This window comes from Streptomyces iranensis (assembly GCF_017874715.1).
GTDB lineage: Bacteria > Actinomycetota > Actinomycetes > Streptomycetales > Streptomycetaceae > Streptomyces > Streptomyces iranensis.
In genome coordinates this window covers 285,160-398,419 of record NZ_JAGGLR010000003.1, presented here as the reverse complement: position 1 = coordinate 398,419, position 113,260 = coordinate 285,160, and the positions used below count along the sequence as shown (strand labels likewise).

Genomic DNA, 113,260 nt, shown 5'->3' with positions numbered 1-113,260 from the left:
GTGAAGGCGGCGGCGGTGACCCCGTCGATACGGATGCGCGCCGCGGATTCGGCGGGGGTGAGCAGCACCGAGTCGGCCACTCCCCACTCATGGTCCTGTTCGACCTTGTGGCGCAGCCGGGTGGCCTGGGCGGGGGTTCGGGCCACGCGCAGGGTGCCGCCCTTGACGATGCCCGCGTCGATGCCCTCGCGGGCGGCCACGTCGATCACCTCGTCCACCGCCTCGTTCATGGCCCGCTGCCAGTCCAGGACCGCGGGCCTGCCGTAGGCCCTGGCCATCCGGTCGCGGGCGCCGGGGATCAGCCCGGAGGCCCAGCCGCCGTTACGGCCCGAGGCGCCGAATCCGGCGAACTCGGCCTCCAGGACGGTGATCCGGAGACCGGGGTCGGCTTGCTTGAGGTAATACGCGGTCCACAGCCCGGTCAGTCCGGCGCCGACGACGCACACATCCGCGTCGCGATCGCCGGGCAACGCCGGGCGGGGGGTGGGGAGTTCGGCGAACCAGTGGGCGACGCGGCCGTTGACCGGTGCCGGCCGGCCGGCCGTGGTGGCGGTCATGGATTCCCTTCGCGGCGAAGAGCGGTGGGGCGGGTGGCGGTGGGGCGGGTGGCGGTGGGGCCGGGGTCAGACGCCGAGCAGCGGGGGCAGCTCGGACAGGTCCTTGATCTCCTCGTACGGCTGGAAGGCCTCCGAGCCGGGGAAGCCGTAGCGGTTCACCCAGATCCGCCGCATGCCCGGGTACCGCTTGGTCGGCATGATGTCGTACTCCCAGCCCTGGGCGGTGTGGATGATGTCCTCGGGGCCGCGGCCGGTGGCCGTCATGAGGTACTCGAACGCCTGCGGCAGCGGCTTGTAGGCACCGGCCTGTTCGGCGGTGAGCACATGGTCGAAGTCCACGCCCAGCGCCTCGACGGCGTAAGTGATCAGGTCGTCCTCGCTGTTGGAGAGGATCGCGATGTCGTACTCGCCCTTGAGGCGGCGCAGCGCGTCGGGGACCTCGCGGAACGGGGTGAACTTCTTGATGGCGTCGATCAGCGCCTCGCCGTCCTCGTCCCGGTACTCCAGGCCGTGCAGTGTCATGACATTGCGCAGGGTGCGGCGGACGACTTCCCGGTAGGGCAGGTACTCGTCCAGGACGCCCTGGAAGCGCATCACATACGCGTCGTGATGGAACTGATCGGGGTCCACGCCGAGCTCGGCGAGCCGGTCCTTGACGATCTCGTGGGTGGCGGTGCGGGTGTCGAAGTTGATGAGCGTGCGGTAGCAGTCGAAGGAGACCAGCTTGCGCATGGGCGAGTCCTTTCCGATGAACGGTGTTTGACGGAGCGTCAGGTACGGCTGCTGGCTTCGGCCAGACCGAGGTTCTTGGTCTCGGGGGCGAGGACGACGGACACCACCAGGCCGATGAGCGTGATGGCCACCCCGATGGCGAGGGTGCCGCGAACCCCGAGGTCGGCGGTGGCCATCGGGAGCAGGAAGGTGCTGGAGGCGGAGCCCACCCGGCTCATGGCGGTGGCGATGCCGACGCCGGTGGCCCTCAGGTCGGTGGGGAACAGCTCGCTGGGGTAGACGAACTGCAGTCCGCTGCCCGCGGCCTCGAAGAACTGGAAGGCGGCGAAGAGGGCCACCACCAGGGCCGCGTAGTGCAGTGGCAGCACGGTGAGCGCGATCAGGGAGACGTTGACGCACAGGAAGCTGCCGATGAGCAGCGGACGCCTGCCGATGCGGTTGACGACGACCAGCCCCAGGCCCGTTCCGGCGACCGCGAGCGTGGTGATCAGCGCGCTGGCGCCGAAGGTACCGGTCACCCCGAAGGACTCCAGCATCTGCGGCTGGAAGGACCGCACCGCGAAGGCCGGCGCCACCTGACAGATCCAGAACAGCGAGCAGAACAGCACGGGGATCCCATAGCCACGGCGGAAGATCTCGGCGAGGTTGCCGAGGCCGGAGCCGCCACGCCGGTCCTGGCGGACCTCGGCCAGCAGCTCCTCGGCGCTGACCTCCTGGCCGAGGTGGCGGCGTACGACCTCCCTGGCCTCCTCCACCCGTCCCCGCGACGCCAGCCAGCGCGGCGACTCGGGCACGCCCGCCCGCAGGAGCAGGAAGAGCACGGCGGGGACCGCGCCGGAGGCGAGCATCCAGCGCCAGGCGTCGTCGCCGGTGCCCAGCAGCAGCCAGCCGCCCCAGAAGCTGACCCCGTACCCCACCCACCAGGCCAGGACCAGCCCGGACAGGGCGGGGCCGCGCATCCGGCGCGGCACCAGCTCGGTGGTGAGGGCCGAGGCGATCGGGTAGTCGGCGCCGATCGCGATGCCGATGAACAGCCGCAGCACCACCAGCTGCCACGCCTCGGTGACGAAGAACTGCAACGCGGAACCGATCACGAACGCGACCAGGTTGAGCACATACATCAGATGGCGGCCCACCCGATCGGTGATCGGGCCGAACACCACACCGCCGAGGAAGACACCGACGAGGACGGACGCCGCCACCAGCCCGGTCCACATCGTGTCCAGGTCCAGGGCCGGGGTGATCAGACTGAGCGCCACCCCCATGATGCCGAGCAGATAGCCGTCGCAGAACGGACCGCCCATGGCGACGGCGACCATTCTGCGGTGAAAGGCGGTGACGGGGGCGTTGTCCAGGGTGGCGGCGGAGCCCGCGAGGGGCTCTCGGGAGGGATCGCGGGAGGTTCTGGGAAGGGACATGCTCGCATCTCCTGGGGACGAGGAGGGGCGCTACGGCGGAGGCCGGCTGCGGGGCGGGGTGCGCCCCGGGGACGGGGACGGGCTCCGGGGAGAGGGGGACAGGGAACGCCCCGGGGAGACGGGGACGGGATGGGCTCCGGAGCGACCGGTGGCGCGTTCCGGCTGGCCATCACCCTGGTTCAGCCGTCGGCCACCGTCAACGTCCACCGTGTTCCGTCCCTCGTCATCGGGTGGACACTCTGTCCGTTGTCCACCGGCGTGGTCTCGGCCACGCTTGAGGCGTCCGCCCGTACCCGTCACGCCCGTGGGAGCCCCGTCATGACCGATGCCACCGCCGCGGCCGACTCCGCGGGAGCCGGACGTGGCTGACCGGCTGGTCGTCCTGTACCGGGACCATCTGCCGCCCAACCGGGCGCGGATCGAGTCCCTCGCCGAGACGGTGTACGCCACCGAGGAGGAGCTGCCGCTGTTCCTCCCCGGCGCGGACGCCCTGCTCGCGTGGTGGCCGCTGACCTCCGCGGTGGCCGGCGCCTGGCCGGACGATCCGGCGAGGGCCCCGCGCTGGGTGCATGTGGCCGCGGCGGGGGTGGAGCCGTTCCTCTTCCCCGCGCTGACCGGCAACCCCGAGGTGGTGCTCACCAATGCGCGGGGCGTCTACGACCGGCCCATCGCCGAGTACGTCCTGGGGCTGGTCCTCTCCCTCGCCAAGGACTTCCCCGGCACCTGGGAGCATCAGCGCCGCCGGGAGTGGCGCCCCTCGGACAGCGAGCGCATCGGCAACCGTACGGCCCTGGTCTGGGGCACCGGCTCCATCGGGCGGGCCGTCGCCCGGCTGCTGCGCGCGGTCGGCATGCGGGTCAGTGGCGCGGGCCGCACACCGCGGACCGCCGACCCGGACTTCGGCGTGGTGCACGGCCCGGCGGGCCTGCGCGAGGCGCTGGGCGAGGCGGACTACGTGGTCCTGGCCGCCCCGCTCACCCCCGCCACCCGTGGCATGGTCGACGCGCCCGTACTTGCGGCGATGAAGCGGGGCGCCCGGCTGGTCAACGTCGGGCGTGGCCCGCTGGTCGACGAGCAGGCCCTCGTGGACGCCCTGGCCCAGGGCAGGCTGGCCGGGGCGGCGCTGGATGTCTTCACCCATGAGCCGCTCCCGGCGGAATCGCCCCTGTGGGAGATGCCGGGTGTCATCGTCTCCCCGCACACCGCGGGCGAGGTCACGGACTGGCGCGCCGACCTGGGCGAACTCTTCCTCGACAATCTGCTCCGACGGCGCGAGGGCCGCCCTCTGCGCAATGTGGTCGACAAGGCCCTCGGCTATGTGGTGGACGGATGAGACGGCCGCTGACGCCCCCCGCGCGCCAGCGACCGTTTCATCATTCGGCGCGGGCCTGAGGCAGCTCCAGCGCCGAGCCCCCGTGCACGGTGATGCGCACGGGCGTGAGAGTGGTCGCGTCGAGCGTCGGCTCGCCGCTTCCGGAGTTGCGGGCGAAACGCGGGTGGGCGCCACCGCTGATCTGGAGACGGACCCGGTGGCCGGGGGCGAAGCGGTGGGCGGTGGAGCTCATCGGCACGGTGACCTCCAGGGGGTGCGCCGGTGTGGTGGGCAGCCGTACCAGCCCGTCGCACACATTGACGGAGCGGCCCTTTCCGTCGACGTCGCACAGCCGGGCGAAGACATCGGCGTACCCGGTGTCCGTGGAGATCCGCAGCCGTGCGGTCGCCGGGCCGAGGACGTCCATGGGCTCGTTCATCGGCTCACTGGTGAACGTCAGCACATCGGGGCGCTCCTCGAGGTCGCCGTTGTCACGGCTCCCCGCGGTAGCCGAGAGCAGTGGCCCGCCGATGGACGGGGTGGGGTCGGCCGGGTCGTAGCGGAAGGCCGCGAGCGGGACGGACGTCTCGGACGGCTGCCGGATGAGCCGCCCGTCCCCCGCCGGGAACCACTGGCCGACGGCCGGGGACGGCGGCCACTCGGCGAGGTCCCGCCAGTGCCCCTGACCGCCGATGTGCACCCGCACCCCGGTCGGGCGCAGCCCCGAGCGGTCGTCGCACAGATGCGCGCGCAGCCAGGCGAGGCTTTCGGCGAAGACCTCCGGCCAGCCCTTCTGGAGCGCGGAGGCGTGGGTCCAGGGGCCGACCAGCAGGGAGGTGTCGCAGCCCGCCCCGCGCAACCGGCCGTACTGCTCGAAGGTCTGGTCCACCAGCGCGTCCTGCCACCCGCTGATCAGACAGGTGGGGACGCGCGAGCCGGCCGCGGCGTTCCCCGTGGACGCGCCCTCCCAGAACGGGTCGTCGGCGTCCGGGTGTGACATCACCTCGTCCAGCCAGGGCACTTCACCCCCGAGCCCGCGGACGTACGACCCGCGCAGCGGCAGCGCCCGGGTCATCTCCGCGAAGTGGCGCCGCAGCCGCAGCGTGGCCCGGAGGAAGGGGCCGAACCCCCGGTGCTGGGAGGTCATACCGGAGCCGACGAGCAGCGCGTTCTCCAGTTGCAGGGCGCCGTTGCGGTGGAACAGGGCATGCGGGTCGTACAGGCCGACCTGCACCACCATCGCCCGCAGCTCCGGCGGCGGGTCCAGGGCGAGCGCCCACTGCACATAGCCGAGGTAGCTCGGGCCGAGGGTGCCCAGCGCGCCGTTGAACCAGGGCCGGCCGCGCAGCCAGTCCACGGTGGCCAGGCCGTCGGCGGCCTCGTTCCGCCAGAAGTGGAACTCGCCGCCCGAGCCACCGGTGCCGCGGCAGCTCTGCAGCACGACGTGGAAGCCCTGCTCGGCGAAGAGCATGCCGTACATGGGTGACCAGGGCACACCCCTGCCGTAGGGCGAGCGCACCAGCAGGGTGGGGAAGTCGCCGTCCGCGCGCGGGAAGTAGTGGTCCGTACGGAGGAGGCTGCCGTCGGCGGCCGGGACCCCGAGGCCCGGCTCCCATCCCGCCTCGTACCGCTTGGCCGGAAGGCCGCGCCAGGTCGCCCTCATCATCCGTGCGGACAGCGGCGGCTTGCCTGGGGGCGCGACCCAGGTGGTTCCGGCCCCGCCGTCCGTGGCGCCGGACACTCCATCGCGCGTGTGTGACGTCATCCCGCGTTCCCCTCCCCTAATCCCGTACCGCGTACGAGAATAGTAGATGCTTGGATGGATTCCGCAAGTCGGCATGGCGGGGCAAGTCGCCATGGCGGGGAAGGAGCGATCAGGTCGTGGTGCGCGGTGACGGGTCGGACGCCGGAGGCGTCGACCCCCAGCAGCTGTGGCTGAACTCCGACCGCCCCCGCAAGGGGCGCAAACCCGCCTTCAGCCGGGCGGCGATCACTGCCGCGGCGGTCGCCCTCGCGGACGCGGAGGGAATCGACGCGGTCACCATGCGGCGGGTGGCCTCGCAGGTCGGCGCCGGGGTCATGTCGCTGTACAGCTACGCTCCCGACAAGGAGACGCTGCTGCAGCTGATGGTCGACCACGTGAGCGGCGAGCTGTCCCCGCCGGACCCGCTGACCGGCGACTGGCGTGCCGATCTGAAGGCCATCGCCCATGCCCAGCGGGCTCTGATGCTCCGCCACCCCTGGCTGCCCACCGCGCTGTTCAACCGCCGCTGGTCCCTCGGGCCCAACACTTTGGCCTTCCTGGAACACGCGCTCGCCGCCCTGCGGCCCACCGCACTGGACGGCGGTGCGAAGCTGGAGGTGTTCAGCCTGATCACGGGTTTCGCCGCCAGGCTCGTCGCCGACGAGATCGCCCAGGCCGCGCTCTCCGCCTCGCCCGAGCGGGCCGCCGCCGAAGCCCGCTATCTCGCCGCGGTGGCCGCCGACGGACACCATCCGGAGCTCGCCGAGGCCCTCTCCGCCCCGGTACGCCCGCTCACCCCCGACGCCACGTTCGCGCGGCTGCTCGACCGCATGGTCGACGGCCTGGACGCCGGCTCGTAGGGCGGCTTTGGCGCCGACGGTTCGGGCGCTAGGGGTTGGTCCACGCCTCCGGGTCCTCGGCGAGGCCCAGGACGTCGCCGGGCAGCTCGGCCGCGGCCACCTCCGCGAGGGTCACCTCGCCGAGGATCTTGCGTACGTTGGCCCGTACCGCGATCCACAGCGGCAGCAGCGACTCCGCGGGTCCGCAGTACGACAGCTCGGGCGGGCGCACTCCGCGCACCGACACCAGGGGGCCGTCGACCACCCGGATCACCTCGGCGATGCTGATGGTGTCCGCCGGGCGGGCCAGCCGGTAGCCACCCTTGCCGCCGCGCTGGCTGGCCACCAGGCCGCCCCGGCGCAGATCGCCCAGGATCCCCTCGAGGAACTTGTGCGGGATGCCCTGCGCGGCGGCGATCGCCTCGGCCTTGACGGAGGTGTCCTCCTCCGTCGCCGCCAGTTCCAATGCCGCCCGCACCGCATAGTCCGCCTTCGCCGAGATCCGCATGCGCTGATTATCCGCCCCTTGAGCACCGGGCCGTCAGAAGGGCAGGGTGAACGGGGGGTGCTCGCCGTTGAGGAAGTAGTCCCCGACCTCGTGGAGCCGGTGGGCGACGGGGTCGTAGAGGGTGTGGGTGCGCGCGTTGCGCCAGAAGCGGTCGAATCCGTAGGCCGAGGAGGCGGAGCGGGCGCCGACGACGTCCAGGGCGCGGGCGGTGGCGTCGTGGGCGGCCCGGGAGGCGGCGGCCTCGGCCGCGGCGGCGAGCACGGTGATCTCGGCGCATTCGTCGTCGGTCAGGTCCTCGCCGCGCGCCAGCCCGCCGTCCAGGGCCTCCAGCGCCTGGTCGGCGAGGGCGGCGGCGGAGAAGGTGGCGACGGTGAGCTCCCCGTAGGTGGTCAGCGCGTACGGATCGCGCGGGGAGGTGTGCGGCCAGGGCGCGTGCACCGCCCTGGTGTACTCGCGGGCCTCGGCGAGCACCCCCTGCGCGATCCCGAGACATATCTGCGCCGAGACCAGACGGCCGGTCGGCGCGGCCAGCCCGCTGAACGGCGAGAGGGTGTCCTCATCCCAGGAGAGCGGGCCGAGCACCGCGTCGTCCTCGACCGGCACCGCGTCGAACTCCACACTGCCGCCGGCCGCCAGCCGCTGCCCGAAGGTGTCCACGTCGTCGCTGCCGCACACCACACCGGGGTGGGCGGTGTCGACGAGCACGGCCAGCGGTTCGCCGGTGTCGGCGTGGGTGACGCGGACAGCCAGCCGGTCGGCGACCAGCACGCCGGTGGCGTACCCCTGGCGTCCGTTCACCAGCCGGCCGTCCCTGCCGGAGGTGAGCGTCAGCCGTGGCTCGCGCGAGGTCAGACCACCGCCCCAGCACCACTGCCCGGCCGCCGACGCGCGCTCCACCCGGGCGGCGAGATCCGCCCCGCCGAAGAAGCGGGCGCTGAAGGACAACAGGTAGTGGCAGCCGAGCACCTGGCCGATCGCGCCATCGGCCGCGGCGATCTTCCGTACGACGGCGCAGGCCGTCGACCAGTCCGCTCCCCCGCCGCCGTGCTCGACGGGGATCAGCAGCGCCAGCAGCCCCGCCTCGCGGAGCCGCGCGATCTCGTCGTACGGCGTCTTGCCGGCCTGGTCGCGGACGACCGCGTCCGTGGCGAGGTCGTCCGCCGCCTCGCCGGCGATCTGCAGCCACCACGCGCGGTCGAGTGCTTCGGCCGCCGCATCCACCACCGTCACGCCCGCTCCCCTCCATCGGCCGGACTTCATCATTCCCTATTTTTCCAGTAGGGAAAATAGGGAACTTGGCGGCGGACGTCCAGTGAGTGATGTCCGGCATATGCCAGTGCTACGTTTGTCCGAGAACGCCCTATTCCGTGAGTGAGGTCCTGGGATGGCGGAGTGGCGCGGAACAGACGCGGTGGGGCGCTCCCACTCATGGGGCGATGAACGGCTCTCCCTCCTCTCGGCGGTCGGCACCGCGCTCACCGACCGCGAGGTCATGCAGCACGCCCTGGACCAGGCGGTCTCCGAGCTGGGCGGCCTCGCGGGCCTGGTGCACTGGTCCTGCGGTCCGGCCGGCAGCCGTACGCTGCGCCTGGTCCTCGCCAGCGGGCTGCCGCTCGCCGCCCTCGGCGGCTGGGAGGAGATCCGCCAGGACGAGGCCCCGCTCGCCCCGGCGCGTGCCGTGCGGGACGGCCGCTTCATATGGCTCCCGGCGGCCTCCGGCGAGGCCCCCGGGGCCGGGGAGAACGCCAGGGCCGGGGAAACCACCGGGGCCGGGGAAGCCCCCGGGGCCGGGGAGACCGCCCGCGCCGCCTCCGGGAGCCTTCCGGCGGCGACCACCGTGGCGTCCGTTCCGCTGACCGGTCCGGAAGGGCCGGTGGGCGCACTGTCCGTCCTCACCGGCCCGCGGGAGCCGACCCCCGAGCAGGCCGCCTTCCTCGATGCGGTGGGGCGCTGGGCGGAGCGCCGCCTCTCGCGCTCGGGAGTCGGGGTCGGCGACTGCGACGAGTACCCGTGGTGGCAGCGGCGGCCGGGCGGCTCGGTGGTCCAGCAGTCCCTGGACGCGGTCAAGGCCGGTTCCTGGGAATGGGGCATCCACACCGGTGAGATGCGCTGGGACCGGGCGGGGCTGACGCTTCTCGGCCTCCCCGGCGGCTACGAACGGCGGATCGAGAGCTGGCTCAACCTCATCCACCCCGAGGACATGCCGCGGGTGATGGCCGCCACCGAGAAGTCGCTGCGCGAGCGGAGCGGCTACGAGGCCGAGTACCGGGTCCGCCGCCCCGACGGCACCACCGGCTGGGTGCAGAGCCGCGCCCATCTCGAACTCGACGCGAACGGCGAACCGGTCCGCATGCTCGGGAAGGTCTGGGACACCACCGAGAGCCGGATGGCACGGGAGTCGGTGGGGCAGGCGCTGCGGTACATGAGCGACGCGTTCTTCGCGGTGAACCGGGACTGGCGGATCACCTTCCTCAACGTCGAGGCCGAGCGCCTGGTCGGCCTGGCCGGAGAGGTGCTCGGCCGGCCGCTCTGGGAGGGCCCCGCGGGCACGGTCCCCGAGCTGGAGGACCGCTGTCGGCGCGCCGCCGCCGACGGCAGGCCGACCGGGTTCGACATCCAGTGGCCCACCGACGACCGCTGGTACCACATACGGCTGGTCTCGGTCCCCGATGGGCTGACGGCCTATCTCGCCGATGTCACCGAACGGCGTACCCAGGCCGCGCGGCGCGCGGAGGCCGAGCGCGTCGGCGCCGAACAGGCCGCCCGGATCAGCGAGTTGGGCAACGCGCTCGCCGAGGCGGTGACCACCCAGGACGTCGTCCAGGTCATGGCCGGCCAGGTGCTGCCGCCGTTCGGCGCCTCGGGTCTGCTGATGCTGTGGCTGGAGGGCGGCCGACTGAACGTGGTGGGGTCCGTGGGCTATCCCCGGGCCTTCCTCAGCAGGGTCGACGGGGTCCCGGCGTTCGGGGGTTACCGTCTGCTCAACGAAGTGCTCGGCTCACGCCGGCCGCGTTTCATCTCCTCGACCGAGGAGTACGAGCAGCTGTTCCCCGATCTCACCGGCAACCCCGCCATCGCCCGGAAGAACGCCTGGGCCGTGCTCCCCCTGATCGCATCGGGCAACGCCATCGGCACCTGCACCGTCTCCTTCGACAGGCCCCGCCGCCTCTCCGCCGACGAGCGCACCCTGCTCACCGCCCTCAGCGGAATGGCCGCCCAGGCACTGGCACGGGCCCGGCTCTACGACACCGAACACGCCCGCGCCCAGGCGCTCCAGCGCGGTCTGCTGCCCCGGGTCCTGCCCTCCCCGGCCGCCCTCACCCCCGCCGTGCGCTATCTGCCCGCCAGCAGCGGTACGGACATCGGCGGCGACTGGTACGACGTGATCCCGCTGTCCGCGGAGCGGGTGGCCCTCGTCATCGGCGATGTGATGGGCCACGGTCTGGCGGAGGCCGCCACCATGGGGCGGCTGCGCACCGCCGTGCATACGCTCGCCAACCTGGAGCTGCCTCCCGAGGAGGTCCTGGCCCATCTGAACGAGGTCGTCAGCGATCTGGGCGACGACTCCTTCGCCACCTGTCTGTACGCGGTGTACGACCCCATCACGGGGTACTGCTCCCTCGCCCGCGCCGGTCACCCCCCGCCGCTGATCGTGCGCCCGGACGGAAGCGTGGAGTGCCTGGAGCCGACGCCCGATCCGCCGCTGGGCGCCGGGGAGCCCCCGTTCTCCACCGTGGATCTGCGGCTGCCCGACGGCAGTCTGCTGGTGATGTACACCGACGGCCTGGTGGAGTCCGCGGCGCGCGACATCGACACCGGTATCGCCGAGTGCACCCAGGTGCTGACCAGCGAGTACGGGCGGCTCCTCACGTGTCCTCCGCCCCGTCCGCGTAGCAGCGGCCGCAGGGCGGGCGGCCGACACGGGGCGGACCACGACCGGCTCGACCGGCTCTGCGACCTCCTGGTCGGGGCCATGCTGCCCACGAAACGGCTGACCGCCGACGACACCGCCCTGCTGATCGCCCGGCTCCACGGGCTGGCGTCCGGGAACACCGCCGGGTGGCCACTGCCGGAGGACCCGGTGGCCGCCGGTCTCGCCCGCACCCATGTGCGCGAACAACTCGAGGCATGGGGTCTCGACGAGCTCGTCGTGACCACCGAGCTGCTGGCCAGCGAGCTTGTCGCCAATGTCGTACGGCACGCCAAGGGGCCCACCCGGCTCCGGCTGATCCGCGGCAGATCGCTGATCTGCGAGGTCTCGGACGCCAGCGCCACCACCCCCCGGATCCGCCGGGCCGCCGAGACGGACGAGGGAGGGCGGGGGCTACAGCTGGTCTCCGCGCTCTCGCAGCGTTGGGGGACCCGTTACACCGCCGAGGGCAAGTGCATCTGGACGGAACAGCCCATCGCGTGGACCGGCGCACCACCGTAAGGACCGTCGCCCTGCGCCGTAAGGACCGTCGCCGCGCCCAAGGCCGCCCTGCGGGATGTCCGGCGGCCAGCGCGGCGGAGCCGCATGTCGGTGCTTTCCCCTCCCCGCCCCTTCCCGATACCAGGGGCTTCGCCCCCAGACCCCGGGTCTGGGGGCAGAGCCCCCGTCCGGGGTCTGGGGCAGAGCCCCAGTTCGGGAAGGGGCGGGGAGGGGAACAGCCCGCCGCAGGCGTCACGATCCGCCGGCCACCCCCTAAGCCCCGAAGTCCCGGTGTGCGTCAGCCCAAGGCGAGCTCACCGCCCCGGGCCTCCAGGATGGCGCCGGTGATGTAACTCGCCCGCGGGGAGACGAGGAAGAGCACCGCTTCGGCGATTTCCTCGGGCGCCGCGGGCCGGTCCAGAACCGTGGCCCGTGCCACGGTCCGCAGGGCCTCCTCCCCCATCTCGGAGGTGCCCGGTGTACGGACCGGACCCGAGCGGACGGCATTGACCCGGACTCCCCGGCCGCCGAACTCATCGGCCCACACCCGGGTCAGCAGCTCCAGCGCGGCCTTCGAGGCGCCGTACGCCCCGGCATTGCGGGCGGGGGCACCGGCGGCGATGGTGCTGAGGTTGACAATGGCCCCGTGGCCCCTGGCGGCCATACCCGGTGCGAGCCGTCCCACCAGCAGAAGCGGCGCACGGGCGTTGATGGCCATATGGACGTCGAACATCTCGGACGAGGTCCCGGCGGTGTCCGCGAACCGGTAGACACCCGCGTTGTTGACCAGGATGTCCACGTCCCCCGTCTCGGCGGCCAGCCGCCGTACATCGTCGGCCTCGGCCAGATCCGCCGCCACGAACCTGGCCGTGGCGCCCGTCGCGGACACCTCCTGGACCACGTCCGCGCCACGACGCGCGTCCCGGCCGTGGACGACGACCTCTGCCCCCAGCGCCCCCAGCCGCAGGGCCACGGCCCGGCCGATCCCCGCCGTGGCGCCCGTGATCAGGGCCGTGGCACCGGACAGCTCACCACTCATGCGGACACTCCTCACCGTAGGCCGGACACCGATCCACACCACACGCACCGGATGCTTACCGCACCGGCCCCCACCGAGCCGTACGGCTCGCCGCCCCAGGGCTGAACGGACGTCCACGCGGAACCGCCGGATGGCGCCGGACGGCGCCGGACGGCGCCGGGCCGAAGCACGGCTTCGCCGAGAACGCCGAGGACACGATCTTCCGCGTGGCGCTCGTCTTTGCTGTACTGCGGGGGTGCGGGAAACATCGTCAACCAGCCATGTCGCCCTGGTGACGGGGGCGAACCAGGGGATCGGCGCCGCGACGGCACAAGCGCTGGCGGCCCGTGGCGTCGCGGTGCTCTGCACCTATCTGCGACCGCCACCCGGCACCGGCGAGGGGGACGCCCCGGATCCGTACCGAGCCGCGCGGTCCACCGACGGTGAAGAAGTCGCGGCGGAGATCCGCCGGGCCGGAGGGCGGGCCGAGGCCTTTGAGGCGGACCTCGGCGACCCGGCGGTTCCGGAGCGGCTCTTCGACCTCGCCGAGGACCGCCTGGGTCCGGTCGACATCCTGGTCAACAACGCCTCGGGGTGGATCCAGGACACCTTCACCCCCGATCCGGCCGACCGGTTCGACCGGCCGCTGCGCCCCGTCAGCGCGGAGACCTGGTCCCGGCAGTTCTCGGTGGACGCGATGGCGCCCGCGCTGCTGATCGGCGAGCTGGCCCGCCGCCACCGGGCACGCGGTGCCGACTGGGGGCGGATCGTGGGCCTGACGTCGGGAGGGGAGCTCGGTTTCCCCGGAGAGGTGTCCTACGGCGCGGCGAAGGCCGCACAGACCGACTACACCCTGTCGGCGGCCGCGGAGCTGGCCGGGTTCGGCATCACGGCCAATGTGGTGCAGCCGCCCGTGACCGACACCGGGTGGGTCACGCACGAGGTCCGGCGGTTCGTCGCCGCGAGCCCCACCCATTTCCATGTCGCCGATCCGGCCGAGGTCGCGAAGACCATCGTCTTCCTCGCCTCCGACGAGGCCGCGCTCATCACCGGAAACGTCATCACCCTTCGCTGACAAGGATCGCCAGAGGGAGTGCAGAAGTGACTGACACGGGAACACACGGCCGTCGGCGGAGCGCGGCCTGGTTCGGTGCGGAGGGCCGGTCCGGGATGGTCTATCGGTCCTGGATGCGCAACCAGGGCTATACCGGTGAGGTGTTCGACGGCCGTCCGGTGATCGGCATCGCCACGACGTGGTCGGAGCTGGCGCCCTGCAACAGCCATCTGCAGCGGGTGGCGGAGTCGGTGAAGCGCGGGGTGTGGCAGGCCGGTGGCTTTCCGCTGGAGTTCCCCGCGATGGCGCTGGGCGAGACGCTGATGCGGCCCACCGCGATGCTGTACCGCAATCTGCTGGCCATGGAGGCCGAAGAGCTGATGCGGGCCAATCCGCTGGACGGTGTGGTGCTGCTGTCCGGCTGTGACAAGACCACTCCGGGTCTGCTGATGGCCGCCTCCAGTGTCGATCTGCCGGCCATCATGGTCACCGGCGGTCCGATGCTCAACGGCAAGTACCGGGGCGGGGATGTGGGCTCGGGCACCCAGGTGTGGCGGTTCGAGGCCGAACTGGCGGCCGGGCGGATGACCCAGGAGGAGTGCTTCTTCGCCGAGGGCTGTATGGCCCGGTCCAACGGGCACTGCATGACCATGGGCACCGCGTCCACCATGGCGTCGATGGCCGAGGCACTCGGCATGCAGCTGCCCTTTTCGGCGAGCTGGCCGGCGGTGGACTCGCGACGGTACGAGACGGCGCAGCGCGCCGGGCAGCGGATCGTGGCCATGGTGGAGGAGGATCTGCGGCCGTCGCAGATCATGACCCGGGAGGCGTTCGAGAACGCGATCCGGGTCAACGCGGCCATCGGCGGGTCCACCAACGCGGTGATCCATCTGCTGGCCATCGCGGGGCGGCTGGGCGTGCCGCTGGCTCTCGACGACTTCGACGCGCTGGCCCGGGAGGTGCCCACGCTGGTCGATCTGCAGCCCTCCGGACGGTTCCTGATGGAGGACTTCTGCTACGCCGGTGGGCTGCCGGTGGTGATGCGCGAGCTGGGTGCGCTGCTGCACCCGGAGCCGACCACGGTGACCGGCCGTACGGTGGCGGAGAACGTCGCCGACGCCGAGTGCTGGAACCGCGAGGTGATCCGGACACTGGACGAGCCGTTCCAGGAGGCGGGCACCGGCACCGCCGTACTGCGCGGCAATCTCGCGCCGAACGGCGCGGTGATCAAACAGTCCGCCGCATCGCGCCATCTGCTCACCCACCGTGGCCGGGCCCTGGTGTTCGACACGCCGGAGGACTACCTCGCCGTGCACGCGGATGAGGACCTGCCGGTGGACGAGAACACCGTGCTGGTGATCCGGGGCAGCGGCCCGCGCGGCTACCCGGGGATGCCCGAGGTGTCCAATGTGGTGCTGCCACCCAAGTTGCTGCGCAAGGGCGTCGAGGACATGGTGCGCATATGTGACGGCCGGATGTCCGGCACCGGCTTCGGCACCGTGGTGCTCCATGTGTCCCCCGAGTCCGCCGTTGGTGGCCCGCTGGCGCTGGTGCGCGACGGCGACTGGATCACCCTGGACGTCCCGGCGCGCACGCTGACCCTGGATGTGGGCGAGGAGGAGCTGGAGCGCCGACGGGCCGCCTGGGAGCCCCCGCCGCCGGTCGCCGACCGGGGCTGGAGCAGGCTCTACACCGAGCGTGTGCTGCAGGCCGACCAGGGCCTTGACCTGGACTTCCTGGTCGGCGGCAGCGGACATCCGGTGCCCCGCGAATCCCACTGATCCTGACGGTCACCGCGCGGTGGTACGTACGGTCGGCGCGCGGCGGCCATCAGTGGGCCAGAAGCCTGCGCAGCCACCGCAGCCGCGCCGCCCGCGCGTCCCGTGAGACGGCCGCCTGCGGTGCCATGCCCGAGAATCCGTGGAAGGCACCGGGCCAGACGTGCAGTTCGGCCTGTCCGCCGGCCCGCCAGATGCGCCCGGCGTAGTCGACGTCCTCGTCGCGGAACGTTTCCGCGGCCCCTACGTCGATGAACGCGGGAGGCAGACCGGACAGGTCCGTCGCGCGGGCCGGTGCCGCGTAGGGCGAGACGTCGTCGGTCCCGCGTGCGGCGCCGAGCAGTGCCGTCCATCCGGCCTCGTTGGCGGCCCTGTCCCACACCCCTACGCCTGCCATCTGCCGGGCGGAGGGCGTGTCGTTGCGGTCGTCCAGCATGGGGCACATCAGCAGTTGTCCGAACAGGGCGGGGCCGCCGCGGTCCCGGGCCAGCAGCGCGACCGCGGCGGCGAGGCCGCCACCCGCGCTGCCCCCGACGACGATGACGCGCCCGGGGTCGATGCCCAGCTCCGCGGCGTGTTCGGCCGTCCAGACCAGACCGGCGTAGCAGTCCTCGACCGGCCCGGGGTGCTGGGTCCCCGGCGCCAGGCGGTACTCGACGGAGACCACGGAGAGTCCCAGTTCCTGGGCGAGGTCGAGCATCTCCGGCACGCCCGTGCGGTTGTCCCCGACCGTCATGCCACCGCCGTGGATGTGGTACAGCACCGGCACCTCAGTGGCCGCGTCCGCCAAACGGCAGATCAGCAGGGAGACGTCCGGCGCGCCCACCGGGCCGGGGACGGACCGCTCCTCGACCCGGAAGACCCCGTCGCGCTCCAGGGCCTCGTTCGTCACCGGCTCCATCCCCGGCACGCCCTCAGGGGGTGTCGCACCCGGATCGGCCCCGGAGCCGCCGGGCGGCAGGAGTTCATGGATGGCCGTGAGCGCCATGGCGAGTTCCGGATCGAACGGCGGCGGTGGGCCGAGCGGTGCCATGGCCGCGCGCTCGGGCGAGGTGTGCTCCATGGTCGACTCCCAGGTGGTGGCAGGAAGAACTCCTGTGGTCGGCCGCCCGCTCCCCCAAGATCAGCAGCCGCTCGGCGGATTCTAGCGACCGGGTGGCGGGGCGGGGGGCCTGACGAATGGTCAGCCCTCAGCCGTTCCAGCTCTCGTCGTACGGATCGCGCGGGGCAGGGACCGGCCTGGACCGGCTGACCTCGAGGTACGGGATGGCGCCACCGCCCACCGGGTCCTTGGTCCGCTTGCGGGTGTAGGTGCCGATGACCTGGAGCCAGGTGTCGGGTTCCAGCACCGCGGGGATCCGTCCGGTCAGGCCGATCTTGACGGGCTGGGCGTCGGCGGCGCAGCAGTTGAGCGCCATCCGGACGAGATAGGGGGCACCGTGGCCGTCGAGGGCGACGAAGCCGGTGATCTTGACCCTGCGGTGCTCCAGGGAGCGCCCGTGGTCGTACACCGCGCGCCCGGCGTAGTCGGCGACATTGAGCGGGAGCGGGTCCCCGGCGGGGAGGGCGGGGAAGCCCCAAGGGCGTTGCAGCGCCGTGCCGGTGTGCATGGCGGTGTACGAGCCGAGCGCGGGCGGCGCCACCAGGATGAGGGCGAACAGCGGGAGCACGAGGAGCCAGGAGACACGTGGTTCCCGGTGGGCGTGGCCGCCTTCGCCCTCCCCGTGGCCGCTTTCGCCCTCACCGTGACCGTCTTCGCCCTCCCCCGCGTCCTCACCGGCCGGGCGCGTCCGCCGCTCGTACCAGACGGTGGCGACGGCCGCCGCCATCAGGACGACACCGGCCGCGAGGAGCAGCGGGCGCAGCCCCGCCTTCACATAGCGCAGATAGAGGTCGGTGGATCCGGCCCGCAGCACCGCCCCGCCGACCAGGAACAGCACGATCGCCTGAGCCTTCCTGTTCACAGCAGCACCGCCCCGACCAGGGTCGACACCAGGACGGCGAGGACGAAGGTGGCGGGCGCGAACCGCAGCGCGAACCCGCGGCCGAACGTGCCGGTCTGCATCGCGAACAGCTTCAGGTCGATCATCGGGCCGACGACGAGGAACGCCAGCCGGGCGGTGAGCGAGAACTGCGACAGGGACGCGGCCACGAAGGCGTCGGCCTCGGAGCAGATCGACAGCAGCACCGCGAGGACCGCCAGGGCCAGGATCGACACGACCGGGTCATCGGCGGCGCCGCGCAGCCAGCTCGCCGGGACCACGGCCTTGAGGGTGGCCGCGGCCATGGCGCCGACGACGAGGAAGCCACCGGCGTGCATCACATCGTGGCGTACGGACGCCCAGAACGCGGCGCCCTTTCCGTGGCCGTGGAAGGCGGGGCGGGCCGGTGGGCGCAACCAGTCGGCCCGCCCCAGCCGCTGCCACAGCCAGCCCATCGCACACGCCACGAACAGACTCGCCACGAACCGGGCGAGCACCATCTGCGGCTGACGGGGGAACGCGACGGCGGTGGCGGTCAGCACGATCGGGTTGATCGCCGGGGCGGACAGCAGGAACGCGAGCGCCGCTGCCGGGGTGACGCCCCTGCGCACCAGCGCCCCGGCCACCGGTACGGATGCGCATTCACAGCCGGGCAGCACCGCCCCGGCCACGCCCGCCACCGGCACCGCGACGGCGGGCCGCCGCGGCAGCGCGCGGGCGAAGAACGACGGCGGGACGAAGACCGCGATGAGCGCCGACAGCAGCACCCCGAGCACGAGGAAGGGCAGTGCCTGGAGGACCACCGCGGTGAACACGGTCGTCCAGCTCTGCGCCACCGGAGCCGACAGCGCCCGGCGGACCGGCCCCTGCGCGACCACCACCAGGAGCAGCAGCATGATGAGGCCGAGGGAGGAGTCGAACCGCCCGCCCCGCGGATCGCCCGCGTCGCGGCGGCCGGCCTCGGTCGGGTCCGCTTCGGTCGAGGTGGTCACGGGTGGGATACCTCCGGCGTCGAGGGTGCGTGGCGCGGTTCCCCGCCCCCTCCAGTACGCCGGTTCGGCCCCGCGTGCTCACCGCGGTCACCATGAGCCGGAAGTCACCCCGGCGTCCGCCGCTTCGCTCAGCCGGGGCTCACCCACGTGCCCAGGTCGGCGGAGCGGGTCATGGCGTCCAGCACGGTGGCGCTGTGCACGGCGTCGTCCAGGGTGGCGCCGTGGGCGGTGCCCTCGACGATGGAGCGCAGGAAGTGGTACGCCTCGATCACCTTCAGATCGTCATAGCCCATGCCGTTGGCCGAGCCGGGCTGGAAGGCCGCGTACTCACCGTGCCCGGGGCCGACGTACACGGTGGAGACTGGCTGGTCCTGGTACGCGGTGCCGCGGCTGACGCCGAGTTCGCCCATGCGCCGGAAGTCCCAGAAGACCGCACCCTTGGTGCCGTGGATCTCGAAGCCGTAAGTGTTCTGTTCGCCGACCGAGACCCGGCAGGCCTCCAGCACCCCGCGGGCGCCGGAGGCGAAGCGCAGCAGACAGGAGACGTAGTCCTCGTTCTCCACCGGGCCCAGCTCGCCGCCGGTGGCCCGGGTGTGACCGGCGGTGGCGCCCGTGGGACGGGCCCGCTCGGGAACGAACACGGCGGTGTCGGCGGTCAGCGCGTCGATCTCGCCGAGCAGGAAACGGGCCAGGTCCACCCCGTGCGAGGCGAGGTCGCCCAGCACCCCGCTGCCGCCACGCGCACGTTCGTACCGCCAGGTCAGGGCACCTTCGGGGTGGGCGGCGTAGTCGCTGAAGAGGCGGACGCGGGCATGGGTGACGGTGCCGATCTCCCCGGCGGCGATCATGGCGCGGGCGGTCTGGACGGCGGGTGCGTTGCGGTAGTTGAAGCCGACCGCGCCCTGGACCCCGGCCTCGGCCACGGCCCCGGCGACCGCGCGGGCGTCGTCGGCGGTGAGCCCGACCGGCTTCTCGATCCAGATGTGCTTGCCCGCCTTGGCCATGGCGACGCCGATCTCGCGGTGCAGGAAGTTCGGCGCGGCGATGCTCACCGCCTGGACCCGGGGGTCGGCGGCGACCTCCTGCCAGTCCCGGGCGGCGGTGGCGAAGCCGTACCGCCCGGCGGCCTCCTCGGCCCGTCCGGGCACCTCGTCGGCGACGGCGACGAGTTCGGGCCGTACGGACAGCTGCGGGAAGTGGTGCGGCAGCCGGACGTACGCCTGGGTGTGCACCCGTCCCATCCAGCCGAATCCCACGACGGCGACCCCGAGCGTGCTCACCATGACTGCCCTTCTTTGGACCGTTCCAGATCTCTCCTGGCCCACACTGAAAGCCCTTCTCACAGGTGTCAACCCCCTTTGACAACCGCGTCCACCCTGTGGAACGGTCCAGACCATGAGACCACCGACGATCCGCGATGTCGCCGAACGGGCCGGAGTGTCGAAGTCGCTGGTCTCCCTGGTGCTGCGCGGCTCCCAGCAGGTGCGTCCCGAGAAGCGGCGGGCCGTCCTGGCCGCCGTCGAGGAGCTCGGCTACCGGCCCAACGCCGCCGCGCGCAGCCTCAGCGAGCGGCGCACCAGGACCGTCGGGGTGCTCCTCAACGACCTGCGCAACCCCTGGTTCGTGGAGCTGCTCGACGGCCTCAACTCCGAGCTGTACGCGAGCGGTCTGCGGACCCTGCTGGCCGACGGCCGGCTCAACCGGCGGCTCGGCGAGGACCTCACCCACACCTTCACCGAGCTTCGGGTGGACGGCCTGATCGCCGTGGGCACGCTCCCGGACCCGGCGGCGGTGCGCACGGCGGCCGCGCGGGTGCCCACGGTGGTCGCCGGCACCCGCGAGCCCGTGCTGCCGAACGTGGACATCGTCGCGGGCGACGACGAGCTGGGCGCCCGCCTGGCCACCGAGCACCTCATCGGCCTGGGCCACCGGCATATCGCGCATATCGCGGGACAAGGTGTGGTGGGCGAACTGCGCCGCCGTGGCTTCGAGGCGGTCATGCGCGAGCACGGCCTGTCCGGATCGGCGACCGTGGAGCAGGGCGATCTGACCGAGGAGGGCGGCTACCGGGCCACGGTCCGGCTGCTGAGCGCTCCGCACCGCCCCACCGCCGTCTTCGCGTTCAACGACATGGCCGGGGTGGGCGCCCTGTCGGCCGCCGAGGAGCTCGGCCTGCGGGTGCCGGGCGACCTCTCCCTCGTCGGCTACGACAACACCTATCTCGCGCGGCTGCGCCATCTGTGGCTCACCACCGTGGACAACGCCGGTCATGACATCGGCCGCCGCGCCGCGCGCCGGCTGCTCGACCGGATCGCCGACCCCGCCCGCCCCGGCGGGGTGGCCCTCACCGCCCCGGTCCTCGAGGTCCGCGGTACGACGGCGCCACCGCGTCCGGCGGACTGACCGTCGCGATCAACGGGACGTACCAGACGGGGCCTCGGCCTCACCGTGAGCGCTCTGCTCACCACCTCGCTCGCCGCTGTGTTGCCGCGGTCTCATCCGCGGCTCCGATCGCTGAGCGCACCGCCCGCCGCGCCCACCGCCAGGCCGAGGACGACCATCACGACATAGCTGTACACCTCATAGCCGTCGGGGACGAGGAAGCGGACGAACCCCATGAAGTGGAGCCAGCCCCACCATTCGTGCAGCAGACCGCTTCCGCCGCCGACGACGAGGGTGAAGGAGAGCAGATGCGACACGGCGGCGAGCGGGGAGGTGTCCTTGGCGGATGACATGGCCCGAACCTAGGCGGGCCGCCCCGGGCGGCGGATCGGGCACAAGGCGACGCGGCGATGACCAAAGGAGACCGCCCGCCACCGGGGAGTGGTACTTAAGTATCCGCCCGCGCTACGAGTCCCCGCTCGCCCGCCCGGTCCGCGTAGATTTCCAGGACATGCGCCGCATCCACCGCACCCGCCGGGACTGGGCAGCCGATCTGGGGCTGATGCTCTTCGCCGCCTGCTTCGCCGCCGCCAGCTCCGACTCCATACCGATCGAGGAGGACCTCGATCCGGTGTGGCTGACCGTCGATCAGGTGATCGGCGGGCTGGGGTGTGCGACGGTCCTGCTGCGGCGGCGGTGGCCGGTGGCGCTGGCGGTGGCGCTGCTGCTGGCGGGCAGCGAGCTGTCGCACTACCTCACCGGTCCGGCGATGGTGGCGGTGTTCACGGTGGCCGCGACCCGGCCGGGGCGGGCCACCGCATGGGTGGCGGCGGTGGCCTTCGTACCCCTGCCCGTCTTCCTGTGGCAGCTGCCGGAGGTGTCCGGGGACCGGAAGAGCTCGGCGCTGACGTACTTCGCACTGATCGCCGGGGCCATCGGATGGGGGTTGTTCCGGCGGTCCCGGCAGCAGCTGATCGCCTCCCTGCGGGAGCGGGCCGAACTGGCCGAGGCGGACGCGGAGTTGCGGGCGGAGCGGGCCCGCCGGGAGGCGCGGGAGGAGATCGCGCGGGAGATGCACGATGTGCTGGGGCACCGGCTGACGCTGCTGAGCCTGCACGCCGGGGCGCTGGAGTTCCATACGAAGGCGCCCCGCGAGGAGATCGGAAGGGCCGCCGGGGTGATCCGGGAGAGCGCCCGCCTGGCACTGAGCGATCTGCGTGAAGTGATCGGGGTGCTGCGCGCGGGACCGGCGGAGGACGAGCGGCCCCAGCCCGAACTGGCCGATGTGGCCCGGCTGGTGGCGGAGGCCCGGACGGCGGGCTGCCTGATCGAGCTGACCGGACCGCCCGGCCGCCCGGCCCCGCCGCCCGTGGTGGGCCGCACGGCGTACCGCATCGTCCAGGAGGCGCTGACCAACGCGCGCAAACACGCGCCCGGTGCGGCGGTCACGGTACGGGTGGCCGGAGGCCCGGCCGGCCGGCTGACGGTGGAGGTCAGCAACGCGCCGCCGCCCGGGGCGACCGCGGGCACCTGCGGTGGCGAAGGCGGCCGTGGCGAAGGCGGCGGACAGGGGCTGATCGGGCTGGCCGAACGGGCCAGGCTGGCGGGCGGTGAGCTGAGCGCGGGCCCGGCCCAGGGCGGTTTCCGGGTGCGCGCCTGGCTACCCTGGCCCGCGGCGGACACGGTGTCCGCCGCGGGCCAGGGTGAGGGAGGACGGCGCGGGTGATCCATGTCCTGCTGGTGGACGACGACGCGATCGTACGGGCCGGGCTGCGCCTGATGCTGGGTGGCGCCCCGGACATCGAGGTCGTCGCGGAGGCCGCCGACGGGGCGGAGGTGCCGCCCCTGGTCGCCGCGCACCGGCCCGATGTGGTGCTGATGGACATCCGGATGCCGGGCGTCGACGGGCTGACCGCCACCACGGAGCTCCGGGCCCGGCCCGGCGCCCCGGAGGTGCTGGTGCTGACCACCTTCCACACCGACGGCCATGTGCTGCGGGCGCTGCGCGGGGGCGCGGCCGGGTTCCTCGTCAAGGACACCCCGCCACGGGACATCGTCACGGCCATCCGCACGGTGGCCGCCGGGGATCCGGTGCTCTCCCCCGCCGTCACCCGCCGGCTCATCGCGCAGGTGGCGGGCGGCGGGCAGGAGGACCGGGCCACCGCCGCCCGGGGCCGGCTGGCGCTGCTGGGCGATCGGGAGCGGGAAGTGGCGCGGGCGGTCGGGCGGGGCCGCTCCAACGCGGAGATCGCCCGGGAGTTGCATCTGGCGCTGCCGACGGTGAAGGCCCATGTGTCGCGCATCCTGACCCGGCTGGATCTCAACAACCGTGTCCAGATCGCCCTGCTGGTCCATGACGCCGGCGCGTCGGACGACGGCTGAACACAGCTCCTCGCGCCTCGGATGTGAACGATGAGAGGCAATTTAAATCAGTCGCTTGACTTAAGGGTGACCATGGGGTTGCCTGATCTTGTCGATGACCGCCCCGCCCCGGACCGAGGAGAGCGTCGTGACTCCAGGAGACGGCGAGCAGTTACTCAGCTACCCGATCCCCAGCGATACGGCGCTGGGGCCACCCGCCGAGTGGGCCCGGCTGCGGCAGCGGTGTCCGGTGGCGAAGGTGGCCCTGCCCAGCGGGGACGCGGCATCGCTGCTGACCCGCTACGACGATGTGAAACAGGTGCTGTCCGACCCGAGGTTCACCCGGCTGCTGAACGCCGACGACGCGGCCCGGGTCTCGGACAGCGAATCGGGCGGAGTGTTCAACAGCTCGATGGCGCAGTCGCTCCCGCAGGGCGGCGAAGGCCATCAGCGATGGCGCCGGATGGTGGCCAAATGGTTCACGGCCAAGCGCATGAACGCGCTGCGGCCGGGGATCGAGGCGATGGCCGAACGGCTCATCGACGCCATGGTGGAGCAGGGCCATCCGGCGGACCTCAAGGCCCACCTCGCCTTCCCGCTGCCGGTGTGGGTGATCTGCGATCTGCTGGGCGTCCCCGACAGCGACCGCGACCGGTTCGCCCACTGGTCCGACACCCTGCTCAATCTCACCCGGTACCGGCAGGACGAAGTCGACGCCGCCCAGGCCGAGTTCGCCGACTACATGGCCGCCCATGTGGCCGCCAAGCGGACCGGGCCGGGCGAGGATCTGCTCAGCGAGCTCATCACGGCCACCGGTCCCGGCGGCCATCGGATGTCCGACGCGGAGCTGGTGGCCACCGGCCAGGCCCTGCTGGTCGCCGGGCACGAGACCACCGCGAACATGATCGGGAAGATGCTGGCCATGCTGCTGGCCGACCGGAGCCACTGGGAGCGGCTCCTGGCCGACCGCTCGCTGGTGCGCACCGCCGTGGAGGAGGCGCTGCGGTTCGACGCCAATCCGGGGTTCGGGATGCCCCGGTACATCGGCGAGGACACCGAAGTGGCCGACACCGTACTGCCGCGCGGCACCACCGTGGTGTGCAGCATGGCCGCCGCCAACCGTGACGAGACCGCCTTCGAGGGCGCCGGCGAGCTCGCGCTCGACCGCAGTCCCAACCCCCATCTGGCGTTCGGCGCCGGTGCGCACTCCTGCCTGGGCCAGGCGCTGGCCCGCACCGAGCTGCAGGCCGTGCTGGACGTGCTGCTGCGCCGCCTCCCCAGCCTCGAACTTGCCATTTCCGTACCGGAGTTGCGGCGGCTGGAAGGCCTGGCCGTGGGCGGGCTGTGCGACCTCCCGGTGCGGTGGTGACCATGGCGGGCAGGGCCGTACGGAACGAGCGGGCCGATGCCACACGTGGGGCGATCCTCGCCGCCGCGGAGCGGCTGTTCGCCGAGCGCGGGGTGTACGCGGTCTCCAACCGCCAGGTCAGCGAGGCCGCCGGGCAGGGCAACAACGCGGCGGTCGGCTACCACTTCGGCACCAAGGCCGACCTGGTGCGGGCGATCGCCCGGCAACACGCCGAGCCGGTTGAGCGATTGCGCCTGCGGATGCTGGGCGAGATCGGCGACTCCACCGACGTTCGGGACTGGGTGGCCGCCCTGGTGCGCCCGGTCCTCGAACATCTGGCGGAGCTGCCCGGCCCGACCTGGTACGCGCGGTTCTGCGCCCAGGTGATGACCGACCCGGCGCTCCACGAGATCATGGCCGATGAGTCCCTGGCCTCTCCGGCGCTGCGGCGGACCGTCGAGGGGTTCAACCGGTGCCTCCCCGAGCTGCCGGTCGAGGTGCACATCGAGCGCGGGGCCATGGCGCGCCATCTGATCCTGCACATGTGCGCCGAGCGGGAGCGCGCGCTCGCCGAGAACACCGCCACGCCCCGGTCCAGCTGGCGCGACGCCGCCACCGGCCTGATCGACGGGATCGTCGGGCTGTGGCTGGCGCCCGTCACCCGCTGATCGCGGCCTTCCCACACCGGCGGCCCGTCGAGGGCCGTCGAGGGACAACGGGGAGCAACGGGGGACAACGGGGGACAACGGGGGTTCCACCACACGCCTCAAACGAATTGAGGGAGCGATGACCAGCACAGTGAACCCGGTGGACGAGCGCGCCGCGCGGGCCCCGGAGTTTCCGATGGCCAGGGCGGCGGGCTGCCCGTTCGACCCGCCCCCGGCACTGCGGGACCTGCAGCAAGAGGGCCCGCTGGCGAGGGTCCGCCTGTGGGACGGCAGTACGCCGTGGCTGGTGACCCGGTACGCCGATCAGCGGGCGTTGCTGGGCGATCCGAGGGTCAGCGCCGACATCCACCGGCCCGGCTACCCCCGCCAGGCCCCGATGCCACCCGGAGGTACGGGGGTCAGCTTCATCCTGAAGGACGACCCCGAGCACGCCCGGCTGCGGCGGATGGTGACGGCGCCGTTCGCCATCAAGCGGGTGGAGGCCATGCGGCCCGGTGTGCAGAAGATCGTGGACGATCTGATCGACGAGCTGCTGGCCGGTCCGAACCCGGTGGACCTGGTGGAGGCGTTCGCCCTGCCGGTGCCCTCGCTGGTCATCTGTCAGCTGCTCGGAGTGCCCTACACCGACCACGACTTCTTCCAGGACAACAGCAAGGTCATCATCAACCGGAACGTCACCCCCGAGCAGCGCTCGGCCGCCCATGGCAATCTGATCGAGTATCTGGACGGGCTGATGGGCGAGAAGATCGCCCGTCCCGTGGACGATCTGCTGTCCGGTCTTGCCGAGCGGGTCACGGCGGGCGAGCTGTCCCGCAACGAGGCCGCGCAGATGGGTGTGCTGCTGCTGATCGCGGGCCACGAGACCACCGCGAACATGATCGCGCTCGGCACCCTCGCCCTGTTCGAGCACCCCGGGCAACTCGCCCTGCTGCGCGACACCGACGACCGCCGGCTGATCGCGTCGGCGGTGGAGGAACTGCTGCGCTATCTGCACATCACCCACAGCGGACGGCGCCGGGTGGCGATGGCGGACATCGAGATCGGCGGGGAGGTCATCCGCGCGGGCGAGGGGCTGATCCTGGCCAATGACATCGCCAACCGGGACCCCGGGATGTTCGCCGAGCCCGACCGGCTGGACCTCCGGCGGGACGCCCGCCGCCATGTGGCCTTCGGCTTCGGGGTGCACCAGTGCCTGGGCCAGCCACTGGCCCGGATGGAGCTCCAGGTCGTCTACGGCACCCTCTACCGCCGTATCCCCACTCTGCGGCCGGCCACCGAGCTGGAGCGGATCCCGTTCAAACACGACGGATCGGTCTACGGCGTCTACGAACTGCCCGTGACCTGGTGACATCGAGATCCAGGGAAGAGCGGAACACGTGAGCAGCACCGGACTCGGGGGCCGTGCCGTCATCGTCACCGGAGCGGCGTCGGGGATCGGCCGGGCCGCGGCCCTGGCGTTCGCCCAGGAGGGCGCGAAGGTGCTGGTGGCGGACCTCGACAGGGACGGTGCCGAGCAGGTCGTCGCGGCCGTGGGAGCACAAGGGGGAACGGCCCGCGCGGTCATCGGCGACCTCGGCGATCAGCGGGTGGTGGACCAGGTGGTGGCCACGGCGGTGGAGGAGTTCGGCGGCCTCGACGTCCTGGTCAACAACGCCGGTGTGATGGACCGCTTCTCGGCGGCCGCGGACACCGACGACGCCGAATGGGAGCGTGTCCTGCGGGTCAATCTGACGGCGCCCTTCATGCTCACAAGGGCCGTGCTGCCGCATATGCTGGCCGCGGGCCGCGGCGAGATCGTCTTCACCGCGTCCGAGGCCGCGCTGCGCGGCAGTGCGGCCGGTACCGCCTACACCGCCTCCAAGCACGGTGTCGTCGGCTTGGTGAAGTCCCTCGCCGTGATGTACCGGGACCAGGGGATCCGCGCCAACGCCATCGCCCCGGGCGGCACCGCGACCGGCATCCGGGTCGACGCCCGGCCCGGGGCTCACGGCCCGGCCGTCATAGGCGCCCATGCCACCAGCATGGGCAGGATCGCCACGGCCGAGGAGCAGGCCGCCGCCATCGTCTTCCTCGCCTCCGACGCCGCCGGCAACGTCAACGGCGTCATCCTGCCCGTCGACAACGGCTGGTCCGCCGTCTGACGCGGTGGCGAACCGATCGCTCGGTCATTCGCCGCGCCAGATGTTGTCGTAGGCCGCTTCCTCGATGGCCCGCCGCTGCCGCTCGGCCTCCAGCTCCATCACGGCGTCGTTGACGGCGGCCAGCACGGTCACGGTCGCGTCGCCGGCCGCGCCCGCGGCGTCTTCCGCGGGCTCCTCGCGGATCCCGATGGCCGCCGCGAGGGTGGCGAGGACGGGCTCGTCCGAGGCCCAGCGGTCCGTCGCGTGGCGGCGGCCGGGCGAGTCGACCGGCACCGCCTGACCGGCGCGGAGCGGCAGCCAGCCGTGGCGCCGCCGGGTGATCTGTCCCGCCTCCTCCAGGGCGTCCAGATAGGCGGAGGACAGACCGCGGCCCCTGCGCCACAGCCACTCGCCGACCGGCTCGTGCGGCGGCTGGCGGATGAGTGACGCCGCGGCCTCGTCCAGCAGGCGATCCCCGGTCGGCGGGCAGAGCCCCGGCACGATCCGCTCGTCCTCGATCGTGAGCGCCTCGGTGCCGAGGAGGTCGATCAGCTCGGCTCCCGCGAGCGCGAGCGACAGGTCGCCCCGCTCCAGGGGTCGGATGGGCGCCACGTCCAGAGTGACGATCAGCAGGTCCCGCGGTGTGGTCATCAAACGCTCCGCTCGCCGTTCCCGCCAACGATACGTTCCAAGGCGTAAGGCTGTCCGCCGACGTGCCTGCCGGGTACGCCATGTCGGCGGCCGCTCAGGAGCCGGTGGCCCCCCACGCGTGGGCCAGCGCGGCCGCCTCGCCACGCGAGGTGACACCCAGCTTCTCCAGGATGTTCGCCACGTGGAACTTCACCGTCGACTCGCTGATGTGGAGCTCCTGGGCGATCTGCCGGTTGCGCCGTCCGCGGGCCAGCCGCTCCAGCACCTCCAGCTCGCGCGCCCCCAGGCCGTCCAGCGGATCCTCGCGGGCCGGCCGCGGCGGGCCGAGCGGCACGGTGGCCGTCACCGTGGTGCCCCACTCCGGGACCGCGTCCACGTCCAGCCGTCCGCCCAGCGCGGCCAGCCGCTCCCCGACCCGGCGGGCGTCCAGGACGGTCCGCCTGAGGACTCCGGGGCCGTCGTCCCGTACGGTGGCGCGCAGCTCGCCCTCGCCGACCTTCCAGCCGATGTGCACGCGGTGCACCGGGCGCGGCGCGCCGTCCCGGCCCGGTCCCTGCTCGTCGAGCATGGCGTGCACCACCGCCCGTACCACCGCGCGGGCCGTATTGGCCACGTCTGCGGCGAGCAGCCGGTCCGCGCCCTCCTCGGTGCCGGGCGGGCCGAGGTCCAGCCGTACGGACAGGCCGCGCAGCTCCGGGCGGAGCGATTCGGCGAGCCGGGCGAAGGCGTCACCGACCGGCTCCTCCACCAGCGCCTGATCGCGGTCGGTGCGGGCGCGCAGTTCGGCCAGGGCGCCGACGGCGAGGTCCACCGCACGGGCCCGAGCGGTCCGGTCGTCCAGATCGCGGCCGCGCAACACGCCGAGCAGCGCGGACAGGGCGGCGCCGTGGGCGTCGACGAGCTCGGCGATGGCCGTGGCCCGCGCCGCGGCCGCGGCCCGCGACTGGACCAGCATCCCGGGCACCGCCTCGAAGGCCATCCGGTCGCGGTGCGCGGTCACCAGGTCCCACAGGGCGCGGGCCGCCGCCAAGGCCTCGGCCGGGACGGGGGCCTCCTCGGTCCGTACGAGGACGAGCAGCGCGCCCCGCGCGGTGGCGTCGCTGTGCACGGCCAGCACGGGCACCTCGGTCCCGGCCATCCACGCCCGGCCCTGCCAGGTTCCCTCGGCGCGCGCCACCGGGAGGATGGCGGCCATCTCGGCGCTGGTGATGACGGTTCCGGGCTCGCCGGGCGGGTCGCCATGGGTCTTGAACGGTGAGTGCGGGCAGTTGCCGGAGAGCTCGGCCACCGCCCGGTGCGCGATCGCCTCGGAGAGCGCGGCGGACAGGCCCGGCAGGATCTCGCCCAGGGGCGCCCGGATCACATCGACTGCGGCCGTGAGGTCCATGTCCGTCAGCGTAATGGGCCCGTCCCGCGGCCCCGGCTGTTCTTCCGGCCAGATGGAACTGGCCGGAAGAACAGCCGGGGCGGGGCATGTCCCGGCCGAGGATGGCGTTGTCGCTACAAACATGCCCCCTCGACAGGGCTGACGGGAGTGAGAGTGATGAAGGCGATCGTCTACGAGGAGTACGGCGGCCCCGAGGTGCTGCGGCTGAAGGAGACGGAGGAGCCCCATCCGGGTCCCGGGCAGGTGCGGCTGAAGGTCATGGCCGCCGCCGTGAACCCCCTCGACTACAAGATCCGCAGTGGCTGGATGCCGCAGATGGGCCCCGCGTCGTTCCCCGCGATCCCGGGTGGGGAGGCGGCCGGGGTCGTCGACGAGGTCGGTGACGGGGTCACCGATGTGTCGGTGGGCGATGAGGTGCTGGGCTGGACGGACACCGGGGCCTACGCCCCGTACGCGCTGGCCACGGATGTCGCCCCCAAGCCGGCCGGCCTCGACTGGGAGACGGCCGCCGCGCTGCCGGTGGCCGCCGAGACCTCGGCACGCGTCCTGGACCTGCTGGGGCTGAAGGAGGGCGAGACCCTGCTGCTGCACGGGGCCGCCGGTGCGGTCGGCGGGGTCGGTGTCCAGCTCGCGGTGGCCCGGGGCGCCACCGTCATCGGCACCGCCTCGCCCGCCAACCACGACTATCTGCGCTCGCTCGGCGCGATCCCGGTGGCCTATGGCCAGGGCCTGGCCGACCGGGTGCGCGCCGTGGCGCCCAAGGGTGTCGACGCCGTCTACGACGCGGCCGGGCAGGGCGCCCTGCCCGTGTCGATCGAGCTGCGGGGCGGCACGACCGACCGCGTCGTCACCATCGCCGACCCCGCGGCCGCCGATCTCGGTGTCACCTTCTCGGCGGGTGGCGGCGGCCGCCGCCTGGAGGCCATCGCCGACTACGCCCGGCTCGCCGCGGAGGGCCGGCTGCGGGTGCCCGTGGTGCGCAGCTTCCCGCTCGCCGACGCCGCCGAGGCCCATGTGCGGAGCGAGACCGGCCACAGCCGCGGCAAGCTCATCCTGCGGCCCTGATGAGCGCTGCCGCGGCCACTGTCATGGCCGCTGTCGCGGCCGCTGTCGTTGTCTAGGAGGCCGCGTTCATCAGGTCCAGTGCGCTGTGCTGTCGTGCCGCGTCGGTCTTGTCCAGCGGTCCTGACCAGCGCAGTCCGTACTGGTCCAGGGCGTTGCGGTCGGCGGCGTAGGCGCGGTCCGCCTGCCGTTTGAGGTAGGCCGTGTAGGGGTGGTCGGCCAGGGCCGCGTTCAGCTTGGCCAGCCCCCGCACATGGGCACCCTTGAACGATGGGCCGTCGGCACCGCAGTCGCCGGTCTCGCAGGGGTCCCTGAGGATGCCGTCGGCCGTGTTGAGCTGGGACGACGTGGTGGCGGCCGTGCCGATGCGACGGGCCGTGTCGAGCACGGACCCGTCACCGGTCGCCCGGTACAGCTCGGTGAGGCCGCCGAGCAGCACACCCTGGTTGTAGGACCAGACCGCGCTGCCGTTGTTCTTGCAGGTGCCCAGGTCGATGCCGTCGTTGACCAGGTTCGAGGAGTTCACCATGCCGGTGCCCTGGAACCAGGTCCACTCCGCCTTCGCCCGCTGGAGATAGGCGGTGTCGCCGGGGATCCGGTTGTGCAGGGCGGCGCTCAGCTGGAGGTAGAGGGAGTTGGCGATGGCGTTCTTGTACGTCTTCGCCGTACTCCACCACACACCGCCGCCACAGGTGGAGTCCCAGTAGGAGGCCATGTAGTCGGCGTCGGCGCGGGCGGTGGCGAGATAGCGGGAGTCCCCGGTGAGGTCGTAGGCCGCCACCCAGGCCAGACCCCACCAGCCGGTGTCGTCGATGTAGTCGTTCCGGAACTGCCCGCCCTGCGCACCGAGGTTGAGGTCGTAGGTGCGGGCGATCGCGTACTCATAGCTGCGCATGCCCGTGACGCGGATGTTGTCGATGACGGCCGTGAGGGCGTTGGCCGAGTTCCACCAGCCGGTGGTGGAGAACAGGCCGGTCCCGTTCGAGTAGAACGCCATCTGGGCGGTGGCGGCGGCCGTACGGCGGTCCCATGCGTTCCAGGTCGTACGGGCCCACGGCGTGCACGCGATGTCGGCGCGGTCACCGGCCTTGCCGCAGGCCCGCAGCGCGCCGATGCCCCGGGCACCCCAGTCGTCCACGTTGTACATCAGGGTGCGCCAGCCGCGCTGTCCGGCGGGGATGGCGGTGTTGCCGAGGCGGCTGCCCGAGGACCAGGTCCGGCCGCCGTCGAAGGAACGGTCCAGCCACACCTCGTCACCGGGGCTGCCGTTGTCGATGGAGGCCCAGCCCATCGCGTCGGTGTCGTCGAAGTGCAGGGCGATGGAGCGGGAGAAGACGGTGGCCGTGACGGGGGTGCGGCTCTGCGGGGCGAGCGCCGGATCGCGGGCGTCGCAGTACTTGTTGCACACGGTGGCGGACGGCGCCGCCTCGGCCGTGGCCGGGAGGAGTTGCGGGGCCAGCAGGGCGAGTGCTCCGGTGGCGAGGGCGGCCAGGCGGGTGCGCAGCGGTCTCTTGCCTCTCATGCCGTGCCTCCTCCCGGCCTAGTTGAAGGGGTCCAGGGTGATGGACGCCTGCTGCGGATTGCCGTCGTGGACGAGCGACTCGTGCTGGCCGACGTCGTCGAAGGCGAAGGCGTACGCCTTTCCGTCGGCCATCTGGCCGTGGATGACGCGGGCGTAGTGGTTGGTCACGCCGTCGGTGTAGAACCCGGCGTCACCGGTGTCCGGCTGGTTGGGGTTGGTGAGCAGGGTCGTGCGGTTGTAGCCCGCGCACAGGGTCCGCGAAATCGGGCCGCGCACCTGGTCGTTGGGTGCGTCGAGGCGCTTGTAGCAGCCGAAGACGGAGTCGGAGTCCGGCTTCTGGAAGCTGGTGACCACGGCTCCCGAACCATTGGTGAAGTTCATGACGCCGCCGGAGACCCGCCCGAAGTACTTGGTGTTCGGCCGGTCGGCGAAGGGCGTGACCGTAAGGGTGGTGGCGGCGTACTTCTGCCACACCCGGTTGATGTAGTCGTCCATCGTGTTGGCGGGCAGGGCGCCCGCCTCGATGCCGTGCCCGGGTGACAGGGCCCGCAGCACGGTGCCGTCCGGGCGGGTCTGGATGAGCTTGCCCCAGCCGCCGCCCTGTGCGCGCAGCGCGTTGAGGACGCCGTTGTAGCCGCCGGGCTTGAGGTGGCCGGTGGTCTTCGCGCTGCCGTCGGCGCCCTGCACCCCCACCGCGTACGGCGCGGAGAACATGTCGACCTGGGTGCTGTTGATGTACAGCCCGGAGTCGTCGAGGGTGAACTCGCTCCAGTTGAACAGGATGTTCCGGTTGGGGTCGGAGGGGTTCTGCACGGCGGGCTGCACCAGACCGCCGGTGGTGAGCCTGAAGTCGATCTTCTTGCCGTAGGAGAAGTAGACCCGGCCGGAGAGCTTCGGGATGCGGATCGTCAGGGACTGGCCGCCCGCCGGTCCGGCGATCGACGCGTCGGGCGCCGGAGTGGGCGGGTTGCCACCGGCGGGCCAGGGGTGGAAGGTCCCGGAGGCGTCGGCCCAGCCCTGCTGCCCGGTCGAGAGCAGGGTGCCGATCGTATAGACGTAGATCTGGTCGCCGCGCCCGGAGTTGTTGGTGAACTTCAGCGGGATCGTGCTCGGCACGGCCGGCTGGGCGGACGCCTCGGGGGCCAGCGCGGTCATGCCCAGGGCCAGGAGTAAGGCCGACGCCCAGCAGGGCAGGGTCCGGAATCGGGTGGAGACGCGTCTGGACATACGCCACCTCTCGCGCGGCCCCACGGGGCCGCGTCAGCGGGGGGAATGGGGGGTTTCATGAAGCGGGGGGTGCCGGAAGTGCAGAGTCATCATGGCAGTGAACATGACACTGGTCTAGACATTCTCACGTGCCGACATCAGCGCAGGGCCGGATGCGGGGCCCTGGGGCCCCCGGAGCCCGCCGGGTCGAGATCGTCCCGTTTGGCACGGAGCTCGTCGGTGTCCGGATGGCCGATCTCGAGGGCGATCTCCAGGGCCTGGCCCCGGGCGGCACGGGCGGCGTCCAGGTCGCCCGCGGCCAGCTGCGTGTCGCCGAGATGGTTCAGGATCTCGGTCTCGTTGTACCGATCGCCGAAGCCACGCACCAGGCGCAGGGCCCGGACGTAGCACGTCACGGCGGCGGGGTACTCGGCCAGGTGGTGATGGGCGTAGCCGAGGCTGTCCCACGCCCCGGCCTCGGCATGCCGGTCCTCGATCTCCTGGTTCACGGACACCGCCTGGGCGCAGTACTCCAGCGTCTGCCGGTAGTCGCCCAGTACCGCGTGCACCCATCCGACGTTGTTCAGCGCCAGGGCCTCCCCGGCCCGGTGCCCCGCCTGCCGATAGAGCGTCAGGGCACGTTCGTTGTGGCCGAGCGCGTCCCGGTGGCCGTCCAGCCGGCCGCAGACCCAGCCCAGGCCCCGGTGGACATGTGCCTGACGGACGGGATCGCCCAGCCGCTCGTAGAGGTCGAGGGCGTGACGGAAGTGGCGGTGTCCCTCGTCTAGGCGGCCCATCTGGGTGAGGCAGCTGCCCAGGCCACGGTGGGCGCCGGCCTGCCACGCCGGATCGCCGAGCCGCTGGGCCGCGCCGAGGGCGATGCGCTGGACGGCGGCCCAGTCGTGCCAGTGTCCGCGGTAGTCGAAATAGGTCTCCAGGTTCCTGGCCAGCCGCCAGGCGCCCGCGTCCAGATCGGCACCGGTCGCCAGGTCGACCACGCCCAGCAGTACGGCGTGCTCCGCGGTGAACCAGCCGAGCGCCGCGGCCTGGTCCGCCATCTCCTGCGGGCAGGCATCCGGCACGGCGGGTGACAGGGGGACGCGGTCCCGATGCGGGTCCAGCAGCCCTGCCGCGCGATCGGCGGTGTGCAGATAGTGGTCGACGACACGGCGCCGCGCACTCCTACGGTCGGCCTCGGGGTCCACGGTGTGGGCCAATTCGCCCGCGTAGGCGCGGAGCAGGTCGTGCAGCGTGTACCGGCCGGGCGTGACCTCCCCGACCAGGTGCACCCGGGCCAGCTCGGCCAGCAGGGGGCGCACCCGGGAAACCGGGAGACCGGCCAGGCCCGCCATGGCCGGGAGGGAGATGTCCGGTCCGGGATGGAGGCCGAGCAGCCGGAACAGCCGTGCGGCGTCCGGGCCGAGCACGTGATACGACCAGGAGAACACCGCCCGTACATCGGTCGCGGTATCGCCCCCGCTGAAGGCGTCCAGGCCGAGCTGGGTGTCGTGCAGCTCCGCGGCGAGCGTCCGCAGCGGAAACCGCGGGGTCACGGCGACCCTCGCGGCCACCACCGCGAGCGCCAGCGGCAGCCCCACGCACGCCGCGACGATCGCGTCGAACGCCTCCGGATCGTCCGTCCGCCGGATCCGCCTCAGGTGCCGTTCCAGAAGCAGCCGCGCCTCGCCGTCGGTGAGCGGGTCCACCGCACACGGACGTGCCCCATTGGCGGCGACCAGTCCGGTCAGGCGGTCACGGCTGGTCACCAGCACCACACAGCCGCCCGTACCGGGCAGCAGCGGCCGCACCTGGTCGGCGTCGCGGGCGTTGTCCAGCATGATCAGCATCCGGCGGTCGGCGATCAGCGACCGGTACAGCCCGGCCTGTGCCTCCGGATCGGCGGGCATCTCCTGCGGATCCACGCCCAGGGCGCCGAGGAAGCCGCGTACGGCCGCCGCCGCGGGCACGGGGCCGGCGGCGGGAGCGAACCCGCGCAGGTTCACATACAGCTGCCCGTCCGGGAAGCGCGGCAGGTTGCGATGGGCCCAGCGCAGCGCCAGCCAGGTCTTGCCCACCCCGCCGACACCACTGATCGCCGCGATGTCGAGCGCGCCCTCACCGTCGACGGTCTCGCACAGGTCGTCGAGCGCGGCGAGCTCCCGCTCCCGGCCGACGAACGTGACCGGCGGGGCGGGGAGTTGCTGAGGCACCGGCCGCGGTCGCCGTCGGGGCGCCACGGGCGCCGTGGCCGGGGCGAGGTCGAGCGCCGGATCCGCGGTGAGGATCCGCTGGCGCAGCAGCACCAGCGGCGGGCTGGGATCGAGCCCCGTCTCCTCGGCCAGCCGGCGCCGGATGCGCTCATGGTGCTCCAGTGCCTCGGTCTGGCGCCCGCACCGGTACAGGGCCAGCATCAGCTGTCCGGCCACCCGCTCGTCCAGCGGATACGCCTCGGCGCGGGCGGCCAGCTCGGGCAGTGCCCGGCCGTGCTGGCCCAGCCGCAACCGCACGTCCATCAGGTCCAGCTGCCCGGTGAACCGCTCGGCCTCGAGCACCGAACGCTGGGCGTTGAACCAGGGCGTGTCCCCCCCGGCGAACGCCTCGCCCCGCCACAGCCCCAGGGCGGTCTCCCACAGCGCCGCCGCCTCCTCCCCGCTGCCGGCGGCACGAGCTCGGCCGGCCGTCTCGCGGAACCGGAGCACGTCCACCGCGCCGGCCTCCGCCGCCAGCCGGTAGCCGCCCTGCTCGCGTACCAGCTCCGCCCCCGTGCCCGCCAGCGCCTGCCGTAACCGGGACACATACGCGTACAGCGCCTCCCGGCCGCGCCGGGGCACCCCCGCCCCCCACACCCGGTCCACCAGCGGCCCCGTGGGCACCACCCGCCCCGCGTCGACGGCCAGCGCCGCGAGCACCAGCCGCTGCCGTGCGTGCCCCACGTCCACCGGCGTCCCGTCCCGCCACACCGTTATGGCACCGAGCACGCCGAATCGCGCCCCCATGCGTTTTCCCCCGTTGTGTCGTAGCCCCCGCGCCGACCACCTGTGTATGACAGTCGGCGCAATACCGAGTCAACAACTCCCTAAGGTACGGGGAGGACTTCCCGGTATGGAAGGGACATCACGACGAGGAACGCGAGCCGGACGCCGGGGGGACCTGCTATCGCCCGGACGCGCCCTTCATACGCCCCGGACGGCCGGCGGCGCGCCGATCGCCTTCGACACCAGCCCCGGCAGATCCGCGAGGGAGTCCCGGATGATCGCCTGCTCCATGGCGAGGACGTCCGCTCCCGGCCTGATACCCAGCTCCTCGGCCAGTACGTGCCGCAACTGCCGGGCCGCACCGAGCGCGTCGGCACGGCGCCCGGTCAGACACAGCGCGATCATGAGCTGATGGCGGAAGGACTCGCGCAGCGGATGGGCCGCGACCAGGATCTCCAGTTCGGGTACGACGTCATGGGCGTGTCCCTGGTGCACTTCGGCCCACACCCATGCCTCGGTGGCCAAGAGCCGCGCCTCCTCCAGCCGTACGAGTTCGGCCGTGATCGCGGGGAAGTCCGGCACATCGGCGAGCAGGGGCCCGCGCCACATGTCCAGGGCCCGCCGCAGCCCCTCCGCCGCCTGCCCGGTCCGCCCTTCGGCCAGGGCCCCGCGCGCCACCCTCGCGAGCGCCGTGAAGCGGTCGGCGTCCAGCTCACCGGGGTCCACCGCCAGCCGGTAGCCCGGCGGGCTGGTGAGCAGTGGGCTTCCGCCCCGCACCGCCGGGCATCGCTCGTGCGGGGGCCCGGGAAGCGCGCGCCTGAGCCGGTGGACGTACTGCTGGACCAGCTTGGGGGCGGACTTCGGCGCTCCGCCCGGCCAGAGCTGCTCCAGCAGTTCCCCGGCCGGCACCGTACGGCCCGCGCTGACGAGCAGTGCGGCCAGCAGCGCACGGCACTTGGCCTGGCTGACCATGCGGAAGGCGCCGTCCGGTCCCCGGATCTCCAGTGGCCCGAGGATGCGGTAGCGCACCGGTGCCGGGGTCATCGGCGTCCACCGTGACGGCGCCCGTCGCATCCGCCGTCGGCTCCGGGGGCGGCGAGGGTGAGGACGTCGGGCACCCGGTCCGGTGCGGCCACGCGCAGCAGCCCGTATCCGATCCCGGCCGATCCGGTCATCAGTCCTGGGGTGGTCACCCCCATCGGGACGCCGGGACGGACGTCCCCGGTCAGCACCCGGTCGGCCACCTGGCGCGCCACGCGGGGGCCGAGGTCGTCGGTCTCCCCCAGCGCGGGACCGGCCGCGAGCAGCGCCGCCACCAGCCCCAGATCCCCGTGGCACAGCGAGTCGTTGCCCAGTCCCGCGCCGACACCGTCCCCCAGCAGGTCGCCGCGGACGGTGCCGACCGCGATGCGCAGGTCCTCCGCGAGGAGCTCATGGGCATCGGCGAGCCCCTCGACGCCGAGCAGCGCCGCCCGGACCAGCCCGATACCGGCGGCACCGTGACACCAGGCGTCCATGAAGGATCCCCGCGGCACGATGCTGCGCAGATCCGGCCAGTTGCCCCGGCCGGGGTCCAGACCGTGGCGTTCGAACCGGAGCGCCTCCTCGCACAGCCGGTAGTGGTGGTCCTCGCCGGTCAGCTCGGCCGCGCGGGCCAGGGCGAGGGCGAAGCCGCTCGCCCCGTGGGACATTCCCAGCAGCGGCCGGTCGGGGTCGACCGCCGTCCGCCAGGCCGCTCCGCCGGTCACCTCGGTCGCCGCCTTGGCGAGGGTGGCGGCGGCAAGCCGCAGCGCGTCCGCGGTGCGCTCGTCCGGACGCGTCCGGTGGAGCGCGGCCAGGGCCAGCGCCGCCCCGGCCGTTCCCTGGACCACATCGAGTTCTCGGTCGCCCTCGAATCGCCCGGCCAGCTCAGGAACCAGCGCGGTGGCCGCGTCGAGCAGTTCGGGCGTGTCCCACAGGGCGGCCAGATGGGTGAGCGTGTAGACGGCGCCCCCCAGTTCGCCGAATCCCCCGATGCTCAAGCTGAAACGAAGGTGACGGCCACGGTCGGGGCTGGTCAGCGAGTCCGCAAGCGATTGCGCGATGCGTTCGGCCACCTCCCGGTACCGCTGGTCCCCCGTCATCGAGCCGAGGTGCGCGAGGAACAGCGCGATACCGCTCACCCCGTCGTAGAGGCTGATCCCGGCGGGTCCCGCGCGCCAGTAGCGCTCCCCCACGACATTGAGCGACAGCCAGTGCGGGGGCTGGCCGTCGGTGCCGTGCACCGCGGTGTCGAGCAGTTCGTCCGCGAGGGCGGCCGCGGCCCGCAGGGCGAGCCGGGTGTCGAGGGGGCGGTCGGGCAGTTCCCGCGGTCGGGGGGCGGTCCGCGTCCGGGTGCCGAAGGTGAGGCCCGTCAGTGACGCGTCGATGCACCACTTCTGGCGGCGCAGATCGATCGGGCCCATGCGGCGGATCTTGGCGCGCACCGCCTCCATACCGGAGGTGGCCAGGAAGTCGTGGACGACAACACCGTCCGCGTCACACAGGTCGGTAGCGGACGGCGTGGTGTGGTAAGTCGGCACATCGAGCCGGGCCAGCTGGCGCTGCTCGCTGGTCAGCAGCTCGATCCTGCCCGCGACGCCCCGATGCCCGTCCGCGAGGCCTGCTTCGAGCACATACTCCCAGTCCAGCGAGTCACGCAGGACGTCCGGGTGCATCGACTCGGCGAGGATGCGGCTGTAGACCGAGGTCGGCCGGGGCACATGGCGCACGGCGTCCTCGGCGAAGGCGGCGATCGGGCCGTCCGCGGCGAGCAGTTCGTCCCGCTCCCGTTCGATGAGCCCGTAGGCGGACTCGAAGCCCTCCGCCAGGGATCGGCGGTACCGCAGCGGGTCGACGGATGTTCCGCCCACGGAGGCCCGGTTGGCCGCGCCGGCGATGGGCATTCGCTCGCGCACCAGCCTCATCTCGTCGGTGCCCTGGCCGGCGTAGGTCGGCAGCACGCTCGGGGAAAACTGGCCGCCGCCGCCCGCGAGCCCGCTGATCTCCGCGTCCCGCCAGCCCGAGTCGTCCACCTCGATGATCCGCTCCGGCAGCAGCCCGATGCCCAGGACGGAGTCGTTGAGGACGTCGGGCACCGCGCCGGCGATCCGCAGGACGGGGTCGGCCACCGCCCGGGACCGCCCGAGGAAGGTGGCCTCCAGGTCGACGAAGACGGGGTGCTCCCCCGCCGCGATCAGGTTCTGCAGATGCAGATCGGCGCCGCAGATGGCGTGGAACACGGCCAGATGGGCGCCTTGGCGCCAGAAGAACCGGTCGGCCCCGGCCTCGTCGGCGCACGTCCCGGAGGCCACGTACGCCACCCATCCGTACCCGGGCCGGGGCAGCACCTCCACGATGCGCAGCGGATGGCGCAGCCCCCGGTCGTTGAGCCGGGCGAGCAGGTCGTTGAAGTGGCGCTCGACGGCGACCGACCGCGGTTTGTAGACCAGCTTCGTACTGTCGGAGAGGGTGAACAGCGCGACCGACCGGCCGCCGTTGTGAGTATCACCGGCGCCGAAGCCGATGTCCGTCACATCGCCGAGACCACGCCAGGAGCCGCCGAACACCGCGCGCAGCCGGGGCAGATCGGCCAGGAAGCGCTCGGCGAACTCCTGCCTCACATCGATCCAGTGGCGCAGCGAAGCGACCAGTTCACGGGCCAGTACGGGGTATTCGGACAGGATCTCCAGCGCCCGCCCGGGGGTGCGGACCGTGGCCATGAACGAGGCGAACCGCTCCTCGGGGGTGGCGCCGGGCAGCTCCCCGGTCACCCTGGCCACGTTGAGCTCCAGAACCAGGGCACGGGACACCATGCCGGAGATCGTTTCCAGGGGCGGGAGGAGGAGGGGATGGTCCGAAGGCAGCCCGGACACCCGGCGCCGAAGTTCCCCCCGGGCCCAGCGCAGCAGCGGGAGGGCCAGTTCGGCCGGGCCGAGCCCGGGGCGGTGACCGTGGTCATGGCCGGGACCGCGGGTCGCCGCGTGGACATGGCCCCGGACGTCGTCGCCGCCACCGTGACCGTCACCGTCGTCGCCGTCGTCGTCGCCGTCGCCGTCGCCGTCGCCGGAGGTGTGATGACGCCATGCCTCGGCGATCACCTTCAGCCACTCCGGTGTGGGCAGCCGCCCGGCGAGCGACTCCGCCGGCTCGCCCAGCAGGGTGATCAGCTCCTCCTCGGTGACCCCCGTGGCCGTCCAGCGCTCCAGCGGGTCCACGCCGGTGGTGTGCCTTCCGGCGGAGAAGAGGATGCCGCTGCGCCACAGCTCCAGTCGGCGCAGCCCGTGCGCACGCTGCTCAGCGGTGACCGCCGGAGCGCCCGGCCACCGGTCGTGCAGGGGCACGCCTCGCCACCACGTCGTCGAGTTCAGGATGTCCTGCTGCCGATTCCTCACTTCTCCCCCTACTTTTGACGGCCCTGTCGCCCTCTACGGCCCTGTCGCCGTGGAGACGGCCCGATCGCGATCCGATCCGGCGCGGGCCCCGTGGGGCCCGCGCCGGAATGGCTCATGGGTCACCGCGTCCGAGGACGCACCGGGTCAGCCACAGAGCCAGTCACAGGTGAAGCAGGTGCGGCAGGTCTTGTGACCGCACGTCACCCAGGTGTCGGTGAGCCCCCCGCCCACGACGTTGTCCAGCCGCTGGTCGGTCAGCTCGATGGCACCCGCCGGGTGGGCGGGCAGCGCGCTGAGCTCCTCGGAGCTCAGCCCGGCGCGGAAGACCGGGTCCTTCCATGCCTTGGTGGTCCGGTTCATGGTTCCTCCGTTCGACGTGCTCTCATCGGTTCGTTCATGGACATCACTCCGGTCAGCCCGGTGTGACACAGCCAAAACTGGGTGAGCGAGTTGGCCGGGAACCTTGCGAAAACCTTGTGCCGCCGCGCCTCGCGGTGCCATCCGCGCCGGTCAGCGGTGAAGTGAACCGGCGGTGAACCGGGACCGAACCGGTGTGCCGCACGCTGCTGCGCCAGGGAACTCGGCGCGGGAGGAGACACATATGAGCGGCAGGCAGGTGGGGTCGCGGGTGCCGTTCGTGGCCCAGATGAGCGAGGTCGAGTGCGGTCCCGCCTGTCTGGCCATGGTGCTCGGGGCGCACCGCCGCGGGGTTCCCCTGCGGGAGCTGCGCGCGGAGTTCGGGGTGAGCCGCGATGGCGCGAGCGCCCGCCGGATCCTGGAGGTCGCGCGCGCCCATGGGCTCGAGGCCCGGGGGCTGAAGGTACCGCCGGACGCGCTCGGCGCGGTGCGCAAGCCCGCCATCGCCCACTGGGACGACCACCACTTCGTGGTGGTGGGAGGTGTCGGGCGCAAGGGGGTGCGAGTGCTCGACCCCGGCGAGGGACGCGCCACCGTCTCCCATGAGGAGTTCCGCGCCCGGAGCTCGGGCACCCTGCTGGAGTTCGCCCCCGGCTCCTCGTTCGTCGAGCGGCGCGGGCCCCGGGATTCCTGGCCGCTGCGGCTGGTGCGCGACATGATGCGGATGGCACCGCGGTGGGCCGCCCTCGCGGTTCTGCTCTCCGGGATGGTGCAGCTACTCGCCCTGGGGTCGGCGTTCCTCACCAAGTACGGCATCGACACGCTCATCGGTGAACGGGCCGGGACACTCTCGGGTCTCTCCCTGAGCATCGCCGGTTTCGTATCGGTGTACGCGCTGATCGGACTGGGGCGGGCCGGAGCCCTGCTGGTACTGCAGCACCGGCTGGACGGCGCACTCGGCGACCGGTTTATGACTCATCTGTTCCGGCTGCCGTTCGGCTATTTCCAGGCCCGGAGCAGCGGGGATCTGCTGGCCCGCCTCAACAGCAACACGGTGATCAGAGACCTGCTGACCTCGCGCATGGTCACCCTGGTCATCGACAGTGTCTTCGTGGTGGGCTATCTGGTGCTGCTGTGCGCCTTCAGTCCCTGGTACGCGCTCCTGGCGGCGGGACTGGGCGCGGCGCAGATCGCCATCGTGCTGGCCACTCTGCGGCCGGCCAACGCCTTGGCGAAACGGGAGCTGAGCGCCGAGGCCGCCACACAGTCGGTGGCGGTGGACGCGCTGCGGGGCGCGGAGTTCGTGAAGAGCGCGGGGCTGGTCGGCACCGTGCTCGACCGCTGGCGTGGGGCGCTGGACGACTATCTGCGGGCGGCGCTCCACCGACGCCGCCTGGACGCCCTCACCGACTCCCTCACCCTGCTGCTGCAGGTGGCCTCCCCGCTGGTGTTGTTGCTGCTGGGCATCGCGCAGGTGCGCTCGGGCGCGCTGACCATCGGCTCGATGATCGCGCTCAACGCGATCGCGGCCGGGCTGCTCACCCCGATCGCCGGGCTGGCCACCAGCATGCGCTACCTCCAGACCATCGGTGCCCATCTGGAGCGGGTGCACGATGTGCTGGACGAGCGTCCGGAGGTCCGAGGGCCGGGTGTCACCGCCCCCGCCATGGTGCGGGGCGAGATCGAGCTGCGCGGTGTGGGCTTCCGCTACGGGCAGGGGCCATGGATCCTGCGCGACCTGACCCTGCGCGTTCCCGCGGGCGCGAAACTCGCCGTCGTCGGGGCCAGCGGCTCCGGGAAGACGACGATGATCCGCCTGCTCGCCGGGCTGTTGCGGCCGATCGAGGGCACGGTGCTGCTCGACGGGCGCGCCATCGAGGAGTACGACGCGGACAGTCTGCGCCACCGCTTCGGCGTCGTGACACAGGAACCCCATGTCTTCGGCGGCACCATCGGATCGAATCTGCGGCTCGGCCGGGACGGGCTGTCCGACGAGGCCCTCTTCGAGGCGCTCGGCCGGGCCGGGCTGCTCCCCGATGTGCGGCGGATGCCCATGGGGCTGGAGACGCATGTGGCGGAGGGTGGGAGCGCGCTCTCGGGGGGCCAGCGCCAGCGTCTGGCGATCGCCCGCGCGCTCCTGGCCGACCCCGCCCTGCTGGTGCTGGACGAGGCCACGAGTCATCTGGACGCCGTGACCGAGGCGGAGGTGGCCGGTGAGCTGTCCGCGCTGGGCTGTACCAGGATCGTCGTCGCGCACCGAATCAGCACGATCATGGACGCGGACGAGATCGTCGTCCTGGACGACGGCCGTTTCACGGAGCGGGGTGGCCACGACGACCTGATGCTCGCCGGGGGCCGGTACGCCGCGCTGGTGCACCGGCAGCTCCCGGCCTCGCTCCGGCCCTCATGATCGCCACCGCACCTATGTGGGCATTCGGGCGTAAAATGGGCCGCGTCCGCACCAGGAGGGCACGAGGAGCGGAGGCATCAGATGACCGAGGCAGCCCCCTCCCGCACCGAACGCAAACGGGAAACCGGCCACCCCGACGTGCCGTGGACGACCCCCTCGCAGGCCGAGGGCGAGCGCGACGACGAGACGGACACCGGCCACCCCGACGTACAGAGGACGACTCCCTCACAGGCCGAAGGGGAACGGGACTAGCCACCCCCTCTCGGCACCCGGGCCCGCGGGCCGGTGATCTCCCACCGGCAGGCGGGCCCAGCCATGCGGCCCGGACGCGGCGGCTGACACGTAATGCCTCCTCCACGCCGGGGGTCTCCCGGGCGGAGCGGCCCCGACGGGTCGCTATCCTGACCGGGGAGGCGAGATGGCACGCGCGACACAGACCACCGGGACACCCGGCACCGGCCGACCGGCGGCACGCCACCACGGCAACCGGCACGGACGCAGCGAGCAGGCCCGGCTCGCGGTGCTGAACGCGGCCGACGACCTGCTGGTCGAGAAGGGCTTCGCGGGCGTCACCATGGAGGGCATCGCCACCCGGGCCGGTGTCGCCAAACAGACCATCTACCGCTGGTGGAGCACCAAGACCGGCGTCCTCATGGACGCCTTCCTCCAGGACGTGGCCGAGGACCTGACCGTGCGCGACCACGGTGACCTCGCCCGGGACCTGCGCACCTATCTGCGCGAGCTGGCCTGGTTCCTCAGCTCGTCCGATTCCGGTGCCGTCTTCAGGGCCCTGATCGCCCACGCGCAGCACGATCCGGCGTTCGCCGAGGACTTCCGGTCCCGGTACCTCGACGACCAGCGCGGCCGTGACCGCCTTCCGCTGGAACGGGCCCTGGAGCGCGGGGAGTTGGTGCCCGGCCTCGATCTGGCGGCCGAGACCGACCAGCTCATGGGCCCCGTCTACTACCGGGTGCTGGTGACCGGCGAACCCGTCGGCCAGGAGTTCACCGACCGCCTCGTCGACGCCTTCCTCCACCGCCACGGGCTGACGGCACCGGCGAAGGACTGAACACCCGGAAGTCCGAAGTCCGAGGGGAGTCACCGCCCGGACGGCGCCATGACCGCCGGTGCCAGGACCGCCGGTGCCGGGAGACCGTCCAGGAACAGGGCGCCCGCGAGCAGCACGGCGCTTCCGCGCGGCGCGATGCCCCGCTCCCGCAACTCCGTGTCCAGAACGGACAGGGCGGCGGCGCCCTCGGGCGTGGCGGTGCCACCCGCCTCGAGCACGGCATGCGCCCCCTCCTTCGCCCGTCGGAGGCCGGGCGGGCCCGCCCGGTACAGCGGCCCGGTGTCCTGGAGGGTGCTCATCACGGTGAGCAGCGCGTCCAGGCGCGCCTGGGTCTCGGTGGCCCCCGCCGCACGCGCCCGGGACAGGGCGTCCAGGGCGCGGCGCACATGGGGAAAGGCGGCCCGTGCCTCGCCGCGCGCGCCCGGTGCCCCATAGGTGGCGGAGACATGCGAGCCAGGCGAGGGGCGGCGCGGTGCACCACGGTCGGGGTGGTCCGCGATCCGTTTGGCGGTGGCGGTCACCTCGTCGGGCCCGGCGCCGGGGCGCAGCGCCGCGGCCGCCACCAGCAGGCCCATCACCCACAGCGCGCCGTGGTGGAGGGGGCCGGTGGCCGCGCCGCCACCGGCCCGTGCCATCGTCCACTCGGCGCAGCGGCCGATGGCACCCAATTCCTCGCGCAGCGCCCGGGTCGGCTCCCCGGGGCGGCGGGCCGCGGCGGCCATGGCCGCGAACCCGGGCGTCAGCGCCTTGGCCGACCAGCGCAGCGCGAGCAGATCCGCACCGGTGGCGCGGGCCTGGAGATCGCGGGTGTCGGCGAGGCCCGGTTTGGGCGTCAGCTCCGTCTGGGCGATCAGGGCGAGCACGGCGGCCCGTGCCAGTGCCTCATCCGTGGAGCGCGTCATCGGCATGCCCGGAGGCTAGAGGGCGAACCTTTGACGGACATGAGGCGTTCCTGTGACCCCGCTGTGCGGCGTGGCAGGGCAGGGGTGGACGTCGGCCAGGGGCGGATACGTCGGCCGAAGACGGAGACGTCAGCCGGTGGTGGGATACGTCAGCCAGTGGTGGACACGGGCTGTGCGGGGCCGCCCCGCGGTGTGCTCCGCACGGTGCGGAGGCCGGTGAGGCCGATCATCGCGGTGGCGAACAGCGCGGTGGCGGCGAACACCGTGAAGCCCCAGTCCTGCGCCTCGTTGGCGACGAGCCGCCCGCCGAGCCAGGGCCCGAAGACGGCGCCGAAGCGGCCCATGCCGGAGGTCCAGCCGACGGCGGTGGCGCGGTTCTCGGCGGTGGAGCGCCCCGCGACGGTCGCGTAGACCATGGTCTGGGCGCTGAAGAGCCACAGACCGGTCAGGAAGACCACGATGTAGGTGAGCGCCAGCGGCATATGGATGCCGAGCAGATAGATACCGACGGCGGTGCAGCCGAACCAGGCCGCCGCGACCCGGGCGGCGCCGAAGCGGTCGGCGATGCGCCCGGCCACCAGCATGCCGGCGATGCCGCCGAGGTTGATGACGATGAGGAAGGCCAGGGCGGAGCCGAGTTCATAGCCCTGACCGCGCATCATGGTCGGCAGCCAGGTGCTGACGCCGTAGACGAGGAGCAGCCCGCCGAAGGAGGCGCACCAGAACAGCAGGGTCTTCCTCCACTGGCCATCGCGGAACAGCGCGAACAGGGCGTGGCGGCGGTCGGGCGACGTCGCGGTGGCCGGTTCGCCGGCGGGCAGTTCGACCCCGTACCGGTCGGCGAGTCGGCGGGCATCGTCGGTACGGTCGCGGGCGAGGAGGAAGCCGAGGGACTCGGGGAGGTACATCGCCACCAGCGGCACGGCGATGACCAGCGGCGCCAACCCGACCCAGAAGGCGGAGCGCCAGCCGAACGGCTCCACCAGCCACAGGCCCAGTAACGCCGCCAGAATGCCGCCCGCCTGATGGGCGGTCATCAACAGCCCGATCATGAGGTTGCCTCGGCCGCGCGGCGCGTATTCGGCGACCAGGGTGATGGTGGTGGGCAGCAGACCGCCCAGGCCGAGCCCGGCGACGAACCGGGCGACGCCGAAGACCCCGAGGTCGGGGGCCATGGCGCACACGGCGGACGCCAGGGAGAACACCGTCGTACAGCCGATGATCACCTTCTTGCGTCCGATCCGGTCGGTGACGGTGCCCGCCGACAAGGCGCCCAGCAGCATGCCGAAGGTGGCACAGCTGCCGAGGTCACCGGCCCGGCCGGGGCTCAGCCCGAGGTCGGGGTCGTCGAGCATGCCGGGCAGCACGGCACCGTAGATGAACAGGTCGAGGCCGTCGAAGAGGACGACCGTCCAGCACAGCGCGACCACGAGGACCGCGAGTGCCGTGCCGCGCGAACCGGCGGCGCGAGGGGTGGGTATGGAGGACATGGCATTCCTCTCGTCCTGGAGGCGCGTCCTGTGAGCGGTCAGTCGATCGGCGGGGTGCCGTGAGTGTGGAAGGACTCGATGGTCTTCAGACCCCACGCCTGGCCCTTGGCGCGCTCGGCCTGGGTCCAGGTGATCAGGGGCCAGTCGGGGGCCAGGACCAGGCGGGTGAGCGGGTTGCACAGTTCGACGCGGTTGCCGCCCGGCTCGTAGACGTAGAGGAAGAACGTCTGCTGGATGGCGTGCTTATGGGGGCCGGTCTCGATGTGCACGCCGTTGTCCAGGCAGAGGTCGGCGGCGCGCAGGATGTCCTCGCGGGTGTCGGTGGCGAACGCGATGTGGTGCAGCCGGCCGCGCGAGCCCGACCAGTCCTCGGTGTAGACGATGTCGTAGGACTTGTTGGTGAACGTCAGCCACTGGGCGGCCGGCCGGCCGGTGTCGAGGACGATCTGCTCGGTGGGGCGGGCGCCGAGCACCTCACGGGTGAAGGCGGCGTTGGGCGCGACGTCGGAGGCGAGGAAGTTGACGTGGTCCAGGCGGCGCACACCGACGCCGTGGGCGGGCTTGGCCTGGGGCTGGTTCTTCAGCCCCGGGGCCAGCTCGGGCGGTGCCTCGTACCACTCGGACTCCCAGTACAGGGCGAGTTCATGGCCGTCCGGGTCGCTGGTGACATAGAGCGGGCCGATACCGGGCTCGTCCTCGGCCCAGCGCCCGGGGAGCCCGGCGGCCCCGGCCTCCTTCACCCGGCGGTGGAGGGCTTCCTCGCTCGTCGCGCGCAGGGCGGTGCGGCGGATGCCCGAGGTGGAGTGTGCGGTGAGGGTCAGGCTGTGGTGTTCGTAGTCGTCCCAGGTCCGCAGGTGGACCGAGTCGCCGGAGCGGCCGTTCTCGGTCAGCCCGAGGATGGTGGTGAAGAACCACAGACTGCGGTCGGGGTCGGGGGTGAGCAGTTCGACATGCCCGAGGTGGGCGATGTCCCCGAGCGGCGGGGTCATCGGCAACTCCTTGAGTCGAGTGGGCGGGGAGAAGGCATGGTGGTGCCGTAGCGGGAGAAGAGGGGTGGTGCGGGAGCGGAACGGGGCGTCGGATCAGGCCGGGCGGGGAAAGACCGTGCCGTCGAAGATCTTCCGTGCGGTGCGTACGACGGCCGTTCCTCGCGCCATCGGAGTGGCGCCGCCGTCCACGGACGTGTCGATGTCCAGGAAGCCGGTGGGGTGTTCGACGCGCAGCCGCTCCCCCGTCGCCGGGAGCCGGGCCACGTCCTCGCCGACGTTTCCCGCGACGCACAGCCCGGCGGCGACACTGGCGGCTCCCAGGACGCCGATCGCCGTATGGCAGCGGACCGGGATGAAGGTGCGGGTCATCACGGTGCCACCGTGCGCGGGCGGGGCCAGCAGGCTGAGCTTGGGCACGGTCGTGGCACTCACATCACCCAGGCCCATCAACCGGCCCGCCTCCCGCCGGATCTCCTGGAGCCGGGCGCCGAGCGCGGCGTTCGCCTCCAGTTCCTCGGGGTCCTCATAGCCGGTGACGCCCAGGGCGGACGCGGCGATGAGCACGGTCGGCATGCCGTTGTCCACGCAGGTCACCGCCGTGCCGTCGATGAGGTCGCGGGCGTGGCCGGTGGGCAGCAGCGGGCCGCTGCCCTGCTCGAAGCCGATCACGATCGGGGCGGCGGAGCCCGGGACACCCGCGATCTCTGCCGAACCGGTGTAGTCGACGCGCCCGTCCGGGGTGGGAACCGTCACGGTGGCGTGGTCACCGCTGTTGACCATCCTGATCCGTACCGGTGTCCGCCCGTCCCGGGCGGCGATCAGGCCCCGTTCCACGGCGAAGGGGCCGACCCCGGCCAGGAGATTGCCGCAGTTCTGGCGGTCGGAGACCTCGGCCTTGTCCACGCCGAGCTGAAGGAACAGATAGTCGACATCGGCGTCCGGGTCCTGGGCGGCGGAGACCACGGCCACCTTGCTGGTGAGGGGGTGCGCTCCGCCGAGGCCGTCGATCTGCCGTGGGTCGGGGCTGCCCATGATCCGCAGCAGCAGATCGTCCCGGGCGCCGGGGCCGGACGGCAGGTCCTCCGCGAGGAAGTAGGCGCCCTTGGAGGTGCCGCCGCGCATCAGCATGCAGCGCACGCCCTCCGGCCCGCTCATGAGACGGCCCCACCACGGATGTCCTCGGCATACTCGGCGTACGGCTGGTACCGCACCCCGAGCCGGGCCAGGGTCTCCCGCAACCCATAGCGGTCCAGGCCCAGTTGGCCCTCGGCGAAGGCGGCCCGGGTCGCCTCCTCCTTCGCGGCGCGCGCCTCGGCCGCCTCGACGGCCGTGGCGGCCGACTGGCGCGGTACGCACATCACCCCGTCGTCGTCGGCGAGGATCACATCGCCGGGACGTATGCACTGCCCGCCCACCACCACGGGCACGTTGACGGATCCGGCCGTGGCCTTGACGGTGCCCTGGGCGCACACCGCGGCCGACCACGCGGGGAAGCCCATCGCGCGCAGCTCGGCGGTGTCACGCACCCCGGCGTCGATGACCAGACCGCGGACACCGCGGTGGTGGAGCGCGGTGGCGAAGAGCTCGCCGAACATGCCGTCCGTGGACGGCGATGTGGTGGCGACGACCAGGATGTCGCCCTCGGCACACTGCTCGACCGCGGCGTGGATCATCAGGTTGTCGCCGGGCCGGCACAGCGCCGTGACCGCGGTGCCCGCGATGCGCACGTCCTGCTGGACGGGGCGCAGCCCGGGGCCGAGGCATCCGGTACGGCCCATGGCCTCGTGCACCGTGGCCACGCCGTACCCCCGCAGGGCCTCCACATGCCTGGCCTCGGCGCGTGGCGGGTCGGTGACGATCACACCGTTCGGCCGTGCGGCGGCGGGCGTGTCACCCGCGCTACCGTGCGTCATCGCTGATATCTCCTTGCTGGACAGGTCGGTGACCCACCCCGCGGCGCGAGCCCCGCGTCATTCGCCCAACGCGTCGATCACACTGGCGAGGTGGGCACGGACGGCCGCTTCGGCCGCCTGTGGGTCCCTGGCCCTGATCGCCTCGATCACGGCCAGGTGTTCACCCAGGGACCGCTGGGCACGCCCCGGCCGCAGCGCGAGCTGGAAGCGATGGCGCACCAGCTGTGCGTTGAGCCGTTCCAGCAGCTCCACCGCCACCTGCTGACCGGAGAACTCCCGGATGCGGGCGTGCAGTTGGTGGTTGAGGTCGGAGTAGGTCAGCGGTTCGCCGTCGGCGACCGCCTTGGACATCGCCGTGCCCAGATCGGCCAGCTCGGTCAGCTGCTCCTCGCTCGCCTCGACGGCCGCCTTGGCGGCGCACAGCCCTTCCAGGACCATGCGGCATTCCGTAATGGCCACAGCTTCCTCCACGCTCACCACCCGCACCCGTGAGCCACGGTTGCGGATCCGCTCGACCAGACCCTCGGAGGCCAGGTCGATCAGCGCCGCGCGAATGCTCGCCCGGGTCACACCGAATTGCTCGGCGAGTTCGTTCTCCACCAGCCGCTGGGCCGGTGCCATCTCCCCGCGCGAAATCGCCTGCCTCAGCTGCTCCAACGCATGCTGCTTGGCCTGCTCTCCGGTGCCTGGACGCGCTTCCTCCGGCATCGTGCCCTCCCTGAGTGAGTGCCTGTCGAAGGTAAATCTAGGCCAACAAGATTGTCAACGATTTCGTTGTCCATATTGGCGACAGGAACTGGCCCGCGCACCCCTGATTCGGCCCCGTTCCGGCCCCGTGACAGGGGAAGCCGGGGTTGCTTCAATGGTCCGGCGGTTCCCCATCGGACCCCGTAGACCGCTGGAGCGTGCCCGTGCCTCTCTCGCGTCGTGCTCTCGTCTCCACGCTTCCGGCGGCCGCACTGGCAGCCATGGCCCTCCCGCTGCGCGCACGGGCCGCGGGAGCCGTGGCCGGTGAAGCGACCGGGGCCGCTCACACCCGGCTGATCGACAACACCGTGGCCGTCTTCGCCGGGACGCGGGAGACCAACGCCCGACCCGAGGTACGCGCCAAACTCGCCTCCATCGCCGCGACCGCCCGCTCCCGGCTCACCGCGATGGACCGCGCCGGTCAGGGCGAGCTCTTCCAGGGCCTCGCCCTGGGCACCAGCGATCCCAACCTGGTCACCTCGTTCCAGTACCTCTACGAGATCGCCCTCGCCACCCGTACACCGGACGGCGGCACACCGTCCGGACTCCACGGCGACACCGATGTCCAGCGGCGCGTCATCGACGGCCTGATATGGCTCCACGAGCACTACTACGGCGACCAGTCGAAGGGCTACTACGGCAACTGGTTCACCTGGGAGATCGGCATCTCCACCCACGTCAGCAAGATGCTGGCACTGCTCACGGACGAACTCGCCGCCTACCGGCCCGATCTCGCCGCCACCTACGTGGCCTCGATGGACGCGTATCTGCGCAACGGCAAGGACGGCGACGTCGACCTCGACTCACGCTTCCACACCGGCGCCAACCTCGCCGACATCACCACCAACCGCGTCCTCCAGGGCGCCGTCCTCGGCGACGAGGCCCGGATCACCAAGGCCATCGCCGACCAGCTGACCATCCTGGCCACCATCGACCCGTACGAGCTCCGGCACGGGGTGACCGACGGCTTCTACGCCGACGGTTCCTTCATCCAGCACGCGTCCGTGGCCTACACGGGCTCCTACGGCAAGGGCCTGCTCACCCGTGTCGTGCAGACCGTCAAGATGCTCGACGGCACCGGCTACACGACCGACGACCAGCTGGTCCGCGTCACACAGGGATGGGTGGTGGACGGCTTCGCACCGCTGATCTTCGAAGGCTGGCTGATGGAGATCGTCAAGGGGCGCGGGGTGTCCCGGCCGGCCACCGGGTACGCCGACGCGGCCGAGGTGGTGGAGGCCGTGGTGGGCCTCTCCGCCCATGCCACGGACGCCGACGCCACGGCGCTCAAGGGCTATGTGGCGTATCTGCGGCAGACCTCCAAGGCCACGCTCGACCCTTCGGGGTTCGTGTCCCCGGTGAGCGTCGCGGCCTACGCCGACATCCTCGCCGACCCCTCGGTCCCGGCCGGGGACCTCGGACCCGCCCAGCGCCATGTGGCGTTCAACGCGATGGACAGAACCGTCCACCGGCGCCCCGGCTACGCGTTCGCCCTGGCCCGGAGCTCGTCCAGGATCAGCAGATACGAGTACATGAGCGGTGAGAACCTGATGCCCTGGTTCCAGGGGGACGGCGCCCACCATCTGTATCTGTCCGGCCAGGACCAGACCCAGGCGTTCGGCATCGACTACCTCACCGCCGTCCCGCCCCAGCGCCTCGCCGGTGTCACCGCCCCCGTGGAGACGCGCCGCACGATCCCCGAGCTGTACGGCACGCTCTGGTACGACAACCCCGAGCGTGGCTTCACCTCCTCCTCGGAGGCACAGAACACCTATGTCTACTTCCCCCGGAGCACCCACCCGTTCTCCGGTGGCGCCGCCCTGGGGCCGTACGGTGTGGCGGGGCTGGTCCAGTCCGACGACGTGGCGTACGCCGCGAAGCAGGCGGGCGACCTGCCCGATGACTTCGTGGTGTACCGCAACGCCGACGCCACCAAGTCGTGGTTCCTGTTCGACGACGAGATCGTGGTGCTGGCCGCGGGGGTCGGCGATGCCACCGGCCGCGCGGTGACGACCACCCTCGACACCCGGATCGCCGCGCCCTCGGACACCGTCACCCTCACCGGGCGGCTACGCGGCGGCGCGCCCTGGTCCGGCACCGGCACGGCCTCGCTCGCATGGCTGCGCTACGCCAATGCCACCCGGGCCGCCTCGGTCGGGTATGTCTTCCTCGACGGGCCACCGCCCACCGTCACGCTGGACACCGTCACCCGCAGCCGCCGCGCGGTCCGCCTCGCCAACCCCGACCTCCCGGTGACCAAACAGCTCTTCGCCGTCACGGTCGAGCGGGCGGCGGGTGCGCCGCACACCTCGATGGCGTACGCCCTCGTCCCGAACGCCACCGAGCGCCGACTGGGCGGCTACGCCCGCCGCCCGCTCGCCGTCCTGGCCAACACCACCCGGCTGCAGGCCGTGGCCCACCGGGGCCTGCGGATCACCGCGCTCAACGCCTTCACCCCCGGCACCCACCACGCCGGACGGCTGTCGGTGCGCGGCCCCGGTTCGGTGATCCTGCGGGAGACGCGGGACGGCGGCGTGGCGGTCGCGGTGTCCGATCCGACCACCGAGCGCGACACGGTCTCGCTCGTCATCCGGGGCCGGAGGATGAGGGCCGTGGCGGCGGACGACGGTGTCCGGGTGGGCCGGGTCCCCGGCGGCACCCGGATCGCCGTCACCACCAGGCACGCCTACGGCCGGAGCTTCACGGCGACGCTGCGCTGAGCTGCGAGGTGCGCAGGTGCTGGGCGCCCGAGCGGACCGCCCACAGGAACACGGCGAGCGCGAGGACGCCCACCGTCACGGTGTCGTACGGCGCCGGGAGGCGGCCGGAACCACCGAAGGTGCCCAGCCACGACAGCACGGTCAGCGCGGCGAGGTGGAAGACCAGCCAGGCGCCGTGCCGCAGCTCCTCCCCCAGCGGTGCGCCTCCGTCCTCGCGCCGCTGCAACAGGAACAACACGGCGCCGACCAGCACGAAGGGCAGCGCCAGCCGCAGATCGTGCCAGCCGGACCAGTAGACGAACTCGCTCGCCACCACGAAGCTCACCGGTGCGATCCAGCGCACCCCCGGCACCTGGCCCTCGGCCCGCGCCACTCCCCGCTCACGGTCGTGCGCCCGGAACGCCGCGACGGCCACCGCCGAGGCGGCGTAGATCAGCAGATACATGTCCCCCATCACGCTCACGATGTCCTGCCAGCCGCCGAACGGCAGCATGAAGACGACGATGACCGCGAGGTTGAGCAGCAGCGCCCGCCGTGCCACCCCGGACCAGGGGTGGATGCGCATGAAGAAGCGGGGCAGCAGACCGTTCTTGGCCAGGGCGTACGTATGGCGAGCGTCGATGGCCACGCCCACATAGGCCGATCCGCCCGGTGAGACCACCGCGTCGGCGTAGAGCAGCGTGGCCAGCCAGTGGAGGTTGAGCACCAGGGCGAGCTGCCCGAAGGGCGACTCGAAGTCGACCCCCTTCCAGCCATGGCCCAGCAGCGACTCGGGCACCGTGTAGAGGAACGCCAGCTGGAGCCCGAGGTAGACCAGCACGGCGAGGCCGATGCCGGTGAGCACCGCCGCCGGTACGTTACGGCGCGGATTGCGGGCCTCACCGGAGAAGTCGAGCGGGGCCTGGAAGCCGTTGACGGAGTACACGATGCCGCCGCCGGCGAGCGCGGTCAGGCAGGCCGCATAGCCGTACGGGGCGAAACCGCCGTGGTCGGTGAGGCGCCCGGAGTGGGTGCCGGACAGGAACAGCGCGACGATGGTGAGGATGGGGACGACGACCTTGAACACCGAGATCAGGTTGTTCAGCCGGGCGAATATCCGTACGGCGAACCAGTTGCACGCCGTCAGCACGACACTCAGGGCCACGGCCACCGCGAGGCCCGAGGCGCTCAGCGTGCCGCCGTTGTAGAGCCCCGGCAGATAGTGGGCGGCGTACTGCATGATCGCGCTGATCTCGGCCGCCGTACCGCCCACCGAGAGCAGCACCGACCAGCCGATCATCGTGCCGACCAGCCGTCCGCTGGCGTACAGCGGCCAGCGGACGGTGCCGCCGCCCTCCGGTCGGGTGGCGCCGAGTTCCACCATGACGAGCGCGATCAGGGCACACAGCACACCCGCCGCGATCCAGGACAGCAGGGCGGCGGGGCCGGCGGTCTGGGCGGCGTACAGGGCCGCGAACAGCCACCCGGACCCCAGGATGTTGGAGAACCCGATCGCGGTCAGCGCCCAGAATCCGAGGTCCTTGTGGAGTCGTCGCTCCTCGGCGAGCACCGCCGGCGCGGCGATGGACTCCGGTGGGTGGTTCTGCGGCACGGTGGCTCGTCTCCTCGGTGGTGCTCGAACATGCAAAGGCCCAGCGTGCCATGCGTGCCGAGGGCCTCCGCCGACGCGCCCGGAGCCCGGGGCGAGCCCGTGCGAGGCGATCGACGGAAAAACACACCCCACCGGAGAGGAATCGCCGCATATCGGCCGGGGGCGTGCTCTCATGCTTCAGGTGTCCTCTCCCTCCCGCCGTGCTGTCCTGCGGTCCGCGAGCGGTGCCGTGGCGGCCACGACATGCGGCGTCGGCTGCGGCCATCACGCCGACTCCTCGTCGTCCCGGCCGGCCGGTCCCAGCGAGACGCCCTCCTCCGGCGCGGCCTCGGACCGGGCCACGCCCGCCGGACACGCGCCACGCGGACCGGTGCGCTTCCCCGGGCTGCCACCGCGGATCGCCCACGGGCCGCGCGACGGAAGCGCGGTGGCCCTCACCTTCCACGGCCAGGGCGACGCGGAGCTCGCCCGCTCGCTGCTGTCCGAGGCCGAGCGGGCGGGGGCCCGTGTCACCGTCCTCGCCGTCGGCACCTGGCTGGACGAACGCCCGGAGATGGCCCGGCGGGTCCTGGACGGCGGCCATGAGCTGGGCAACCACACCATGCGGCACCGCGCCGTATGCGCCCTGCCCGCCGACGAGGCGTACGCGGAGATCGATGAGTGCGCCGAGCGGCTGCGCCGCCTCACCGGGACCATCGGCAGCTGGTTCCGGCCGTCGCAGGCCCGGACCGCCACGGACCTCGTGACCCGGCTTGCGGCCCGCGCCGGATACCCGCACGTCCTCTCCTACGACGTGGACTCGCTCGACTTCCAGGACCCGGGCCCGGACGCGGTACGGGACGCGGTCCTCGGCCAGGTCCGCGCCGGTTCCGTGGTCAGTCTGCACTTCGGCCACTCCGGGACCCTGACCGCGCTGCCCGCGGTCCTCGACGGTCTGCGCCGGCGCGGTCTGCGCGCGGTCACCACGACGGAGCTGATGCACTCCGATGGCGCAGCAGCGACGGCGGGGCCCAGGAGGCGTACCGAGACTGGGTGAGACGCCGGGCGGCCATCCGTGGTGTGCCCCTACGGGAGCGGAGGAGACACCATGCCCCGGAGCGGAGGAGACCCCATGCCCCACCGCAAGGACCTCGGGCTGCTCGCGCTGCGCCTCGGCGTGGGCGGGGTGCTGGTCGCGCACGGCGCGCAGAAACTCTTCGGCTGGTGCGGGGGTGACGGCCTGGACCGTACCGCCGAGGTCATGGAGGCGATGGGCTTCCGCCCGGGGCGGGTCAGCGCCGTGGTGGCCGGGCTGGGCGAGGCGGGCGGCGGGCTGCTGCTCGCGCTGGGCTTCGCCACTCCCGCGGCCGGGGCGGCGGCCGCGGGGACGATGGCGGGGGCGGTGTCGGTGAACGCGCCGGCCGGGTTCTTCGCCCAGTCCGGAGGCTATGAGTTCCCGGCCCTGCTGGGTTGCTCGGCGGCGGCGCTCGGGATCTCGGGACCCGGCCGCTACTCCCTCGACCACGTCACCTGCCATGTGCTGGACCGGCCGTGGCTGATCGCGACGGCGTTCACCACGAGCGCGCTGGCGGCGGCCGCGGTGATCAAGCGCAGGATGGCGGTGACCGAGGAGCGTGAGCTCGCCGAGGAGGAGGAGCTCTACGAGTAGAGGCCCATCCGCTCGAGGAGAGACCCATCCCCCGAGGAGGGACCCATCCGCGCCGCCTCGTATCACCTCTCCGGCAGGTGACGCACGGCGTGCGAGGGGCAGCCGCGTGCGCCATGGTGGATGCCAGGGCCGGGGAGCGGTTCGCACTGGTGGAGGGTGGGTGCGGATGTTCAGCAGGCGCAGCTTCTGGAAGATCGTGGGTGCGGGCGCGGTCGGGGCACCGCTCGCCGGCCGGGCCGCCACCGGCTCGGCGGAGGCCACGGGGACGCTTTCGGACCCGGCGGAGCAGGGGATGTCGGCCGCGCGGCCGCACCCGTCCTTCGCCGCCCTGCGGCAGATCAGGGCCGGGGTGCTGAACGTCGGCTACGCCGAGGCCGGTCCGGCCCATGGCCCCGCGGTCGTCCTGCTGCACGGCTGGCCCTATGACATCCACAGCTACGCCGATGTGGCGCCCTTGCTGGCCGCCAAGGGCTATCGGGTGATCGTCCCGTATCTGCGCGGCTACGGCACGACGCGCTTTCTGTCGCCCCGGACACTCCGCGACGGCCAGCAGTCGGTGTTCGCCGTCGATCTCGTCGCCTTGATGGACGCCCTCGGGATCGAGCGGGCGATCCTCGCCGGATTCGACTGGGGCTCGCGAACGGCCGACATCGTCGCGGCGCTGTGGCCGGAGCGCTGCAAGGCCCTGGTCTCGGTGACCGGCTATCTGATCACCAACCGGAAGGCGAACAAGCGGCCGCAGCCACCGAAGGTCGAATGGGCCTGGTGGTATCAGTACTACTTCGCCACCGAGAGGGGTGTACTCGGGCTGGAGAATCCCGACTACCGACGCCAACTGGGGCGGCTCGTCTGGCGGTTCAACTCTCCGACATGGCATTTCGACGACGCCACCTTCGCGCGCACCGCCGCCGCCTTCAGGAATCCGGACTATGTGCGCATCGTGATAGGCAACTATCGCTGGCGGCTGGGGCTCGCGGCGGGCGATCCCCGGTACGACGGTCTGGAGCGGCGCCTGGCCAAGGGTCCCGTCATCGGCGTCCCCACGGTCACGCTGGACGGCGGGCGCGATCCGTTCACCCCGGCCGGGGGCGGTGCCGCGTACCGGGACAAGTTCTCGGGGCCGTACGCCCACCGGACGCTGAAGGGCATCGGCCACAATGTCCCCCAGGAGGCTCCGGAAGCCTTCGCCGATGCCGTGGTCGAGGCCGACCGTCCGCGACGGCGCTGAGCAGCGCGGCCGGGCCACGGGAGGCCATGGAGGGCCAGGTCCGAAGGGGGCGAGGGGGATGGCGGAGTTCGAGGTGGCCACCGGCGCCGCGGAACTCCCCGCCGGGGACGGCCGGGGCCGCGAGGCCGCGGTGCGTACCGCGTTCGAGGGGCTGCTGCAGATCCGCCGGATGATGAACGCCGACACCGCCGCCCCCGAAGGGGTGCCCGCGGAGTGGGAGCGGCGTCAACCGGTGCGGGCCGTGGCCCTGGCGCTGGAGGCGGCCGGGGTTCCGCCGTCGGCCGTCGACGCGGAGGGCCGCCGTACGGCGACCGGATACTGCCTCGGCGCGGCGGAGCGGGCCGGGGTGGTGCGGGTCGAGTGGCTGGGGCCGCCGGGAAGTGGCGCCGGGTACGCGGCGGAGGACGCGCTGCGGAACTGTGCGGCCGTACTGCGGCGGCTGGGCTGGGACGCGCTGGAGTACCGGGGGCCGCGCCGCCACCGCTACCTCGAGGTCGAGCCGCCCCCGGCCGGGCCTCCCCGGCGCTGACCGGGCCGGTGGGCTGCGCCCGGCCCCGGGAGGCGGGGGCTGACGCCATGTCGCCTCCCGGGGCGGTGTCGCTCACGCGTTGGGGTTGCTCACGCGTTGGGATCGAAGGGGATGTCGGACGGCTTGGCCTTCGCGAGGTGGGAGTTGAGCGTGCTGTCCTTGAGGCCGAGGGTGGCGCTGCCGAAGTCGGCCTGGCTCAGCTTGTCGCGCAGCCCGGCGGGGTAGCCGTTCCAGCCGACCAGCGCGGGGTACTGCCAGGTGTGCTGGTGGTTCTCCGGCGGCTCGTCGTTGTTGTTCGCCGGGCGGAAGCAGTGGGTGCTCAGGCCGTCCTTGTGGTACACGACCTTGGGGTGGGTGCCGTCCCAGCGGATCTGGTCCCGGTTGTAGATGTTGAAGTTGCCGTGGGCCGAGGTGGCCACGTACTTGGCCTCGTTGCCCTGCACCCACACCACGACGTGTTCCCAGTCGTGGCGGTGGCCGCCGAGACCGCTCCCGGCCACCGCCTGGTCCTTCTCGAAGTACAGACCGTAGATGATCGCGCACCAGCCGTTGTTGCACTTGGAGCGGGAGTATCCGTTGGTGTTGTCCAGGTCCGAGGAGTCGCGGCACTGGCCGTTGAGGGCGCCGCTCGGGTTGAGCCCGCCCGCGATCGTCCCGTCGGGGCCGATGGCGGGCGTGGGGTAGCAGCCGTCGGTGTCGTAGTCGAACGCCGGCTGGAACGTCTGCTCCGTGCCGTCCGCGTTGGCGGGCAGGCCCTTGGGCGGGTCCGCGAGCGCACTGCCCGGGAAGGCCAGGACCAGCACGATGGCACTGCCGAGGATGGCGGACACTCTGCCGATCCGCGAACTCTTCTTCACTGCGTCCTCCTGAACGACCGCGGCGTGGCACGCCGGGAAGGTGGGGGGTTGGCATGCTCAGGTCAGCATGATCGCATTCCTTGAGCTGCGGCGGGAGATGTCGCCGTGATGAAGAGTCAGCCAAGAGCTATAGCAGGCGTGGTGGGGCGAGATGAAGGAGGGTGGGGCACCGGGCGGGGAAGGTGAGCGCTTCCCCGGCGACCGCGGCTTCCGCCGTGTCCGCGACGCCTGAGCCTTCTTTTATTCCGGGGTGTTGACGAAATAGGCCGGCGTGCGCATGCTGGTCGGCATGCAGCCCCATCAGGACGGCCCCCTGGCCCGGTTGCGACGGGGCCACGAAGACTTGGTACTGGACCTATTGCGCAAACACGGCCCGCTCAGCCGGGCCGAACTGGGGCAGCACAGCGGGCTCTCCCGGACCACCCTCAGCGATATCGTCACCGAGCTGATCGAGAGCGGCGCCGTGGTCGCCACGGCGCCCGGCACGGCCCCGCGCAGGCGGGGGCGGCCGGTGGAGGCGCTGACGCTCAACCCCAGCGCGGGCCAGGCCATCGGCATCGACTTCGCCCGCCGGGCGGTGCATGTCTCCGCGGTCAACGTCGCCCACGAGGTGATCGGTTCGGCCAGTGAACCGCACGACCCGGGGCTGCCCTGGGAGGAGCGGATCACCCTGGCCGAGCGGCTGGTCGGCACGCTCGCCGAAGGTGCCCTGCGGCTGGGCGCGCTGAACGCCATCGGTGTGGGCGTGGTCGGCCCGGTCGAGGGCCCTGACGCGGGGCCCGACGCGGGGCCCGCGCAACCGTGCCCCTCCGCCGATCTGCCCGCCCTGCTGCGCAAGCGCTTCGAGGCGCCTGTACTGGTGGACAACAACACCCGGCTCGCCGCGCTCGCCGAGGCCACCTGGGGCGCCGCGGCGGGCGGTCAGGACGTGCTGTATCTGCGGCTGTCGCACGGTGTGGGCGGCGGGCTGGTGGTGGCCGGCGCCCTGCACCGCGGGGCGTACGGCCTGTCCGGCGAGTTCGGGCATATCGCGGTCGAGTCGGGCGACGGACGATGTTCGTGCGGCGCCACCGGCTGCCTGGAGACGGTGGCCTCGGTGGGCGCCGTGCTCGCCGCCTACCGCCGCGCGGGCGGCCACGCGGACGGCCTGGCCGCGCTCCTCGGGGCGCTGGAGGCCGGCGATCCGGTGGCGCTGCGCACGCTGGAGGTGGCCGGCACCCATATCGGCACCGTGCTGGCGGCGGTGTGCAACGCGATCGGCCCCGGGGTGATCGTGCTCGGTGGCGAACTCGCCGCGGCCGGCCCACCGCTCTTCGAACCGGTCGAACGGGCGCTGCGCGCACACATCATGCCGATCTCACGGGACCGCGTGGACCTGAGGCCGGCGGCGCTCGGCGAGGCCGGCGGCGCCCTGGGCGGTATCGCCCTTGTCCTGTGTGAATCCCCCCTGTTGAGCCATTACCCGGCCCGTCCGGGCTGATCCGGCCCGGTCCCGGGCCGGAGAGGAGGACCCATGTACCCCGCGAGGCGTCCATGACGGTGGTCACCGCTCCCGAGAAGACCCCCACGACACCACAAGCGCCACGCGGCGCACGACGCACCGTCCACCCCCTCGTGTTCAATCTGATCGCCGTCGTCCTGGGCATCGCCCTCTGGGCGCTGACCGCCGCCGCCGGGCTCGCGGACATCCCCGGACCGCTCTCCGTGAGCTCCCGGGCACGGGAACTGCTCTCCGACGGAACCCTCACCGAGGACGCGCTGGCCAGCCTCCAGCGGGTGCTCCTGGGGTTCGCGCTCGGCACCCTGGTCGCCGTGCCCGTGGGCTTCCTGATGGGCTGGTATCCGGTGGCCCGGGGCCTGTTGGAGCCGTACGTCCAGTTCTTCCGTACGATCCCGCCACTCGCGCTGATCCCTCTGGTGATCGTGCTGATGGGCATCGGCGAGGCCCCGAAGATCTTCGTCATCTTCCTGGCGGCGTTCATGTCCTGTGTGGTGGCCGCCTTCCAGGGAGTGACCGGAGTGGACCGGACACTGATCGACGCGGCACGGGTGCTCGGCGCCTCGGACCGGACCGTCTTCCTCAAGGTGGTCATCCCGGCTTCCACGCCGTTCATCCTGGTCGGCATGCGCATCGGACTCGGCGCGGCCTGGGCGACCGTGGTGGCGGCCGAGATGATCGGCGCCCAGAAGGGACTGGGCTTCGAGATGGTCCATGCCCAGACCTACTACGACGTTCCCACGATCTTCGTGGGTCTGATCACCATCGGCGTCATCGGCCTGCTTATGGACCGGCTGTTGCTGCTGGCCGAACGCCGTCTCACCGCATGGCAGGAGCGTCGATGAGCACCAAGATCTCTTTCCGGGACGTGGTCAAGACCTACCCGATGAAGGACTCCACCTTCACCGCCCTCGGCCAGGTCTCCCTGGACATCGGGGACCGGGAGTTCGTCGCGGTCGTCGGCCCGTCCGGCTGCGGCAAGTCCACCCTGCTGTCCATGGCGGCCGGACTGGTGGAGCCCACCTCCGGCACGGTCACGGTGGACGGCACACCCGTCACCCGGCCGGGGCCGGACCGAGGGGTGATCTTCCAGCAGTACGCGCTGTTCCCGTGGCTGACGGTGCGCGGCAATGTCGAGTTCGGGCTGAAGCTGGCACACGTCCCCGCCGCGGAGCGACGGCGGCGCGCCGAACACGCCATCGAGCTGGTCGGCCTCTCCGACTTCGCCGACGCCCTGCCCAAGACCCTCTCCGGGGGGATGAAACAGCGCTGCGCCATCGCCCGTGCCTACGCCGTGGACCCCGAAGTCCTGCTGATGGACGAGCCGTTCGGGGCGCTGGACGCGCTGACCCGGGTGCAGTTGCAGGACCAGCTGCTGGACACCTGGACTCAGGAGCGGCGCACCGTCATGTTCATCACGCATGACGTCGACGAGGCGGTGTATCTGGCCGGCCGGGTGGTCGTGATGGCCGCGAGGCCCGGCCGGATCCACCGGATCATCGATGTGGACCTCCCCTATCCGCGGACCGAGGAGATGCGGCTCTCCCCGGAGTTCGCGCGCATCCGCAACGACGTCTGGACCCACGTCTACCACCAGTCACCGGCCGAATCCGCCGCCTGACCCCCTCTCTCATTGGCACCCTTTACATGCCATTCCGCACCATTTTTGAAGGGACCCACCCGCGATGAGTATGAGTAGACGAGACTTCATATACACACTCTCCGCGACAGGGGCGGCACTGTCGCTCGGCGCATGTTCGGCCGACGGCGGCTCTGCGATCAGATTCGGCTATATCGCCGACTACAACGGCGCGAGCCTGCTGGCGATCGCCGACAAGCAGGGCTTGTGGAAGAAGCATGACCTGACCGTCGAGCCCAAGGTGTTCGTCAACGGTCCGGTCCAGATCCAGGCGCTGGGCACCGGCAATCTGGACTACGGCTACATCGGACCGGGAGCCCTGTGGCAGCCCGCCTCCGGCAAGGCCACCATCGTGGCCATCAATACGCTCGCTTACGCCGACCGGGTCATCGCCAGGCCCGGTATCAACTCGATGCGGGACCTGAAGGGGAAGAAGGTCGGCGTCCCCGAGGGCACATCCGGTGAGATGGTGCTCAATCTCGCACTCCAGCAGGCCGGGATGACCATGAAGGACATCTCGAAGGTGGCGATGGACGCCCCCACCATCGTCTCCGCGTTCGCCTCCGGGCAGATCGACGGCGCCGGGATCTGGTACCCCCTCATCGACACCATCAAGGAGAAGGTGCCGAAGATGAAGGAGGTGGCGAGCACCGAGGACATGCACGACCACATCTTCCCCACCGTGTTCGTCTCCGCCGCCAAGGGGAAGGCGGAGCGTGACCGGAAGGTCATGAAGGTCCTGCAAGAGGCCAACGACTGGCGGGCCGCACATCCCAAGGAGTCCATCGCGCTGACGGCGAAGCTACTCAAGGCCGATGAGGCGAAGGTCGCGGCGGACGCGGCGCATGTGAAGACGATGACGACCGCCGAGCTCGTCGCCAAAACCAAGGACGGCACCGTCGACAAGTGGCTGGACGGCATGAGTGACGTCTTCGTCCGCACCGGGCAGCTGAAGAAGTCGCCCGACCCGTCCACGTTCTACGCCGGTGACCTCTACACAAAGGCAGCCGCCCGATGAACCTGCTGTTCCTGATGACCGATCAGCACCGCGTCGACACCCTCGGCTGTTACGGCAATCCGCATGTGGCCACGCCGAACCTCGACCGGCTGGCGGCCACCGGCACCCGGTTCGACCGTTTCTACACCCCCACCGCCATCTGCACCCCGGCCCGCGCCAGTCTGCTCACCGGGCAGGCGCCCTTTCGCCACCGGCTGCTGGCCAACTACGAGCGGAACGTCGGCTATCTGGAGGATCTGCGCGAGGACGCGTTCACCTTCCCCGGCGCCCTGGCCGAGCGCGACTACCAGCTCGGCCTGGTCGGCAAGTGGCATGTCGGCACCCAGCGCAATGCCGCCTCGTACGGCTTCGACGGGCCCGATCTGCCCGGCTGGCACAACCCCGTGGACCACCCGGACTACGCGGCGTACCTGAAGGAGCGGGACCTGCCGCCGTACCGGATATCCGATCCGATCCGCGGCACCACGCCCAACGGCAATCCGGGCAATCTGCTGGCGGCGCGGCTGCACCAGCCGGTGGAGGCCACCTTCGAGCACTATCTGGCCACCCGCGCCATCGAGCAGCTGGAGCGCTACGCCGCGGACGGGCGGCCGTTCTTCCTGGCCACCCACTTCTTCGGGCCGCATCTGCCGTATCTGCTGCCCGACGCGTACTTCGACCGCTATGACCCCGACCTGGTGGACCTGCCCGCCTCGATCGCCGAGACCTTCGAGGGAAAGCCACCGGTACAGCGCAACTACAGCGCCCACTGGACCTTCGACACCATCCCCATCGAGGTGACCCGCAAGCTGATCGCGGTCTACTGGGGCTATGTCACGCTGATCGACGAGCAGATCGGGCGCATCCTCACCCGGCTCGACGAGCTCGGGCTGGCCGATGACACCTCGGTGTTCTTCACCGCCGACCACGGCGAGTTCACCGGCGCCCACCGGCTGCACGACAAGGGCCCGGCGATGTACGAGGACATCTACCGCATCCCCGGCATCATCCGTATCCCCGGGGAAGCCCCGCAGGTGCGCCAGGAGTTCGTCAGCCTCACCGACTGCACCGCCACCATCCTGGACCTCGCGGGCTGCGACACCTCACCGGCCGTGGACAGCCGAAGCCTGGTGCCGCTGGTGCGGGGTGAGCATCCGCAGTGGCCGGCCGAGTTGCTCGCCGAGTTCCACGGCCACCACTTCCCGTATCCGCAGCGGATGATCCGCGACGAGCGCTACAAGCTCATCGTCAACCCCGAATCGGTCAATGAGCTCTACGATCTGGACACCGACCCCCATGAGCTGACCAACCGCTATGAGCACCCCGAGCTGCTGCCCGTGCGCCGCCGTCTGATGCGCCGCCTGTACGACCTGCTGCGGGAGCGCGGCGACAACTTCTACCACTGGATGACCCCGATGTTCGACATCGGAGATCTGGACTACGACCCGAGCCTGAGCTCCTTCGAACCGCAAGGGACCACGTAGATGAGACGAAGCCGCAGGCCAAGACCTCGGCACAACCCTGGCACTCTCGTCGCCGCGCTGCTGTGCGCGCTGCTGGCCGGGCTGTTGCCCGCGGCCCAGGCGACGGCCGTCCAGCGCCCGGCGGCGGAGCACACCACGACGGCCCACCAGGCACCCACCTACCAGAACCCCCTCACGGCCGGAGTGGTCGACACCTTCCCCGACCCGGTGATGATCCGGGGCAAGGACGGCCTGTGGTACGCGTACGGCACCCAGAACCCGGTGTTCCAGAGCAAGGGCGAGGACGGTGAGCGGATGCTGCCGATCCTCCGCTCGGCCGACCTGGCGCACTGGGAGTACGCCGGGCAGGTCTTCACCCCGGAGACCAAACCCGCCTGGCACAAGGCCGCCCGGCTGTGGGCCCCCGACATCCGCTATGTGAACGGCCACTACAACCTCTACTACTCGGTGTCCTCCGAGAACACCGTCGGAGTGGCGACCGCGCCCACCCCCACCGGCCCCTGGACCGACCGGGGAGCCGTGCTGCCCTCGCCGAGCGGCTGCGCCACCGGCAACATCGACCAGGCCCAGTTCACGGACGAGGGCGGTCAGCCGTATCTGTACTGGGGCAGCTACGACACGATCTGCGTGGCGAAGATGAACGCCGCCCGGACCCGTATCGAGGGCGCGGTGACCGAAGTGGCGCAGGGCCGCCGGATGGAGGGCGGGTTCGTCGTCCGGCGCGGTGGCCACTACTACCTGTTCTACTCCGACGCGGGCTGCTGCGACGGCGCCTACAGCGGCTATCAGGTCAAGGTCGGCCGGGCGACCAGCCCGACCGGGCCCTTCGTGGACGACCAGGGCGTTCCGCTGACGGCCGCCACCAGCAAGGGCGGTGTGGTGCTGACCGCGAACGGCAACGGCTGGATCGGCCCCGGGCACAACGCCCTCCAGACCGATCTCTCCGGCCAGGACTGGCTCGTCTACCACGCCATCTCCTCCGACGACCCGGATCTGAAACCGGCCGCGGGCGGCACGCTGAAGCTGTCCAAGCGGCCGATGCTGATGGACCGGCTGGACTGGATCGACGGCTGGCCGGTGGTACGGGCGGGGGCCGGCGCCTCCCAGGGCGCACAGCGGGCCCCGGTGGCCTCCTGGACCGCGGGCGGCACCTTCAACGACGGCTCGCTGAAGGGGTGGCACGGCGGTGGCGGCTCCGGCACCGACGGCTGGAGCGTCGGGCATGAGCAGGACGCCCGAGGCTTCGTCGCACCGCGCGGGAATCCCACCGGCCCCGCCCATCTGGTCTCGGACCGGTCCGCCCCGGCGGCCCGGCGCGCCGAGGCCGATCTGCGGGTCACCTCGGCCACCGGTGCGGCCGGGCTGCTGGCCGGCTACACCGGCCCGGACGACTTCGTGGTGGCGTGGCTGGACCGGCGGCGCAACGCGCTGGTGACGGACGTGCGGGTCGACGGCCGCAGCCGTGGCACCCGTACGACCCCGCTGCCGCCCGACTTCGCCTGGGACACCTGGCACAACGTGGCGGCGGAGATCCGCGGCACCCGGTTGACCGTGGAGGTGAGCGCGGACCGGCTGCGGGACGCGGTGGCCACCCAGGAACGGTCGCTGCCCGCGGCGGCGGTCCGCTCCGGCAAGGTCGGCGTGGCCGCCCGGGGCGCCGGTACGGCGGCCGACAACGTGGGGGCCGCGGCGCTCCACACACCGGTCACCAGCCGCGTCCCCGAGCAGCTGCCGGGTCCGCCGCTGCCCGCCTACAGCGATGACTTCGACACCGCCACCGTCCCCGGCACCACCGCGGATTCTCCGTGGTCCTGGGTGCGCGGACCGGCGTCCGGGGTCACGATGTCCGATGGCGCCCTGTCCTGGCCCACTCAGAGTGCCGAGCTCCATCTCGGCACCAATACGGCGTCGGTGCTGACCCGGGACGCTCCCAGGGGCGACTACACCGTCGAGACCCGGCTCCGGTTCGCGCCGGGGCGGACCAATCAACAGGCCGGGCTGGTGCTGTACGGGACCGACGACCGCTACTACAAGCTGGTGCACGCGGTGCTGCCGGTGAGCCACGCCGACGGTAAGGCCACACATGTCACCGAGTTCGCGAAGGAGGGCGAGCGTCCCACCACCACACCGCCGACCCCGGTGGCCTACGGGCCGATGTTCGGCGGCCCGCCCGCGGACACGCTGTGGATGCGGCTGTCGTACCACGCCGACACCGCACGGGACGAGACCGAGGTGCGCGCCGCCACCAGCACGGACGGTGTGCGCTGGGTCCACACCGGCGTCTGGACCCTGCCGACGTCAAGCAGGCTCAGGATCGGCCTGATCGCGCAGAACACCGCGGGCGCGGTCGCGCGGTTCGACTATCTGCACACCTATCGCGGCTGACGTGCCGAGTGGGCCCCCGTCCTATGCTGATCACCGTTGTTGACGCGAGACGGGGGCCACTTCGGTGGCCGGAAAAGGTGAGAGAGCGTGGCCAAGCCTGTACGTGCGGCTGTCGGGGACGTGTGGATCACATGTGTGTTCTGCAAGGGCGATCTCTTCCGGGATCGCGAGGTGAAGCTCAACAGCACCGGCATGGAGCTGTTCAAGTTCGGCTGGGCCAACGAATCGGCCACCGGGTTGATCTGCTGGAACTGCGGCTATGTACACCTTTTCGCCAACAAGGACGTCGAGCTGTACAAGGTGAGGAAGGGCGAGATCTAGCCAGGCCCACCGGCGGCCGTCCGAGGTCATGGCAAAAGTTGCTGCGCGGGATCTTTACATCGATGTAAACGGGTGATGGCATACCTCTGCCCGGTCGAATCCCCCGCCCTCCCGGAGATCCCATGGCTCATTCGGACATCACCTCGCCCGAAGTGTCGAACGACGTTCCACGACCCGAATATCCCCGGCCCAGCTTCGTCCGTGAGGACTGGCTCAATCTCAACGGCGCCTGGCAGTTCGCCTTCGACCCCGGCGACAGCGGGCTCGAGCGCGGCCTGGTGCACCAGGAGCTGGACGGACGGATCCTGGTCCCGTTCTGCCCCGAGTCCGAGCTGTCGGGGATCGGGGACACCGACTTCCACCCCGCGGTCTGGTACCGGCGCACGGTCCGGATACCGGCGGGCTGGGCCGGCCGGCGGGTGCTGCTGCACTTCGGGGCCGTCGACCACGACGCCACCGTGTGGGCCGACGGCCGCGAAGTGGCCCGGCACAGCGGCGGCTTCACCTCCTTCACCGCCGACCTCGGCGTGGTGGCGGGCACGGCCGGCGGCGACGCCGAGGTGGTGATCGTCGTACGGGCCCGGGACGCCCGCCACGGCACTCAGGCGCGCGGCAAGCAGGCCACCGACTACGCCAACAGCGACTGCCACTACACCCGCACCACCGGCATCTGGCAGACGGTGTGGGCGGAGCCGGTGCCCGAGGTCCATCTGCGCAGGCCGCGGATCACCCCCGACCTCGCGTCCGGGGCCTTCCACCTCGAACTGCCGCTCAGCGCCAACCGGCCGGGCCACCGGATCACGGCCCGGGTGAGCGACGCGGACGGCCGGACGGTGGCCGAGGCGAGCGTACGGGCCGACCTGGATCTGGCGCCCCGTATGGTGCTCGCGCTGCCCGAGGACCGGCGCCGCCCGTGGTCTCCGGAGGACCCCCATCTGTACCGGGTGCGGATCGAGCTGCTGGACGGCGGCGGCGCGGCCGTGGACCGCGCCGAGTGCACCGCCGGGCTGCGGTCGGTGGCCATCGACGGCAAGCGGCTGCTGCTCAACGGCCGCCCGGTCTTCCAGCGGCTCGTCCTGGACCAGGGCTGGTACCCGGACGGGCTGATGACCGCGCCCGACGACGCCGCCCTCGTCCGGGACATCGAGCTGTCACTGGCCGCGGGGTTCAACGGGGCGCGGTTGCACCAGAAGGTGTTCGAGGAGCGCTTCCTGCACCACGCGGACCGGCTCGGCTATCTCGTCTGGGGCGAGTTCGGCGACTGGGGAGCCAGTACCGGGCGCACCACGGGGGATAACCAGCAGCCCACCGCCGGATTCATCGCGCAGTGGCTGGAGGCCGTGGAGCGGGACTACTCGCATCCGTCGATCGTGGGCTGGTGCCCGCTCAACGAGACGCACCAGGAACTCCACGACCGGCAGACCGTCCTGGACGACGTCACCCGGGGCATGTTCCTGGCCACGAAGGCCGCCGACACCTCCCGTCCGGTCCTGGACGCCTCCGGCTACTCCCACCGCGTGGCCGAGACCGATGTGTACGACTCGCACAGCTATGAACAGGACCCGGAGGCGTTCCGCCGCCAGATGGCGGGGCTGGACAAGGACGACCCGTATCTCAACCCCGACCACCGGGGGAACCCCGGACGGAAGGACACCGACGCGGTGTGGTCGCTGCCGTACCGCGGCCAGCCCTACTTCTGCAGCGAGTTCGGCGGCATCTGGTGGAACCCGGAGGAGGCGGATGCCGCGGCCGGTGACGACCGCGAGGTGTCCTGGGGGTACGGGCAGCGGCCGCGGACCGAGGAGGAGTTCCAGACCCGCTTCGCGGGGCTGACCGGGGCGCTGCTCGACGACCCCCTGATGTTCGGCTACTGCTACACCCAGCTCACCGATGTGTTCCAGGAGCAGAACGGCGTCTACCGCTTCGACCGGAGCCCCAAGCTGGACGTGGAGCGGCTGCGCGCGGCGCAGCAGCGCCCCGCCGCCTTCGAGCGCCCGGCCGGTGAGGAGGGGCGATGAGCGGCCTGTCACGGCGTGGTCTGCTGAGAGGCGCGGTGTACGGGGCGGGGGCCGCCGTGTCGGCGTCCGCGCTCAGCGGCTGCGGTTCGATCGCCGGGAGCGTGCGGAGCGCCGACGAGATCGAGTACTGGACCCTGTTCACCGGCCCCGACGGCGAACTGATGAAGACCATGACGCGGAACGTGGAGAAGCGCGTCCCGGGTCTCAAGGTCAGGACGACGGTGCTGGACTGGGGCCCGCCGTACTACACCAAGCTGGCGATGGCCTCGGCCGGTGGCCGTTCGCCGGATGTGGCGATCATGCACCTGACCCGGCTGGCGGGCTATGCCCCGGGCGGTCTGCTCGACCCGTGGGACATGGATCTGCTGGCCGAGTTCGGCCTGAAGCAGGACGACCTCAACAAGACGCTCGTCAAGCGGAGTCTGTACCAGGGCGACCCGTACGCCATTCCGCTGGACACCCATCCCTTCGTGGTCTTCTTCGACCGGGACGTCATGGACAAGGCGGGGCTCCTCACGGGCGACGGGCGGCTGGTGCCCTTCGAATCGCCCAAGCACGCCCTGGAGCTGATGGACAAGCTCCGCCGGTCCGGCGGCAAGCTGGGGCCCGTCTTCGGCCACGCCAACGACGCGGCGATGGGCTGGCGGATGTTCTGGACGCTGTTCAGCCAGACCGGCGCCACCTTCGACCTCACGGGCGAACGGGCCGAGATCGACGAGGACACCGCCGTCGAGGTGGTGCGTTTCATGGCCGACCTGGCGCGCGACAGCCGCACCATGGACGTCTCGACGGCGATCGCCGCCTTCGCCAACGGCCGGTCGCCGATGATCTTCTCGGGTGAGTGGGACATGGCCACCTACAAGGCGACCTTGAAGGACCGGCTGGGCGGCTCCCCCATTCCCACCTTCTACGACCGTCCGGCCGGGGCCTCGGACAGCCACGCCCTGGTGCTGCCGCACCAGGACAACCCGGATCCGGAGCACCGGCGGCGCACCCACCAATTCGTGGCCGAACTGGTCCGGTCCGGGCTGACCTGGGCCTCGGCGGGTCATATCCCCGCGTACACACCGGCCGTCTCATCCGCGGCGTACGCCAAGCTGCGTCCGCAGTCGGAGTACGCGGACGCCGCCAAGCAGCTCGTGCTCGACCCGCCGGTGTGGTTCGCGGGCTCCGGCTCGGACTTCCAGACCCGGATGTGCCAGGCGCTCGATCCCGCGCTCGGCGGCTCGTCGTCCGCGCAGAGCGCGGTGCGCACGATGGTCTCCCAGATCAACACCCTGCTGGCCCAGCCGAATCCGGCCTGATCGCGACGGAGTCGCAATGGAAAGGAGCGATGTCATGGCTTCCGTCTCCACGCCCGCGCGGCGGGCCGCGGCCGGATCCCGGCGCGCCGGATTCCGGCGCGCCGCCGCCACGGACCGGCTTCGGTCGGACGGCGCCGGGTGGCTCTTCGCCACCCCCTTCCTGGTGTTCTTCACGCTCTTCCTCATCGTGCCGATCGGCATCGGCCTGTGGATGAGCTTCACCGACGCCAGTCTGACCGGGCACGGTGACAGCGCCCTCGTCGGTCTGGACAACTACACCGAGGCGTTCGGCGACAGCCAGGTGTGGCAGACCCTCGGCAACACGGTCTGGTTCACCGTCCTGACCACCGTCCCGCTCGTGCTCGTCGCCCTGGTGATGGCCCTGCTGGTGTACACGGGGATGCCGGGGCAGTGGCTGTGGCGGCTGGCCTTCTTCGCCTCGCACCTGCTGCCGGTCGCGGTGGTCTACCAGATCTGGAGCATGCTGTTCCAGCCGGACCGGGGGATGCTCAACGGCCTGCTGAAGGTCTTCGGGATCGACGGCATCGGCTGGCTGACGGACGAGAAGTACGCGATGTGGTCCATCGCGCTGGTGACCCTGTGGTGGACCGTGGGGTTCAACTTCCTGCTCTATTTGGCCGCGCTGCAGGCGATCCCCGACCATCTCTACGAGGCGGCCGCGCTGGACGGCGCCGGGGCGTGGCGCCGGCTGTGGTCGGTCACCCTGCCCCAGCTGCGCCGGACCACCGGACTGATCGCGGTGTTGCAGGTGATGGCGTCGCTGAAGGTGTTCGACCAGATCTATCTGCTGACCAAGGGCGGCCCGAACGGCGCCACCCGGCCGATCCTGGAGTACATCTACGACACCGGCTTCACCAACTACCGGCTCGGCTATGCCTCGGCGGTGTCGTATGTGTTCTTCGGGCTCATCATCATCCTCTCGATCGCCCAGCTGAAGATCTTCTCGCGCAGGGAGGACTGATCGCGCCATGACCACCGACACACTCTCCCCCCGTACCCCCGGAAAGCCCCGCTCGACGATGCCCCGGGAGGTGGTCCGGCGGCGCCGCTACGGCGGCCATGTCTGGCACCCCTCGCTCGGGTCGGGTCCCCTCCCCCGTGTGCTGACGCTGCTGGCGCTCGCGCTGATGACGGTGCTCTGGCTGGTGCCGTTCGGCTGGGGGGTGGACACCTCGTTCAAGACGGAGGTCGACGCGAGCGCGTCGGGCGTCGACTGGATCCCCAAGGCGGGCTTCACCCTCGACGCCTACCGGACCATCTTCGGCCAGGGCAATCTCCCGGTGTGGGCGGTGAACAGCGTGGTGATCGCCGTGTGCGTCACGGCCATCACCGTGGCCATATCGGCGATGGCGGCGTACGCCTTCTCACGGACGCTCTTCCGCGGCCGCCGGGTGCTCTTCGCCGTCACCGTCGCCTCGATCATGGTGCCGCCGCAGATCCTGATCGTGCCGCTGTTCCGGCAGATGCTCGCGATGAACCTCGTCGACACCTATGCGGCGGTGATCCTGCCGCAGGTGGTGGCACCCGCCATGGTGTTCATCCTGAAGAAGTTCTTCGACGGCATTCCGCGTGAGCTGGAGGAGGCGGCCCGGATCGACGGGGCGGGCGGCTTCCGGGTGTTCTGGAGTGTGGTGCTGCCGCTGTCCCGGCCGATCCTCGCGGCCGTCGCCATCTTCGTCTTCATCAACACCTGGAACAACTTCCTCTGGCCGTTCATCAGCACGAGCGATCCCCAGCTGATGACCCTGCCGGTGGGGCTGTCGACCGTGAAGGACTCCACCGGGCTCCGCAACGCCCAGGAGTCGGCCGCCTCGATCCTCGGCTCCATCCCGCTGCTCATCGTCTTCATGCTGTTCCAGCGTCAGATCGTGAAGTCGGTGGCCACCACGGGTCTGGGAGGTCAGTGAGCGGTAGTGGCGATACCGCCCTCGGTGGACTCGCGGGTGTGGAGGGTGTGGCCGACGACGACCTCCTGGGCCGGACGGTCCGGTGTCTCGATCCGCTCCAGCAGCAGATCGACGGCGTGCCGGGCGATGGCGCCCTTGTCCGGTGCCACGCTGCTCAGGCTCGGTGTGCTGTAGCGCGCGGCCTCGATGTCGTCGAAGCCCATCACGGCCATGTCGTCCGGCACCCGCAGTCCGCGCTCGTACAGGGCCCGCAGCGCGCCGAGGGCGAGCGCGTCGTTGAAGCAGAACACGGCGTCCGGCGGTTCGGGCCGGTCCAGCAGCGCCGCCATCGCCCGTGCGCCCTCGGCCAGATGGTAGCGGGGCGTCTCCCGCTCCAGGAGGGGATCCAGCGGCAGCCCGGCCTCCTCCAGGGCCTCGCGGTAGCCGGTCCTGCGCAGCAGCGGTGTGCCGATGTACGGCTCGGGCTGGAGGCCGATGGCGGCGATCCGGCGGCGCCCGCCGGCCACCAGATGGGCCACGGCCTCCTTGGCGGCGGTCACGTTGTCGATCACCACATGGTCGGCGAGGCCGCCGCTGGGGCGTTCGCCGATGAGCACGAGCGGCACCGTGCCGAGGTGGTTCGCCAGCGCGCTGCCGTGCAGCGCGAGCGGGCTCACCACCATGCCGTCCACGACCTGGTCGCCGAGGCCCTGGATCACCGCCGCCTCCCGCTCGCGGTCGCCGAGGGTCTGCTCGATCAGCAGGGTGCGGCCGTGTTCCTCGGCCGTGGTGAGGAAGTGGCGTCCCAGCTCGGCGAAGTACGGGACGTCCAGCTCGGGCAGGACAAGACCGATCATGCCGGTGCTGCCGCGGCGGAGGTTGCGGGCCACCCGGTTGGGCCGGTAGCCGAGCTCCCGGATGGCCCGCTGGACCCGCTCCCGGGTCGCCGGGGACACATGCACAAAGCCGTTGATCACATTCGACACGGTCTTCGGGGAGACCCCGGCGAGCGTCGCCACGTCCTTGACGGTGGCGCTCCGGCCGACACCGTCCGAGCGCTTCCGCCCCGGTGTCGCTTGGTCCCTGGTGGTCTGCTGTTTCACGGCGGTCACCGACCGATCCTAGAGCGTGCCGGTGGCGGGCCGCACCGCCGGGCGCACCGCGGGCCCCGTCCCCTCAGGCGGCGGCCGGGTGGGCGGGCGAGGGCAGTGCCTGCTCCGTCCAGATGCACTTGCCCGTCGCCGAGAACCGCATGCCCCACCGATCGGACAGCGCCGCGACCAGCTGCAGCCCGCGCCCGCCCTCGTCGGTCTCGGCGGCCCGGCGGATCCGAGGGGTGGTGAGGCTGCGGTCGGAGACCTCGCAGATCAGCGTCCGGCCGTACAGCAGGCGCAGCCGCGGAGGGCCCTTGGCGTGCCGGACGACATTGCCGACCAGCTCGCTGACCAGGAGCTCCGTCGTCATCGTCAGCTCGTCGAGATGCCACGCGGACAGCTGCTCGGTGACATGGTGGCGGGCTTCGGCCGCGGAGATGGGGCCGTCCGGCAGTGCCCACGACACCACCCGGTCGGGGGCCATCGACCGCGTCCGGGCGATCAGCAGCGCGGCGTCGTCGTGGGTCTCGGCCTGCTCCGGCACCAGCGCGCTGACGACTGCGTCGCACAGTCGGCCGGGATCGCGCAGCGTGGTGGGCGCGGAGGTGGGTGCGGACCCGGCCCCGGGCGATCCGGCACGGGGGGGCGGCGGCCCTGGTGAGGGCCTGGGCGAGACGGGCCATGCCCTCGTCGATGTCGACCGTCGACGACTCGACCAGGCCGTCGGTGTAGAGCACCAGATGGCTACCCTCGGGCACCTGGACCTCATGGGTCTCGAAGGGCGGGCTGGCGGCGCCGAGCGGTGGATCGGCGTCGACATGGGGGAAGTGGGCCGTGCCGTCGGGGTGGACGATGGCGACCGGTGGGTGCCCGGCACTCGCGAAGGCACAGCGATTGGTGACCGGGTCGTAGACCGTGTACAGGCAGGTGGCGTAGAAGTCATCGCCGAGGTCGCCGACCAGATCATTGAGATGGGTGAGCAGCTCATCGGGCGGGAACTCGAGATCGGCGAGGGTGTGCACGGCCGTGCGCAGCCGCCCCATCGTCGCGGCCTCGGACAGCCCGTGGCCCATGACATCGCCGATGACGAGGGCGACCCGCTCCCCGGACAGCGGGATGAGGTCGTACCAGTCGCCGCCCACCTGCACGCCCTCGGTGGCGGGCAGATAGCGCGCCTCGGCGACGACGGCCGGTACGACGGGCAGCGTACGGGGCAGCAGCCCGCGCTGGAGCTCCTGGGCGCGGGTGTGCTCGGCGTCGTAGAGCCGCGCCCGCTCCAGCGCCTGGGCGACCAGTCCGCTCAGCGCGATGAGCAGGGAGCGGTCCTCCTCGGAGAAGTGACGCGGCCGCGAGAAGCTCACCACGCAATAGCCGATCTGCTGGTCGGAGGCGATCAGCGGGAGGAACGCCCACGCCTTCATCCCGCTGCGGTGGAGGTAGCCCACGGCGTCCGGATGCTGTTCGGCGTACTCCTGCGGGGTGGACAGAAAGGTCGGGGTGCGGGAGCTGAGCACCTGGACGACGGCGGACATCTCCGAGACCATCATTTTCTGGACGATCTCGAGGAACTCCTCCGGATACCCGGCCGAGCCGACGATCCGCAGCCGCGCGGTTTCGATCAGCCCGCAGATCAGGCCGGTCGCGCCGAACGGCGGAAGCATCCGGTCGGCGACCGCCTTCACCACGTCCTGGACGGTCAGCGCCTCGGCGAGCGCCGAGGTCAGCTCGCCCATGCGCATGACCCGCTCGGCCGCGGTGCGCTGGGCCGCGGACTGCTCGGCCTCCTCCCTCCGGCGTTCGGTGATGTCCGAGATGTGGATGACCAGTCCGTCGGGGGCCGGGTCGAAGCGTGCGTGGTACCAGCCCGGTCTGCCGGGCCACCGGGTGTCGAATCCGGCCGGTGCGTGAGTGGTCACGGCCCGCCCGTGGCAGGCGGCCATCCCGGTGTCCCGGACCACCGGGTGGTCCCACAGCACGGTCCCCAGCGCCTCGTGGGCGGAAGAACCCAGCAACTTCAGGGCCGCGGGGTTGGCGAAGGTCAGCCGTGCCTGATCGTCGAGGGCGAGGAGACCGTCGGTCATCCGCCATACGGCACTGCCGACGGCGTCACCGCCGAGGGGTTGCCGCTCGTGCTCGACGTCCGTGGCGGCGGGGCGGGCGGGCCGCAGATACTCCGCGACCCAGTCGGCGACCATCCGCAGGAATTCACATTGCGCGTCGCCGAGCTCATCCGGCGCCTCCAACAGGGCGGACAGCGCGCCCACCGGCTGCCCGCCGCCCGTGATCACGGGCATCGACACCACCCCGCTGCCGGGCGGCAGCGAGCCGGCGCCGGGAGGGAAGTCCCCGCGGGAGGAGCGGCCGGACGACGAGAGGGGCGCGCGCTGCGGCACATCGGGCGGTGGTGGCGTCCAGACGTGGGTGCCGTAGCGCACACAGGACACGGGGGCCGCGCTGTCCTCGTCCGTGAGGGTCTCCCACCCTGCGACCAGGTTGTCCGGCAGCCCCATGCTGGCCACCAGGCGCATCACGCCCCCGAGCGGATCACGCACATGGATCATGCCGCCCAGAGCGCCGAGTTCGGCGACCGCCTGCCCGAGGGCGAGCCTCACCGGCCCGGTGCCACTCAGCTGGCCACCCGCGGAACCCATCAGCCGAAGCCGTGTCCGCGCCGACCGAGTGATCCGGGTGTCCGCGCTGTCAGGGTGCTGCTCATCCACACCCATGGCGTCACCTGTCATCGCCCTCGGGAGCCCGGTGCCGTACGGATCGCAGGCCAGCCGCGTCCTATATAGCCCGAATATAACGCCTCTCCGGAAACGAGTCCCGACCTCCGGACGTAGTCATCGGCGTACGTCGCCGGACGCCGTCACCGAGAGCCGAAGGGCGGTACCGCTACGCGATGTCACCGACGCGGACCGGGCCGCCGGTGGTAACCGACTCGATGGCCGCGAGCGCGACGGACAGGGCGGCGCGGGCGTCCTGTCCGGTGACGGAGGGAGCGCGCCCGGTGCGCACACACTCGGCGAAGTCGGCGAGTTCGGCCACATAGGCGTCGCGGAAGAGTTCCTGGTCGTAGGCGACGCATTCGGCGGCGCTGCCGTCCGGGCCGTAGGCGGTCAGATGGCCGCGGCGGATGTCGCCCATGGTGAGCATCCCCGCCGAGCCGAAGACCTCGCCGCGTACGTCGTACCCGTAGACCGCCTGGAAGTTCGCCTCGGCGGTGGCGAGGGCGCCGTTGTCGAAGCGGATGGTGACCACGGCGGTGTCGAGCAGTCCGCGGTCCTTGAAGTCGGGGCGGACCAGGGCGTCGGCGAACGCGAAGACCTCGACCGGCGTGGCGCCGGGGTTGAGGTGGCGCAGGATGTCGAAGTCGTGGATGAGGGTCTCCAGGAAGATCGTCCACGGCGGGATACGGCCCGGGTCGGCCAGCTCGGGGTCGCGGGTGAGCGAACGCAACAGCTGCGGGGTGCCGATGGCGCCCGCGCGGACCTTCTCGTGGGCGGCGTGGAAGCCGGTGTCATAGCGGCGGTTGAAGCCCACCTGGAGGGGGACCCCGGCGGCGGCCGCGGCCTCGATGGCGCGGTCCGCCTCCTCGAGGGTGACGGCCATGGGCTTCTCGCAGTAGACGGCCTTGCCCGCCCGGACCGCGGCCTCGACCAGCCCGGCGTGGGTACGGGCCGGGGTGGCGATGACCACCGCCTCGACCCCGGGGTCGGCGAGCAGCTCGGCTATCTCGGTGTACGCCGCGGTGCGGCCCAGCCGGTCGCCGAGCCCCTGCGCGGCGCCGGGTGCCGGGTCGGCGATGGCGGCGAGACGGACACCGGGGAGGCGCCGGGCAAGGGTCTCGGCGTGGAAGGAGCCCATGCGTCCGGCGCCGATGAGGCCTACGGGGAGGGGGCGTGGTGTGGTCATGCGGATGCTCCGTGAGGTCTGTGGGTGGCGGCGTGCGATGAGGGCTGGACGGCCTCGCGGGCGCGCGCTTCAGCCGGTGAGGGCGCGTGCTTCAGCCGGGCTTCAGCCGGTGAGGGCGCGTGCTTCAGCGGCTGAAGGCGGAGCGGAAGCGCTCCAGGGCGAGGTCGCCGTCGCCGGAGGCCCATGCCTCCATGGCGACGGTGCCCTCGTAACCGAGTTCGGCGAGGGTTCGGGCGAGGGCCGGGTAGTTGATCTCTCCCGTTCCGGGCTCGCGGCGGCCGGGTACGTCGGCCACCTGGATCTCGCCGATCAGGCCCCGGCCGTGGGCCCGGCGAACGAGCTCGATCAGGTTTCCCTCGCCGATCTGCGCGTGGTACAGGTCCAGATTCATCCGCAGGCCCGGCCGGTCCACGGCCTCGACCAGGGCCAGGGTGTCGGCGGCCTTGGCGAACGGCACACCGGGGTGGTCCACGGCGGTGTTGAGGTTCTCCAGGGTGAAGGTGAGCCCGGTGCGCTCGCCCAGCTCGGCGAGGCGGGTGAGGGTGCGCTGGGCCGCGATCCACATCGGACCGGTGGCCTCGCCCGCCACCGGCGCCACCGGCAGGCCGTCGCCGTCCAGCCCGGTGCCGTGCAGATTCAGCCGGGGGCAGCCGAGCCGCTCGGCCACTGTGACGGACTCCTCGGCGGTGCGCAGGAGTTCGGCCGCCCCGTCCTCGTCCGTCAGGCTGCCGCGGAGGTAGCCGGTCATGGAGGAGAACACCGCGCCGGTCCGCTCGAGGGCGGTCAGATCGTGTCGGCTCCAGTCCCAGATCTCGACCTGGAATCCGGCGTCGTGGATGCGCCGCGCCCGTTCCTGGATCGGCAGATCCCGGAAGACCATCTCGGCGCAGACCGCCAATGTGTACATCGCTGCTGCTCGCTCTCTCTCCGGCCCCGGCAACGAGAACCAGAACGTTCCAGCTACTAGAACGTTCTAGGGAACGAGCAGCAGTACGCCAGTCGCCGACCGCCCCTGTCAAGGGCGGACGGCGGAATCACTAGAACGTTATAGACCGCGGGGAGCGTGTCGGCCCGGCCCTGGGCTACGATCGTCGCGCCCGGAAGCGAAACCCCGACCGAAGACGACACCCCGACCAGGGAGACCAGTGGTGCCACCGACGCCGGCCGTCCCCCATGGGAAGCGCCCGACCCTCGCGGACGTGGCGGCGCGGGCAGGTGTGTCCACGGCGCTGGTCTCCATCGTGATGCGGGACGCCAAGGGCGCCGGTGCCGCCACCCGTGAACGGGTCCTCCAGGCGGCACAGGAGATCGGCTACCGGCCGGACACCCGGGCCCGGCTGCTGCGCAGCCACCGTTCCCATCTCCTCGGAGTGCAGTTCGGCCTTCAGCACCCCTTCCACTCCGATCTGCTGGAGGGCGTCTACGCGGTGGCCGAGCCCGCCGGATACCAGATCGCACTGAGCGCCGTGGCCGCCGGGCGTGGTGAGCAGCGGGCCACCGACACCCTGCTCGCCGACCGCTGCGAGGCCCTGATCCTGCTCGGCCCGCAGGCCCCGGCTGCGCGGCTGGCGGAACTCGCCGCACAGCTCCCGGTGGTCTCCGTGGCCCGGCGGCTGCGCGGGTCCGCCCCGGGGGTGGAGGTGGTGCGGACCGCCGATGACGAGGGCGCCCGCCAGGCCGTGGACCACCTGGTGGCCCTCGGCCACCGCGACATCGCCCATATCGACGGCGGCAGGGCACCCGGCGCCGCCGACCGGCGCCGTGGCTATCGCACCGCCATGAGCCGCCACGGCCTGGCCGACCGCGTCCGCGTCCTGCCCGGCGGTCTCACCGAGGAGGACGGCGCCGCGGGCGCCCGCGCCCTCCTCGACGCCGCTCCCCGGCCCACCGCCGTCCTCGCCTTCAACGACCGCTCCGCCACCGGGGTTCTGGACACCCTCCTCCGCGCCCGGGTTCCGGTCCCCGACGAGATCTCCGTCATCGGCTTCGACGACAGCCACTTGGCGCGCCTGGCCCATATCAACCTCACCACCGTCGGCCAGGACATCCCCCGCCTCGCCGAACTCGCCGTCGGCCGGGCCATCGCCCGTCTGGAGGGAGAGCGGATCCCCGACGGGGAGGCCGTGGTCGCCCCCCGTCTCGTCATCCGGGGTACCACGGCCGAGCCCGCCTGAGGCGCGAGGGGAGGGCCGAGAGGTCAGCCGAGCTTCTTGAGCAGTTCTTCGGCGAGCGGGCCGGAGGAGGCCGGGTTCTGGCCGGTGATGACATTGCGGTCGACCTCCACATGCGGTGCGAAGGGGTCGCCGACCCGCACCGTCAGGCCCGCCTCGGTCAGCCGGTCCTGCAGGAGCCACTTGGCCTTGTCGGCGTTCCCGGCCAACTTCTCCTCCTCGTTGGTGAAGGCGGTGATCCGGTAGCCCGCGTACGCGTGGGTGCCGTCCTCCGCGACCGCCGCCAACAGCGCCGCCGGGCCGTGGCAGACCACGCTCACCGGCATGCCACTCCGCACCGCGAGGGTGAGGATCCTGCCCGAGGCGGCGTCGACCGCGAGATCCTCCATGGGGCCGTGGCCGCCGGGCACATGGACGGCGTCGTAGTCGTCCAGCGTTACGTCGCTCAGCGCGATGGGGGCGCGGAACTCCGCCGCGGTCTCGGTGACGCTCCTGACCCTGGCGGCGTTCTCCGGGCCGCCGTTGGCCTCGGGGCTGAGGCTGGCGGAGTCCACGGGCGGGACGACGCCGCCGGGGGTGGCCACGGTGATCTCGTGGCCCGCCGCCTTGAGCGCCTCATAGGGGACAACGGCCTCGTCGGCCCAGTAGCCGGTGGGGTGCTTCGTACCGTCGGCCAGTGTCCACTGGTCGGCACCGGTCATCACAAAAAGGATCTTCGCCATGCTCACTCCTCGATGCGATCACGCGCGGTGAGTGTGATCGCCGGGTTCTCCTGGGGCGTCGCCGCCCCGACGTCGCGCCGCCGTCCTGGCGGCGTGCTCGAAGGTAGATCCACTGGGCATCGGAATGCCAATAGATCAGTCGATCGACGCCATCGGGTTCCCGATGGCAGGAAGGGCTGGACACCTCTCTATGCTGGGCCGCATGGCGGACGGGACACACCAGGACGGCGACATCGTCATCGGTGGCGGGGCGCCCCCGCAACATGCCGATCTGAATCTGCTGCGCACCTTCCTGGCCGTCTACCGCTCCGGCTCGTTCACCGCCGCGGCGCCGCTGCTCGGGCTCTCCCAGCCGACCGTCACCGCCCAGATCCGCGCCCTGGAGCAGCAGACCGGACGCGCGTTGTTCACCCGGCTTCCGCGCGGAGTGGAGCCCACCCACCTCGCCCATGACCTGGCCGGACACATCGCCGGACCACTCGACGCCCTCGCCTCCCTCGGCGGCCGGAACACCGTACTCACCGGCCGCACCACCCCCGTCCACCTGGCCGGGCCCGCGGAGCTGCTGTGCGCCCGCGCCCTGCCCGCACTCGCCCCGCTGGTCGCCGAGGGGGTGCGGCTGCGGATCACCATGGGGCTGACCGATCCGCTGCTGGAGGCGCTTCGCGCGGGACACCACGACCTCGTGATCGCCACCAGACGCCCCGGCGGCCGCACGCTGACCTCGATCCCGCTGGCGGACGAGGACTATGTGCTGGTCGCCTCGCCCGGCTGGGCCCGGCGCGTCGGGGAGCGCCTGGCGGCCGACGGGCCGTGTGCGGCCGTCCGTGACGTACCGCTGATCACCTACGCGGAGGACCTCCCCATCGCCCGCCGGTACTGGCGCAATGTCTTCGGCAAGCGGCTCACCGCCCAGGCCGCGGTGACCGTGCCGGATCTGCGCGGGGCCGTGTCGGCCGTCGCTGCGGGCGCCGGTTACAGCGTGCTCCCCCGTTATCTGTGCCAGGACGAACTCACCTCCGGTGGACTCGTCCTGCTCCATGAGCCCGAAGAGCCACCGCTCAACACGCTCTTCCTCGTACAGCGGCCGGGTGCCGACGCCAACCCGGACGTCGCCCGGGTCCGGGAGCGGCTTCAGCGCACCGCACGCACCTGGTAGCGCGCACACGCCGGGGACACCCGCCGGGCGGGTCAGCCTCCGCCGTTCGGCGAGGACTCGTCCACCATGCCGTGCTCCCAGGCCCAGGCCGCGATCTCGACGCGGTTGCGGGCGGCCAGCTTGCGCTGGACGTTGCCGAGGTGGGTCTTGACGGTGGACAGGGTGACATGGAGATCCGCGGCCACCTCCTCATTGGTACGGCCACGGGCGACCCGTCGGACCACGTCGACCTCACGCTGGGTCAGCGGCTCGATCAGAGCCCTGGGCCCGCCCCTCCCCCGGCGGGCCGGACGGGCCTCGGAGGGGACCGGCCGGTCACGGTGGGGTGCCATATGCGCGAGCAGGCGGACGGTCACCGACGGGGAGATCAGCGAATTGCCCGACGCCGCGGCCCGTACCGCCTCGGTGAGCAGGCCGGGCGCGCCGTCCTTGAGCAGAAAGCCGCACGCGCCGTTGCGCAGCGCCCGGTAGACGTATTCGTCGAGGTCGAAGGTGGTGGCGATGAGGACGTTGAGGGGATCCGGCACATCGGGCCCGGCGAGGAGCCGGGTGGCCTCCAGGCCGTCCAGCTCGGGCATGCGGATGTCGAGGAGGCAGACATCGGGCCGCAGGCTGCGGGCCTGCTCGACCGCCTCGACGCCGTTCGTCGCCTGGGCCACGACCCGCATGTCCGGCTGGGAGTCGAGAATCATGTGGAAGGCGGCACGGACCATCTCCTGGTCGTCGGCGATGAGTACCTGGATCGTCATATCACGCATGATCGCAGGCGATCGTCTCCTCAGTGGCCGTCTTGTCCAGCGGCAGGACCGCCCGGACGTGCCAGCCGCCGCCGTCCCGTGGCCCTGATGCGATGTGCCCGTTGACCTCCTCGACCCGTTCGGCGAGCCCCACCAGACCGTAACCGCTCCCCTCGGCCGACCGCCCGGCGGCAGGCGAGGCGCCACCCGGCCCGTCGTCGACGACCGACACCTCCAGCCGCTCCGGATCGCCGGGCCGCACACCGATCCGCACCTCGACGCGGCCGACCCCGGTGGCGTGTTTGCGGACGTTGGTCAGGGACTCCTGCACCACGCGGTGGACCGTGGTGGTGATGCCGGGCGGCAGCGGCCGGTCGGCGAGTTCCGGGGCGAGGATCAGCTCGGCGACCGGCCCCACCTCGGAGAACTCCTCGGTGAGGGCACGCAGATCACGCAGATCACGCAGCCCGCGCGGTCCGTGCGGTCCGTGCGGCCGGTGCGGGCCCGTCGGATCACCCGTGGGCCGGGTCGTGGCGGAGGCGGTGGCGTGGTCCCGCAGACTGGTGACCATGGCGCGCATCGAGCCGAGCGCCTGGGATCCGGCCCGCTCGATCTGGGCGAGCATCCGGTCCAGATCCTCGGGGGACTGGGTGTGCCCGGCCGCTGCCGTGAAGCGCGCGGCTTTGGTCTGCGTGACGATCGCCGTGACGTGGTGGGCCACGAAGTCGTGCAACTCCCGTGCGTGCTCCAGGCGTTGGGCCTGCCGGATGGCCTCCCGCTCCCGCTCCCGCAGCGTGTCGTACAGACGCAGACACAGCCCCACCACCACCATGAACGGCACGGCGCAGACCGCGATGACGGCGATCAGGTTCTTGAGGAAGTCGTCCCACAGCTCGATCCGCAGCGGAAGGACCACGGCGGCGAGGGCGGACGCCGCGATCAGTCCGGTCGCTCGCAGGGGCGGGCAGCGCCGCACGGCGCGGGTGCTGAGCAGCAGCAGCGCGCCGAGTTCCACCATGCCCGGGGTGTTCGGGGGACGCTCGGACAACTGCGCTTCCGTCACGGTCAGCACGCACGAGACGGCCGCCGCGCCGAGGGCGTAGCGCACGAAGAGGGGTTCCGGCACCGCGAGCGCGGCCAGGCACAGCACTCCGGACACCATCGTCGCCGCGGCCATCGCCGGATGCGGCGCGTTCAGCCCCTCCAGGACGACGAGGACGACCAGAGCGACGCCGACCAGGCCCTGCCGGAGGTGCCGGAAGCGGAAACGGGACCGGAACTCGGAGATCATGGCAGGTCACGCTACGGTCCCGCCGCCGTCGCCACATCAGACTTTCGGCCGAGGAAACCGGGGAAGTGGCACGAACAGCTTCGGCATTCCGGTGGATCCGCCGCGCCACGGCCGCGCGGAGGATGACATCCGGGGCGGCCGGAGTGCGCTCGAGCCTGAGGCGCCACGCCCCTCCCGACCGTCATCCCCTCAGACCTTCCGAAGGCCGTCGATGTTCCGCACCGCCCTGCGCACCCTCCGATCCCATCGGCTCCGTTTCGCGATGCCCGCCCTCGCCGTCGTACTGGGCGTGGCCTTCGTGACCGGTTCGCTGCTCTACGGCGACTCCGTCAGAGCGGCCGTGAACCGCGCCCGGACCAACTCCCAGCCCGACGCGTCCGTCTCGATCACCGCTGACCCGGCCGCGCCACACCGGCTCGACGACACGCTGCTGCGGCGGCTGCGGGCGCTGCCGTCGGCGGCCGCCGCGCGCGGTGTGGTGGAGGGCCGCTCCTTCCTCGTCGGCTCCGACGGCGCTCTGGTCGGCGATCTGAACCAGGCCGCGGGCGTCAACTACGTGCCCGACCGCAGCGGCAAGGACGTCCGCTATCCGCTCACCGAGGGCCGTGGCCCCCGTGGCGCCACCGAGATCGCCGTCGACCGGCGGACCGCCGAGCGGGCCGGGTACCGGGTCGGCGCCCGGGTGCGCATCGTCGTGGCCGGCACGGCCCGCGACGCGCGGCTGGTCGGCGTCTTCACCGCCCATGACAGCCGGGTGGACTCCGGTGGCACGCTCACCGCCTTCGACACCGCCACCGCGCAACGGCACTTCGCCCCCGCGCCGAAGGGCTACTCGGCGATCACACTGACCGCCGCCGAGGGCGCATCCGATGCCCAACTCGCCCAGCGGGCACAGAAGTTGCTGCCGTCCGGACTGCGGGCGGTCACCCGCGCCGATCTGGAGTCCGGTGCCGCCTCCACGGGGGACGCGGACAAGCTCACCACACTGCTGCTCAGCTTCGCCGGGGTCGCCCTGTTCGTCTCCACCTTCCTGGTGGCCAACACCTTCACCATGCTCAGCGCGGCCCGCGCCCGGGAACACGCACTGCTGCGGGCCATCGGCGCCACCACGAACTACGTGATGCGAATGGTCCTGACCGAGGCCACCGTGGTCGGCACGGCCGCCTCGGCCGTCGGCTACGGTCTTGGCGTCGGCGCCGCGCATCTGCTGGGCGGCCTGTTCGACGCCTCCGGAGCGGGGAACGCCACCGTGCCCGCGCTGTCCGCCAAACCGCTGCTCGCGGCCTTCGCCGTGGGCATCGGTGTCACCGTCCTCGCGGCCTACGTCCCGGCCCGCCGGGCGGCGGCCGTACCGCCGGTGGCGGCGCTGCGGACCGTCCAGCCGTCCACCGCCGCCTCGCTGCGCCGCCGCAACGCCATCGGGCTGATCACCACCGCGTGCGGCGCGCTGCTGATCGCCGCCTCCGTCGGCGAGCCGAACCTCCTCTTCGGCGCCGCGCCCCTGCTGCTGGTGGGCCTGATCGTCCTCACCCCGCTGCTCGCCCTGGGCCTCACCGGGCTGTTGCGCTCCCCGCTGACCCGGCTGGCGGGCGTCCGGGGCAAGCTGGCGGTGGAGAACGCCCGCCGCGATCCACGGCGTACGGCGGCCACCGCGACCACCCTGATGGTCGGTCTGGCGATGGTCACCGCCGTGACCGTGGCCGTCACCTCGGTGAACCGCTTCGACGAGCGGGAGGCCGACCGCTCCATGGCTTCGGACCTGCGCATCACGGCCGTCGACTTCGGGGAGGTCGGCGAGGGCACGGCGGCCCGGGTGGCGCGGCTCGCCGACGCCGAGGCCGTCACCCCCGTCATCCCCACCTACTTCGACCTCGCCGACAAGACCCCCCTCCCGGTCACCGCGGTCGACCCCGCCGCGGTGGAACGCGCCGCGTCGCTCACGGTCCGCGAGGGGTCGCTGGACCGCCTCGGCCGGGGCATCGCCGTCACCGAGGAGGTGGCCGCCGCCCACGGCTGGCGGCTCGGCTCCCGTGTCACCGGAAGCTTCACCGGTGCGAGCGGGCGTACGCCGGACACCAGGGCCAGTCTGCCCGTCGTCGCGATCTACGACGGCCCCGAGGATCTGACCCCCGCCCTCGTCGCCGAGCGCACCCTGCCACGTCCGGCCGGCGCCGAGGACCGGCCGGGCATCGACTCGGTCCTGGTCAAGGCCTCCCCCGGCCGCACCGCCGCGCTCCAGGAGGAGATCCGGCGCGCCCTGGACAACCCGGCGCTGCTCGTCCAGGACCGCGCCGACGCGAGGGCCGCCGCCACCGCGCGGACCGCGCCGTTCCTCAACATCATGTACGCCATGCTCAGTGTCACCGTGCTGATCGGCGCCCTCGGAGTGGTCAACACCATGGGCATGGCCGTCTTCGAGCGGGTGCGGGAGATCGGGCTCCTGCGGGCCATCGGGCTGGACCGCGGTGGCGTCGGATCCGTGCTGCGCCTGGAGTCGGTGACCATCTCCCTCTTCGGCTCCGCGCTCGGTGTCGTCGCCGGTACGGCCATCGGCGCGGCGGCGGTCCTCGGGCAGGAGTCCGTTCCGCTCGTCATCCCGTGGGACAGGACGGCCCTCTTCTTCCTCGCGAGTGCCGCGATCGGTGTGCTGGCCTCGCTCTGGCCGGGGCGGCAGGCCGCGCGCATCCCGATGCTGGAGGCCATCGGCGCGGACACCGAGTGACGGTCGTGGGGCGGCCGCCCGTTGCCCCACCCCGGCGTGTCGCGGCCGGGAAACCACCGCAACATGGCAGAGGGGGGTAAAGGTGTTTTTCCGGGAGGGGCTCAGCGACGAGTGAGGAGCGGCCGTGCCCGCTGTCGACCAGCACCCGTGGCCACAGGCCGCGGCCGCGGTGAGGGATTGGCTGGCGGGCCCGGCCACGTCGGGCGATCTGGCCGCGGCCCGCGCCCAGATGGGCTTCTCGCTCGCCTGGCACATCGTGGTGGCCTGTCTGGGCGTGGGGCTTCCGCTGCTCACCCTGATCGCCGAATGGTGGGGCGTGCGCACCGGCGACCCCTCGTACCGGCTGCTCGCCCGGCGCTGGGCGCGGGCCATGGGGGTGCTGTTCGCCGTGGGCGCGGTCTCCGGCACGATCCTCAGCTTCGAGATGGGGTTGCTGTGGCCGGGGCTGATGGGCCGTTACGGCCAGGTCATCGGAGTGCCGTTCGCCATCGAGGGCATCGCCTTCTTCATCGAGGCCATCTTCCTCGGCATCTACCTCTACGCATGGGACCGGCTGCCGCCGCGCGTCCATATGCTCACCGCGCTTCCCATCATCATCGCCGGTGTGGCCTCGGCGTTCTTCGTGGTGTGCGCCAACGCGTGGATGAACCAGCCGCGTGGCTTCACCGTCCGCCACGGCAGGGTCGTGGACGTCGATCCGCTGGCCGCGATGTTCAACCCGGCCAGCCCACCACAGACCGTCCATATGATCCTCGCCGCGCTGATGGTGGCGTCCTTCCTGACCGCGAGCGTGTACGCGGTCTCCCTGCTGCGCGGCCGTAACGACCGCTACCACCGCGCGGGGTTCTTCATCCCGTTCGTCCTCGGCGCCGTCGTCTCACCCGTCCAGCTCGTGGTGGGCGACTGGATCGCCCGCTTCGTGGCCGACTTCCAGCCGGTCAAGCTCGCCGCCATGGAGGGTGTCTTCACCACCTCCAGCCATGTGCCGCTCACCGTGGGCGGTATCGCGGGCGACCACGGCCTCAAGGGCGGTCTGGAGATCCCCAACGGTCTCTCCCTGCTCGTCGGCTTCAGCCCCAGCACGGTCGTCGAGGGGCTGAACCAGGTGCCTCCCGCTCAGCGGCCCCCGATCACGGGCACCCATCTCGCGTTCGACCTGATGGTGCTCGGCGGGCTGTTCCTGATCGGGCTCGGGGTCTGGCTGCTGCTGGCCTGGTGGCGCACCAGGCGCCGCGGCGAGAGCGACCCGCTGGCCCGCCGCGGCACACGCCTCTTCCTGTGGCTGGCCTCCTTCAGCGGTCCGGCGGCGGTCGTCTCCCTGGAGTGCGGCTGGGTCGTCACCGAGGAGGGCCGTCAGCCGTGGGTGGTACAGGGGGTCCTCAGTGTCCGCGACGCGGTGAATCCCGCCCCCGGCCTCATGACCGGGCTGTGGCTGGTGCTCGTGGTGTACGCCGCGATGACGGTGGCCACCGTCTACGTCCTGCGCCGGCTCGCGGGCGAGCGCCCGGTCCCGGTGGCCCCGCAGGAAGCCGATGTGACCGGCTATCCGGTCGTGTGAACCGCTGGAGGTCCTGATGCTCGCGGACACCGTCCTGGCGGTGATGTGGCTGGGTCTGATGTGCTACGCCCTCTTCGCCGGCGCCGACTTCGGGGCGGGGCTGTGGGATCTGGTGGCCGGTGGCAGCCGTCGTGGACGGCCGCAGCGCGCGCTGATCGAGCACGCCATCGGACCGGTCTGGGAGGCCAACCACGTGTGGCTGATCTTCGTGGTGGTGATGTTGTGGAGCGGCTTCCCCGGGGTGTTCGCCGCCGTGATGTCCACCCTCTATCTGCCACTGACCCTGGCGGCGCTCGGCATCATCGCACGCGGCGCCGCGTTCGCGTTCCGCAAGGCCAGCACCCAGCTGTGGCAGCAGCGGCTGTTCGGGGCCTGCTTCGCCACGTCCTCGGTCGTCACGCCCTTCTTCCTGGGCACGGTCGCCGGTGGAGTGGCCTCCGGGCGCGTACCCCCGGGCCTCGCCGCGGGCAGTACGGTCACCAGCTGGCTCAATCCGGCGTCCTTCCTCGGCGGTGTGCTGGCCGTGGTGACCTGCGCCCATCTGGCCGCCGTCTATCTGTGCGCGGACGCGGCGCGCGGTGGCGGGCCCGACCTGGTGCGGGCGTTCCAGCGGCGCGCCCTGGTCAGCGGGCTGGCCGCGGGTGCCGTGGCGCTCGTGGGCATCGCCGTGCTGCACGCCGACGCGCCACGGCTGTTCCACGGGCTCACCCATCGCGCCCTGCCCCTGGTGGTGCTGTCGGCCGTCACCGGGGTGGCCGGGCTGGTCCTGCTCATGCGGTCGCTGTGGGGCTGGGCCCGGACCGCCGCCGCCCTCGCAGTGGCGCTCATCGTCTGGGCCTGGGGCTTGGCGCAGTACCCGCTGATGCTGGTCCCGGACCTCACCGTGGCGCGGGCGGCCGCACCGCCGTCGGTGCTGGCCGCCGTGCTGATCGTGTTCGCGGTCGGGGCGCTGCTGCTGATCCCGTCCCTGGGCTGGCTCTACGCGCTCTTCCAGCGCCCGGGGACCGGCGCGGCGGCGGGGGCCGAGGACACGCGCTGAACGGTCAAGGCGCGCCGAGCGGTGAGGACACGCGCGAACGGTCAGGCGGCGTCGATCAGGGCCAGGTCCGGGGGGACGAGCGTGGTCGACATCATCAGGGCGCGGATCAGATGGTCGTTGAGCGCGTTGCCGACCGGTTCGCCGACCTCCTCGCGGGTCAGCCAGGGCACTCCGTCCCGGGACAGCGTCGTGCGGACCCGGTTGACCAGATGCTCGACGCGCTTCTCGCTCCAGCCCTCAGCCGGGCGCAACTCCGCGAGCTGGGCGGCGGTCTGCCTCCAGGTGAGGGGCTGCGGCCGGGCCTCATGGAGCAGATACCGCTGGCCGAGGACGACGAGCGCGAGCTTCTCCTCGTCGGTGAGCACCCATACGCGGGGCGGGCGGGTGACATCCCCGGGCAGGGCCACCGGCCGCTCGGTCTCGGGGCCGCTGACGAAGACCTCCAGCAGATGCTCACGGTCGCGCGAGCCCCGGACGAACAGCGGGGTGTAGCCGGTTTCGAGGGGCAGTGGCTCCTCGCCCGTGAAGAGCAGCCGGGACGGGAACCGGAGCGGCAGCCGGCCGTTGTTGGCGACCCACCACCGGCCGTGGCGATGGGTCAGTCGGCCCTGGCAGCGGCTGACCTGGGGGTCGTCCTCGCCCACACAGATGTGCACCTCGGGGCGGTTCCGCCCGAAGAGCAGCTCACGGCCGTCGCCGGGGCCGAGGGTCATGCCACCGGTCAGCGCGAGGGCGAAGGCGGTGCCGGGCACCGGCGCGGTCACCCCGCGGGCCAGGCTGCCGTGCGCGGCGGGCAGCGGGCGGCCGCCCGCGGCGGGACGGCCGGTGGCGGGGCGACGGGCGGCGGATGCCCGCCCGGTGGCAGGGCGGTCGCTGCCGGGAGGTGTTGTGGTCATGATGCCGGGAGTTTCTTCGTGGCCGTGGCGGCGAGCGCCTTGGCGGTCTCGCAGAGCTTCTCGGTGGACCCCGGCCCGTAGACGTTCAACGACATGAACTCGACGGTGTCGTCACCGAGGGAGTTGCGGTACGAGCGGTGCAACACCCGGACCAGGCATGAGTCGTCGTCCCACTCGTTCGGCGACACCGAGCTCCGCCTGCCGGCGATGACCGCCCGCTGTCCGTCGTCCGTGGTGAACTGGTTGTCCCGGTTGAACACCACCTTCACCCCCGCGTCGCCCGAGCCGTCCGTCCACTCGCACTGCCAGTCCCCGAAGCCCGGGTCGCGGTCCGCCGCCCGGACCCCGGCGACCCGCTTGAGCTCATCGGTCTCCAGCAGCCGGCATGCGTGTCCCCGGAGCAGGGAGCTCGCCACCGGCTGCCCGGAGCGCCGGGGGACCTGGCCGCGGTCCAGCACGCTGACCACGTAGTCGGTGGCGGCGTCGCCCAGTTGGCAGGGGTCGGGCGCCGGGGTGTCGAGCCGCTCGGTGATGATCCAGATCTGCTTCCGGTCGGCGGACGCGATGTTCCGCAGGCACTCGTCGCCATCGCGCTGATACGCGCCGACGGTGACATTGCCGACCCTTCTGGTGGGCACATCGCCACCCGGCTCCGGTGGATCGGCGCTGAAGTTGAGCTGGACGTCCGCGATGTCATCGCCGCTTTCGCCCTGCAGCAGGACATCGCATCGATCGATCTCGCCGTAGTCCGGGTCGAGCACGGTCTCGCCGAAGCGGCTGAGCGAGGCGGGGTTGAGCAACTTGCAGGGATCGGCGGTCCGCGCGTCGCCTATGGTGCCGGCCGGGCCCGTCCGGGCCGGCGAGTCGGCCGTACCGGACGCGCCACGCCCGCCGTCCTTCCCGGACCCGCCGCTCTCGTCGGAGCGCCCGCCACCCCAGGGGCCGAAGAGGGTGGCCCAGGCCACCAGGACCGCGGCGGTGGCCAGCGCGGCCGCGGTGATGACCACCCGGCGGCTCGGGCGGTGCCACGCTCCCCGGACCGACGGCGGCACCAGGCGCATCGTGAAGGGGGTGCGGTCCATCGTGTCGCCGTCGTGCGGGTCCTCGAGGTCCTCGAGATCCTCGATCCGCGAGGACGACGGCACGACCCGCCGCAGCAGCCGTACGGCCTGGTCGGCGGCGGGGCGCCGCCGCGGCTCCAGATCCAGCAGCTTGGTGAGCGCGTCCACCAGCGGACCGGCCCGGTGCGGGGTCTCGATATAGCCCTCGATGGCCCGCGCCACATAGGCCATGGGATGCGATGCCTCGCCGTACGGGGACCGTCCCTCGATCGCCGCGTAGAGGGTCGCGCCCAGTGAGAAGACATCGGACTTCCGGTCGGCCGCCTCTCCCCTGGCCACCTCGGGCGGCAGATACGGCGGTTTGCCGCGCACCCCGCCCGTCTGGGTCATGGTGGCCTCGCTCCACAGCGCCCGGGAGATGCCGAAGTCGGTCAGCTTGGCGACCCCGTCCTCGGTGATCAGGACGTTCTCCGGAGTGACATCGCCGTGCACCACGCCCTCGGCGTGCGACTTCGCCAGCGCGGCGGCGATCTGGCAGCCGATGGAGGCCGCCTCCTCCGGAGGGAGCGCGACACGGCGGCGCACCATGTCCGCGAGGCTGCCCCCGGACACGTACTCCATGACGATCCAGCAGATCTCGCCGTCGTCCACGAAGTCGAACACCGAGACGATGTGCGGATGGTGCAGCCGTGCGGCGTTGCGCGCCTCGTTGGTCAGGCGCGCCACCGCGCGGTCGTCGTCCGGACGGGCACACTTCACCGCGACCTGGCGGTCCAGCAGTTCATCGTGGGCCCGCCAGACGACGCCCATCCCACCTCTCCCGATGGGCTCCTGGAGGAGATATCGGTCGGCGACCTTGTCACCGGCCTCCGCCATCACCCGCACCCCCGCTACCCCGCTTCATCACCCGTCACGTTCCAGTGTCGCCACGGAGAGTACTTGCCCGCGAGGTCAGTGGGTAGCGCTTCCGGCGGATAGCCCCCGGAAAGAGGGAAGCCTCCGGCGCACGACGGTTGCTTCGCGAGCGGGGTATCAGGGGGCCGGTGTGGAGCGCCGGAACCGGCGCTCCACATCCTTCACCAAATGCCCTTTCACCTCACGATTTTTTCCTTGACGACGATGTGGCCCGAGTCGGGGTTGAGGACTCCGCCGAGCCGGGAGTAGGCGCCGTCGGTCAGGTCCAGACACTTGGGCACGGCCGGCGTCCAGCCGAAGGTGCCACGGTCGTTGACGCGCACGACCAGTGACTTGCCGTTGGCCACGTTGGTGACCTTCACCTTGGTGCCGAACGGCAGCTGCGGGCTGCGGCTGAGGGAGGTCGCGGCGGTGTTCGCGTTGTTGTTGAAGAGTTCGCCGCTGGCGGTGTAGGCACCGGGCGGTATGTAGCCGTAGTGCGTGGCCCAGCAGTTCTTCCCGGGCGGCGGGGTGTCGCTGGTGGCCGCGGTGCTCGTCGGGGCGACGGTCACCACGGCGGTCAGTGCGGCGGCTCCGACCGCCAGTCGGCCGATCAGCGTTGCCTTGCGCATGGTGGAGGACCTCGTTTCGATGGTCATGGTGTGGTGTGGGTCGTGTGAGTGGTGTGGTGTGGTGTGAGCGCGGGTGGTCCTGTCTCACCCGGCCGCGCGGTACGCGGTGCCGATCTGGTTGGGCGTCGCGCCGTTGTAGAGACCGGTGCCGCCGCGGTCCGCGGAGAGCGTGAACCACGCGTACCGCTGGACGAAGGACAAGCCCTGCAGCATGGCGGTGGACTTCTTCACGAACGCGGCCTGCTGCGCCGGGGTCGGATACCTCGGGGTACCGGTCGAGAAGTCGATCAGCGCGTATTCGGTGAGCCAGATCGGCTTGTTGTAGCGGTTGTGGGTGGCCTGGAGATAGCCGCGCAGCTGTTCGGTCGCGCGGGTGGCGTCGAAGTCGGCGCCGTACCAGTGCAGGGGGATGAAATCGACCTTGTAGTTGCGGTCGGCGGCGCCCTTCATGAAGCGGTCGAGCCAGCCACCGGCGACATCGCCGCCGTAGGCCACCGCGGGCGCGCCGAGCCGCATTCCGGTCGACTGGAGCCGGGGCCACAGTTGGAGCGCCTTGGCGACGGTCATATTGGCCTGGCCCGCCATGTCCGGTTCGTTGAAGCCGAGCAGGGTCGTGCCCTGGCTCTTGGCCTGGTTGAGTTCGGCGTCGGTCACCGAGCCGGGGCCCCAGATCATGGGCACGAATTCGACCCCGGCCGGAGGCTGGATCTGCTGCTTGCCCGAGGCCCAGGTGTAGAACCAGCCGACCTTGGCATCGGACATGGCCGCCGTGACCCCGTTGAACTTCCAGGCGCTGACGCCCTTCTTCTTCACCGCGGCGGTGGACGCGCCGGCGCCCGTCTGACTTCCGGCGGTCAGCAGGGTCACCACCGCCAGCAGTACGGCGAGAAGTCGCATCCTCCGCATGGTCACGACCCCGCGTTGAAGGTCACGGTGAAGCCACTGCACTTACCGCAGTTCTGCATCACCTGATTGCCGGGCTCCTGGTCCTGCTTGGACCAGGCGTAGGCCTTGGGGCACCGGGAGGCGATCGCGTTGCTGTACGGCGTCTTGACGTCCCGGTTGGGGTTGGTGCACAGCATCGGTGTGCCGTCCGGCCAGCGGGTGAGGTTGGCGGCCGGGCAGAACGGCAGCAGGTTCTGTGTGCAGCCCTGGGTGCCGCAACCTCCGCCTCCGGCGGGGTTTTTGGGGGCGATCGTGATGGGGTTGGAGAACGCGTTGACGTAGCTCACGTTGTACCAGGGAGCGAGCGTGTCCTTGGTGTCGAAATTGAACTCGGCGAGGCTGACGGGCCGTTCGCCCAGCTCACAGTGGTCGGCGAACTTGCCGCAGTCCCCCACCTTGCAGTGGAAGGTGCTGCCCGAGGCGCCGGTGCATCCCAGACGGGCGAAGAACTTTCCCCGCCAGTGGCCGGGTTCGGCGTTCTCGGGGATCGTCACCGACGCCGACTGTCCGGGTCCCAGGATGGGCAGTTTGGCGAATTGCTTCGAGCCATCGGCATTGACGGCGCTGCCGATCCACACCTTCCGTCCGGTGTGGTTGACGAAGGTGACCGTGTGGTTGGCCGCGCGGGCCGCCTTGGTCGTGTTCGCCGTCTCGTTCGCGTTGGTCGCCTTGTTCTCGTTGGTCGCCTTGTTCTCGTTGGTCGCCTCGTTCGCCTTGGCGGGAGTGGCCTTATCGGCCTTCATGGCCGCGACGGGTGCGTTGCCGGTCGGCAGCGCCACGCTCGTGGCCGCGCTCGTCCCCGCGGTCGGCAGCAGGGCCGCCAGCACCACCAGTGCCGCGGTGGCCAGGCCGATCAGAATTCTGCGCATGACTCCTCCGTGGGAAGGTCGCTCAGCAGGTCAGATTGGCGCCCGGGGCGACGCCGAGGAGGCTGGTGAACTTCTTGTAGAGGTTGACCCGGTCCTGCATCTGCCCGGGGTTGGCCCCGTTGCATTCCCGAGCGCCGTTGATGGCGCGTATGGTCTGGCCGAATCCGGCACCGGTGGTCATGGCCTTGTGTGCGGGCATGGAGCCGGGCCCGGACTGGGTGGTCCAGTACCAGAGCGCGGTCTTCCAGGAGATGGCGGCGTCCGTCCGCACCAGGCCCGGATTGTTGAGCAGATTGACGCCCAGCGCGTCGCCCGCCGCCTTGTAGTTGAAGTTCCAGCTGAGCTGGATCGGCCCGCGTCCGAAGTACGCGGCCTTCCCCGCCGGACATCCGTAGGGGCGTGTCGTGTCGCAGTACTTCGGGTAGTTGGAGGTGTCCTGCTCCACGATGTGGCGGAGGCCACCGGTCTCATGACCGACGTTGGCCAGAAAGGCCGCCGCCTCCTGCTTCTTGACCGTCTCCGTACCGGTCTTGGCGAATCCGGGGAACCGGTTCATCGCGCTGACCAGCGCGTCGTACGTGTAAAACGCGTTCTTGTCCGGGAACATCCGCTGGTACTGGGCCCGGCTCACCACGAAGCCGGCGGCCTGCGCCTGGACCGACGACGAGTCCCGCGCCGTGCCGGAGGCCGCGTCAGCGGCCGAAGGGGGAAGCGCGAGCGCCGATATACCGGCCGCCGCCGTCGCGGCCGTGGCCACGAGGGCACGTCTTATGGGCATGTCTCATCTCTCTTTCGTCGTGGAACATTGGGATGCCACCGCGCCGATGACGCACGGGGGCGCACGGGGACGCGCTCTTCGGGCAGTCATCGGGCGTGGCGACGCACGGGCGACGCGCCGCCGCCCTTGGGGCGGGAGGCCCGTGGGAAGGTGCCGCGTGATGGCGCGGCGGGAAAGGTGCTACGGAAAACTGGTGAATCCACTAGAGGTCATGCGCCGTGGCCCCTGCCACGGCGGACCGGGGCTCGGTCCGCTCAGGCCCTTCACGGCCGAGGCCTGGACGGGCACACGGAGGCAAGGACTGTCAAGACCATGACAATCTCGCATATCGGACACGGGCATTGCGGCCCGGTCCGTCCATAATCGACTCAGCGACGGCGTGGCCACGACAGCGGCCGACACCCCTGAGACGGGACGTCCATTCACGGGGAACTCTCCGAGGTCCGGCTCCGGATGGCGACATCCACCCGAGGCGCTCTCAAGAGCTGACGGGCCCCATAACATCGCCCCCGAACATATATGTCAATGGTCCGTACCAAAATCCAGCCGCATCGGCAGTGCGCCATGGGACCCCCCTAGACCGCACCGGGTGGTCGGCGGGTGTCACCCCACGCCGCTGGGGCGGAACTGGATGCTGATGCGTGCGCCGGTGGCGCGGGAGGATTTGGGGATGGCGTGTTCCCACGTCCGCTGGCAGGAGCCGCCCATCACCAGCAGATCGCCGTGGCCGAGCGGCCGCCGCATGGCCCTGCCGCCGCCACGCGGGCGCAGCAGCAGGTCCCGGGGCGTGCCCACGGACAGGATGGCCACCATGGTGTCCTCGGTCCCGCCACGGCCGATGCGGTCTCCGTGCCAGGCCACGCTGTCCCGGCCGTCGCGGTAGTAGCAGAGCCCGGCCGTGGCGAAGGGCTCCCCCAGCTCGGTGGCGTAGTGCCTGGAGAGCGCCTCCCGGGCCTCCGCCAGGACGGGGTGCGGCAGTGGGTCCTCGGCGCCGTAGTGGGCGAGCAGCCGCGGGACGTCCACCACCTGCTCGTACATATGCCGCCGCTCGGCCTTCCAGGGGACCTCGGCGACGAGCCGGGCGAACAGGTCGTCCGCTCCTCGCAGCCACCCGGGCAGCAGATCGATCCAGGCCCCGGACCCGAGCTCGGTCCGATGTGTCCCGCGCAGCGAGCCGAGACCGATGTCATCGGTCTGGTCGAAGAGCGAGCCCTGGAGATACGCACCCATATGTGCAGCGTACCCGCGTAATCGAGCAAGCGTTCTACTGGCGGACCTGGGCGGATGCGCCCAGGTCCGCTTCGGCAACAACGCCGCAGGTCAGCGGCCAGTCATCGCCGAACAGTGGACGCGGTGGGCACGGCGGGTCAGCGGCTCGGCGATGGCCTCCACCAGCCAGTCCAGCTCGGACTGATGGGCCCGTACCGGGTTGCGCAGGACGCCGACCCCCTCGATGGAGATCTCCACCACGTCCCCGGCGCGCAGGGTGAAGTCGAGCGCGGGCACGATGCCGGTGCCGGTGGACAGCACGGCGCCGTCGGGGAAGGGCTGGGAGCGCCACAGGTGGTCCACCAGCCCCTGCGGGGTGCGGTGGAACGCCCCGGTGGAGGTGGCCGCCCGGTACGCCGCCTCGCCGTCGCGCCACACCGCCATGGTGATGTCCAGCGCGTCGGGCGCGTCGATCTCCCAGGCGGGCACGATGGCCGAGGACACGGCGGCGCTTCCGGCGTAGATCTTGGCCTGCGGGAGGTAGAGCGGATTCTCGCCCTCGATGGACCGTGAACTCACGTCGTCGGCGACCAGATAGCCGACGGTCTCACCGTGCCGGTTGAGGACCAGCGCCAGTTCGGGCTCGGGGACGTTCAGCTCGGAGTCGTCCCGTACGGCGATCGGCTCGCCGTCGGTCACCACTCGCCACGGCGGGGATTTGAAGAACAGCTCCGGGCGCTCGGCGTCGTAGATCCGCTCGTACACCGACTGCTCGGTGCTCTCCTCCACCCTGGCCTCGCGCGAGCGTTCATACGTCACCCCCGCCGCCCACAGCTCCATCAGCCCGTCCAGCGGCGGCAGCGGCAGGACGTCCCGCTCATGGGCGGCGGCCGGTCCTGAGGAGGTGTTCTCCACCAGGGCCCGCAGCTCCACCGTGGGCAGCCGCAGCAGCTCGGCGATGAGCGGCGCGCCGGGGAAGGCCCGGATCCCGCCGGCGTCGTCGGCCACTCCGGTCCGGACCGTCCCGGACTCATCGGCGAAGCGCACGATGCGTGTCATCTGTCGTCCTCTCCTCTCGTGACGGTGTGGTCGGTGCCCCTGCCCAGCGGAGGGTGGTGGCCGCGCACACACCGGCCGCCACGATGGCGGCGATGGCATAGAGGCCCGTGGCGCCCGAGCCGGTCGCCGACTCCGCGACGCCCATCGGATACCGGCCCAGGAAGCCGCCGAGGTTGCCGAAACCGGAGATCAGCGCGATGGTCCCGGCCATATGGACGCCGGACAGGATGGTCGGCGGCACGGCCCAGAACACCGGCCGCGCGCCGAGGAAACCGAAGGCGGCCACGCACAGGGCGGCGATGGCGGGGACCGGGGGCAACAGCACCCCGCCGAGCAGACCGACGACGGTCAGCACCAGGGCGAGCCGCAGCGGCCCGCGCCGATCGCCGCTGCGGTCCGACACCCACGGCAGGAACGGCACACCAAGCAGCGCGCACACCCACGGCAGCGCCGAGACGGGGCCGATGCCCACATCGCCCAGTCCGTCGATCCGGCCGACCAGCGCGGGGAGCCAGAATGTCACGCCGTAGACGCCGATCTGGATGGCGAAGTACACGAACATCAGCCGCAGCACCCGGCTGTCGCGGAGCGTTTCGCGGGCCCGGCGCGGCGGTCTGGCGTCCTCGCCGGGGCGGTCGGTGAGCAGCCACGGTACGGCGAGTGCCAGGACCACGGTCGGGGCGCCCTCCAGGTGGTGGCCGGGTTCATCGGGGCCGGGTTCATCGGGCCTCCCTGCGGACCACGCTGCCTCGGGGAAACATCTGACCCGTGGAACGTAGGTGTCACCTGCAGGCTGTGACAAGGCCTCAACAACCACGAGTTTTCGTCCAGATGACCCTTGGCGATCACAGCAGACATCTGACATGTTGGTCGGCGTTGCTCGCTTTCCCTCGCCCTCTGTTGCCCGCTTCCCTCGCCCTTTTGCCCACAGGAGCGCGTGCCATGACCCTTCGTGTCGTCGATGTCGAGACCATCGATGTCCGCTTCCCGACCTCCCAGCACCTCGACGGCTCCGACGCCATGAACGAGGCACCGGACTACTCGGCGGCGTACGTGGTGCTCAAGACCGCCGATGACGCCCCCTCCGGCCAGGGCGCGGCGGAGTCCGCACCCGGCGCCGAACCCCTGGAGGGCCATGGCTTCACCTTCACCATCGGCCGTGGCAACGACCTGGCGGTGCGGGCGGCGCGCGCCATCGGGGAGCGGGCCATCGGCCTCTCCGTGGCGGAGATCACCGGCGATCTGGGCGCCTTCTCACGCCATTTGCTGGGCGACAGCCAGCTGCGCTGGCTCGGCCCGGACAAGGGAGCCATCCATCTGGGCAGCGCCGCGGTCATCAACGCGGCCTGGGACCTCGCCGCCCGGCGGGCGGGCAAACCCGTGTGGAAGCTCCTCGCCGGCCTCTCCCCCCAGCAGGTGGTCGACCTGGTGGACTGGCGCTATCTCAAGGACGCGCTCACCCCCGAGGCCGCGCTGAAGATGCTCGAATCCCGCGCCGGGGGCCGTGCCGAGCGCGAGGCGTACGTCCGCGAGCACGGATACCCCGCGTACACCACCAGCGCGGGCTGGCTCGGATACGACGACGCCAAGCTGGCCCGGCTCTGTCAGCAGGCTGTGGACCAGGGCTGGAACTCGGTGAAGCTGAAGGTGGGCGCCGATCTGGAGGACGACATCCGGCGCTGCCGTATCGCCCGCGGTGTCATCGGACCGGACCGCCGGCTGATGATCGACGCCAATCAGACCCTGGGCGTGGCGGAAGCGGTCTCCTGGGCCGAGGCGCTCCGGGAGTTCGACGTCTGGTGGTTCGAGGAGCCCACCAGCCCCGATGACATCCTCGGACACGCGGCCATCGCCCGGCGGATCGGCCCGACCCGGGTGGCCACCGGCGAACACGCCCACAACGCGGTGATGTTCAAGCAGTTCCTCGCGGCCGACGCGATCGGCGTCTGCCAGATCGACGCCTGCCGCCTGGCCGGTGTGAACGAGGCGGTGGCCGTTCTGCTGCTGGCCGCGGCGTACGACGTGCCGGTGTGCCCGCACGCCGGTGGGGTCGGCCTGTGCGAGCTGGTCCAGCATCTGTCGATCTTCGACTATGTGGCCGTCAGCGGCTCCATGGACGACCGTGTCATCGAGTACGTCGACCATCTCCACGAACACTTCCACGACCCGGTCCGCATCCGTGGCTCGCGCTATCTCGTCCCCGAGGCACCCGGCTACAGCGCCCGGATCCGGCGGGAGACCCTGGAGACGTACCGCTACCCCGACGGACCGGTCTGGAGCCACCGCGACTGAGTGGCATCCTGGTCGCCATGTCCACCAATCCAGACCGCTCCGGCCCCGGTGCCGACGGTGTCCCCGCCGCCGGGAGCAGCGTCGTCGACATAGCCATCGGCCGGTTGCGCAATCGCATCGAGAGCGGTGAGTTCAGGCCCGGCCACCGTCTGCCGCCCGAGGCGGTACTGGCGAGCGAGCTCGAACTCTCCCGCCCGTCGCTGCGGGAGGCGGTCCGCGCCCTGGCGATGGCCGGGGTCCTGGACGTACGCCGCGGGGACGGCACCTTCGTCACCGATCTGCGCCCCGACCGGCTGCTGCGCGCCCTCGGCAGCTTCCTGGACCTGGCCCAGGACACCGGTCTGAACGAGATGCTGGAATGCCGCAAGGTCCTGGAGCCGGGCGCCACCGCGCTGGCCGCGACCCGCGTCGACGAGGCCACTCTCGACCGGCTCCAGGAGCGGATCGAGCGGATGCGCGGTCTGCAGGACCCGGAGGAACTGGTCCACGAGGACATCGCCTTCCACTCCGACATCGTCGCCGCGTCCGGCAACCGCACCCTCGCCTCCCTGGCCGACTCGGTCACCCAGCGCACCGCCCGAGCCCGCATCTGGCGCGCCCTGGTCAAGTCCGATGTGCTGTCCTGGACCCACCAGCAGCACATGGACATCTACACCGCGCTCCGCGCCCATGACAGCCTGGCCGCGTTCACCGCGGCCAGCCGGCATGTGGGCGATGTGGAGCTGTGGGTCCGCGACCGGCTGGACGCGGTGCGCGACCGCCGCTGACCACGCGGCGGTAAGCCCTCCGCGGATCAGATGTCACGCCGTACGAGGAAGCCCAGCAGGGTGCGCAGTTCCGCGCTCGCCCGGGGCGCGAGCGGCAGGCTCTCCAGGCATGTCTCCACGGCCGCGATGTGGCGGTCGGCCTCCTCCAGGGCCGCGGAGCGGCCACCGGCCTGCTCGATCAGGGTGGCCGCCCGGCGCGTGGTGGCGTCGTCCGGGGACTCCGGGGACTCCGGGGACTCCGACTCCAGGGACTCCGACTTCGGGGACTCCGGCTCCGGGGACTCCGGCTCCGGGGACTCCTCCAGCAGCGTGGCCAACCGCTCGGCGGCCGGGGCACCGGGGCCGCGGGCGCTCAGCGCGGCGAGCACGGGGAAGGTCTTCTTGCGCTGCCGCAGATCGCGGTGGACGGGTTTGCCCGTGACCGCGGGGTCGCCCCAGATGCCCAGCAGGTCGTCCACCACCTGGAACGCCACGCCCATGTGCCGTCCGGCCCGGTCCAGGGCGGCCACGGTGGGCTCCGGCGCCCCGGCGAGCGAGGCACCCAGGGCGGCGGCGCAGCCGAGCAGCGCGCCGGTCTTGTGCTCGGCCATCGTGCGGTACTCCTCCGGCCCCACCGCCTCGGGTCCCGTCCAGGGGCGCGACTCGAAGAGCAGGTCGTCCGCCTGGCCGCGGACGAGGTCGCCCAGCGCCGCGCTCAGCTGCCGCACCGCGGCCGCGGCTCCGGCGCCGTCCACACCGGCCAGCGCCTCCACTGCCAGCGCGAACAGGGCGTCACCGGCGAGCACTGCCGGGCCGGTCCCGTACGCCTTCCACACGGTGGGGCGGGTGCGGCGAGTCTGGTCGCCGTCCATGATGTCGTCGTGCAGCAGCGAGAAGGTGTGCACCAGCTCCACCGCCACCGCCCCGGCGACCGCCGCCTCACCGGATGCCCCGGCCGCCTCCGCGCACAGCACGGCCAGGGCCTGCCGCACCCCCTTGCCGCCCGACCCCTCGGCGGGCGTACCACCCACATCGCACCAGCCGAAGGAGTACGCGGCCATCTCGGCCACCCATGGGTGCAGCCGCCCGACCGTGTCGGCCAGCGCGGGGCGCACCAACTCCCGGCAGCGGCCGAGGATCTCGCCCGCGGTGGCGGTGGTCTCGTCCGCTCCCAGGAGCGCGGGGAACGTCGTCGTCACAGCGCCACCTCCAGGGCCTCCGTGAGGCCGAACTCCTCGCGGGCCCGGTCCACCATCCGGCGGGCGTGCCGCAGTCCGATCCGCTCCAGCACACCGGCCAGTTCGGACAGGTCATCGGCGGTTTCGGCACGGTCGCGGCCCAGCCGGGCCAGGGACTTGATGAGCCCGAGCCGGGCGAGACCCTCGCCACGCGGCTCGCTCATGTCGCGGAACTCGTCCAGCGCCTGCTGGTACATCGCGCGGGCCGCCTCGTAGCGGCCCGCGCGGTAGAGCACATTGCCGCGCATCTTGTGGTTGTACGCCAGCGCGCTCACCAGGTTCATCTCGCGGCAGGTCAGTTCGGCCTCGGAGAGCAGCTCCAGCGCGCGCTCCACGTCCCCGTCGCGTACGGAGACGATGTCGGCCATGCCCCGCAGCGCCCATGCGTGTCCGCGCCGGTCGTCGGCCTTCGCGGCTATCTCCGCGGCCTCCTCGAACATCGCGTGGGCCGAGTCGTACGACCCGGTGTTGCGGTGCATTTGGGCGATGCCCTCGAGCGCCCAGACGGTGTGGCGTGCCTCGCCGCGTTTCCGTGCCTCGGCGAGGAGTCGCTCGTGCAGGGCGCCCACGGCGTCGTAGTCGCCCTGGATGCGGCCGGTCTCAGCCATCCCGGCCAGCGAGTAGCCACGGACGACGATGTCCCCGCCGCGCTCGCCGAGGTCGGCCGCGAGGCCGAGCAGCCGCCACGCCAACGCCAGCGCGCCCCGCTGCCGGGCCAGGGTGCCTCCGCTCCACAGCGCCCATGCCATCGCGCCGAGGTCCCCCGCCGCACGGGCCGCCCGGTAGCTGGCCTTCCACTCGCGGTCGGCCTCGCCCACCTGCCCCAGCCTCCGGTGCGCCTCGGCGACCGCGAGCCCCGCGCGGGCCGCCTCGCCCGGGGAGCCGCCGCGCTCGGCCGCCCGCAACTGCTCGGTGCCCGCCGCCAACACCTCGACCAGGGACGAGTTCACGGACAGGGTGGTGAGGGAGCCCTGGTACTCAGGGGCGAATGCCTTGCCGTACATGGATGCCTTTCCGTCTGTTGTTCCCAGGAGCGCACACCTCTATACACTGAGTGCATACACGGGGTGTATGCGCCCTATGTATACACTGCGTGTATAGGGGCCGGGAAACCGGCCCCATCGGGGTCACCGGTGTTGTGCGTCCGTTGTCGATCTAGACGCGATCGGACCCGGAGAGGTTTACCGTCCGGCTCTGTAGATGGCAAAAAACCTTATGGACCCGGCCTGGTCCGCGCCCCCGCCACCTCGCGCTCGATCCAGCGGCAGATCACATCGACCACATGGGCCCGCTCCGCGCGGCTCAGCTCCCGTCCCTTGGGGATCTGGTGCCAGCGCTGAAGACAGGTACGGCAGCAGGTGGCGGTCGCGTGCTGGGCGACGAACACGGGGCGCGGAACGGATGGCGCGCGATGGCGGCCAGCCGCTGGTCGAGCGATTCGGGGCTCGGACCGGACGGCTTGGGCGCCGGGTCGGACGAATCAGGCGCCGGGTCGGACGAGTCAGGCGTCGGGTCGGACATCGAAGGCTCCCGGAGACGACAAAGGCCCGTTTCGATCGTATGACGGCTGGTCCACGGCACCATCGGCCGGGGCCATACCTTGCGCGCCCGCCGGTCCGGGGGCACTGTGACGGCCATGGTGGACACGCAGTTCTCCGATCGCCGGCTGGCCGCGCTGTACGACCTGTTCTGTCCCTGGGACGAGCGCGGGGACTTCGGGTTCTATCTGCCCCTGGTGATGTCCGCCCGCTCCGTCCTGGACGTGGGGTGCGGCACGGGCGCGCTGTTGCGCGGGGCGCGGGAGGACGGGCACAAGGGGCGGCTGTGCGGGCTGGATCCCGCGGCGGGGATGCTGGAGGTGGCGCGGGAGTGCCCGGATGTGGAGTGGGTGCTCGGCGACCTGGCCTCGGCGCCGGGATGGCACCGTGAGTTCGAGCTGGTGGTGATGGTCGGCCACGCCTTCCAGACGCTGCTCGGAGACGAGGAGTTGCGTGGTGCGCTGACCGCGATCGCCACGGCGCTGACCGACGATGGCCGCTTCGTGTTCGAGACCCGCAATCCGCTGATGCGGGAGTGGGAGGACTGGGACGTGCGGTACTCGGGCGAGGTGGTGGACGCCGCCGGGGCCGTGGTGCGCTGTGTGTGCGAGGTGGAGACGCCGGTGCGGGGCGATCTCGTCGCGGCCACGCACACCTACAGCGGCCCGTGCTGGGATCGGCCCCTGCTGAGCCGCAGCACCCTGCGGTTCCTCGGCCCGGACGCGCTGGCCGGGTTCCTGGACGAGGCGGGGCTGGCCGTGGCGGAGCAGTACGGGGACTGGGAGCGCGGGCCGCTGACGGACACCAGTCCGGAGATCATCACCGTGGCCCGCCGCCACTGACCAGGTCGCGTACGGCCGTCAGCCCCAGGTTCTGCCGGTGACCAGGTCGGGGCCGAAGTGGCGGGCGGCGATGGCGGTGATGGCCGAGGCCGGGCCGATCCGGCGGGCGAGTTTGTAGGTGTGGACCACACAGGTCCGCACCGGATGCACCTCCCCGCCGGCCTCCGCCGTGTCATCCGCGGCGAGCGGGCGGATCTGCGGACGGGCGAGGGCGAAGCACACCAGCATGGTGCGGTGGTCCGCGCAGATCAGGAAGTCGGAGACGCCGCGGTGGCGGAAGTCCAGACAGGGAAAGACGACCGCGATGTCCTCCCGGCCGTAGGGAGCCACCCGGAGGGCCGGGAGGAGGTGGCGTATCGACTCACCGGTGGCGAGCAGCCTGGCCTCCTCATGGGAATCGCCCCAGGGTGGCGGGTCGTCGTCCTCCTGCCACAGGGGATGCCGCTCGGTGCGCAGCGACGTCCCCGGGGCGGGCCGGTCATAGCGCGCCTGTCCGCTGACGCTGACCCAGTTGAGGCTCGCGTTGACACAGAGCCTGCCCGCCAGGAGCCACCACGGCGTCCGGACCACCCGCTCCCGGGCCAGGTCCACCACGAGGCGGCCGAAGGACTCCGGCGGAAGCGGGTCCGGCCTGGCGGGCGCGACGAAGGCGTCGGTCCAGGTTCCCATCAGGAGGGCCGCCGGACCGCCCGCCACTCCGGTGCGAGCACCGACCAGATCTCCATGTCATGCCGCTTGCCCCGGTGCAGACGGCCCTCCCGCAGCACACCGTCCTTGGTCATCCCCAGCCGCCGGGCCACGGCGATGCTGGCCTCGTTCGCGGCCGCCGCCCACCACTCCACTCGGTGGATGCCACGCTCCTCGACGGCCCAGTCGATGATCACGCGCGTGGCGCGGGTCACCAGTCCCTTGCCCACCGCCGACGGCTCCAGCCAGCAACCCGCCTCCGCGGTGCGCTGTTCGACGTCCATCGTGCGGAAGAGGACCCCGCCGACCAGCTTGCCGTCCGTCCAGATGCCGTGGATCCGCCCGGCGTCGGCCGCCGCCTTGTCCGCGTACCCCTGGAGGAACGCCCGCGCCGACTCCAGGTCGGCCACGGCGTCCGCCAGTGCGATGTGCTGCCCGATGAACTCCCGTCCCCGGTCCATATGGGTGAGGAACTCCTCGGCCTGCCACGGCTCCAGCGGGCGCAGCTCCGCGCCTTCCTCGCCCAGGGGTATCGCGTACATCGTCACCTTCCACCGTCCGAACCAGCGCGCGCAGTACGGGGGGATCCTCTCACCGAGGAGCCGTCCGCGCGTTTCCTTTTGTACCTACTAGTATGTAGGGTCGTGGCCATGGACACCCGGGAACGACTCATCGCAAGCACCCGTGAGCTGCTGTGGGAGCGCGGCTACGTGGGCACGAGCCCGAAGGCGATCCAGGAGCGCTCCGGAGCGGGCCAGGGCAGCATGTACCACCACTTCCGCGGCAAGCCCGACCTGGCGCTCGCCGCGATCAGCCGCAGCGCCGAGGAGCTGAGGGGCAGGGCGGAGGCCGAATTCGGCGGTCCCGGCACCGCGGTCGAGCGGATCACCGCCTATCTGCGGCGGGAGCGCGACGCGCTGAAGGGGTGTCCGGTCGGCCGTCTCACCCAGGACCCCGATGTGATGGCGGATCCGGAGCTGCGCCGGCCGGTCGAGGAGACCTTCGGTTGGCTCACCGACCGGCTGGCCGGGCTGCTCGCGGAGGGCCGGGCGAGCGGCGAGCTCGGCACCGGGCTCGACCCGGTGGCCACGGCCACCGCGCTGGTCGCGGTGTTGCAGGGCGGCTATGTGCTGGCCCGCGCCGCCGATTCGGCCGAGGTGTACACCCGGGCGATGGACGGGGCGCTCGGCCTGCTCACCGCCCATGTCCGCTGAGCCCGCGACCTTCCCCCCTTGCCCGAAAGAGAGCCCCCGACATGCCCTTCGTTCGCATTGACGCACTGCGGGCCGACGCCGACCGGCTCGACGCGCTCGGCCGCGCCGTGCACGACGCGCTGGTGGAAACCATCGGCTTCCCGCCCAACGACCGGTTCCAGGTCCTGACCAGCCATGACGGCATCAGCGGCATGCTGCGCTACGACGACTACCTCGATGTGCCGCGCGACGACGGCATCGTCTACGTCGCCCTCACGATGCGCTCGGGGCGCACACCGGCACAGAAGCAGGCGCTGTACCGGCGGATCGCCGAACTCGCCGAGGAGTACGCGGGGACCGAGCCGCGGAACGTGTTCATCACCCTGACCGAGAACGAGTCGGCCGACTGGTCGTTCGGACACGGGGTGGCGCAGTACGTCGAGGGATGAGACGTGGCGCAGTACGTCGAGGGATGAGACGTCGCCACCGGGCCCGGCGTGGCGAGAATCCGTTGGGTTCTGTCATTTCAGCCCCTGGGTGATCTTCTCCCGGCTCCCTAGCGTGGGGCGGGCACCACCCGCCCCACACTCGGAAGGAGACGCTGGTGCCCGCCACGTTCGAAAGGGAGCCGGACGCCACCCGATGACCAAGATCCTGCTCTCCCTGCACGTCCTCGCCGCCATTGTCGCGATCGGCCCCGTCACCGTGGCCGCCAGCATGTTCCCGCCCGCGGCCCGCAACGCCCACGCGGCCGCCGCCGAGGGCGAGGCGGACCTGGGCACGGTCCGGCTGCTGCACCGCATCTGCCGTGTCTACGCCACGATGGGCCTGGCCGTGCCCGTCTTCGGCTTCGCCACGGCCGCCGTGATGGGCGTCCTCGACAGCGGCTGGCTCACCGCCTCCATCGCCCTGACGGCCGCGGCCGCCGGCGTCCTGGTCGCCTTCGTCCTGCCCCGTCAGGGCGAACTCATCGACAGCCTCGGGGCGAGCAAGGCCCTGGAACGGTCCGACACCGCCCAACTGGCCATGTTCACGGGCGTGTTCAACCTGCTGTGGGCGACGGTGACCATCCTCATGATCGTCCGTCCGGGCTCGACCACCGGAGCCTGACCCCGCCCCCTCTCCCGCGCTGTGGCCTGAAGCCGGTCACTGCGCGGGATCCGGCCATTGGCGCGGGATAATGATCGGGAGCGCCAGGGCGGAGACAGGAGGGGTGCAGGACATGCACGGTGAGTACAAGGTGCCGGGCGGCAAGCTGGTCGTCGTGGATCTGGAGGTCCACGACGGCGCGCTGCGCGGAGTGCGGGTGGCGGGCGACTTCTTCCTGGAACCGGACGAGGCGCTGCACGCCATCGACCGGGCTCTGGAGGGCGCGCCCACCGACGCCGACGCACAGGCGCTCGCCGCCCGCGTCAGGGCGGGGCTGCCGGCCGACACCGTGATGTTCGGCTTCTCCCCCGAGGCCGTGGGCATCGCGGTGCGACGCGCGCTGTCCCGTGCCACCGACTGGACGGACCACGACTGGCAGCTGATCCATGACGGGCCGCAGGACCCGGCGCTGCACATGGCCCTGGACGAGGTGCTGACCGACGAGGTCGCCGCCGGACGGCGGCCGCCCACGCTGCGGGTGTGGGAATGGGGCGGCCCGGCCGTCATCATCGGCAGCTTCCAGTCCCTCCGCAACGAGGTGGACCCCGCGGGCGCGGCCCGTCACGGAGTCACGGTGGTGCGGCGCGTCTCCGGTGGCGGAGCCATGTTCGTGGAGGCCGAGAACACCATCACCTACTCCCTTTCGGTACCGGCTTCTCTCGTCTCCGGCCTGTCGTTCGCCGATTCCTACGCCTACCTCGACGACTGGGTTCTGACCGCGCTCGGCGACATGGGCATCAAGGCCTGGTACCAGCCCCTCAATGACATCGCCTCCGCGGAGGGCAAGATCGCCGGTGCCGCGCAGAAGCGCCTTGCCAGTGGTGACGGCGCGGTACTGCACCACGTGACGATGGCGTACGACATCGACGCCGAGAAGATGCTCGATGTGCTGCGCATCGGCAAGGAGAAGCTGTCCGACAAGGGCACCGCGAGCGCGAAGAAGCGCGTCGACCCGCTACGCCGCCAGACCGGCCTGCCCCGAGCCGAGATCATCGACCGCATGCTCGGCTCCTTCCGCGCCCGCTACGGCCTCACCCAGGGGCACGTCACCGACGAGGAGATGACACGCGCCGAAGAACTCGCTCTCGTGAAATACAGCAACGAAGAGTGGACAGCGCGGGTGCCATAGGACCACACCCGGCGCGGCGCGCGACGCCACCGCTCCTCCCCCGTTGCCGACCTGCCCGGCTCAGCCGGATGGCAACGGCAGCGCGGTCTGGGTGGCGGCAACTCGCAAATACTCCAGTTTTTCCTCGTCCGAAGTTCCTGGCTCTGCCGTATAGGTCACGATCCGCACATCGTGGTCGGGCACCTTCAATACATCATTGTCGAGGCTTATCTCCCCTACGAGCGGATGCCGCAGGCGTTTGTGGCCACCCAGGCGTGAGCCGAGCGCCGGGGTACGCCACATGCCTCGGAACTCTTCGCTGCCGCTCATGACCTCAGCAATCAGAACTCTCAATTCCTCATCATGCGGATACGCGCCGTGCGTGATCCGAAGGTCTGCGACAAGAGCGGCTTTGAATTCGGTGATGCTCTGCTCGATGGGAAAGAGCGGATGACCCGTGCCTGGCGGCTCCTTGAACGCCGCGCGCACCAGGTTTCGTCCTTCTGGCGGTCGAAGGGACGGGTCACCCAGCAAGGCCGCCCACATGGATGTCCATGTCAGCAAGGTCCATGAGGCGGAGAACACTCCCACCGGAATGTTCCCCCAGCGGCTGACGAGCCGTTGCACACCAGGCGGCATCTGATGCGGGACGTTTTGGGGCGTCGGCGGAAGAAGCCCGGCCACCAGGTGCAAGTGGCAGGTTTCATTCGTAGTCAGTTGCAGCGCGCGGGCAAGTGATGCCACGACGTCCCGAGATGGACGCAGCGCCCGGCCCTGCTCGAGACGCAGCAGGTAGTCCGTGGATATTCCGGCCAGCAGAGCAAGCTCTTCGCGGCGCAAGCCAACGGTGCGTCGCCGTCGGGTGGCCGGCAGTCCAACGTCTTCAGTCGTGATCCGGGCACGCCATGCACGCAGCGTGTTACCCAGCGAATTCTCTGGACGACTCATCTCCCCATTGTGACCGACCCTGCGGTCGATAGCATGGTACTGCCATTCCTGGGATAAATCGGACGATTGAGCTGCCGGGCAAACCTGCTGCCGCCTCAGCCGAGGTGTCCGAGACGGGCCGTCAGGAGATTCGCATCCCCGCCCGTGGTGAGCGCACCGCTGGCGACGTAGACCGCATCGCCGTCGACCGCCACCGATGTGGTGTTCTGCAGACCATCGCTCTCATCAAGGACGATACGGTCGGCCTTGCCCGGAGTAATGAGAACCACCTTGCTCGGGACATTGAGTGCGGCCAGCAGTTGATCCCCGCGACCGGTAAAGGCAAAATCATCCACACTGTCGAGTCCGGATGCCTTGATCTGATGTGGACCAGCTGTTCCCTTGCCCGTCAGCGGTATACGAAGGATCGTTCCCCGATCGATGTTGGAGACCCATACAGCTCCGTTGTGCACCTTCACGCCGTTGGCGCCGAAGAAGTGAACCGGGGCGAGATGCTCTCCCGCGGCCCAGAGCTTGGCAGTTCCGCCGTGCGGTCCGACCCGCCATATTCTGCCCTGGGTGGAGTCAGTGATGTAGAAGTCCCCCGTACGGTCGTCCCTGGCAAGTCCGTTGAGGAAGCTCGCGGCCGGCAGGGCGGCGACGCGTTCCGGCTTGCCTCCCGGGCGCAGTTTCCATAGACCAGTGAGGTGTTCGTCTCCTGCCGAGTAGAGGAAGTAGACGGTTCCATCTCCGGTTCGTTCGACCCCCGTCACGGCAGCGAACCCGGTGCCGGGGGTGTTCACGCCCCCGTCCGCGGGGAGAGGCATGGTTGCCAATACCTCAACACGTCCGCCAAGCGTGACGTGAGCCACCTGCCGCGACAGGATGAGGCCGACATCCGCCGACCCGTCCGGCTGCACGATGACGCTCTCCGCCACCTGCCCGGCCGGACGGTCGAAGTGGGCAACGATCCGCGGGTGCGAGAGGGGCGGGGCGGCCGCTTCAGCTGTTGACGAGACCGCGGTAAGTCCGATCACCGCGCCGGCAGTGGACACCGCCAGGCGGCGGACAAGGTGTTTCGGCATGATCGTCTCCGAGAGTGATGCGCTTCATGGCACTCAGGCCGCCGCGGCAAACGGGATGAGAGGGGAACAACGGATGCTCCCCCGGATCTCCCGGGCAACCACGAACTGGCCTGCGGGAAGAAGCATCAGCGCATCCGCGCGGCCCAACCAGTACCCCGCTTATCTCTGGAACCGCAGGACCATGATGTCCGGCGCGACCGTTCCCCTCCCGGATCCACCGTGAACTCTCCGTCCCGGAGAGCGTCGTAGTCCCGTACGCCGAGCGGCAGGCCGAGCTCGGCGAGCCGGTCGGCGAGACGCGAGAACGCGATCCCCGGTCGGGTTCGTGGCGGACCTGGTCGGCGGCGCAGGCCTCGGCCAGAGTGCTACCCATCATGCTCCAGTACGAGAACTCTTCGGCGGCTCCGGCGTTGATGGCCCGCAGCTCGGGGTCGGCGAGTTCGGCTTCGCTGAGATAGCTGACGTCCAGCAGCGGACGACCATGACGACGCCCTCGGACAACGGCCGGTGGCCGGTTGTATTCGCCGATGGCTCTTGCATGTTCTATGTCATGGAGCATAAGTTACCCACACGTAAGGGAGGTGGTGGGTGGCATGACCCGGCGCAAGAGCGACAGTCGTGAGCGGATGGTGCTGAGCGCCGCGGCGCTACTGCGTGAGTACGGTGCGAGCGCCACGAGCATCGACCGGGTGCTCGCGCACAGCGGGGCCCCGCGTGGCTCGGTCTACCACCACTTCCCGGGCGGGCGGGCGCAGCTGATCGATGAGGCGGTGGCGCTCGCCGGTGACTTCATCGCCGGGCTGATCGAGACCGGTGTGCGGGCCGATGACCCGGTGAAGGCGGTCGACGCGTTCTTCACGCTGTGGCGCGGACGGCTCGTCGAAAACGACTTCCGGATCGGCTGCCCCGTCGTGGCGGTGGCCGTCGAGACCAACGACGACGCCCCGCAGCTCGCCCGCTCCGCGGCCGCGGCGTTCACCCGCTGGCGGGAGGCGCTGGCCGCCCTGTTCGTCCGGCACGGTCTGCCGGAGGAGCGGGGAAGGCGGCTGGCCGCGTTCATCATCGCCGCGGTGGAGGGCGCCGTCATCATGTGCCGGGCCGAGCGGAGCACCGCCCCGCTGGAGGCGGCCGCCGTCGAGATCCACGACCTGCTGGCCCACGCTCTGCGTACCGCCGGCTCGTCGGCGGATCCCGCCCGCGAGCGCGACGCGCCACCGCCGTGAAACCACGGTGAACCAACCGCCGTGAAGCCACGGTGAACCACCGCCGTGATCCGCGGGCCGCCGGATGGGTGGCGCGCGGGCCCGTCGGCCGACACAGCCCTGTGTGAAGGAGCAGCCATGCCCACGCTGGACCGCCAGGACAACGTCTTCGTACTCGACCTCGGGGATGGCGAGAACCGTTTCCACCCCGACTGGCTCGCCGCCGTCGACGGCGCTCTGGACGAGGTGGAGAAGGCCGAGGGGGCGCGTGCCCTGGTGACGGCCGCCACCGGCAAGTTCTACTCCAACGGCCTGGACCTGGCCTGGCTGTTGGCCCACGCCGACCAGCACCAGGACTATGTCACCTCCGTCCACGGACTCCTGGCCCGGATGCTGTCGCTGCCGCTCGTGACCGTGGCCGCGCTGCAGGGGCACACCTTCGCGGCGGGCGCGATGTTCTCCCTGGCCCATGACGTCCGGGTGATGCGCGCCGACCGTGGCTTCTGGTGTCTGCCCGAGGCGGACATCAACATCCCCTTCACCCCGGGCATGTCCGCGCTCATCCAGGGCCGGCTGAGCCCGCGGACCGCCCACGAGGCCATGGTCACCGCTCGTCGTTACGGCGGCCATGACGCGCTGGCCGCCGGAGTCGTCGACCACGCGGCGGCGGAGGACTCCGTCCGGTCGACCGCCGTCGAGCTCGCGGCGGCGCAGGCGGGCAAGGCCGGTGACACCCTCGGCACCATCAAGGCCCGGATGTACGCCCCCGTACTGGCCGCCCTGCGTGCGAAGGACAACCCCCTCGGCTGACAACACCCTTGGCCGCCCCTCTGACCGACGGCCCCACCGGCTCCCGCACCGTACCGATCCCGAACGGCGCGGCCACCACGACCGCAAGGAACGCCTGTGACCACCACCGACCTCACCACCCTCTCCGGCCTCGACCTCATGCGATGGGTGCAGTCCGAGCGTCCCACCGACGTTCCCACCATCGGCCGGCTCCTCGGTATGCGCTTCGACGAGGTCGACCCCGGGCGCGTCGTCGTCTCCCTCGACACCCGCCCCGACTTCGCCAACCCCCTCGGCACCGTGCACGGCGGCATCGCCGCCACCCTGCTCGACTCGGCCATGGGCTGCGCCGTTCACACCACTCTCCCGGCCGGGGTGGGCTACACCACCCTGGAGCTCAAGGTGAACTACATCCGCGCCGCCCGCACCGACGGGCAGACCCTCAGCGCCGAAGGCACCGTCCTCCACGCCGGTCGCCGCACCGCCACCGCCGAGGGCAGGGTGCTGGACGAACAAGGGAAGTTGATCGCCCACGCGACCACCACCTGCATGATCCTCCGCGCGGACGGCTGACCGGCCCGGCCGACACCCGGCCCGACACCCGGCCCGGCACCCCGCCCGACACCCGGCCGACAGCTCCCGGCCTCCCGCGTAGCCTGATCCCGTCGCGGACCGGCCCGAGCGGGAGGAGTGGCATATGAAGCTGATCGCCGTGGGGGACGTGGTGGTCGCCCGGAGACCGGCCGTGGCCCTCGACGGGGACCTCTCCGCCGGCACCTCGGCGCTGCCGCTGCTGCGGGACGCCGATCTGACGATCGGCAACCTCGAGGTCCCGCTGACCGACACCGGGTATCCGGCCGAGAAGCCGGTCGCCTTCCGTGTGGGCGGCGATATGGCCCCCGAGCTGGCCCGGCTCGGCTTCGACGCCTGTTCGCTGGCCACCAACCACGCGCTCGACTACGGCATCGAGGGTCTGCGCAGCACCAGGGCGGCTCTGGACGAGGTCGGGGTCGCCCACGCCGGGGCCGGGGAGAACCTCGACGAGGCGTTGCGCGCCGTCCGGCTCTCCGGCCGGGGCCGCGCCGAGGTGGCCTTTCTGAGCCTGTGCTGTGCTCTGCCGCCGGGCTTCAACGCCACCTCGCACCGGCCCGGGATCGCGCCGGTGCGGGTCGAGCAGGCTTATGAGTTCGACGGCGTGCTGATCGAGGAGCAGCCCGGGACCGTGCCGTATGTCCGCACCAAGGCGCGCGAGGCCGACGTGGTGCGTGCCG

General features: G+C 71.7%; 100 protein-coding genes and 1 pseudogene (2 of these 101 running past the window's edge). 49 read left to right on the top strand and 52 right to left on the bottom strand.

The features are described from left to right. The 3 genes from J2Z30_RS07705 to J2Z30_RS07695 form a co-directional block, all read right to left on the bottom strand. Window positions 1-557: the 5' portion of an NAD(P)/FAD-dependent oxidoreductase gene (locus J2Z30_RS07705; RefSeq protein WP_044579936.1), read on the bottom strand. Its footprint begins 838 nt before the window's first position; only the first 557 of its 1,395 coding nucleotides appear in the window; the start codon lies at window positions 555-557; its stop codon lies beyond the left edge, outside the window. Window positions 558-623: 66 nt separating this feature from the next. Continuing rightward, the gene (locus tag J2Z30_RS07700; RefSeq protein ID WP_044579934.1) at window positions 624-1,289 is read right to left on the bottom strand and encodes an HAD-IA family hydrolase; all 666 of its coding nucleotides are present in this window, start codon (window positions 1,287-1,289) and stop codon (window positions 624-626) included. A gap of 38 nt (window positions 1,290-1,327) precedes the next feature. After that, window positions 1,328-2,707 carry an MFS transporter gene (locus J2Z30_RS07695; protein WP_044579932.1) on the bottom strand — a complete coding sequence of 460 codons (1,380 nt, stop codon included), beginning with the start codon at window positions 2,705-2,707 and terminating at the stop codon, window positions 1,328-1,330. Window positions 2,708-2,836: 129 nt separating this feature from the next. Between J2Z30_RS07695 and J2Z30_RS07690 the strand changes: the two genes are divergently transcribed. Next, window positions 2,837-3,076: a hypothetical protein gene (locus J2Z30_RS07690; RefSeq protein ID WP_044579930.1), complete on the top strand. Its 240-nt coding sequence runs from the start codon at window positions 2,837-2,839 to the stop codon at window positions 3,074-3,076. Further along, window positions 3,069-4,040 carry a D-2-hydroxyacid dehydrogenase gene (locus J2Z30_RS07685; protein ID WP_209468600.1) on the top strand — a complete coding sequence of 324 codons (972 nt, stop codon included), beginning with the start codon at window positions 3,069-3,071 and terminating at the stop codon, window positions 4,038-4,040. The genes J2Z30_RS07690 and J2Z30_RS07685 overlap by 8 nt, the downstream gene beginning before the upstream one ends. Window positions 4,041-4,080: 40 nt before the next feature. On the opposite strand, the gene J2Z30_RS07680 is transcribed toward J2Z30_RS07685, so the two are convergent. Further along, window positions 4,081-5,682 carry a CocE/NonD family hydrolase gene (locus tag J2Z30_RS07680; RefSeq protein ID WP_245387751.1) on the bottom strand — a complete coding sequence of 534 codons (1,602 nt, stop codon included), beginning with the start codon at window positions 5,680-5,682 and terminating at the stop codon, window positions 4,081-4,083. Between the two features lie 218 nt (window positions 5,683-5,900). On the opposite strand from J2Z30_RS07680, the gene J2Z30_RS07675 reads away from it, so the two are divergent. Beyond that, a complete protein-coding gene (locus J2Z30_RS07675) occupies window positions 5,901-6,623 on the top strand; it encodes a TetR/AcrR family transcriptional regulator C-terminal domain-containing protein (protein ID WP_044579923.1) in 723 nt (240 codons plus the stop codon). A 28-nt stretch (window positions 6,624-6,651) separates the two neighbouring features. On the opposite strand, the gene J2Z30_RS07670 is transcribed toward J2Z30_RS07675, so the two are convergent. After that, window positions 6,652-7,110, bottom strand: coding sequence for an RrF2 family transcriptional regulator (locus J2Z30_RS07670; RefSeq protein WP_044579921.1), 459 nt, complete (start codon window positions 7,108-7,110; stop codon window positions 6,652-6,654). Between the two features lie 33 nt (window positions 7,111-7,143). Then, the gene (locus J2Z30_RS07665; RefSeq protein WP_044579919.1) at window positions 7,144-8,340 is read right to left on the bottom strand and encodes an acyl-CoA dehydrogenase family protein; all 1,197 of its coding nucleotides are present in this window, start codon (window positions 8,338-8,340) and stop codon (window positions 7,144-7,146) included. A 154-nt stretch (window positions 8,341-8,494) separates the two neighbouring features. Between J2Z30_RS07665 and J2Z30_RS07660 the strand changes: the two genes are divergently transcribed. After that, the gene (locus J2Z30_RS07660; protein WP_044579915.1) at window positions 8,495-11,542 is read left to right on the top strand and encodes a SpoIIE family protein phosphatase; all 3,048 of its coding nucleotides are present in this window, start codon (window positions 8,495-8,497) and stop codon (window positions 11,540-11,542) included. 277 nt (window positions 11,543-11,819) lie between these two features. Here the strand turns inward: J2Z30_RS07660 and J2Z30_RS07655 are convergent, their stop codons facing one another. Beyond that, entirely contained in the window at window positions 11,820-12,560 is a 741-nt protein-coding gene (locus J2Z30_RS07655; RefSeq protein ID WP_044579912.1) for an SDR family NAD(P)-dependent oxidoreductase, read from the bottom strand. Between the two features lie 235 nt (window positions 12,561-12,795). Here J2Z30_RS07655 and J2Z30_RS07650 point away from each other — a divergent pair, with 235 nt between their 5' ends. Together J2Z30_RS07650 and J2Z30_RS07645 are read left to right on the top strand one after the other, a co-directional pair. Further along, complete coding sequence (locus J2Z30_RS07650) at window positions 12,796-13,614, top strand: SDR family NAD(P)-dependent oxidoreductase (RefSeq protein ID WP_044579910.1); 819 nt, start codon at window positions 12,796-12,798, stop codon at window positions 13,612-13,614. Between the two features lie 95 nt (window positions 13,615-13,709). Beyond that, a complete protein-coding gene (locus J2Z30_RS07645) occupies window positions 13,710-15,374 on the top strand; it encodes an IlvD/Edd family dehydratase (protein ID WP_245387748.1) in 1,665 nt (554 codons plus the stop codon). 49 nt (window positions 15,375-15,423) lie between these two features. Here J2Z30_RS07645 and J2Z30_RS07640 read toward each other — a convergent pair whose 3' ends face one another. From J2Z30_RS07640 to J2Z30_RS07625, 4 genes are all read right to left on the bottom strand, one after another. Further along, the gene (locus J2Z30_RS07640; RefSeq protein ID WP_044579906.1) at window positions 15,424-16,434 is read right to left on the bottom strand and encodes an alpha/beta hydrolase fold domain-containing protein; all 1,011 of its coding nucleotides are present in this window, start codon (window positions 16,432-16,434) and stop codon (window positions 15,424-15,426) included. A gap of 127 nt (window positions 16,435-16,561) precedes the next feature. Beyond that, window positions 16,562-17,335 (bottom strand): TIGR03943 family putative permease subunit, encoded by a 774-nt coding sequence (locus tag J2Z30_RS07635; protein ID WP_044579905.1) that lies wholly within the window; start codon window positions 17,333-17,335, stop codon window positions 16,562-16,564. Then, window positions 17,332-18,345 (bottom strand): permease, encoded by a 1,014-nt coding sequence (locus tag J2Z30_RS07630; protein WP_044579903.1) that lies wholly within the window; start codon window positions 18,343-18,345, stop codon window positions 17,332-17,334. The genes J2Z30_RS07635 and J2Z30_RS07630 overlap by 4 nt, the downstream gene beginning before the upstream one ends. 128 nt (window positions 18,346-18,473) lie before the next feature. Then, complete coding sequence (locus J2Z30_RS07625; protein WP_044579901.1) at window positions 18,474-19,628, bottom strand: Gfo/Idh/MocA family protein; 1,155 nt, start codon at window positions 19,626-19,628, stop codon at window positions 18,474-18,476. Between the two features lie 112 nt (window positions 19,629-19,740). On the opposite strand from J2Z30_RS07625, the gene J2Z30_RS07620 reads away from it, so the two are divergent. Next, a complete protein-coding gene (locus J2Z30_RS07620) occupies window positions 19,741-20,748 on the top strand; it encodes a LacI family DNA-binding transcriptional regulator (RefSeq protein WP_044579899.1) in 1,008 nt (335 codons plus the stop codon). Window positions 20,749-20,840: 92 nt separating this feature from the next. Here the strand turns inward: J2Z30_RS07620 and J2Z30_RS07615 are convergent, their stop codons facing one another. Continuing rightward, a complete protein-coding gene (locus J2Z30_RS07615) occupies window positions 20,841-21,080 on the bottom strand; it encodes a hypothetical protein (RefSeq protein WP_044579897.1) in 240 nt (79 codons plus the stop codon). A gap of 158 nt (window positions 21,081-21,238) precedes the next feature. Here J2Z30_RS07615 and J2Z30_RS07610 point away from each other — a divergent pair, with 158 nt between their 5' ends. The 6 genes from J2Z30_RS07610 (at window position 21,239) to J2Z30_RS07585 (ending at window position 27,245) form a co-directional block, all read left to right on the top strand. Next, window positions 21,239-22,453 (top strand): sensor histidine kinase, encoded by a 1,215-nt coding sequence (locus J2Z30_RS07610; RefSeq protein WP_044579895.1) that lies wholly within the window; start codon window positions 21,239-21,241, stop codon window positions 22,451-22,453. After that, window positions 22,450-23,109, top strand: a complete 660-nt coding sequence (locus tag J2Z30_RS07605) for a response regulator (RefSeq protein ID WP_044579891.1) — start codon at window positions 22,450-22,452, stop codon at window positions 23,107-23,109. Before J2Z30_RS07610 ends, J2Z30_RS07605 begins: the two co-directional genes overlap by 4 nt. Before the next feature lie 94 nt (window positions 23,110-23,203). After that, complete coding sequence (locus J2Z30_RS07600; protein WP_044579889.1) at window positions 23,204-24,457, top strand: cytochrome P450; 1,254 nt, start codon at window positions 23,204-23,206, stop codon at window positions 24,455-24,457. A gap of 2 nt (window positions 24,458-24,459) precedes the next feature. Then, on the top strand, window positions 24,460-25,104 hold the full coding sequence (locus tag J2Z30_RS07595) for a TetR/AcrR family transcriptional regulator (protein ID WP_044579886.1): 645 nt from the start codon (window positions 24,460-24,462) through the stop codon (window positions 25,102-25,104). A gap of 118 nt (window positions 25,105-25,222) precedes the next feature. Continuing rightward, complete coding sequence (locus tag J2Z30_RS07590) at window positions 25,223-26,452, top strand: cytochrome P450 (protein ID WP_044579885.1); 1,230 nt, start codon at window positions 25,223-25,225, stop codon at window positions 26,450-26,452. A gap of 28 nt (window positions 26,453-26,480) precedes the next feature. Next, window positions 26,481-27,245: an SDR family NAD(P)-dependent oxidoreductase gene (locus J2Z30_RS07585; RefSeq protein WP_044579884.1), complete on the top strand. Its 765-nt coding sequence runs from the start codon at window positions 26,481-26,483 to the stop codon at window positions 27,243-27,245. A 24-nt stretch (window positions 27,246-27,269) separates the two neighbouring features. Here the strand turns inward: J2Z30_RS07585 and J2Z30_RS07580 are convergent, their stop codons facing one another. Together J2Z30_RS07580 and J2Z30_RS50805 are read right to left on the bottom strand one after the other, a co-directional pair. Next, a complete protein-coding gene (locus J2Z30_RS07580; RefSeq protein WP_044579883.1) occupies window positions 27,270-27,875 on the bottom strand; it encodes a GOLPH3/VPS74 family protein in 606 nt (201 codons plus the stop codon). A 94-nt stretch (window positions 27,876-27,969) separates the two neighbouring features. After that, complete coding sequence (locus J2Z30_RS50805) at window positions 27,970-29,262, bottom strand: LuxR C-terminal-related transcriptional regulator (RefSeq protein WP_044579881.1); 1,293 nt, start codon at window positions 29,260-29,262, stop codon at window positions 27,970-27,972. A gap of 156 nt (window positions 29,263-29,418) precedes the next feature. Between J2Z30_RS50805 and J2Z30_RS07570 the strand changes: the two genes are divergently transcribed. Then, window positions 29,419-30,327 carry an NADP-dependent oxidoreductase gene (locus tag J2Z30_RS07570; protein WP_044579878.1) on the top strand — a complete coding sequence of 303 codons (909 nt, stop codon included), beginning with the start codon at window positions 29,419-29,421 and terminating at the stop codon, window positions 30,325-30,327. Between the two features lie 52 nt (window positions 30,328-30,379). Here the strand turns inward: J2Z30_RS07570 and J2Z30_RS07565 are convergent, their stop codons facing one another. The 6 genes from J2Z30_RS07565 to J2Z30_RS07540 all read right to left on the bottom strand — a co-directional run bounded on the left by J2Z30_RS07565 (window position 30,380) and on the right by J2Z30_RS07540 (window position 40,799). Beyond that, entirely contained in the window at window positions 30,380-31,846 is a 1,467-nt protein-coding gene (locus tag J2Z30_RS07565) for a glycoside hydrolase family 76 protein (RefSeq protein ID WP_044579876.1), read from the bottom strand. 18 nt (window positions 31,847-31,864) lie between these two features. Beyond that, window positions 31,865-33,073, bottom strand: coding sequence for a glycoside hydrolase family 64 protein (locus tag J2Z30_RS07560; protein ID WP_044579874.1), 1,209 nt, complete (start codon window positions 33,071-33,073; stop codon window positions 31,865-31,867). A gap of 137 nt (window positions 33,074-33,210) precedes the next feature. Further along, complete coding sequence (locus J2Z30_RS07555; protein WP_044579872.1) at window positions 33,211-36,048, bottom strand: AfsR/SARP family transcriptional regulator; 2,838 nt, start codon at window positions 36,046-36,048, stop codon at window positions 33,211-33,213. Window positions 36,049-36,225: 177 nt separating this feature from the next. After that, window positions 36,226-37,071: an AfsR/SARP family transcriptional regulator gene (locus tag J2Z30_RS07550; protein WP_052701814.1), complete on the bottom strand. Its 846-nt coding sequence runs from the start codon at window positions 37,069-37,071 to the stop codon at window positions 36,226-36,228. Beyond that, the gene (locus J2Z30_RS07545; protein ID WP_209468599.1) at window positions 37,068-40,439 is read right to left on the bottom strand and encodes a type 2 lanthipeptide synthetase LanM family protein; all 3,372 of its coding nucleotides are present in this window, start codon (window positions 40,437-40,439) and stop codon (window positions 37,068-37,070) included. Before J2Z30_RS07545 ends, J2Z30_RS07550 begins: the two co-directional genes overlap by 4 nt. A 144-nt stretch (window positions 40,440-40,583) precedes the next feature. Next, complete coding sequence (locus tag J2Z30_RS07540; RefSeq protein WP_044579866.1) at window positions 40,584-40,799, bottom strand: mersacidin/lichenicidin family type 2 lantibiotic; 216 nt, start codon at window positions 40,797-40,799, stop codon at window positions 40,584-40,586. Window positions 40,800-41,040: 241 nt separating this feature from the next. On the opposite strand from J2Z30_RS07540, the gene J2Z30_RS07535 reads away from it, so the two are divergent. From J2Z30_RS07535 to J2Z30_RS07525, 3 genes are all read left to right on the top strand, one after another. Continuing rightward, window positions 41,041-43,206, top strand: coding sequence for a peptidase domain-containing ABC transporter (locus J2Z30_RS07535; protein ID WP_052701811.1), 2,166 nt, complete (start codon window positions 41,041-41,043; stop codon window positions 43,204-43,206). Between the two features lie 81 nt (window positions 43,207-43,287). Then, entirely contained in the window at window positions 43,288-43,458 is a 171-nt protein-coding gene (locus J2Z30_RS07530) for a hypothetical protein (RefSeq protein WP_209468609.1), read from the top strand. 166 nt (window positions 43,459-43,624) lie between these two features. After that, window positions 43,625-44,275 carry a TetR/AcrR family transcriptional regulator gene (locus J2Z30_RS07525; RefSeq protein WP_044579863.1) on the top strand — a complete coding sequence of 217 codons (651 nt, stop codon included), beginning with the start codon at window positions 43,625-43,627 and terminating at the stop codon, window positions 44,273-44,275. A gap of 29 nt (window positions 44,276-44,304) precedes the next feature. On the opposite strand, the gene J2Z30_RS07520 is transcribed toward J2Z30_RS07525, so the two are convergent. The 6 genes from J2Z30_RS07520 to J2Z30_RS07495 form a co-directional block, all read right to left on the bottom strand. Next, a complete protein-coding gene (locus J2Z30_RS07520) occupies window positions 44,305-45,177 on the bottom strand; it encodes a triphosphoribosyl-dephospho-CoA synthase (protein WP_044582412.1) in 873 nt (290 codons plus the stop codon). A gap of 149 nt (window positions 45,178-45,326) precedes the next feature. Next, window positions 45,327-46,667 (bottom strand): MFS transporter, encoded by a 1,341-nt coding sequence (locus tag J2Z30_RS07515; protein ID WP_044579861.1) that lies wholly within the window; start codon window positions 46,665-46,667, stop codon window positions 45,327-45,329. A gap of 38 nt (window positions 46,668-46,705) precedes the next feature. Then, a complete protein-coding gene (locus J2Z30_RS07510) occupies window positions 46,706-47,656 on the bottom strand; it encodes a catechol 2,3-dioxygenase (protein ID WP_044579858.1) in 951 nt (316 codons plus the stop codon). Between the two features lie 93 nt (window positions 47,657-47,749). Next, the gene (locus J2Z30_RS07505) at window positions 47,750-48,811 is read right to left on the bottom strand and encodes a 4-oxalomesaconate tautomerase (protein ID WP_044579857.1); all 1,062 of its coding nucleotides are present in this window, start codon (window positions 48,809-48,811) and stop codon (window positions 47,750-47,752) included. Then, a complete protein-coding gene (locus tag J2Z30_RS07500; RefSeq protein WP_044579855.1) occupies window positions 48,808-49,569 on the bottom strand; it encodes a 4-carboxy-4-hydroxy-2-oxoadipate aldolase/oxaloacetate decarboxylase in 762 nt (253 codons plus the stop codon). The genes J2Z30_RS07505 and J2Z30_RS07500 overlap by 4 nt, the downstream gene beginning before the upstream one ends. 57 nt (window positions 49,570-49,626) lie before the next feature. Further along, the gene (locus J2Z30_RS07495) at window positions 49,627-50,277 is read right to left on the bottom strand and encodes a GntR family transcriptional regulator (RefSeq protein ID WP_044579852.1); all 651 of its coding nucleotides are present in this window, start codon (window positions 50,275-50,277) and stop codon (window positions 49,627-49,629) included. Between the two features lie 203 nt (window positions 50,278-50,480). Here J2Z30_RS07495 and J2Z30_RS07490 point away from each other — a divergent pair, with 203 nt between their 5' ends. Then, on the top strand, window positions 50,481-53,036 hold the full coding sequence (locus tag J2Z30_RS07490; protein WP_107073427.1) for a polysaccharide lyase family 8 super-sandwich domain-containing protein: 2,556 nt from the start codon (window positions 50,481-50,483) through the stop codon (window positions 53,034-53,036). On the opposite strand, the gene J2Z30_RS07485 is transcribed toward J2Z30_RS07490, so the two are convergent. Continuing rightward, a complete protein-coding gene (locus J2Z30_RS07485; RefSeq protein ID WP_044579849.1) occupies window positions 53,017-54,627 on the bottom strand; it encodes an APC family permease in 1,611 nt (536 codons plus the stop codon). The two genes, J2Z30_RS07490 and J2Z30_RS07485, sit on opposite strands and share 20 nt — an antisense overlap. A gap of 172 nt (window positions 54,628-54,799) precedes the next feature. Between J2Z30_RS07485 and J2Z30_RS07480 the strand changes: the two genes are divergently transcribed. The 4 genes from J2Z30_RS07480 (at window position 54,800) to J2Z30_RS07465 (ending at window position 58,032) form a co-directional block, all read left to right on the top strand. Then, window positions 54,800-55,663: a polysaccharide deacetylase family protein gene (locus J2Z30_RS07480; RefSeq protein WP_044579847.1), complete on the top strand. Its 864-nt coding sequence runs from the start codon at window positions 54,800-54,802 to the stop codon at window positions 55,661-55,663. A 75-nt stretch (window positions 55,664-55,738) separates the two neighbouring features. Then, the gene (locus J2Z30_RS07475) at window positions 55,739-56,275 is read left to right on the top strand and encodes a DoxX family protein (RefSeq protein WP_044579844.1); all 537 of its coding nucleotides are present in this window, start codon (window positions 55,739-55,741) and stop codon (window positions 56,273-56,275) included. Between the two features lie 166 nt (window positions 56,276-56,441). Then, a complete protein-coding gene (locus J2Z30_RS07470) occupies window positions 56,442-57,503 on the top strand; it encodes an alpha/beta fold hydrolase (RefSeq protein WP_044579842.1) in 1,062 nt (353 codons plus the stop codon). 58 nt (window positions 57,504-57,561) lie between these two features. Then, a complete protein-coding gene (locus tag J2Z30_RS07465; protein ID WP_044579839.1) occupies window positions 57,562-58,032 on the top strand; it encodes a hypothetical protein in 471 nt (156 codons plus the stop codon). Window positions 58,033-58,121: 89 nt separating this feature from the next. Here the strand turns inward: J2Z30_RS07465 and J2Z30_RS07460 are convergent, their stop codons facing one another. Beyond that, the gene (locus J2Z30_RS07460) at window positions 58,122-58,889 is read right to left on the bottom strand and encodes an NPP1 family protein (RefSeq protein ID WP_044579837.1); all 768 of its coding nucleotides are present in this window, start codon (window positions 58,887-58,889) and stop codon (window positions 58,122-58,124) included. A 277-nt stretch (window positions 58,890-59,166) separates the two neighbouring features. On the opposite strand from J2Z30_RS07460, the gene J2Z30_RS07455 reads away from it, so the two are divergent. From J2Z30_RS07455 to J2Z30_RS07405, 11 genes are all read left to right on the top strand, one after another. Then, window positions 59,167-60,369 carry an ROK family transcriptional regulator gene (locus J2Z30_RS07455; protein WP_044579835.1) on the top strand — a complete coding sequence of 401 codons (1,203 nt, stop codon included), beginning with the start codon at window positions 59,167-59,169 and terminating at the stop codon, window positions 60,367-60,369. Between the two features lie 53 nt (window positions 60,370-60,422). Further along, window positions 60,423-61,232, top strand: a complete 810-nt coding sequence (locus J2Z30_RS07450) for an ABC transporter permease (protein WP_044579832.1) — start codon at window positions 60,423-60,425, stop codon at window positions 61,230-61,232. Beyond that, a complete protein-coding gene (locus tag J2Z30_RS07445) occupies window positions 61,229-62,008 on the top strand; it encodes an ABC transporter ATP-binding protein (protein WP_044579830.1) in 780 nt (259 codons plus the stop codon). The genes J2Z30_RS07450 and J2Z30_RS07445 overlap by 4 nt, the downstream gene beginning before the upstream one ends. Before the next feature lie 64 nt (window positions 62,009-62,072). Then, window positions 62,073-63,044, top strand: coding sequence for an aliphatic sulfonate ABC transporter substrate-binding protein (locus tag J2Z30_RS07440; protein ID WP_044579829.1), 972 nt, complete (start codon window positions 62,073-62,075; stop codon window positions 63,042-63,044). After that, on the top strand, window positions 63,041-64,507 hold the full coding sequence (locus tag J2Z30_RS07435; RefSeq protein WP_044579827.1) for a sulfatase family protein: 1,467 nt from the start codon (window positions 63,041-63,043) through the stop codon (window positions 64,505-64,507). Before J2Z30_RS07440 ends, J2Z30_RS07435 begins: the two co-directional genes overlap by 4 nt. After that, window positions 64,508-66,892 (top strand): family 43 glycosylhydrolase, encoded by a 2,385-nt coding sequence (locus J2Z30_RS07430; RefSeq protein ID WP_044579825.1) that lies wholly within the window; start codon window positions 64,508-64,510, stop codon window positions 66,890-66,892. An 87-nt stretch (window positions 66,893-66,979) separates the two neighbouring features. Next, window positions 66,980-67,213 (top strand): hypothetical protein, encoded by a 234-nt coding sequence (locus J2Z30_RS07425; protein ID WP_020874028.1) that lies wholly within the window; start codon window positions 66,980-66,982, stop codon window positions 67,211-67,213. Between the two features lie 122 nt (window positions 67,214-67,335). Then, entirely contained in the window at window positions 67,336-69,231 is a 1,896-nt protein-coding gene (locus tag J2Z30_RS07420; protein ID WP_044579822.1) for a glycoside hydrolase family 2 protein, read from the top strand. Further along, window positions 69,228-70,535, top strand: a complete 1,308-nt coding sequence (locus J2Z30_RS07415; RefSeq protein WP_044579820.1) for an extracellular solute-binding protein — start codon at window positions 69,228-69,230, stop codon at window positions 70,533-70,535. Before J2Z30_RS07420 ends, J2Z30_RS07415 begins: the two co-directional genes overlap by 4 nt. Before the next feature lie 34 nt (window positions 70,536-70,569). After that, a complete protein-coding gene (locus J2Z30_RS07410; protein WP_044579818.1) occupies window positions 70,570-71,517 on the top strand; it encodes a carbohydrate ABC transporter permease in 948 nt (315 codons plus the stop codon). Window positions 71,518-71,524: 7 nt separating this feature from the next. Beyond that, window positions 71,525-72,463, top strand: coding sequence for a carbohydrate ABC transporter permease (locus J2Z30_RS07405; RefSeq protein ID WP_044579816.1), 939 nt, complete (start codon window positions 71,525-71,527; stop codon window positions 72,461-72,463). Here the strand turns inward: J2Z30_RS07405 and J2Z30_RS07400 are convergent. The 5 genes and pseudogenes from J2Z30_RS07400 to J2Z30_RS07385 form a co-directional block, all read right to left on the bottom strand. Then, on the bottom strand, window positions 72,457-73,554 hold the full coding sequence (locus J2Z30_RS07400; RefSeq protein ID WP_078957124.1) for a LacI family DNA-binding transcriptional regulator: 1,098 nt from the start codon (window positions 73,552-73,554) through the stop codon (window positions 72,457-72,459). The two genes, J2Z30_RS07405 and J2Z30_RS07400, sit on opposite strands and share 7 nt — an antisense overlap. A gap of 64 nt (window positions 73,555-73,618) precedes the next feature. After that, a complete protein-coding gene (locus J2Z30_RS51660) occupies window positions 73,619-74,020 on the bottom strand; it encodes an ATP-binding protein (RefSeq protein ID WP_372453246.1) in 402 nt (133 codons plus the stop codon). Window positions 74,021-74,204: 184 nt separating this feature from the next. Then, a pseudogene (locus J2Z30_RS51655) lies at window positions 74,205-75,617 on the bottom strand (PP2C family protein-serine/threonine phosphatase); the annotation flags it as partial. Window positions 75,618-76,431: 814 nt separating this feature from the next. Further along, window positions 76,432-77,451 carry a Gfo/Idh/MocA family oxidoreductase gene (locus J2Z30_RS07390; protein ID WP_044579814.1) on the bottom strand — a complete coding sequence of 340 codons (1,020 nt, stop codon included), beginning with the start codon at window positions 77,449-77,451 and terminating at the stop codon, window positions 76,432-76,434. A gap of 124 nt (window positions 77,452-77,575) precedes the next feature. Next, complete coding sequence (locus J2Z30_RS07385) at window positions 77,576-78,358, bottom strand: TIM barrel protein (RefSeq protein ID WP_044579812.1); 783 nt, start codon at window positions 78,356-78,358, stop codon at window positions 77,576-77,578. Between the two features lie 241 nt (window positions 78,359-78,599). Between J2Z30_RS07385 and J2Z30_RS07380 the strand changes: the two genes are divergently transcribed. Next, entirely contained in the window at window positions 78,600-79,625 is a 1,026-nt protein-coding gene (locus J2Z30_RS07380; RefSeq protein WP_044582409.1) for a LacI family DNA-binding transcriptional regulator, read from the top strand. A 23-nt stretch (window positions 79,626-79,648) separates the two neighbouring features. Here the strand turns inward: J2Z30_RS07380 and J2Z30_RS07375 are convergent, their stop codons facing one another. Beyond that, complete coding sequence (locus tag J2Z30_RS07375) at window positions 79,649-80,344, bottom strand: type 1 glutamine amidotransferase domain-containing protein (protein ID WP_044579810.1); 696 nt, start codon at window positions 80,342-80,344, stop codon at window positions 79,649-79,651. 202 nt (window positions 80,345-80,546) lie between these two features. Between J2Z30_RS07375 and J2Z30_RS07370 the strand changes: the two genes are divergently transcribed. Further along, window positions 80,547-81,503, top strand: coding sequence for a LysR family transcriptional regulator (locus J2Z30_RS07370; RefSeq protein ID WP_245387701.1), 957 nt, complete (start codon window positions 80,547-80,549; stop codon window positions 81,501-81,503). Between the two features lie 32 nt (window positions 81,504-81,535). On the opposite strand, the gene J2Z30_RS07365 is transcribed toward J2Z30_RS07370, so the two are convergent. Further along, entirely contained in the window at window positions 81,536-82,261 is a 726-nt protein-coding gene (locus tag J2Z30_RS07365; protein ID WP_372453243.1) for a response regulator transcription factor, read from the bottom strand. Continuing rightward, window positions 82,254-83,531 (bottom strand): sensor histidine kinase, encoded by a 1,278-nt coding sequence (locus J2Z30_RS07360; protein WP_044579804.1) that lies wholly within the window; start codon window positions 83,529-83,531, stop codon window positions 82,254-82,256. Before J2Z30_RS07360 ends, J2Z30_RS07365 begins: the two co-directional genes overlap by 8 nt. A 211-nt stretch (window positions 83,532-83,742) precedes the next feature. Between J2Z30_RS07360 and J2Z30_RS07355 the strand changes: the two genes are divergently transcribed. The 3 genes from J2Z30_RS07355 (at window position 83,743) to J2Z30_RS07345 (ending at window position 88,850) form a co-directional block, all read left to right on the top strand. Beyond that, window positions 83,743-86,253, top strand: a complete 2,511-nt coding sequence (locus tag J2Z30_RS07355; protein ID WP_044579802.1) for an ABC transporter permease — start codon at window positions 83,743-83,745, stop codon at window positions 86,251-86,253. Between the two features lie 124 nt (window positions 86,254-86,377). After that, window positions 86,378-87,811, top strand: coding sequence for a cytochrome ubiquinol oxidase subunit I (locus tag J2Z30_RS07350; protein WP_372453242.1), 1,434 nt, complete (start codon window positions 86,378-86,380; stop codon window positions 87,809-87,811). Window positions 87,812-87,827: 16 nt separating this feature from the next. Beyond that, window positions 87,828-88,850: a cytochrome d ubiquinol oxidase subunit II gene (locus J2Z30_RS07345; protein ID WP_044579799.1), complete on the top strand. Its 1,023-nt coding sequence runs from the start codon at window positions 87,828-87,830 to the stop codon at window positions 88,848-88,850. Between the two features lie 41 nt (window positions 88,851-88,891). Here the strand turns inward: J2Z30_RS07345 and J2Z30_RS07340 are convergent, their stop codons facing one another. From J2Z30_RS07340 to J2Z30_RS07300, 9 genes are all read right to left on the bottom strand, one after another. Then, the gene (locus tag J2Z30_RS07340; RefSeq protein WP_245387700.1) at window positions 88,892-89,746 is read right to left on the bottom strand and encodes an FHA domain-containing protein; all 855 of its coding nucleotides are present in this window, start codon (window positions 89,744-89,746) and stop codon (window positions 88,892-88,894) included. Beyond that, window positions 89,743-91,683, bottom strand: coding sequence for a serine/threonine-protein kinase (locus tag J2Z30_RS07335; RefSeq protein WP_044582406.1), 1,941 nt, complete (start codon window positions 91,681-91,683; stop codon window positions 89,743-89,745). The genes J2Z30_RS07340 and J2Z30_RS07335 overlap by 4 nt, the downstream gene beginning before the upstream one ends. Window positions 91,684-91,898: 215 nt before the next feature. Beyond that, window positions 91,899-92,333 (bottom strand): septal ring lytic transglycosylase RlpA family protein, encoded by a 435-nt coding sequence (locus J2Z30_RS07330; protein ID WP_044579797.1) that lies wholly within the window; start codon window positions 92,331-92,333, stop codon window positions 91,899-91,901. An 84-nt stretch (window positions 92,334-92,417) separates the two neighbouring features. After that, complete coding sequence (locus tag J2Z30_RS07325; protein ID WP_245387699.1) at window positions 92,418-93,230, bottom strand: glycoside hydrolase family protein; 813 nt, start codon at window positions 93,228-93,230, stop codon at window positions 92,418-92,420. Window positions 93,231-93,241: 11 nt separating this feature from the next. Beyond that, window positions 93,242-94,147: a thaumatin family protein gene (locus J2Z30_RS07320; protein ID WP_044579794.1), complete on the bottom strand. Its 906-nt coding sequence runs from the start codon at window positions 94,145-94,147 to the stop codon at window positions 93,242-93,244. Window positions 94,148-94,169: 22 nt separating this feature from the next. After that, window positions 94,170-94,925, bottom strand: coding sequence for a chitinase (locus J2Z30_RS07315; RefSeq protein WP_044579792.1), 756 nt, complete (start codon window positions 94,923-94,925; stop codon window positions 94,170-94,172). 603 nt (window positions 94,926-95,528) lie between these two features. Continuing rightward, complete coding sequence (locus tag J2Z30_RS07310) at window positions 95,529-96,155, bottom strand: alpha-ketoglutarate-dependent dioxygenase AlkB (RefSeq protein ID WP_044579790.1); 627 nt, start codon at window positions 96,153-96,155, stop codon at window positions 95,529-95,531. A 90-nt stretch (window positions 96,156-96,245) separates the two neighbouring features. After that, a complete protein-coding gene (locus J2Z30_RS07305; RefSeq protein ID WP_044579788.1) occupies window positions 96,246-97,193 on the bottom strand; it encodes a fumarylacetoacetate hydrolase family protein in 948 nt (315 codons plus the stop codon). After that, on the bottom strand, window positions 97,165-97,866 hold the full coding sequence (locus tag J2Z30_RS07300) for an MFS transporter (protein WP_052701807.1): 702 nt from the start codon (window positions 97,864-97,866) through the stop codon (window positions 97,165-97,167). The genes J2Z30_RS07305 and J2Z30_RS07300 overlap by 29 nt, the downstream gene beginning before the upstream one ends. A gap of 269 nt (window positions 97,867-98,135) precedes the next feature. Between J2Z30_RS07300 and J2Z30_RS07295 the strand changes: the two genes are divergently transcribed. Both J2Z30_RS07295 and J2Z30_RS07290 read left to right on the top strand, forming a co-directional pair. Beyond that, window positions 98,136-99,485 carry an enolase C-terminal domain-like protein gene (locus J2Z30_RS07295; RefSeq protein WP_044579785.1) on the top strand — a complete coding sequence of 450 codons (1,350 nt, stop codon included), beginning with the start codon at window positions 98,136-98,138 and terminating at the stop codon, window positions 99,483-99,485. Between the two features lie 17 nt (window positions 99,486-99,502). After that, on the top strand, window positions 99,503-100,252 hold the full coding sequence (locus J2Z30_RS07290; protein WP_044579783.1) for a FadR/GntR family transcriptional regulator: 750 nt from the start codon (window positions 99,503-99,505) through the stop codon (window positions 100,250-100,252). A gap of 26 nt (window positions 100,253-100,278) precedes the next feature. On the opposite strand, the gene J2Z30_RS07285 is transcribed toward J2Z30_RS07290, so the two are convergent. The 3 genes from J2Z30_RS07285 to J2Z30_RS49390 all read right to left on the bottom strand — a co-directional run bounded on the left by J2Z30_RS07285 (window position 100,279) and on the right by J2Z30_RS49390 (window position 102,856). Next, on the bottom strand, window positions 100,279-101,430 hold the full coding sequence (locus J2Z30_RS07285) for a polyprenyl synthetase family protein (RefSeq protein WP_078957122.1): 1,152 nt from the start codon (window positions 101,428-101,430) through the stop codon (window positions 100,279-100,281). Further along, a complete protein-coding gene (locus J2Z30_RS07280) occupies window positions 101,427-102,473 on the bottom strand; it encodes a tetratricopeptide repeat protein (protein ID WP_044579782.1) in 1,047 nt (348 codons plus the stop codon). Before J2Z30_RS07280 ends, J2Z30_RS07285 begins: the two co-directional genes overlap by 4 nt. Window positions 102,474-102,682: 209 nt before the next feature. Then, window positions 102,683-102,856, bottom strand: a complete 174-nt coding sequence (locus tag J2Z30_RS49390) for a DUF4186 family protein (RefSeq protein WP_308279818.1) — start codon at window positions 102,854-102,856, stop codon at window positions 102,683-102,685. Between the two features lie 249 nt (window positions 102,857-103,105). Between J2Z30_RS49390 and J2Z30_RS07270 the strand changes: the two genes are divergently transcribed. Beyond that, window positions 103,106-103,849 (top strand): class I SAM-dependent methyltransferase, encoded by a 744-nt coding sequence (locus J2Z30_RS07270; RefSeq protein ID WP_044579780.1) that lies wholly within the window; start codon window positions 103,106-103,108, stop codon window positions 103,847-103,849. Window positions 103,850-103,867: 18 nt separating this feature from the next. On the opposite strand, the gene J2Z30_RS07265 is transcribed toward J2Z30_RS07270, so the two are convergent. Both J2Z30_RS07265 and J2Z30_RS07260 read right to left on the bottom strand, forming a co-directional pair. Further along, complete coding sequence (locus J2Z30_RS07265) at window positions 103,868-104,518, bottom strand: hypothetical protein (protein WP_209468598.1); 651 nt, start codon at window positions 104,516-104,518, stop codon at window positions 103,868-103,870. Further along, complete coding sequence (locus tag J2Z30_RS07260) at window positions 104,518-105,078, bottom strand: GNAT family N-acetyltransferase (RefSeq protein WP_044579777.1); 561 nt, start codon at window positions 105,076-105,078, stop codon at window positions 104,518-104,520. The genes J2Z30_RS07265 and J2Z30_RS07260 overlap by 1 nt, the downstream gene beginning before the upstream one ends. Before the next feature lie 108 nt (window positions 105,079-105,186). Here J2Z30_RS07260 and J2Z30_RS07255 point away from each other — a divergent pair, with 108 nt between their 5' ends. The 4 genes from J2Z30_RS07255 to lplAB all read left to right on the top strand — a co-directional run bounded on the left by J2Z30_RS07255 (window position 105,187) and on the right by lplAB (window position 108,007). Further along, window positions 105,187-105,750, top strand: a complete 564-nt coding sequence (locus J2Z30_RS07255) for a TetR/AcrR family transcriptional regulator (RefSeq protein ID WP_044579775.1) — start codon at window positions 105,187-105,189, stop codon at window positions 105,748-105,750. A gap of 41 nt (window positions 105,751-105,791) precedes the next feature. Further along, on the top strand, window positions 105,792-106,178 hold the full coding sequence (locus J2Z30_RS07250) for a tautomerase family protein (protein ID WP_044579773.1): 387 nt from the start codon (window positions 105,792-105,794) through the stop codon (window positions 106,176-106,178). Between the two features lie 193 nt (window positions 106,179-106,371). Further along, window positions 106,372-106,839 carry a DUF2269 family protein gene (locus J2Z30_RS07245; protein ID WP_044579771.1) on the top strand — a complete coding sequence of 156 codons (468 nt, stop codon included), beginning with the start codon at window positions 106,372-106,374 and terminating at the stop codon, window positions 106,837-106,839. Window positions 106,840-106,951: 112 nt separating this feature from the next. After that, entirely contained in the window at window positions 106,952-108,007 is a 1,056-nt protein-coding gene (lplAB, locus tag J2Z30_RS07240; protein WP_044579769.1) for a lipoate-protein ligase LplAB, read from the top strand. 60 nt (window positions 108,008-108,067) lie between these two features. Here lplAB and J2Z30_RS07235 read toward each other — a convergent pair whose 3' ends face one another. Beyond that, on the bottom strand, window positions 108,068-108,934 hold the full coding sequence (locus J2Z30_RS07235; RefSeq protein WP_078957120.1) for a helix-turn-helix domain-containing protein: 867 nt from the start codon (window positions 108,932-108,934) through the stop codon (window positions 108,068-108,070). A gap of 95 nt (window positions 108,935-109,029) precedes the next feature. After that, window positions 109,030-109,998: an SMP-30/gluconolactonase/LRE family protein gene (locus J2Z30_RS07230; RefSeq protein WP_044579767.1), complete on the bottom strand. Its 969-nt coding sequence runs from the start codon at window positions 109,996-109,998 to the stop codon at window positions 109,030-109,032. 593 nt (window positions 109,999-110,591) lie between these two features. Between J2Z30_RS07230 and J2Z30_RS07225 the strand changes: the two genes are divergently transcribed. The 4 genes from J2Z30_RS07225 to J2Z30_RS07210 all read left to right on the top strand — a co-directional run. Further along, on the top strand, window positions 110,592-111,221 hold the full coding sequence (locus J2Z30_RS07225) for a TetR/AcrR family transcriptional regulator (RefSeq protein ID WP_245387698.1): 630 nt from the start codon (window positions 110,592-110,594) through the stop codon (window positions 111,219-111,221). Between the two features lie 117 nt (window positions 111,222-111,338). Next, window positions 111,339-112,010 carry an enoyl-CoA hydratase-related protein gene (locus J2Z30_RS07220; RefSeq protein WP_044579766.1) on the top strand — a complete coding sequence of 224 codons (672 nt, stop codon included), beginning with the start codon at window positions 111,339-111,341 and terminating at the stop codon, window positions 112,008-112,010. Between the two features lie 96 nt (window positions 112,011-112,106). Beyond that, complete coding sequence (locus tag J2Z30_RS07215; RefSeq protein ID WP_044579764.1) at window positions 112,107-112,562, top strand: PaaI family thioesterase; 456 nt, start codon at window positions 112,107-112,109, stop codon at window positions 112,560-112,562. 124 nt (window positions 112,563-112,686) lie between these two features. Then, a protein-coding gene (locus tag J2Z30_RS07210; RefSeq protein WP_052701805.1) for a CapA family protein crosses the window boundary here: on the top strand, window positions 112,687-113,260 show its 5' portion. It continues 521 nt past the right edge of the window; the window shows 574 of its 1,095 coding nt (coding positions 1-574); its start codon is at window positions 112,687-112,689; its stop codon lies off the right edge, out of view.

Excerpts from the sequence above, each read along its gene's own strand:
- J2Z30_RS07700 (WP_044579934.1), bottom strand. The coding sequence starts at position 1,289 with ATGCGCAAGCTGGTCTCCTTCGACTGCTACCGCACGCTCATCAACTTC.
- J2Z30_RS07695 (WP_044579932.1), bottom strand. The coding sequence starts at position 2,707 with ATGTCCCTTCCCAGAACCTCCCGCGATCCCTCCCGAGAGCCCCTCGCG.
- J2Z30_RS07690 (WP_044579930.1), top strand. The coding sequence starts at position 2,837 with ATGGGCTCCGGAGCGACCGGTGGCGCGTTCCGGCTGGCCATCACCCTG.
- J2Z30_RS07680 (WP_245387751.1), bottom strand. The coding sequence starts at position 5,682 with ATGAGGGCGACCTGGCGCGGCCTTCCGGCCAAGCGGTACGAGGCGGGA.
- J2Z30_RS07670 (WP_044579921.1), bottom strand. The coding sequence starts at position 7,110 with ATGCGGATCTCGGCGAAGGCGGACTATGCGGTGCGGGCGGCATTGGAA.
- J2Z30_RS07660 (WP_044579915.1), top strand. The coding sequence starts at position 8,495 with ATGGCGGAGTGGCGCGGAACAGACGCGGTGGGGCGCTCCCACTCATGG.
- J2Z30_RS07655 (WP_044579912.1), bottom strand. The coding sequence starts at position 12,560 with ATGAGTGGTGAGCTGTCCGGTGCCACGGCCCTGATCACGGGCGCCACG.
- J2Z30_RS07645 (WP_245387748.1), top strand. The coding sequence starts at position 13,710 with ATGGTCTATCGGTCCTGGATGCGCAACCAGGGCTATACCGGTGAGGTG.
- J2Z30_RS07640 (WP_044579906.1), bottom strand. The coding sequence starts at position 16,434 with ATGGAGCACACCTCGCCCGAGCGCGCGGCCATGGCACCGCTCGGCCCA.
- J2Z30_RS07625 (WP_044579901.1), bottom strand. The coding sequence starts at position 19,628 with ATGGTGAGCACGCTCGGGGTCGCCGTCGTGGGATTCGGCTGGATGGGA.
- J2Z30_RS07620 (WP_044579899.1), top strand. The coding sequence starts at position 19,741 with ATGAGACCACCGACGATCCGCGATGTCGCCGAACGGGCCGGAGTGTCG.
- J2Z30_RS07615 (WP_044579897.1), bottom strand. The coding sequence starts at position 21,080 with ATGTCATCCGCCAAGGACACCTCCCCGCTCGCCGCCGTGTCGCATCTG.
- J2Z30_RS07610 (WP_044579895.1), top strand. The coding sequence starts at position 21,239 with ATGCGCCGCATCCACCGCACCCGCCGGGACTGGGCAGCCGATCTGGGG.
- J2Z30_RS07600 (WP_044579889.1), top strand. The coding sequence starts at position 23,204 with ATGACCGCCCCGCCCCGGACCGAGGAGAGCGTCGTGACTCCAGGAGAC.
- J2Z30_RS07595 (WP_044579886.1), top strand. The coding sequence starts at position 24,460 with ATGGCGGGCAGGGCCGTACGGAACGAGCGGGCCGATGCCACACGTGGG.
- J2Z30_RS07590 (WP_044579885.1), top strand. The coding sequence starts at position 25,223 with ATGACCAGCACAGTGAACCCGGTGGACGAGCGCGCCGCGCGGGCCCCG.
- J2Z30_RS07580 (WP_044579883.1), bottom strand. The coding sequence starts at position 27,875 with ATGACCACACCGCGGGACCTGCTGATCGTCACTCTGGACGTGGCGCCC.
- J2Z30_RS50805 (WP_044579881.1), bottom strand. The coding sequence starts at position 29,262 with ATGGACCTCACGGCCGCAGTCGATGTGATCCGGGCGCCCCTGGGCGAG.
- J2Z30_RS07570 (WP_044579878.1), top strand. The coding sequence starts at position 29,419 with ATGAAGGCGATCGTCTACGAGGAGTACGGCGGCCCCGAGGTGCTGCGG.
- J2Z30_RS07565 (WP_044579876.1), bottom strand. The coding sequence starts at position 31,846 with ATGAGAGGCAAGAGACCGCTGCGCACCCGCCTGGCCGCCCTCGCCACC.
- J2Z30_RS07560 (WP_044579874.1), bottom strand. The coding sequence starts at position 33,073 with ATGTCCAGACGCGTCTCCACCCGATTCCGGACCCTGCCCTGCTGGGCG.
- J2Z30_RS07555 (WP_044579872.1), bottom strand. The coding sequence starts at position 36,048 with ATGGGGGCGCGATTCGGCGTGCTCGGTGCCATAACGGTGTGGCGGGAC.
- J2Z30_RS07550 (WP_052701814.1), bottom strand. The coding sequence starts at position 37,071 with ATGACCCCGGCACCGGTGCGCTACCGCATCCTCGGGCCACTGGAGATC.
- J2Z30_RS07540 (WP_044579866.1), bottom strand. The coding sequence starts at position 40,799 with ATGAACCGGACCACCAAGGCATGGAAGGACCCGGTCTTCCGCGCCGGG.
- J2Z30_RS07535 (WP_052701811.1), top strand. The coding sequence starts at position 41,041 with ATGAGCGGCAGGCAGGTGGGGTCGCGGGTGCCGTTCGTGGCCCAGATG.
- J2Z30_RS07530 (WP_209468609.1), top strand. The coding sequence starts at position 43,288 with ATGACCGAGGCAGCCCCCTCCCGCACCGAACGCAAACGGGAAACCGGC.
- J2Z30_RS07525 (WP_044579863.1), top strand. The coding sequence starts at position 43,625 with ATGGCACGCGCGACACAGACCACCGGGACACCCGGCACCGGCCGACCG.
- J2Z30_RS07520 (WP_044582412.1), bottom strand. The coding sequence starts at position 45,177 with ATGACGCGCTCCACGGATGAGGCACTGGCACGGGCCGCCGTGCTCGCC.
- J2Z30_RS07515 (WP_044579861.1), bottom strand. The coding sequence starts at position 46,667 with ATGTCCTCCATACCCACCCCTCGCGCCGCCGGTTCGCGCGGCACGGCA.
- J2Z30_RS07510 (WP_044579858.1), bottom strand. The coding sequence starts at position 47,656 with ATGACCCCGCCGCTCGGGGACATCGCCCACCTCGGGCATGTCGAACTG.
- J2Z30_RS07505 (WP_044579857.1), bottom strand. The coding sequence starts at position 48,811 with ATGAGCGGGCCGGAGGGCGTGCGCTGCATGCTGATGCGCGGCGGCACC.
- J2Z30_RS07500 (WP_044579855.1), bottom strand. The coding sequence starts at position 49,569 with ATGACGCACGGTAGCGCGGGTGACACGCCCGCCGCCGCACGGCCGAAC.
- J2Z30_RS07495 (WP_044579852.1), bottom strand. The coding sequence starts at position 50,277 with ATGCCGGAGGAAGCGCGTCCAGGCACCGGAGAGCAGGCCAAGCAGCAT.
- J2Z30_RS07480 (WP_044579847.1), top strand. The coding sequence starts at position 54,800 with ATGCTTCAGGTGTCCTCTCCCTCCCGCCGTGCTGTCCTGCGGTCCGCG.
- J2Z30_RS07475 (WP_044579844.1), top strand. The coding sequence starts at position 55,739 with ATGCCCCACCGCAAGGACCTCGGGCTGCTCGCGCTGCGCCTCGGCGTG.
- J2Z30_RS07470 (WP_044579842.1), top strand. The coding sequence starts at position 56,442 with ATGTTCAGCAGGCGCAGCTTCTGGAAGATCGTGGGTGCGGGCGCGGTC.
- J2Z30_RS07465 (WP_044579839.1), top strand. The coding sequence starts at position 57,562 with ATGGCGGAGTTCGAGGTGGCCACCGGCGCCGCGGAACTCCCCGCCGGG.
- J2Z30_RS07455 (WP_044579835.1), top strand. The coding sequence starts at position 59,167 with ATGCTGGTCGGCATGCAGCCCCATCAGGACGGCCCCCTGGCCCGGTTG.
- J2Z30_RS07450 (WP_044579832.1), top strand. The coding sequence starts at position 60,423 with ATGACGGTGGTCACCGCTCCCGAGAAGACCCCCACGACACCACAAGCG.
- J2Z30_RS07445 (WP_044579830.1), top strand. The coding sequence starts at position 61,229 with ATGAGCACCAAGATCTCTTTCCGGGACGTGGTCAAGACCTACCCGATG.
- J2Z30_RS07440 (WP_044579829.1), top strand. The coding sequence starts at position 62,073 with ATGAGTATGAGTAGACGAGACTTCATATACACACTCTCCGCGACAGGG.
- J2Z30_RS07435 (WP_044579827.1), top strand. The coding sequence starts at position 63,041 with ATGAACCTGCTGTTCCTGATGACCGATCAGCACCGCGTCGACACCCTC.
- J2Z30_RS07430 (WP_044579825.1), top strand. The coding sequence starts at position 64,508 with ATGAGACGAAGCCGCAGGCCAAGACCTCGGCACAACCCTGGCACTCTC.
- J2Z30_RS07420 (WP_044579822.1), top strand. The coding sequence starts at position 67,336 with ATGGCTCATTCGGACATCACCTCGCCCGAAGTGTCGAACGACGTTCCA.
- J2Z30_RS07415 (WP_044579820.1), top strand. The coding sequence starts at position 69,228 with ATGAGCGGCCTGTCACGGCGTGGTCTGCTGAGAGGCGCGGTGTACGGG.
- J2Z30_RS07410 (WP_044579818.1), top strand. The coding sequence starts at position 70,570 with ATGGCTTCCGTCTCCACGCCCGCGCGGCGGGCCGCGGCCGGATCCCGG.
- J2Z30_RS07405 (WP_044579816.1), top strand. The coding sequence starts at position 71,525 with ATGACCACCGACACACTCTCCCCCCGTACCCCCGGAAAGCCCCGCTCG.
- J2Z30_RS51660 (WP_372453246.1), bottom strand. The coding sequence starts at position 74,020 with ATGGCCCCCGACCGGGTGGTGTCGTGGGCACTGCCGGACGGCCCCATC.
- J2Z30_RS07390 (WP_044579814.1), bottom strand. The coding sequence starts at position 77,451 with ATGACCACACCACGCCCCCTCCCCGTAGGCCTCATCGGCGCCGGACGC.
- J2Z30_RS07385 (WP_044579812.1), bottom strand. The coding sequence starts at position 78,358 with ATGTACACATTGGCGGTCTGCGCCGAGATGGTCTTCCGGGATCTGCCG.
- J2Z30_RS07375 (WP_044579810.1), bottom strand. The coding sequence starts at position 80,344 with ATGGCGAAGATCCTTTTTGTGATGACCGGTGCCGACCAGTGGACACTG.
- J2Z30_RS07370 (WP_245387701.1), top strand. The coding sequence starts at position 80,547 with ATGGCGGACGGGACACACCAGGACGGCGACATCGTCATCGGTGGCGGG.
- J2Z30_RS07365 (WP_372453243.1), bottom strand. The coding sequence starts at position 82,261 with ATGCGTGATATGACGATCCAGGTACTCATCGCCGACGACCAGGAGATG.
- J2Z30_RS07360 (WP_044579804.1), bottom strand. The coding sequence starts at position 83,531 with ATGATCTCCGAGTTCCGGTCCCGTTTCCGCTTCCGGCACCTCCGGCAG.
- J2Z30_RS07355 (WP_044579802.1), top strand. The coding sequence starts at position 83,743 with ATGTTCCGCACCGCCCTGCGCACCCTCCGATCCCATCGGCTCCGTTTC.
- J2Z30_RS07345 (WP_044579799.1), top strand. The coding sequence starts at position 87,828 with ATGCTCGCGGACACCGTCCTGGCGGTGATGTGGCTGGGTCTGATGTGC.
- J2Z30_RS07340 (WP_245387700.1), bottom strand. The coding sequence starts at position 89,746 with ATGACCACAACACCTCCCGGCAGCGACCGCCCTGCCACCGGGCGGGCA.
- J2Z30_RS07335 (WP_044582406.1), bottom strand. The coding sequence starts at position 91,683 with ATGGCGGAGGCCGGTGACAAGGTCGCCGACCGATATCTCCTCCAGGAG.
- J2Z30_RS07330 (WP_044579797.1), bottom strand. The coding sequence starts at position 92,333 with ATGCGCAAGGCAACGCTGATCGGCCGACTGGCGGTCGGAGCCGCCGCA.
- J2Z30_RS07325 (WP_245387699.1), bottom strand. The coding sequence starts at position 93,230 with ATGCGACTTCTCGCCGTACTGCTGGCGGTGGTGACCCTGCTGACCGCC.
- J2Z30_RS07320 (WP_044579794.1), bottom strand. The coding sequence starts at position 94,147 with ATGCGCAGAATTCTGATCGGCCTGGCCACCGCGGCACTGGTGGTGCTG.
- J2Z30_RS07315 (WP_044579792.1), bottom strand. The coding sequence starts at position 94,925 with ATGCCCATAAGACGTGCCCTCGTGGCCACGGCCGCGACGGCGGCGGCC.
- J2Z30_RS07310 (WP_044579790.1), bottom strand. The coding sequence starts at position 96,155 with ATGGGTGCGTATCTCCAGGGCTCGCTCTTCGACCAGACCGATGACATC.
- J2Z30_RS07305 (WP_044579788.1), bottom strand. The coding sequence starts at position 97,193 with ATGACACGCATCGTGCGCTTCGCCGATGAGTCCGGGACGGTCCGGACC.
- J2Z30_RS07295 (WP_044579785.1), top strand. The coding sequence starts at position 98,136 with ATGACCCTTCGTGTCGTCGATGTCGAGACCATCGATGTCCGCTTCCCG.
- J2Z30_RS07290 (WP_044579783.1), top strand. The coding sequence starts at position 99,503 with ATGTCCACCAATCCAGACCGCTCCGGCCCCGGTGCCGACGGTGTCCCC.
- J2Z30_RS07280 (WP_044579782.1), bottom strand. The coding sequence starts at position 102,473 with ATGTACGGCAAGGCATTCGCCCCTGAGTACCAGGGCTCCCTCACCACC.
- J2Z30_RS07270 (WP_044579780.1), top strand. The coding sequence starts at position 103,106 with ATGGTGGACACGCAGTTCTCCGATCGCCGGCTGGCCGCGCTGTACGAC.
- J2Z30_RS07265 (WP_209468598.1), bottom strand. The coding sequence starts at position 104,518 with ATGGGAACCTGGACCGACGCCTTCGTCGCGCCCGCCAGGCCGGACCCG.
- J2Z30_RS07260 (WP_044579777.1), bottom strand. The coding sequence starts at position 105,078 with ATGTACGCGATACCCCTGGGCGAGGAAGGCGCGGAGCTGCGCCCGCTG.
- J2Z30_RS07255 (WP_044579775.1), top strand. The coding sequence starts at position 105,187 with ATGGACACCCGGGAACGACTCATCGCAAGCACCCGTGAGCTGCTGTGG.
- J2Z30_RS07250 (WP_044579773.1), top strand. The coding sequence starts at position 105,792 with ATGCCCTTCGTTCGCATTGACGCACTGCGGGCCGACGCCGACCGGCTC.
- J2Z30_RS07245 (WP_044579771.1), top strand. The coding sequence starts at position 106,372 with ATGACCAAGATCCTGCTCTCCCTGCACGTCCTCGCCGCCATTGTCGCG.
- lplAB (WP_044579769.1), top strand. The coding sequence starts at position 106,952 with ATGCACGGTGAGTACAAGGTGCCGGGCGGCAAGCTGGTCGTCGTGGAT.
- J2Z30_RS07235 (WP_078957120.1), bottom strand. The coding sequence starts at position 108,934 with ATGAGTCGTCCAGAGAATTCGCTGGGTAACACGCTGCGTGCATGGCGT.
- J2Z30_RS07230 (WP_044579767.1), bottom strand. The coding sequence starts at position 109,998 with ATGCCGAAACACCTTGTCCGCCGCCTGGCGGTGTCCACTGCCGGCGCG.
- J2Z30_RS07225 (WP_245387698.1), top strand. The coding sequence starts at position 110,592 with ATGACCCGGCGCAAGAGCGACAGTCGTGAGCGGATGGTGCTGAGCGCC.
- J2Z30_RS07220 (WP_044579766.1), top strand. The coding sequence starts at position 111,339 with ATGCCCACGCTGGACCGCCAGGACAACGTCTTCGTACTCGACCTCGGG.